This window comes from Enterobacter sp. Sphag1F, from assembly GCF_014193275.1.
In the GTDB taxonomy this organism is placed as follows: Bacteria; Pseudomonadota; Gammaproteobacteria; order Enterobacterales; family Enterobacteriaceae; genus Pantoea; species Pantoea symbiotica.
On record NZ_JACHZD010000006.1, the window covers coordinates 1 to 115,343 of the forward strand.

Annotated in this window: 96 protein-coding genes and 1 pseudogene (1 of these 97 running past the window's edge); 52 read left to right on the forward strand and 45 right to left on the reverse strand. The window is 54.0% G+C overall.

Annotation, left to right across the window (positions count from 1 at the left end; all coding sequences use genetic code 11):
- From FHW71_RS18355 to ascB, 11 genes are all read left to right on the forward strand, one after another.
- Positions 1-4,602: Ig-like domain-containing protein (locus FHW71_RS18355; protein ID WP_286176342.1), on the forward strand; the 4,602-nt coding region annotated here is incomplete at its 5' end.
- 53 nt (positions 4,603-4,655) lie between these two features.
- Positions 4,656-5,540 carry an OmpA family protein gene (locus tag FHW71_RS18360; RefSeq protein ID WP_179452790.1) on the forward strand — a complete coding sequence of 295 codons (885 nt, stop codon included), beginning with the start codon at positions 4,656-4,658 and terminating at the stop codon, positions 5,538-5,540.
- 294 nt (positions 5,541-5,834) lie between these two features.
- On the forward strand, positions 5,835-6,944 hold the full coding sequence (locus FHW71_RS18365; RefSeq protein WP_179452789.1) for an Ig-like domain-containing protein: 1,110 nt from the start codon (positions 5,835-5,837) through the stop codon (positions 6,942-6,944).
- A 49-nt stretch (positions 6,945-6,993) separates the two neighbouring features.
- The gene (locus FHW71_RS18370; protein WP_179452788.1) at positions 6,994-7,524 is read left to right on the forward strand and encodes a hypothetical protein; all 531 of its coding nucleotides are present in this window, start codon (positions 6,994-6,996) and stop codon (positions 7,522-7,524) included.
- An 87-nt stretch (positions 7,525-7,611) separates the two neighbouring features.
- Complete coding sequence (locus FHW71_RS18375) at positions 7,612-8,412, forward strand: hypothetical protein (RefSeq protein ID WP_179452787.1); 801 nt, start codon at positions 7,612-7,614, stop codon at positions 8,410-8,412.
- 155 nt (positions 8,413-8,567) lie between these two features.
- Positions 8,568-10,943, forward strand: a complete 2,376-nt coding sequence (locus FHW71_RS18380) for a type I secretion system permease/ATPase (RefSeq protein ID WP_179452786.1) — start codon at positions 8,568-8,570, stop codon at positions 10,941-10,943.
- A complete protein-coding gene (locus FHW71_RS18385; protein WP_179452785.1) occupies positions 10,943-12,178 on the forward strand; it encodes an HlyD family type I secretion periplasmic adaptor subunit in 1,236 nt (411 codons plus the stop codon). The genes FHW71_RS18380 and FHW71_RS18385 overlap by 1 nt, the downstream gene beginning before the upstream one ends.
- 14 nt (positions 12,179-12,192) lie before the next feature.
- The gene (locus FHW71_RS18390) at positions 12,193-13,956 is read left to right on the forward strand and encodes a TolC family protein (RefSeq protein ID WP_179452784.1); all 1,764 of its coding nucleotides are present in this window, start codon (positions 12,193-12,195) and stop codon (positions 13,954-13,956) included.
- Between the two features lie 51 nt (positions 13,957-14,007).
- Entirely contained in the window at positions 14,008-14,700 is a 693-nt protein-coding gene (locus FHW71_RS18395; RefSeq protein WP_179452783.1) for a response regulator transcription factor, read from the forward strand.
- Between the two features lie 386 nt (positions 14,701-15,086).
- Entirely contained in the window at positions 15,087-16,955 is a 1,869-nt protein-coding gene (gene bglF, locus FHW71_RS18400; RefSeq protein WP_179452782.1) for a PTS beta-glucoside transporter subunit IIABC, read from the forward strand.
- Between the two features lie 15 nt (positions 16,956-16,970).
- Positions 16,971-18,365, forward strand: coding sequence for a 6-phospho-beta-glucosidase (gene ascB, locus FHW71_RS18405; RefSeq protein ID WP_179452781.1), 1,395 nt, complete (start codon positions 16,971-16,973; stop codon positions 18,363-18,365).
- Between the two features lie 82 nt (positions 18,366-18,447).
- On the opposite strand, the gene licT is transcribed toward ascB, so the two are convergent.
- Entirely contained in the window at positions 18,448-19,311 is an 864-nt protein-coding gene (licT, locus tag FHW71_RS18410) for a BglG family transcription antiterminator LicT (RefSeq protein ID WP_154183739.1), read from the reverse strand.
- A 303-nt stretch (positions 19,312-19,614) separates the two neighbouring features.
- Here licT and fliD point away from each other — a divergent pair, with 303 nt between their 5' ends.
- Complete coding sequence (gene fliD, locus FHW71_RS18415; protein ID WP_179452780.1) at positions 19,615-21,027, forward strand: flagellar filament capping protein FliD; 1,413 nt, start codon at positions 19,615-19,617, stop codon at positions 21,025-21,027.
- Between the two features lie 108 nt (positions 21,028-21,135).
- On the opposite strand, the gene yajD is transcribed toward fliD, so the two are convergent.
- A complete protein-coding gene (yajD, locus tag FHW71_RS18420) occupies positions 21,136-21,483 on the reverse strand; it encodes an HNH nuclease YajD (protein WP_008106321.1) in 348 nt (115 codons plus the stop codon).
- Positions 21,484-21,725: 242 nt separating this feature from the next.
- On the opposite strand from yajD, the gene FHW71_RS18425 reads away from it, so the two are divergent.
- A complete protein-coding gene (locus FHW71_RS18425; RefSeq protein ID WP_286176344.1) occupies positions 21,726-23,159 on the forward strand; it encodes a glucosyltransferase domain-containing protein in 1,434 nt (477 codons plus the stop codon).
- A 74-nt stretch (positions 23,160-23,233) separates the two neighbouring features.
- On the opposite strand, the gene FHW71_RS18430 is transcribed toward FHW71_RS18425, so the two are convergent.
- Positions 23,234-24,265, reverse strand: coding sequence for a methionine synthase (locus tag FHW71_RS18430; protein WP_008106326.1), 1,032 nt, complete (start codon positions 24,263-24,265; stop codon positions 23,234-23,236).
- Positions 24,266-24,294: 29 nt separating this feature from the next.
- Positions 24,295-25,278: a DUF1852 domain-containing protein gene (locus tag FHW71_RS18435; RefSeq protein WP_008106329.1), complete on the reverse strand. Its 984-nt coding sequence runs from the start codon at positions 25,276-25,278 to the stop codon at positions 24,295-24,297.
- 306 nt (positions 25,279-25,584) lie between these two features.
- Between FHW71_RS18435 and FHW71_RS18440 the strand changes: the two genes are divergently transcribed.
- Positions 25,585-26,124 (forward strand): DUF2058 domain-containing protein, encoded by a 540-nt coding sequence (locus tag FHW71_RS18440; RefSeq protein ID WP_154156752.1) that lies wholly within the window; start codon positions 25,585-25,587, stop codon positions 26,122-26,124.
- A 20-nt stretch (positions 26,125-26,144) separates the two neighbouring features.
- On the opposite strand, the gene FHW71_RS18445 is transcribed toward FHW71_RS18440, so the two are convergent.
- Complete coding sequence (locus FHW71_RS18445; RefSeq protein WP_179452779.1) at positions 26,145-26,828, reverse strand: RluA family pseudouridine synthase; 684 nt, start codon at positions 26,826-26,828, stop codon at positions 26,145-26,147.
- Positions 26,829-27,017: 189 nt separating this feature from the next.
- On the opposite strand from FHW71_RS18445, the gene FHW71_RS18450 reads away from it, so the two are divergent.
- Complete coding sequence (locus FHW71_RS18450; protein WP_179452778.1) at positions 27,018-27,500, forward strand: cold shock domain-containing protein; 483 nt, start codon at positions 27,018-27,020, stop codon at positions 27,498-27,500.
- 105 nt (positions 27,501-27,605) lie between these two features.
- On the opposite strand, the gene tssD is transcribed toward FHW71_RS18450, so the two are convergent.
- From tssD to proP, 8 genes are all read right to left on the reverse strand, one after another.
- Positions 27,606-28,091: a type VI secretion system tube protein TssD gene (tssD, locus tag FHW71_RS18455; RefSeq protein WP_179452777.1), complete on the reverse strand. Its 486-nt coding sequence runs from the start codon at positions 28,089-28,091 to the stop codon at positions 27,606-27,608.
- A gap of 16 nt (positions 28,092-28,107) precedes the next feature.
- Positions 28,108-28,434, reverse strand: coding sequence for a DUF1493 family protein (locus tag FHW71_RS18460; RefSeq protein WP_179452776.1), 327 nt, complete (start codon positions 28,432-28,434; stop codon positions 28,108-28,110).
- Positions 28,428-28,895, reverse strand: coding sequence for an STM2901 family protein (locus FHW71_RS18465; protein ID WP_179452775.1), 468 nt, complete (start codon positions 28,893-28,895; stop codon positions 28,428-28,430). Before FHW71_RS18465 ends, FHW71_RS18460 begins: the two co-directional genes overlap by 7 nt.
- Positions 28,896-29,075: 180 nt before the next feature.
- Entirely contained in the window at positions 29,076-30,719 is a 1,644-nt protein-coding gene (locus FHW71_RS18470; RefSeq protein WP_179452774.1) for a methyl-accepting chemotaxis protein, read from the reverse strand.
- A gap of 158 nt (positions 30,720-30,877) precedes the next feature.
- A complete protein-coding gene (gene glgX, locus FHW71_RS18475) occupies positions 30,878-32,950 on the reverse strand; it encodes a glycogen debranching protein GlgX (protein WP_179452773.1) in 2,073 nt (690 codons plus the stop codon).
- Positions 32,951-32,984: 34 nt separating this feature from the next.
- The gene (gene treY, locus FHW71_RS18480) at positions 32,985-35,471 is read right to left on the reverse strand and encodes a malto-oligosyltrehalose synthase (RefSeq protein ID WP_179452772.1); all 2,487 of its coding nucleotides are present in this window, start codon (positions 35,469-35,471) and stop codon (positions 32,985-32,987) included.
- On the reverse strand, positions 35,468-37,252 hold the full coding sequence (gene treZ / locus FHW71_RS18485) for a malto-oligosyltrehalose trehalohydrolase (RefSeq protein ID WP_179452771.1): 1,785 nt from the start codon (positions 37,250-37,252) through the stop codon (positions 35,468-35,470). Before treZ ends, treY begins: the two co-directional genes overlap by 4 nt.
- A 335-nt stretch (positions 37,253-37,587) precedes the next feature.
- On the reverse strand, positions 37,588-39,027 hold the full coding sequence (gene proP, locus FHW71_RS18490) for a glycine betaine/L-proline transporter ProP (protein ID WP_179452770.1): 1,440 nt from the start codon (positions 39,025-39,027) through the stop codon (positions 37,588-37,590).
- A gap of 308 nt (positions 39,028-39,335) precedes the next feature.
- Here proP and FHW71_RS18495 point away from each other — a divergent pair, with 308 nt between their 5' ends.
- From FHW71_RS18495 to FHW71_RS18505, 3 genes are all read left to right on the forward strand, one after another.
- The gene (locus FHW71_RS18495; protein WP_179452769.1) at positions 39,336-40,037 is read left to right on the forward strand and encodes a response regulator transcription factor; all 702 of its coding nucleotides are present in this window, start codon (positions 39,336-39,338) and stop codon (positions 40,035-40,037) included.
- On the forward strand, positions 40,034-41,302 hold the full coding sequence (locus tag FHW71_RS18500) for a HAMP domain-containing sensor histidine kinase (protein ID WP_179452768.1): 1,269 nt from the start codon (positions 40,034-40,036) through the stop codon (positions 41,300-41,302). The genes FHW71_RS18495 and FHW71_RS18500 overlap by 4 nt, the downstream gene beginning before the upstream one ends.
- 80 nt (positions 41,303-41,382) lie before the next feature.
- Positions 41,383-42,162, forward strand: a complete 780-nt coding sequence (locus FHW71_RS18505) for a MipA/OmpV family protein (protein ID WP_179452767.1) — start codon at positions 41,383-41,385, stop codon at positions 42,160-42,162.
- 1 nt (position 42,163) lies between these two features.
- Here the strand turns inward: FHW71_RS18505 and FHW71_RS18510 are convergent, their stop codons facing one another.
- On the reverse strand, positions 42,164-43,054 hold the full coding sequence (locus FHW71_RS18510; protein WP_179452766.1) for an oxidoreductase: 891 nt from the start codon (positions 43,052-43,054) through the stop codon (positions 42,164-42,166).
- A 60-nt stretch (positions 43,055-43,114) separates the two neighbouring features.
- On the reverse strand, positions 43,115-43,864 hold the full coding sequence (locus tag FHW71_RS18515; RefSeq protein ID WP_179452803.1) for a DeoR/GlpR family DNA-binding transcription regulator: 750 nt from the start codon (positions 43,862-43,864) through the stop codon (positions 43,115-43,117).
- Between the two features lie 129 nt (positions 43,865-43,993).
- Between FHW71_RS18515 and FHW71_RS18520 the strand changes: the two genes are divergently transcribed.
- Positions 43,994-44,353 (forward strand): NUDIX hydrolase, encoded by a 360-nt coding sequence (locus FHW71_RS18520; protein ID WP_179452765.1) that lies wholly within the window; start codon positions 43,994-43,996, stop codon positions 44,351-44,353.
- 83 nt (positions 44,354-44,436) lie between these two features.
- Here the strand turns inward: FHW71_RS18520 and FHW71_RS18525 are convergent, their stop codons facing one another.
- The gene (locus FHW71_RS18525; protein WP_008110186.1) at positions 44,437-45,183 is read right to left on the reverse strand and encodes an SDR family oxidoreductase; all 747 of its coding nucleotides are present in this window, start codon (positions 45,181-45,183) and stop codon (positions 44,437-44,439) included.
- A 147-nt stretch (positions 45,184-45,330) separates the two neighbouring features.
- On the opposite strand from FHW71_RS18525, the gene FHW71_RS18530 reads away from it, so the two are divergent.
- A complete protein-coding gene (locus tag FHW71_RS18530) occupies positions 45,331-46,242 on the forward strand; it encodes a LysR family transcriptional regulator (RefSeq protein WP_179452764.1) in 912 nt (303 codons plus the stop codon).
- A gap of 29 nt (positions 46,243-46,271) precedes the next feature.
- On the opposite strand, the gene FHW71_RS18535 is transcribed toward FHW71_RS18530, so the two are convergent.
- The 4 genes from FHW71_RS18535 to FHW71_RS18550 form a co-directional block, all read right to left on the reverse strand.
- Complete coding sequence (locus FHW71_RS18535; protein ID WP_061719609.1) at positions 46,272-47,168, reverse strand: SDR family oxidoreductase; 897 nt, start codon at positions 47,166-47,168, stop codon at positions 46,272-46,274.
- Positions 47,169-47,418: 250 nt separating this feature from the next.
- The gene (locus FHW71_RS18540) at positions 47,419-47,571 is read right to left on the reverse strand and encodes a KGG domain-containing protein (protein WP_008110189.1); all 153 of its coding nucleotides are present in this window, start codon (positions 47,569-47,571) and stop codon (positions 47,419-47,421) included.
- Positions 47,572-47,688: 117 nt separating this feature from the next.
- Entirely contained in the window at positions 47,689-48,849 is a 1,161-nt protein-coding gene (locus FHW71_RS18545) for an ABC transporter substrate-binding protein (RefSeq protein ID WP_286176345.1), read from the reverse strand.
- A complete protein-coding gene (locus FHW71_RS18550) occupies positions 48,839-50,968 on the reverse strand; it encodes a TonB-dependent siderophore receptor (protein ID WP_179452763.1) in 2,130 nt (709 codons plus the stop codon). Before FHW71_RS18550 ends, FHW71_RS18545 begins: the two co-directional genes overlap by 11 nt.
- A 197-nt stretch (positions 50,969-51,165) precedes the next feature.
- Between FHW71_RS18550 and FHW71_RS18555 the strand changes: the two genes are divergently transcribed.
- Positions 51,166-52,053, forward strand: coding sequence for a MurR/RpiR family transcriptional regulator (locus FHW71_RS18555; protein ID WP_179452762.1), 888 nt, complete (start codon positions 51,166-51,168; stop codon positions 52,051-52,053).
- Between the two features lie 2 nt (positions 52,054-52,055).
- Here the strand turns inward: FHW71_RS18555 and FHW71_RS18560 are convergent, their stop codons facing one another.
- Positions 52,056-52,973, reverse strand: a complete 918-nt coding sequence (locus tag FHW71_RS18560) for a DMT family transporter (RefSeq protein WP_179452761.1) — start codon at positions 52,971-52,973, stop codon at positions 52,056-52,058.
- A gap of 166 nt (positions 52,974-53,139) precedes the next feature.
- On the opposite strand from FHW71_RS18560, the gene FHW71_RS18565 reads away from it, so the two are divergent.
- The gene (locus FHW71_RS18565; RefSeq protein WP_179452760.1) at positions 53,140-54,054 is read left to right on the forward strand and encodes an alpha/beta hydrolase; all 915 of its coding nucleotides are present in this window, start codon (positions 53,140-53,142) and stop codon (positions 54,052-54,054) included.
- 145 nt (positions 54,055-54,199) lie between these two features.
- Here FHW71_RS18565 and FHW71_RS18570 read toward each other — a convergent pair whose 3' ends face one another.
- Positions 54,200-56,371: a TonB-dependent siderophore receptor gene (locus FHW71_RS18570; RefSeq protein WP_154156840.1), complete on the reverse strand. Its 2,172-nt coding sequence runs from the start codon at positions 56,369-56,371 to the stop codon at positions 54,200-54,202.
- Between the two features lie 533 nt (positions 56,372-56,904).
- Here FHW71_RS18570 and FHW71_RS18575 point away from each other — a divergent pair.
- The 4 genes from FHW71_RS18575 to FHW71_RS18590 all read left to right on the forward strand — a co-directional run bounded on the left by FHW71_RS18575 (position 56,905) and on the right by FHW71_RS18590 (position 61,888).
- Positions 56,905-57,801: an ABC transporter substrate-binding protein gene (locus FHW71_RS18575; protein ID WP_179452759.1), complete on the forward strand. Its 897-nt coding sequence runs from the start codon at positions 56,905-56,907 to the stop codon at positions 57,799-57,801.
- On the forward strand, positions 57,798-58,721 hold the full coding sequence (locus FHW71_RS18580) for an amino acid ABC transporter permease (RefSeq protein WP_008110207.1): 924 nt from the start codon (positions 57,798-57,800) through the stop codon (positions 58,719-58,721). Before FHW71_RS18575 ends, FHW71_RS18580 begins: the two co-directional genes overlap by 4 nt.
- Positions 58,714-59,475, forward strand: coding sequence for an amino acid ABC transporter ATP-binding protein (locus FHW71_RS18585; protein WP_061719602.1), 762 nt, complete (start codon positions 58,714-58,716; stop codon positions 59,473-59,475). The genes FHW71_RS18580 and FHW71_RS18585 overlap by 8 nt, the downstream gene beginning before the upstream one ends.
- Positions 59,476-59,599: 124 nt before the next feature.
- On the forward strand, positions 59,600-61,888 hold the full coding sequence (locus FHW71_RS18590; protein ID WP_179452758.1) for a molybdopterin-dependent oxidoreductase: 2,289 nt from the start codon (positions 59,600-59,602) through the stop codon (positions 61,886-61,888).
- An 80-nt stretch (positions 61,889-61,968) separates the two neighbouring features.
- Here FHW71_RS18590 and FHW71_RS18595 read toward each other — a convergent pair whose 3' ends face one another.
- The gene (locus FHW71_RS18595; RefSeq protein ID WP_179452757.1) at positions 61,969-65,679 is read right to left on the reverse strand and encodes an FAD-dependent oxidoreductase; all 3,711 of its coding nucleotides are present in this window, start codon (positions 65,677-65,679) and stop codon (positions 61,969-61,971) included.
- Positions 65,680-66,058: 379 nt separating this feature from the next.
- Here FHW71_RS18595 and FHW71_RS24075 point away from each other — a divergent pair, with 379 nt between their 5' ends.
- Both FHW71_RS24075 and FHW71_RS18600 read left to right on the forward strand, forming a co-directional pair.
- On the forward strand, positions 66,059-66,181 hold the full coding sequence (locus FHW71_RS24075; RefSeq protein ID WP_255421536.1) for a hypothetical protein: 123 nt from the start codon (positions 66,059-66,061) through the stop codon (positions 66,179-66,181).
- Between the two features lie 114 nt (positions 66,182-66,295).
- Positions 66,296-66,520 carry a hypothetical protein gene (locus FHW71_RS18600; protein WP_008103158.1) on the forward strand — a complete coding sequence of 75 codons (225 nt, stop codon included), beginning with the start codon at positions 66,296-66,298 and terminating at the stop codon, positions 66,518-66,520.
- Here FHW71_RS18600 and FHW71_RS18605 read toward each other — a convergent pair.
- The 3 genes from FHW71_RS18605 to FHW71_RS18615 are packed head-to-tail and all read right to left on the reverse strand — an operon-like array spanning position 66,517 to position 69,514.
- Entirely contained in the window at positions 66,517-67,830 is a 1,314-nt protein-coding gene (locus tag FHW71_RS18605) for an MmgE/PrpD family protein (RefSeq protein ID WP_179452756.1), read from the reverse strand. The two genes, FHW71_RS18600 and FHW71_RS18605, sit on opposite strands and share 4 nt — an antisense overlap.
- Positions 67,830-68,972, reverse strand: coding sequence for an amidohydrolase (locus tag FHW71_RS18610; RefSeq protein WP_179452755.1), 1,143 nt, complete (start codon positions 68,970-68,972; stop codon positions 67,830-67,832). Before FHW71_RS18610 ends, FHW71_RS18605 begins: the two co-directional genes overlap by 1 nt.
- Positions 68,969-69,514 (reverse strand): GNAT family N-acetyltransferase, encoded by a 546-nt coding sequence (locus FHW71_RS18615; protein WP_179452754.1) that lies wholly within the window; start codon positions 69,512-69,514, stop codon positions 68,969-68,971. Before FHW71_RS18615 ends, FHW71_RS18610 begins: the two co-directional genes overlap by 4 nt.
- Positions 69,515-69,801: 287 nt before the next feature.
- Here FHW71_RS18615 and FHW71_RS18620 point away from each other — a divergent pair, with 287 nt between their 5' ends.
- The 4 genes from FHW71_RS18620 to FHW71_RS18635 all read left to right on the forward strand — a co-directional run bounded on the left by FHW71_RS18620 (position 69,802) and on the right by FHW71_RS18635 (position 74,424).
- The gene (locus tag FHW71_RS18620) at positions 69,802-70,872 is read left to right on the forward strand and encodes an iron-containing alcohol dehydrogenase family protein (RefSeq protein ID WP_179452753.1); all 1,071 of its coding nucleotides are present in this window, start codon (positions 69,802-69,804) and stop codon (positions 70,870-70,872) included.
- A gap of 33 nt (positions 70,873-70,905) precedes the next feature.
- Positions 70,906-72,207, forward strand: coding sequence for an LLM class flavin-dependent oxidoreductase (locus tag FHW71_RS18625; RefSeq protein WP_179452752.1), 1,302 nt, complete (start codon positions 70,906-70,908; stop codon positions 72,205-72,207).
- 18 nt (positions 72,208-72,225) lie between these two features.
- Complete coding sequence (locus FHW71_RS18630) at positions 72,226-73,425, forward strand: aminotransferase class I/II-fold pyridoxal phosphate-dependent enzyme (protein WP_179452751.1); 1,200 nt, start codon at positions 72,226-72,228, stop codon at positions 73,423-73,425.
- Between the two features lie 138 nt (positions 73,426-73,563).
- Positions 73,564-74,424: a 5'-methylthioadenosine/S-adenosylhomocysteine nucleosidase gene (locus tag FHW71_RS18635; RefSeq protein WP_179452750.1), complete on the forward strand. Its 861-nt coding sequence runs from the start codon at positions 73,564-73,566 to the stop codon at positions 74,422-74,424.
- 64 nt (positions 74,425-74,488) lie between these two features.
- Here FHW71_RS18635 and FHW71_RS18640 read toward each other — a convergent pair whose 3' ends face one another.
- On the reverse strand, positions 74,489-74,890 hold the full coding sequence (locus tag FHW71_RS18640; RefSeq protein ID WP_008109487.1) for an H-NS family nucleoid-associated regulatory protein: 402 nt from the start codon (positions 74,888-74,890) through the stop codon (positions 74,489-74,491).
- 539 nt (positions 74,891-75,429) lie between these two features.
- On the opposite strand from FHW71_RS18640, the gene fhuE reads away from it, so the two are divergent.
- Positions 75,430-77,628, forward strand: a complete 2,199-nt coding sequence (gene fhuE, locus FHW71_RS18645) for a ferric-rhodotorulic acid/ferric-coprogen receptor FhuE (RefSeq protein ID WP_154194419.1) — start codon at positions 75,430-75,432, stop codon at positions 77,626-77,628.
- A 115-nt stretch (positions 77,629-77,743) separates the two neighbouring features.
- On the opposite strand, the gene FHW71_RS18650 is transcribed toward fhuE, so the two are convergent.
- From FHW71_RS18650 to FHW71_RS18675, 6 genes are all read right to left on the reverse strand, one after another.
- Positions 77,744-78,862 carry a M20 family metallopeptidase gene (locus tag FHW71_RS18650; RefSeq protein WP_179452749.1) on the reverse strand — a complete coding sequence of 373 codons (1,119 nt, stop codon included), beginning with the start codon at positions 78,860-78,862 and terminating at the stop codon, positions 77,744-77,746.
- Complete coding sequence (locus FHW71_RS18655; protein ID WP_179452748.1) at positions 78,862-79,617, reverse strand: glutamine amidotransferase; 756 nt, start codon at positions 79,615-79,617, stop codon at positions 78,862-78,864. Before FHW71_RS18655 ends, FHW71_RS18650 begins: the two co-directional genes overlap by 1 nt.
- 13 nt (positions 79,618-79,630) lie before the next feature.
- Entirely contained in the window at positions 79,631-80,710 is a 1,080-nt protein-coding gene (locus FHW71_RS18660; protein WP_179452747.1) for a phosphotriesterase-related protein, read from the reverse strand.
- A 3-nt stretch (positions 80,711-80,713) separates the two neighbouring features.
- A complete protein-coding gene (locus FHW71_RS18665; protein ID WP_179452746.1) occupies positions 80,714-81,715 on the reverse strand; it encodes an ABC transporter permease in 1,002 nt (333 codons plus the stop codon).
- 18 nt (positions 81,716-81,733) lie between these two features.
- Positions 81,734-82,480: an ATP-binding cassette domain-containing protein gene (locus tag FHW71_RS18670; RefSeq protein ID WP_179452801.1), complete on the reverse strand. Its 747-nt coding sequence runs from the start codon at positions 82,478-82,480 to the stop codon at positions 81,734-81,736.
- Positions 82,481-82,850: 370 nt separating this feature from the next.
- Positions 82,851-83,879 (reverse strand): LacI family DNA-binding transcriptional regulator, encoded by a 1,029-nt coding sequence (locus FHW71_RS18675; RefSeq protein ID WP_179452745.1) that lies wholly within the window; start codon positions 83,877-83,879, stop codon positions 82,851-82,853.
- A gap of 382 nt (positions 83,880-84,261) precedes the next feature.
- Between FHW71_RS18675 and FHW71_RS18680 the strand changes: the two genes are divergently transcribed.
- Entirely contained in the window at positions 84,262-85,212 is a 951-nt protein-coding gene (locus FHW71_RS18680) for a substrate-binding domain-containing protein (protein ID WP_179452744.1), read from the forward strand.
- A gap of 4 nt (positions 85,213-85,216) precedes the next feature.
- Here FHW71_RS18680 and FHW71_RS18685 read toward each other — a convergent pair whose 3' ends face one another.
- On the reverse strand, positions 85,217-86,086 hold the full coding sequence (locus tag FHW71_RS18685; protein ID WP_179452743.1) for a PfkB family carbohydrate kinase: 870 nt from the start codon (positions 86,084-86,086) through the stop codon (positions 85,217-85,219).
- A 28-nt stretch (positions 86,087-86,114) separates the two neighbouring features.
- Between FHW71_RS18685 and FHW71_RS18690 the strand changes: the two genes are divergently transcribed.
- Genes FHW71_RS18690 through FHW71_RS18720 form a run of 7 tightly spaced genes read left to right on the forward strand, consistent with a single transcriptional unit; the run spans position 86,115 to position 92,606 of the window.
- Positions 86,115-86,960 (forward strand): BtpA/SgcQ family protein, encoded by an 846-nt coding sequence (locus FHW71_RS18690; RefSeq protein WP_154194436.1) that lies wholly within the window; start codon positions 86,115-86,117, stop codon positions 86,958-86,960.
- Positions 86,960-87,619 carry a TenA family protein gene (locus FHW71_RS18695; protein WP_179452742.1) on the forward strand — a complete coding sequence of 220 codons (660 nt, stop codon included), beginning with the start codon at positions 86,960-86,962 and terminating at the stop codon, positions 87,617-87,619. Before FHW71_RS18690 ends, FHW71_RS18695 begins: the two co-directional genes overlap by 1 nt.
- Complete coding sequence (locus tag FHW71_RS18700) at positions 87,616-88,383, forward strand: ATP-binding cassette domain-containing protein (protein ID WP_101761367.1); 768 nt, start codon at positions 87,616-87,618, stop codon at positions 88,381-88,383. Before FHW71_RS18695 ends, FHW71_RS18700 begins: the two co-directional genes overlap by 4 nt.
- Positions 88,384-88,414: 31 nt before the next feature.
- On the forward strand, positions 88,415-89,386 hold the full coding sequence (locus FHW71_RS18705) for an autoinducer 2 ABC transporter substrate-binding protein (RefSeq protein WP_154156791.1): 972 nt from the start codon (positions 88,415-88,417) through the stop codon (positions 89,384-89,386).
- 11 nt (positions 89,387-89,397) lie between these two features.
- Positions 89,398-90,339, forward strand: a complete 942-nt coding sequence (locus FHW71_RS18710; protein ID WP_179452741.1) for an ABC transporter permease — start codon at positions 89,398-89,400, stop codon at positions 90,337-90,339.
- Entirely contained in the window at positions 90,336-91,280 is a 945-nt protein-coding gene (locus FHW71_RS18715; protein WP_179452740.1) for an ABC transporter permease, read from the forward strand. The genes FHW71_RS18710 and FHW71_RS18715 overlap by 4 nt, the downstream gene beginning before the upstream one ends.
- A 3-nt stretch (positions 91,281-91,283) precedes the next feature.
- The gene (locus FHW71_RS18720; RefSeq protein ID WP_154183492.1) at positions 91,284-92,606 is read left to right on the forward strand and encodes an ArgE/DapE family deacylase; all 1,323 of its coding nucleotides are present in this window, start codon (positions 91,284-91,286) and stop codon (positions 92,604-92,606) included.
- A 53-nt stretch (positions 92,607-92,659) separates the two neighbouring features.
- Here the strand turns inward: FHW71_RS18720 and FHW71_RS18725 are convergent, their stop codons facing one another.
- The gene (locus FHW71_RS18725) at positions 92,660-93,733 is read right to left on the reverse strand and encodes an LLM class flavin-dependent oxidoreductase (RefSeq protein ID WP_154183494.1); all 1,074 of its coding nucleotides are present in this window, start codon (positions 93,731-93,733) and stop codon (positions 92,660-92,662) included.
- Positions 93,730-94,878, reverse strand: coding sequence for an acyl-CoA dehydrogenase family protein (locus FHW71_RS18730; RefSeq protein WP_179452739.1), 1,149 nt, complete (start codon positions 94,876-94,878; stop codon positions 93,730-93,732). Before FHW71_RS18730 ends, FHW71_RS18725 begins: the two co-directional genes overlap by 4 nt.
- A gap of 200 nt (positions 94,879-95,078) precedes the next feature.
- On the opposite strand from FHW71_RS18730, the gene FHW71_RS18735 reads away from it, so the two are divergent.
- Complete coding sequence (locus FHW71_RS18735; protein ID WP_179452738.1) at positions 95,079-96,137, forward strand: ABC transporter substrate-binding protein; 1,059 nt, start codon at positions 95,079-95,081, stop codon at positions 96,135-96,137.
- A 113-nt stretch (positions 96,138-96,250) separates the two neighbouring features.
- Here the strand turns inward: FHW71_RS18735 and FHW71_RS18740 are convergent, their stop codons facing one another.
- From FHW71_RS18740 to FHW71_RS18750, 3 genes are read right to left on the reverse strand one after another with little or no spacing between them, the layout of a single operon-like run.
- Positions 96,251-97,300, reverse strand: a complete 1,050-nt coding sequence (locus tag FHW71_RS18740) for a pyridoxal-phosphate dependent enzyme (RefSeq protein ID WP_179452737.1) — start codon at positions 97,298-97,300, stop codon at positions 96,251-96,253.
- Between the two features lie 51 nt (positions 97,301-97,351).
- Entirely contained in the window at positions 97,352-98,359 is a 1,008-nt protein-coding gene (locus tag FHW71_RS18745) for an ABC transporter permease subunit (protein ID WP_179452736.1), read from the reverse strand.
- Between the two features lie 10 nt (positions 98,360-98,369).
- Complete coding sequence (locus FHW71_RS18750) at positions 98,370-99,443, reverse strand: ABC transporter substrate-binding protein (protein WP_179452735.1); 1,074 nt, start codon at positions 99,441-99,443, stop codon at positions 98,370-98,372.
- A 194-nt stretch (positions 99,444-99,637) separates the two neighbouring features.
- On the opposite strand from FHW71_RS18750, the gene FHW71_RS18755 reads away from it, so the two are divergent.
- Entirely contained in the window at positions 99,638-100,414 is a 777-nt protein-coding gene (locus FHW71_RS18755; RefSeq protein WP_179452734.1) for an ABC transporter ATP-binding protein, read from the forward strand.
- A 360-nt stretch (positions 100,415-100,774) separates the two neighbouring features.
- On the opposite strand, the gene FHW71_RS18760 is transcribed toward FHW71_RS18755, so the two are convergent.
- Both FHW71_RS18760 and eptA read right to left on the reverse strand, forming a co-directional pair.
- Positions 100,775-101,242 carry a winged helix-turn-helix domain-containing protein gene (locus tag FHW71_RS18760; RefSeq protein WP_179452733.1) on the reverse strand — a complete coding sequence of 156 codons (468 nt, stop codon included), beginning with the start codon at positions 101,240-101,242 and terminating at the stop codon, positions 100,775-100,777.
- Positions 101,242-102,882, reverse strand: coding sequence for a phosphoethanolamine transferase EptA (gene eptA, locus FHW71_RS18765; protein ID WP_179452732.1), 1,641 nt, complete (start codon positions 102,880-102,882; stop codon positions 101,242-101,244). The genes FHW71_RS18760 and eptA overlap by 1 nt, the downstream gene beginning before the upstream one ends.
- A 283-nt stretch (positions 102,883-103,165) precedes the next feature.
- Here eptA and FHW71_RS18770 point away from each other — a divergent pair, with 283 nt between their 5' ends.
- The 5 genes from FHW71_RS18770 to FHW71_RS18790 all read left to right on the forward strand — a co-directional run bounded on the left by FHW71_RS18770 (position 103,166) and on the right by FHW71_RS18790 (position 107,318).
- Positions 103,166-103,933: a hypothetical protein gene (locus FHW71_RS18770; protein WP_179452731.1), complete on the forward strand. Its 768-nt coding sequence runs from the start codon at positions 103,166-103,168 to the stop codon at positions 103,931-103,933.
- Positions 103,930-104,598, forward strand: a complete 669-nt coding sequence (locus FHW71_RS18775; protein ID WP_154183508.1) for a response regulator transcription factor — start codon at positions 103,930-103,932, stop codon at positions 104,596-104,598. The genes FHW71_RS18770 and FHW71_RS18775 overlap by 4 nt, the downstream gene beginning before the upstream one ends.
- Positions 104,574-105,929, forward strand: coding sequence for an ATP-binding protein (locus FHW71_RS18780; protein ID WP_179452730.1), 1,356 nt, complete (start codon positions 104,574-104,576; stop codon positions 105,927-105,929). The genes FHW71_RS18775 and FHW71_RS18780 overlap by 25 nt, the downstream gene beginning before the upstream one ends.
- Positions 105,930-105,998: 69 nt before the next feature.
- Positions 105,999-106,556: an undecaprenyl-diphosphatase gene (locus FHW71_RS18785; protein ID WP_286176351.1), complete on the forward strand. Its 558-nt coding sequence runs from the start codon at positions 105,999-106,001 to the stop codon at positions 106,554-106,556.
- A 9-nt stretch (positions 106,557-106,565) separates the two neighbouring features.
- Positions 106,566-107,318 carry a phosphatase PAP2 family protein gene (locus tag FHW71_RS18790; protein ID WP_179452728.1) on the forward strand — a complete coding sequence of 251 codons (753 nt, stop codon included), beginning with the start codon at positions 106,566-106,568 and terminating at the stop codon, positions 107,316-107,318.
- 399 nt (positions 107,319-107,717) lie between these two features.
- On the opposite strand, the gene FHW71_RS18795 is transcribed toward FHW71_RS18790, so the two are convergent.
- Together FHW71_RS18795 and FHW71_RS18800 are read right to left on the reverse strand one after the other, a co-directional pair.
- Positions 107,718-108,812 carry an ABC transporter substrate-binding protein gene (locus FHW71_RS18795; RefSeq protein ID WP_179452727.1) on the reverse strand — a complete coding sequence of 365 codons (1,095 nt, stop codon included), beginning with the start codon at positions 108,810-108,812 and terminating at the stop codon, positions 107,718-107,720.
- Positions 108,813-108,859: 47 nt separating this feature from the next.
- Entirely contained in the window at positions 108,860-110,983 is a 2,124-nt protein-coding gene (locus tag FHW71_RS18800) for a TonB-dependent siderophore receptor (protein WP_179452726.1), read from the reverse strand.
- 405 nt (positions 110,984-111,388) lie between these two features.
- Between FHW71_RS18800 and FHW71_RS18805 the strand changes: the two genes are divergently transcribed.
- From FHW71_RS18805 to FHW71_RS18820, 4 genes and pseudogenes are all read left to right on the forward strand, one after another.
- Positions 111,389-112,300: a MurR/RpiR family transcriptional regulator gene (locus FHW71_RS18805; RefSeq protein ID WP_179452725.1), complete on the forward strand. Its 912-nt coding sequence runs from the start codon at positions 111,389-111,391 to the stop codon at positions 112,298-112,300.
- Positions 112,301-112,314: 14 nt separating this feature from the next.
- Positions 112,315-112,983 (forward strand): iron ABC transporter ATP-binding protein FetA, encoded by a 669-nt coding sequence (fetA, locus tag FHW71_RS18810; RefSeq protein WP_179452724.1) that lies wholly within the window; start codon positions 112,315-112,317, stop codon positions 112,981-112,983.
- The gene (fetB, locus tag FHW71_RS18815; RefSeq protein ID WP_154156813.1) at positions 112,970-113,731 is read left to right on the forward strand and encodes an iron export ABC transporter permease subunit FetB; all 762 of its coding nucleotides are present in this window, start codon (positions 112,970-112,972) and stop codon (positions 113,729-113,731) included. The genes fetA and fetB overlap by 14 nt, the downstream gene beginning before the upstream one ends.
- A 22-nt stretch (positions 113,732-113,753) precedes the next feature.
- Positions 113,754-113,933: pseudogene (locus tag FHW71_RS18820) on the forward strand (NADH:flavin oxidoreductase/NADH oxidase); the annotation flags it as partial.
- A gap of 89 nt (positions 113,934-114,022) precedes the next feature.
- Here FHW71_RS18820 and FHW71_RS18825 read toward each other — a convergent pair.
- Together FHW71_RS18825 and FHW71_RS18830 are read right to left on the reverse strand one after the other, a co-directional pair.
- Positions 114,023-114,298 carry a hypothetical protein gene (locus FHW71_RS18825; protein WP_179452723.1) on the reverse strand — a complete coding sequence of 92 codons (276 nt, stop codon included), beginning with the start codon at positions 114,296-114,298 and terminating at the stop codon, positions 114,023-114,025.
- A 106-nt stretch (positions 114,299-114,404) separates the two neighbouring features.
- Positions 114,405-115,343: the 3' portion of an aldo/keto reductase gene (locus tag FHW71_RS18830; RefSeq protein WP_179452800.1), read on the reverse strand. Its footprint extends 45 nt past the window's final position; only the last 939 of its 984 coding nucleotides appear in the window; its start codon lies off the right edge, out of view; its stop codon occupies positions 114,405-114,407.

A 115,343-nucleotide genomic window follows, 5' to 3' on the forward strand; every position in this document is an offset into this window, starting at 1 on the left:
GGCGTGGAAATCGGCCGCACCGAGGCGGATGCCGCGGGCAACTGGGAGTTCACCCCGGTTCCGCCGCTGCTGAACGGCGACCATGAGATCAGCGCTAAGGCGCAGGACAAGGCCGGCAACATCAGTGATGAGTCCAACAGCATTGGCTTTGACCTGCTGACCGGTGGCGTGCCATCTGCACCAGCCATCGTCAATGTGATTGATGATGTGGGCGCGATTACCGGCAATATTCGTCCTGGAGGTGCTACTGACGATACGCAACCGACCATCGTTGGTACCGCGAAGCCGGGTCATATCGTCACCATCCTGATTGACGGACAGGCGCAGGGAACCGTAGTGGCTGACAGTAAAGGTCAGTGGTCATTTACACCGACTACTGCACTGCCAGAAGGTCCACATGCGATTGTGGCTGCAGCAACTGATCCTCAGGGCAACCCAATGCCATCCAGTGGTGAATACAACATCGTTGTAGACACGACTGCACCGGATGTGGGTAGCCAGAGCTTGATCGATAACGTCGGCGATAAGGTCGGTCCCATTGTCAGCGGTGATACTACCGATGACAGCACCCCGACTTATAGCGGTGTAGCTGAACCTGGCAGTACCGTCATCATTAAGGATGGCGATCGTGAAATTGGCCGTGTGCCAGCCAATAGCAAAGGTGAGTGGAGCTTTACGCCAGCTACACCGTTGCCGGATGGCCCGCACAGCCTGAGCCATCAGGTTCAGGATCCGGCGGGCAATCTGAGTGCTGCAAGCACGCCGATTGACTTCGTTGTTGATACTTCGGCGGTAGTGGTTTCCATTACTAATGTGTTTGACGATGCAGGCAGCGTCACCGGCACCTTGAACACCGGTAGCGTAACGGATGACACCACGCCGACCCTGAATGGTCGCGCGACGGCGAACGCGCTGGTTACCATCAAAAATGGTACTGAGGTGATTGGCTCGGTGTATGCGGATGCTCGCGGTAACTGGCAGTTCACGCCAACTGTTGAGCTGAAGGAAGGTGATTACAACTTTACTGCCTCGGCTGAAGCTAAAAATGGTTCGGTTGCGGTGAGCGATAAGTTTGAGCTGACCATCGATATCACGCCGCCAGACAACAACGGCATCGGCGATATCAAAGATAACGTGGGTGGCATTGTTAATCCGATTCAGGATGGTGGTTTAACCGACGACACCACGCCAGAACTGGGTGGTTCCGGTCAGGAGCCAGGCGATGTTGTCACGATTATCGATAACGGTAAGCCAATTGGTTCAACTGTAGTGGGTGACGACGGGAGCTGGAGCTATACGCCAGAAACGCCGCTGTCGGAAGGTAGCCACGATTTCACCATCATTGTGACCGATCCAGCAGGTAACGATTCGCAGGAATCTGATCCATGGACCGTGATCGTTGATACTAAACCGCCAGTTGCACCTTCGATTGATACCGTTTGGGATGATGTTGATCCGAAACAGGGTGATGTTGCTAGCAACGGCTATACCAATGACCAGCGTCCGGAACTGCGTGGTAGCGCGGCGGCTAATGCCATCGTGATTATTTATCAGAACGGTGTGGTGCAAGGCAGCGTAACGGCGGATGCCAGCGGTAAATGGAAGTGGACGCCATCAGTGGATCTGTCTGATGCAACCTTTAACTTTACTGCGAGCCAGGTCAGTGCGGCCGGTGTTGAAGGCGACAAGTCCGCTCAGTACACCGTTACGGTTGATACGTTAGTGCCGAGCGCGCCGTTGATTACCAGCGTAGTGGACAACGTGGCGGGTGGTGTTGTTGGGGCGATTGCCAATGGCGGTCTGACCAACGATAGCAAGCCGACACTGAGTGGTACGGCTGAGCCAAATGCGCTGGTTAAGATTCTTGACGGCAACACAGTTGTAGGCAGTGTGTATGCTACAGCGACCGGTGCATGGTCACTGGAATTGCCAACGGCATTGCCGGACGGTACACACACCTTAACGGTGACAGCAGAGGACCGTGCGGGTAACGTTTCGCCACAATCCAATAGCTGGGGCCTGGTTATTGACACCGTTGCACCTAACGCCCCGGTAATCACCAGCGTAGTGGACAACGTGCCGGGTGGTATTGTTGGCGCGATTGCCAATGGCGGTCTGACCAATGATAACAAACCTACGCTGAGTGGTACGGCTGAGCCCAATGCGCTGGTCAAGATTTTGGACGGAAACACGGTGGTGGGTAGCGTATATGCGACCGCAACCGGTGCATGGTCAATGGAATTGGTTACTGCTCTGCCAGAAGGGTCTCATACCTTAACGGTGACCGCTCAGGACAGCGCAGGTAACGTTTCGCCACAATCCGGTAGTTGGGTGGTGGTCGTTGATACTGTTGCGCCGACTGTGCCAGTGATTACTAGCGTGGCGGATAACGTGGCGGGCGGTATTGTTGGGAACATCGCGAATGGCGGTCTGACTAACGACAACCGTCCAACGGTTACCGGTACCGCTGAAGCTAATTCTCTGGTGTTCCTGCGCGACGGTACCAGCACGATCTACAGCTTCTACGCCAATGGCAGTGGAACCTGGTCGTTCGAATTGCCTGCTGGAGTGCCGGATGGCAACCACAGCTTCAGCGTGGTGGCACAGGACGGAGCGGGTAACACCTCGGGCGCATCCAATAGCTGGAGTGTGGTCGTTGATACGGTTGCACCAACTGTTCCGGTCATTACCAGCGTAGCGGATAACGTGGCGGGCGGTATTGTTGGGAACATCGCGAATGGCGGCCTGACCAACGACAACCGTCCAACGCTTACCGGTACAGCTGAAGCTAATTCACTGGTATTCCTGCGTGACGGTACCAGCACGATCTACAGCTTCTACGCCAGTGGCAGTGGAACCTGGTCGTTCGAATTGCCTGCTGGAGTGCCGGATGGCAACCACAGCTTCAGCGTGGTGGCACAGGACGGAGCGGGTAACACCTCGGGCGCATCCAATAGCTGGAGTGTGGTCGTTGATACGGTTGCACCAACTGTTCCGGTCATTACCAGCGTAGCGGATAACGTGGCGGGCGGTATTGTTGGGAACATCGCGAATGGCGGCCTGACCAACGACAACCGTCCAACGCTTACCGGTACCGCTGAAGCTAATTCACTGGTGTTCCTGCGTGACGGTACCAACACAATCTACAGCTTCTACGCCAGTGGCAGTGGAAACTGGACGTTCGAATTGCCTGCAGGAGTGCCGGATGGCAACCACAGCTTCAGCGTGGTGGCACAGGACGGAGCGGGTAACACCTCGGGCGCATCCAATAGCTGGAATGTGGTCGTTGATACCGTTGCGCCTGCTGGACCGCAGATCACCAATCTGGTTGACAATGTTACGGGTGGCATCGTCGGGGATATTGCGAACGGAGGTACTACCAACGACAACAAACCAACGTTAAGCGGTACGACTGAACCGAACGCACTGATCACTATCCGTGTTGATAACGTGGTGTGGGGAAGTGTGCGTGCTGATGGAAGTGGTAAATGGCAGCTGGAGCTTGAAAAAGAAATTCCAGATGGCAGCCATGAGATCAGGGCATTTGCTGAAGATGGCGCGGGTAATGTGTCAGCCCAGTCTAATCTGTGGACTGTGGTGGTTGATACCCAACCGTTCGCTGGTACTGGATATGAAGACTTTACGAATGATAATGGAGTGATCACGGGTTCTGGTGCCACCAAAACAATTGAGTTCAGTTCCGGCCTGGTCATGCAGGGCAAGATCCTGAATACCAATGTTCCAACACCAGGTGTTCCAGGCGCGGTATTGGATTCAATTGTCGGTGTGCATAATTTACAAAGGCTTATGCAGGTTGATTGTGCGGTTGCAGACATTGATATACCGGACTCGAAATATATTTCATTCTTGTATTCATATAACAATTATGCGGGTACTCCACAGAATTACTCGTTTAGTGTGTACGACACCAACGGCAATATTCTTGATACCAAGACCTTCGCAACTGGCGCTAACATGGGAACCTACAGCTACCAGGCTCCTGAAGGTGTCTTGATTGGAAAAGTCGAGATAGTCTCACCTTACACACTGTCTTATGTTGACAATATTGCATGGGGAGATGGTCCCGGAATCCGATCTATGGCGGATATCCAGAGTGATGATTCGCACAACATGATTGATGACGGTCATGTTGCTGCTATCACGTCTGCTGATGACAATCAGCATGATGGACATCAGACGGAAGCCACGGTTGAACAGCACGGCACCACACTGAAAATTGTGGCCGCTGAACCGGTTATCAACTTTGATAGCATCGTGCATGAGGATATGAACATTCAGACCGTGGATATGACGAACAGTCAGACCAACGTGCTGAATATCACCCTCGGTGATGTGCTGGCGCACGGTGAAGAAGGCGCGTTTACCGCCGACGACACCAAACAGCTGATGATCAAAGGCGACGAGGGTGATGTAGTGAACCTGTCCGACCTGCTGCCAGACGGCACTGACCCAGGCAACTGGGCCAAAGCGGAAGGCACCGTCACCGTCAGTGGCGTGCAGTACGAGGTTTATCAGCACACCGGTGCCGAGACTGAACTGCTGGTGCAACTGGGTGTACAGACTAACCTGAACAACCACTAATCATTTACACACAATCAAAACCGGAGGTCCGCAAGGACCTCCGTGGAGGAGTCATGAATAAAGTAAACACTTCGCTGATTGCGATGATGGTGGCAGGGAACCTGTTTTCCTTCTCAGCACAAGCAGCAGTTGAACCTAACGTCTACGGTACAGCTTACCAACCGGTGGCCAGCGTGGCACCTAGCCAGGCTCAGGTCATTTATTACCGCACTAACGCGGTAACTGGCCCAGATGCGGCGCACGTTTATGTGGATGGTGAATATCAGTCAGCGCTGCTGATGGGCATGTACACCACCTTCTGCGTACCGTCAGGCGAGCACTCGCTGGGCGCGTTCCTTAAGGATGCACCGTATTACAAAGGCAAAGAGGCGCAGCCCTATCGCGACAACTTTGTTGGCGGCAAAACCTACTACGTTATGGTCGACGGTAACAGTGCAGGGAAGCCGATTGTGGTGAGTGCGCAGCAAGCCAGCAACGATCTGAAAGGATTACGTGCCCAGGTGCACACGCTTAACCGTGCTTCTGCAGTTGAACAATGTCGCTACACCGCCAGTAAAACGATGGATTATGCACTGTCGAGTGATGTGCTGTTTAACTTCGGAAAATCAGGCCGTAATGACATTACCCAGCAGGGCCGTCAGGCAATTAACGAGCTGATCGGTAAAATCAACAAAGATGGTGTGCAGCTGAACCGCATTCAGGTTATTGGTCATACCGATCCGATTGGTAAACCTGCAACCAATATGCGCCTCGGCCAACAGCGCGCCAACACCGTGCGCACTCTGCTGGTTCAGGGCGGCTTGCCAGCACGCAACCTGAGTGCCAGCAGTGCTGGAAGTGAAGAACTGGTAGTAAATGACTGTTCAGGCACGCGTGCCGAACAGATCCAGTGTAATGCGCCTAACCGCCGTGTGGTGGTGCGCGTACAAACGCAGTAATTACGAAATGTTGCCGGTGAAACTCACCGTCTCTCCTGACACAGGCAATAAAACCTTTACACCGTTAACCCAATCGTAATAACTGCGGTTAAGTCAAAGGCCAGTGACGATGTCACTGGCCTTTTTTATGCTACTGGTGTGTTAAATCACGCTATCTCTCAACCAAGACCCAGCCTGTGGTCGCCTGTCAGATAATTCCTGTACAAATGCACTCCATTACTTACCTGAACCCCGGCCTGAGGCGGGAGGTGAGGCGATTGCGGTACTGCATCGCCGTGCATGAGGAATCAATTGATGGATGACATCAACCTGGCGATAGTCAGTGGAAAACGCATTATCCAGGCGGAAAATCTACCACGTAACCCAGAGAAAGCGGTGAACGTCAAAGCGGTTAAAGGAGCACGCTATGTTCTGGCCGAAGGCGATGATCTAACCGCACCCGACACAGTCAGCGTTAAGCGTGTCGGTAACGATCTGCATTTGATGCTGCAGGGGGAACATTCTGCACAGCCAAACCTGATCATCGAAGATTATTACCCGCAACAAGGCGAGATCGTGGGGCTGGGTGAAGACGGTCAATGGCATGCGTTTACCGCAGTCAGCGCTGACCGCGCACAAGATCCTCAGGCGTTACAGGATGGCGAGCAGTCAACTGCCGCGCTGGATAGCAGCGTATTACCCCCAATGGATAAACTTGAAGTCGATGGCAACGCACTGGCGTTTGGCATGATCGCACTGGCTGCCGCGGCGGCGGTTGCCGCTTTAGCCGTGCTGGTGCACAACAACCGCAACCACCACTCATCGCCGCCGCCGGACGAAAAGCCGGAAGAAGCCGCAGTAAATCCAGAAACACAGCCCGACGCTGCCAGCCTAAACCCGGAAGTGACATCGGAACAGGGCACTCATCCGCTGGAGAATCCCGTCGCAATTATCGACAAGCTTCAGGACGATTTCGGTGAGCAGCAGGGCGCTCTATCGCCCAACGACGTCACTGATGACACCACACCAACACTCAACGGCAGCGATCAGCAATCTGGCTCGGTCATTGAGATCCGTGACAACGGCACATTCCTGGGCACCGCTATCGCGGATAGCAAAGGTAACTGGTCTTTTACCCCCGCGTCTCCTTTGCCTGATGGCACTCACGAATTTGTGGTGATTGCTACCGATCCCGGAGGTTTGGTCTCTGCACCTTCTGACCCTGCGGTAATCGTGATTGCCGCGAATCCTACGCCGCTTGAAACACTAAGCCTTAGCGATCTGTTACCGCCGGACACCGATCTCAGCAGTTGGGCGCACATCTCTGCATATGACGATGCGGGCACCGAACACCACATCATGGCTCCGGCTGATGATGCCAGCCGTGTAGTTGATGAGTTGCTGAGCGGCCATCCCCTGAACTGATCCCCTTGATGCAATTTAACCAGCGGCGAAAGGTCGTCGCGGAGGCGTTATGAATAATTTCATCCAACACATCGTTATTCCAACAGTGATTTTTGGCGGGCTATTTTGCGCCCTGCACGCGAACGCAGCGCCGGATACGCGGGCCTTTGGCGAGCGCTGGCAAGCAAAGGCGGAAGTAGTGAATGACCAGGCCCAGGTTGTCTATTACCGCACCCAGCCATCAACCAGTCAGCAAGCCGCGTTGGTGACCGTTGATGGCAAGCTGCAAGCCGCCTTGCTGCCAGGGATGTATACCCGCATCTGCGTTCAACCGGGCAGCTATACGCTGGGCGGCTGGATGGACTCTCAGGGCGCGCAAGCGGCCACCCACCACCGTTTTCAAACCACGCTCAAGCCAGGCAAAACCTATTTTGTCCGCGTGAACACGCAGGGTGATGGCAAACCTCAGCCTGTGCGTCGCATTGAGGCGGAGCGCGAGCTGGCTGACCTACATCTGCAGGAGCATGTGTTATCGCGAGCCAGTGCAGTAACGGAGTGCCGTTACTTATCGCAGCCGTTGGCTGATTACAACATCCGCTAGTTAATTTCCCCCGCATGCCAGAGCACGCGGGACATTCTGAAGAGGTCAATTGTGTTGAATATGTCTTCGGTTAAATCGGTTGTGCTTATGGCTAGCCTGCTAACCACCGTATCAAGTTCGGCCACGCTACAAACACCCAACGCCTTTGGTGAAAAATACAAGCCGCTACCACCAGTAGTCAAAGAGCTGACGCAGGTGGTGTATTACCGCGCTAACAGCGGCGTTATGACAGCCGGCCCGGCGCATGTTTACGTTGACGGTCGCTATCACACCAGTTTGTTACCGGGCGGGTTTACTAGTTTTTGTCTGCGCGCAGGCCCGCATACGCTGGGTGCCTTCGTTAATGATGCGCAATATCGCGGCAAAACTGAGGGCTTATATCAAGCCGAACTGCACGGCGCACGCACCTACTTTTTGCGTGTCGATGAACAGCAGCAAATGACGGATGCCCCAAAAGCGGTTAATCGCCAGCAAGGTGAACAGGAAATCAAACCCAACCGCCGTCAGGTACATGCGCACTCACGTGCAACCACCCTCGTTCCCTGCGTTTTCGATCGTGCTGCGGCACAAAGTGAAAGTCAGTATCTGTTCAGTAGTCGTGAGCTGTTTAAACAGGATCTTGGCCGCACCTTGCTCACCGATGAAGGCCTCAATTCACTGAATGAAACCGTCGTCACACTGCGTCAGCAGCATCCCATTCTGCACAGCGTGGTCATTCGCCTTGTGACCCGTGATGAGTCACGAATTGTGCTGCGCGATAAAGCCAAAGCGTTGCGTAACGCGCTGACAATGGCAGCGGTACCGAATGAATTAATCGACATGCAGATTTCAGCTTGTTCCGAGAATTGTCCTAACACGGATCAGGATGTGCAGATTCTCGCGAAATAATAAAAAACGATATAAATCAGCTTCTTAAATGCGATTTTTCACCTTGGCATTCACGAAGCAAGACCCGGCTTGTATCGCCATTGAAGGCTAAAAGCGAGAATTTTCTTACTCCCCGCCCCTGCGGGCCTGAAATAACGAACAAAGAGATGCGGTTAATGAACGCAACAGAATCTGATAACCAACAGCACGAGCAAGAATTGCAGTCGCTGGCGCGTGTGCAGACGCGTATTGATGACACGCTGCTGCAAAGCGTGGACTGGCTCTGCCGCCATTACGGCCTTGGCCGCAGCTTTGACGCGTTGACGGCAGGCCTGCCAAAAGATGTTTTCCTCACGCCTTCTCAGGCACTGAGTTCGCTGGAGAGTGCCGGTATGACACCCGGCCTGGTTGAGCGCAGCCTGTGGGATGTCCCTCAGCAGGTCATGCCAGTCATTCTGGTACGCAAAGAGTCAGGTGGTTGCATCCTGCTTGATCGCGTACGCAAAAAGAATGCTGAAGACAAGATGACCTGGTTCTATCAAGTGGTCATGCCTGAAGTCGGCAGCAAGCCGGTTGAAATTGAACACGCCGAGATTGCCGAGTGGTACAGCGGTTTTGCCATTTTCTCAAAGCCTACCGCCAAAGTGGATCGCCGTGTTGAAGAGGGTTTACCGGAGAATCAGAAGCACTGGCTGTTCAGTACCCTGTGGCGCTATCGCCGTTACTACCGAAGCGCGGCAGTGGCATCCGTGCTGATTAACGTACTGGCGCTGGCGAGCATCTTCTTCACCATGAACGTCTACGATCGCGTCATTCCGAACCAGGCGTTTGTCACCCTGTGGTCGCTGGCGATTGGTGTAACGGTGGCGATGCTGTTTGAAGCGTTGACGCGCTTTATTCGTGCGCATCTGCTGGATACCGCAGGCAAAAAAGCCGACTTGATCGTCGGTAGCATCCTGTTCCGCCAGGCCATCGACGTCCGTATGGAGCACAAACCGGCTTCGTCAGGCACCTTTGCTAATCAGCTGCGTGAGTTTGAGTCTCTGCGTGATTTTGTCTCTTCAGCGACCTTAGCCGCGCTGGCTGACCTGCCGTTCGTGCTGTTATTCGTGGGCGTGATCTTTGCCATTAGCGGCCCACTCGGCTTCGTGCCACTGCTGATGTTGCCAGTGATCATCATCATCAGCGTCATTATTCAATGGCCGCTGGCGAAGATCATGAAAGAGAACCTGAAAGATGCCGCACTGAAGCAAGGCGTATTGATCGAATCCATTGAAGGGATGGAAACCTTGAAAGCCACTGGCGGCGGCGTCCATATGCAGCGTCGCTGGCAGAAGTTCAGTGCTTTACAGGCCAACAGTGGTTCGAAATCAAAGCGTTATTCAACCCTGGCAACCACATCGGTGACCTTCCTGCAGCAGTTCCAGACGGTGATGCTGATTTTGATCGGCGTTTATATGATTGATGCCGGCAACCTGACCATGGGTGGCTTGATCGGTACGGTGATGCTGGCAGGGCGTGCTACTGGCCCATTAGGTCAGGTCATCGGTTTAGCTACGCGTTATCAGTCATCAAAAGCGGCGCTGGGTTCGCTGAACAGGCTGATGGAGATGCCAACCGACCGTGATAGCGAGCAGGACTATATCGCTAATCCGGAACTGAAAGGCGATCTGAGCCTAAAAGGCGTGGGCTTCTCTTATCCGGCGCCGCCGATGCAGCCTAACCCGGAAATTCTCAAGAACATCAATATCGACATTAAAGCTGGTGAGCGTATCGCCATCCTGGGTTCGATTGGCAGCGGTAAATCAACGCTGCTGCGCTTGATGGCACGTCTTTATCAGCCAACCGGCGGCCAGCTGTTTACTGATGGCCTCGACGTTAACCAGATCGACCCCGCTGACTGGCGCCGTCATATCGGTTTTGTGAGCCAGGAATCGCGTCTGTTCTACGGCACACTGCGTGAAAACGTAATGCTCGGTATGCCCGATGCGGCACCGAATGAGTTTCTGCGTGTACTGCGCCTGACCGGTCTCGATCAGATTGCCGCACGCCATCCGCTGGGTATTAACCTGGCGGTAGGCGAGAACGGCGGCAGTTTGTCGGGTGGTCAGCGTCAGTTGGTGGCTCTGGCTCGTACGCTGCTCAGCCGCCCGGAAGTGCTGCTGCTGGATGAACCAACCAGCGCCATGGACAGCCAAACCGAACAGCAATTCCTGAAACATCTGCATGCCGCCACGCAAGGCCAGACGCTGGTGGTGGTCACTCACCGACCATCACTGCTGGCACTGGTGGACCGCATCATTGTGATTGATGCCGGAAAGGTCGCCATCGATGGGCCGAAAGACGTGGTGCTTGCCCGCCTGAGCGGACAACCCGTTCCGCCAGCCAATAGCGGCAAAGTGAGCGCGGCAGCACAACAACCGGCTGCCAATACTGTTCCGCAACCGGCTGCGAATCAGTCGGCGGCACCAGCTAACAAACCTGCATCCCCAATCGTTACGCGCAGTGTGCCAGCGAAGGGATTGGATAAAGATGTTGAGGTCTCTGCCTGATGTTCAGCTTATTCAAACGTAAACCCAAACTGTCGGCGGCAGACGCCGACTTCATGAATGACATTCAGTCTTCACTGCTTACCCAACGCACACCCGGTTCACGTCTGGTGCTATGGGTGGTGCTGGCGGTGCTGGTGGGTGGCATTACCTGGGCGCATTTTGCGCGCGTCGAAGAAATTACCAAAGGTGAAGCGAAGATCATCTCCAAGAGCCGTGAACAGATTATTCAGAGTCTGGAGGGCGGCATCCTGGCGGAAATGAATGTGCGTGAAGGTGAAGAGGTTGAACGCGGCCAGGTGCTGCTGAAGATCGACCCAACGCGAGCTCAAGCCAGCTACCGCGAAGCACTGAATAAAGTGGTGGGATTAAAGGCCACGATTGCGCGTCTGCGTGCTGAAGCATATGGCCAGCCATTGAGTTTCGATGATGAGCAGGTGCGCAAAGATCAAAGCGTTATCGATCAGGAAACCAAAGCCTATCAGGCGCGCAAACGTGCGCTTGATGACTCGGTTAACGCATTACAGCGCAGCTATGAACTGTCGATGCGTGAAATCCGCCTCGCAGAACCGCTGGCCGCGCGCGGCTTGCTCTCTGAAGTAGAACTGCTGCGTATGCGTCGCCAGGCCAATGAAATTCAGGCGCAGATTGTTGAACGTCGTAACCGCTATCAGGCCGATGCTAACTCCGAGTTGAACAAGCTTGAGCTCGAACTTTCGCAGACCAGTGAAAACCTGATTGGCCGCGCTGACGTAATGGAACGTACCACCATTACCGCACCGGTGAGAGGCACGGTGAAAAACATTCGCTTTAACACCATTGGCGGCGTCATTCAGCCTGGCGAACACATTCTGGAAATCGTTCCGCTAGAAGACCAACTGTTAGTGGAAGCGAAAATTCGTCCTTCAGATGTCGCGTTTCTTCATCCTGGCTTACCTGCAACGGTAAAGGTCACCGCATATGACTACGCGATCTATGGCGGGCTGAAAGGCCACGTGGAATTTATCAGTCCCGATACGTTGAAAGATGATGCCAAAGCGGCTGCGGGACGCCCGGATGACACCTATTACCGCGTCATGGTTCTGACGGAGACCAGCACCCTGAATGCCGGTGGAAAAGCATTGCCGATTATTCCTGGCATGGTGGCTTCCGTTGAAATTCGTACGGGCGAGAAAACTATCCTGGATTACCTGCTGAAGCCGGTGATGAAAGCACGTGAAGCTTTCCGCGAACGTTAATTGAGACCTGAGTGATGAAACAAATTAAATGTTCAAAGCGCTTGCTGTCGCTGCTAATAGGTTCGTTCCTCGCGCTGCAAAGCGGCGCCGCACAGACGGCAACGAGTGAAGAAGAAGAGCTACTGATGTTTGTTGAAGTGTCGAAACCGAAGCCAGCATTAAGAGCGGCTCAACCAGTAAAAACCATGTCGGCAGATGAGATGGCGAAAATGCTGGCAGCACGCACGCAATCAGCACCGGTTCAGCCTGCTGCTGTGCCATTAACTAACACCGCGCTTGCGCCTGTAGCGAAAGCGCCGGTGATTAATACACCTGCTGTGTCTAAAGCGCCGATTATTGTGACACAGGTGCCTGCAACACCACTGGCAACAGCAACAAACCGTACAGAAGCGGAGCGAAGCAGCCTGAGTAGCGCTGAACTGCCAATCTTCAAACCGGCAACGCCGGCATCGGTTGCCGCCACGCTAACGCAGCCAGATGAACCTGCTTTAACCCCTGAGCCGCGTCTTTCCGTAGCACGTGCACCGCAGACAGTAGCGCGCGTTAGCCCTGGTGAAATGGAACTGCGTAATATTTTCTACAGTGCGGTGATGAGCGCGCTACAGCGCAGTCCACAGGTTCGCAGTACGCAACTGCAAATCGATGCTGCGAAAGAAGACGTGAGCAACGCGAAAGGTCAACGCTGGCCACAGGTTGACGTAACGTCGAACTCACGTCGTTATGAGTTTGGTAAAGGTAACCGCAATGCCAATGACAGCAATATGCCGGCTCTGGGTGTTAACGTGGCGACGAATCTGATCGATTTCGGCCAGACCAGCAACACCATTAAAAGCAAGGAGTTCTCGGTTCAGGCCGCAGATTTCCAGAACACCGCGCAGATCGAAGATTTGGCATGGCAGGTGAGCAGCGGACTGGTGGAGTTGAGTAAACAGCGTTTGATCATCGAAATGAGTAAACAATACGTAGCACGTATGCAAGAGCTGGTCACCATGTTGACCGGCATTGTTGAAGCTGATCAGGGCCGCCGCAGCGAACTAACTCAGGCGAAAGGCCGCTTCTTGCAAGCGCAGTCAGCGCTGGATAATGCCGTTTCAAAAGCACGTGACACCGAGATTCAGTTGTATCGCTTGTTAGGTGAAACCCAGGTTCCGTTACCACCCGCGATGCAGTGGCAATTGCAGCCTTCACAACTCGATGCCTTATTGGCTTCAGTCGACAAGCATCCAACGCTGCTAAAAGCACAGGCGCAGTCACAGGCTGCCTTTGCTGAAGCCGACGCGCTGAAATCGTCGTCATTACCAAAAATCAATTGGGTAGTAAGTAAAGACACCGGCAAAGACTATTACGGTCGTGAGCAAGCCTGGCAAACCGGTATCAATGTCAGTTGGGGGCTTTTCCGTGGTGGTTCAGCTAACGCGGCAGAACAGGCTGCTGTACAGCGCGCCAGCGCAATGCGGGAAGAGTCAGAAAACCAGCGTGATGACCTGCAACAACGGGTGCGTGCCGCCGATCAGGACGCGCGGTCAATGCTGCAGCGCGCGGATCTCTACCGCAATCTAACGCGTGAATCGGACCGTATCCGCCTCGATTTCTTCGATCAGTGGTATCACCTTGGGAAACGTACGTTGCTGGATGTGTTAAGCGCCGAGTCGGATTACTACAACAACCGTGTTGGCGAGGTGACTAATCGCTTTGATGGTTATAGCGCGATTTTTCGTGGTTATGCCAGCGCCGGACAATTGATGAACTGGCTGAAGAAAACGCCGCAAAAACCCTAACAGAGGAACACATGCTGTCCACTCCGGACACCATGACGACATGAGGTCTCAATGAACCCTTTAACGTCCCAAATTCGTCTGGCTCTGCTTGACGATCATCCGATTATTTGTCGCTCATTTGATGTGTTGTGCGCTGACCAGGATGATTTAATCGTGGTCGGGAAATTTGGCCATAGCCGGGAATTATTAAGCTGGTTGCGCATTGCTGAATGTGATGTGCTGGTACTGGATTATATTCTGCAAGATGATGAGATGGATGGCTTATCACTGATTAAACATTTAATGGCGCACTATCCGCATTTAAAGATTTTACTTTCTACATCTGTAGATAGCCTCGCTGTCATTCGTACCGCTTATATGTTGGGTGTGAGAGGCTATATTGCTAAACGAGAAGAGTCTGCAACCTATTTATCAGCGATTCGCACCATTGCAAACGGACAGCGTTATATCCCGCCTCGTATTGCTGAAGAGTTGAGCCAGGTTCCCGTGCGTAAACTCGACAAGGATTTAATCAATGGATCGGAACGGCAATATAGTCAGCAACTCATTTCAACCAGATTATTAACCCCGCGCGAGGCTGAGGTGTTGAATTGCTATTTGGAGGGGATGGAAATAGTTGATATTGCTGTGAAGTTAAAGCGCAGTCGTAAAACTGTTAGCGGTCATAAGCAAACCGCCATGAGGAAATTAGGTATTAGTAGCGATTTGGAGCTATTTAAATACCGGAATGATCTATTTAAATAGTCTTTATGATATTACGTCCCGGGGCTTTTTTTACACATTGCGCGATAAGGCTGCATGAAAAGTGCGGCCATATTATTCACGGCTTTGTTGGTCAGTGAGAATGACGCTAATTGGTGACCAGCTTCACATTTCTCTACGTCGTTCGTTAAAACTGCTTGCCACTTTTTCCACGCTGTAAGCATGATAGCGCCCGTTAAGGATTGTTACTGTTCGGCAGGCAAAACCTGAGACGCGCCCTTTTTCAGTTGAAGAGGGCGCGTCTCAGGTTTTTTTTTGCACGAAAAACGCGCCAATCCTTTGTAGGGTCGCCATTTATGGTGACCGAAAGACGCTTAACTGGCGAGCATTAGGCCATGAGTTTAGGGCATTGTTCAGGAGAAAGAGTGATGCAATATCAGGAACTGGCGGATGACATCGTTAGCGGTGTTGGCGGCAAAGAGAACATTATCAGCGTGATGCACTGCGCAACGCGTTTGCGCTTCAAGCTGAAAAACAGTCAAAAAGCGCAGACCGCCGCGTTAAAGGACAATCCCGGCGTGATCATGGTGGTGGAGAGCGGCGGCCAGTATCAGGTGGTGATTGGCAATCAGGTGGCGGAAGTGTATCGCGAACTCACCGCGCGCCACGCGCTGGATAATCAGAGCGAGGCCGCAGATAACGCTGCACCGCAAGGCCTGTTTGCCCGCTTTATCGATCTGGTTTCCGGCATTTTCACCCCGTTTATCGGCGTGATGATCGCCACCGGCATCATCAAAGGGTTGCTGGCGTTGGCGTTGGTGCTCGGCGTGATGAGCGCTGACAGAGGCAGCTACAAAGTGCTGTTTGTTGCCAGCGACGGTTTGTTCTACTTCCTGCCGATTTTGCTCGGCTACAGCGCGGGTAAAAAATTCGGCGGCAATCCGTTTGTCAGCATGGCGATTGCCGCTGCGCTGGTGCATCCGATGATTCTCGAGGTGCTGCAACAGCAGCAGCAGGGCAATGCGCTGACCTTCATCGGCATCCCGCTCGAAGTGCTGAATTACAGCTCATCAGTGATCCCGATTATCTTCGCGGCCTGGGTTTCCAGTTTGATTGAGCGCTGGATACATCCACGTTCACCCAGCGCGGTGCGTAATTTCACTACGCCGTTGTGCTGCTTGTTGATCACTGTGCCGCTAACGTTCCTGGCGATTGGTCCGGCGGCAACCTGGCTAAGCCGCATGCTGGCCGAAGGCTATCTGTGGATTTACAGCCTGAGCCCAATGATTGCGGGTGCGGTGATGGGCGCGATTTGGCAAGTATGCGTGATTTTCGGTCTGCACTGGGGATTGGTGCCGATTATGCTGAACAACCTTGCCAACTTTGGTCATGACACGCTGCTGCCATTGCTGATGCCAGCGGTGTTGGGCCAGGCGGGCGCGACGCTGGGCATCTTCCTGCGAACCCGTGAAGCGAAACTCAAAGCGATGGCGGGATCGGCCTTCACCGCCAGCATCTTCGGCATCACCGAACCGGCGGTGTATGGCGTGACGCTGCCGCGTCGTCGTCCGTTTATCTTCGGCTGCATCGGTGGCGCCTTGGGCGCGGCGATCCTCGGCTTCTGGCACACCACCATTTACTCCTTTGGTTTCCCGAGCGTGTTCACCTTTATTCAGGTGGTGCCGAACAGCGGCATTGATGCCAGCGTGCTGGCGGCGTTTGCCGGTGCGGCGGTGGCGTTGCTGTTCGCTTGCGTGAGCACTTATCTGTTCGGTTTGACCGAGCCCGCAGCCGAAGTGGTCGCGCCGCCCGCGCCGGTTGCTCAGCCCACCAATCTGACGCGTCGCGAAAGTGTGGTCAGCCCGATGGCGGGCGATGTCATTCCGCTGGAGCAGGTTAAAGACGAAACCTTTGCCAGCGGTTTACTCGGCAAAGGCGCGGCGATTATCCCGCAGAGTGGCCGCGTGGTTTCGCCGATCGATGGCGTGGTGTCGTCGATGTTCCGTACCGGCCATGCGATTGGCCTGACATCGGCGCAGGGCGCGGAAGTGCTGATCCACGTCGGCCTCGATACCGTGAAGCTCGATGGACAATATTTTTCTCCTAAAGTCGCCAACGATCAGCCGGTCAAAGTGGGCGATCTGCTGCTGGAGTTCGATCTCGATGCGATTAAAGCCGCAGGATTTGACCTCACCACGCCGGTGCTGGTGAGTAATAGCGATGATTTTGTGGATGTGTTAACCCTGAGCCGCACGGCCGTGAGCGAAGGCGCTCCGTTGTTGGCCGTGCTGAAATAATTGAGGAGCAAGCAGATGACTAAACGTTTCCCGGATGGATTTTTATGGGGCGGCGCCGTGGCCGCCAACCAGGTTGAAGGCGCGTATCAGGAAGGTGGCAAAGGTTTATCAACGTCCGACCTGCAACCCAAAGGCATTTTCGGTGCGCGCGTGGAGCGCAGCGGTGACGATTTTGGCATCAAAGATACTGCCATCGATTTCTATAATCGCTTCCCGGAAGACATTAAACTGTTCGCCGAAATGGGCTTTACCGTGCTGCGTACCTCAATTGCCTGGACGCGCATCTTCCCGCAGGGCGATGAAGCGGAACCTAACGAAGCAGGCCTGGCCTATTACGATCGCCTGTTCGATGAGATGGCTAAATACAACATCACGCCGCTGGTGACGCTGTCGCATTATGAAATGCCGTATGGCTTGATCAAAAAGTACGGCGGCTGGGGCAATCGCATCACCATTGATTGCTTTGAACGCTATGCGCGCGCGGTGTTTACCCGCTTCCAGCACAAAGTGAAGTTATGGCTGACCTTTAACGAGATCAACATGTCGCTGCACGCGCCGTTCACCGGCGTAGGGTTGGCAGAAGAAAGCGATCAGCAGGCGATCTATCAGGCGATTCATCACCAGCTGGTGGCGAGCGGACGCGCGGTGAAAGCCTGCCATGAGATCGTTAAGGATGGCAAAATCGGTAACATGCTGCTGGGCGCGCTGCTCTATCCGCTGAGCTGTCGCCCGGCAGACGTGCTGGAAACCTTGCAGCAGAACCGCGAATGGCTGTTCTTTGGCGATGTACAGGTGCGCGGCGCGTATCCGGCCTATATGAAACGCTTCTTTGCCGATCGCGGCATCAGCATTGCCATGACCGATGAAGATAAGCGCGACCTGCAAAACACCGTCGATTACATCTCCTTCAGCTACTACATGACCGGCTGCGTCACTACCAATGAAGAGGAGAACCAGAAAGCGCGCGGTAACATTCTGTCGATGGTGCCGAACCCGCACTTGCCGAGCTCCGATTGGGGTTGGCAGATCGATCCTGAAGGGCTGCGCATTCTGCTTAACATCCTGTATGACCGCTATCAGAAGCCGCTGTTTATCGTGGAAAACGGGCTTGGCGCTAAAGATGTGGTGGAAGCGGACGGGCAAATTAACGACGATTACCGTATTCAATATCTCAACGATCATCTGGTGCAGGTGCGTGAAGCGATTGAAGATGGCGTGGAGGTGATGGGTTATACCTGCTGGGGACCAATCGATCTGGTCAGCGCCTCAAAAGCCGAGTTCTCCAAACGTTACGGCTTTATCTACGTGGATCGCGATGATGAAGGCAACGGCACACTGGCGCGTTCACGCAAGAAGAGCTTTTTCTGGTATCAGGACGTGATTCGCAGTCATGGCGAAGCATTGAAGTAAGGTCGTTGGCGGTCGCCATTAATGGCGACCCTACAAAGGATTGACGCGTTTTTTGTAGGGTGCACATTGATGCGCACCTGGTTTACGCTTCGTCCGCATCATCCTGCAGCGCCAGCGTCTCTTTGCGTACCCGCTCAATATGAATGGTGAGGAACATGCGTTCCTCGCTGGAGAGTTCATACAGATATTTCTGCTGAATATGCTGGTCGATCTTCACCGCACATTGATAGGCGAGCGGATATTTGTCACGCACCACATCATGCAGAGATTCATCCTCGCTCCACACGCCGCGTTTGCCCAACATACGTTGTGCAAAGAACTTCAGATGGTTGACGAAGCGGTTGTAACTCAAGCTCTCGGTGCGGTAATCCAGCTGCAGGCGATATTTCACGATATGCAGGATCTCCTGCATAAATTGCGTGATGTGTGAAACATCAGCGAAATCGCTGCCGAGCTGCGCATTCACCAGATGCAGCGCGATAAATCCGGCCTCATCTTCGGGTAATTCCACGCCTAATCGCTTGTTAATCAAGGCCAGCGCTTCGATACCGAGTGAAAACTCTTTCGGATAGAGCGTTTTGATCTCCCACTTCAACACGTTGCGAATCGGGATACCTTGCTGGTGGCGCTCAATCGCAAAATGGCAGTGATCGCACAGCGCGATTGAGAGACTTTCATGCAGCGGCTGACCCAGCTGCTGACGCGCATTGGCAATGATCAGTTCGCTGGTGGTGATCACCTCAAGCGGGATATCCGACAACAGCTCGCTGAGCCGGCCCGTCAACGTATCACTTTGCAGCGCAAACACTTTCTCGATCTGCTGCGCATCCAGTTCGTCACCAACGCGCTTCTGAAACGCTAAACCGCGTCCCATCACAACCTGTTCTTTGCCGTTGTCGCCCAGCACTACCGCGACATTGTTGTTGAGGATTTTCGCGATTTTCATTTTTAGCTGCCCTGAAAATAAAAAACCTGACCCACCGGGAGGACGGCGTGTCAGGTTTTGCCTGCGCTGAACGCAGTAACAATCTCGCAAGATCATAATCGGCTGAGCTTTCCCGACAAGCACAGCGACAGTTAAATGTGAAATGCATCATATTTCCAGCGCGATTAGTTACAGGCGATTGGGAACTGAAGATGCGGCCTTTTATGTATGTAAGGATAGCGTAAGGAAATGATCAGATTTTTATAAAGTTTGCGTTAAGGCTGCCGATAGTACCGTAACGTTAAATTAACAGGAGTTGCGTTCATGACTGGGATTTCAACATTAGGCGTCGGTTCAGGACTGGGTTTAAGCACCATCCTCGACAAACTGACTGCGGCAGAGAAGCAATCACTGGCACCGATTTCCAAACAACAATCGGCGGCGACCGCCAAGTTGTCTGCCTATGGCACGCTCAAAACCGCGATTCAGACTTTCCAGACGGCAAACAACAAATTAAACGATGCCGCCCTGTATACCTCGACGACCACTGCATCCAGCTCAACAGCGTTTAGCGCCGATTCCAACGGCAATGCGTTGGCGGGCAAATACACCATCAGCGTGCAGAAACTGGCGCAATCGCAAACGCTAACCAGCGACAGTAAAACCGATATTAAAGCGGCGATTGGCAGCGATGCAGCGTCCAGAACCCTGAAATTTGTCACTGCAGAAGGTAAAGAGAAGAGCATTACGCTGACCAAAGATCAGACCTCGCTTTCTGCCATTCGTGACACCATCAACAAGTCCGACGTTGGTGTTACCGCCAGCCTGATTAAGGTTTCGGCCACTGAATACCGTTTGTCACTGACTTCATCTGCATCCGGCACCGGCAATGCGGTGAAATCGCTGAGCGTGACCGGCGATGATACCTTGCACGACTTTATCGGCTTTGATGCGACAAATGCTGGCAGCAGCGGCATGACGCAAAGCGTCGAAGCGCAGAATGCCAAGCTGACCGTGAATAATGTGGCGATTGAGAGCAGCAGCAACGTGATCACCGACGCGGTGGAAGGCATCACGCTGAAGCTTAACGATGAAACCAGCGGCAACCAAACGCTGACGGTGAGCAGCGATACCAACAAGGCGAAAACCGCTATTACCGATTGGGTGAATGCCTATAACTCGCTGCAGGATACGATGGCGAGTTTGACCAAATATACGGCGGTGGATGCGGGTAAAGATCCGGATGGCAAAAATGGTGCGCTGCTTGGCGATGGCACATTGCGTAACATTCAGGTGCAGATGAAAAGCATTCTGGCCAACACTTCCGGTTCCAGCGTCTATAAAACGTTATCGCAGGCGGGTATTACAACCGACCCAACCGACGGTAAACTGAAGCTTGATGCGACCAAACTGACCAGCAGTTTGCAGGTTAAACCGGAAGCCATTCGCGACATGTTTGTTGGCGATGGCAAGAAAACCGGCGTTTCGACCGTACTGAACACCACCTTCAATGCGTTCCTTAGTAGCAAAGGTGTGCTGCAGGGCGCGACGGATACCATCAGTAAAAAACTGAATACGCTGACCGATCAGTACAATACCGCCAGCAAACGTATCGATGACACTATCGCGCGTTATAAAAAGCAGTTCACCAATCTGGATAAGATGGTTAGCGTGCTGAATAACACCAGCAACTACCTCACCGAGCAGTTCAGTAATAGCACTAAGACTAATAAGTAAGCGTAAATCGGTCGCCATAAATGGCGACCCTACGGTAATTTGGCGGGTACGCGGAACGGGCCTTCGTAGGGTCGCCATTCAAGGCGACCTCTGTCTCAAACAATAACCTTACTTCTTCTTATTCAACATGGCCTTCAAATCGGCAAACGGGTTATAGGTGGCTTCACCGACATCTTTTTGTGCATCTTCCCCAGCCACAACCGTTGTACCGTACTGATCCGCTTCGGTGTATTTCGAGTGCTCGTGGTCGTGACAATATAGGCACAACAACTCCCAGTTACTGCCATCTTCCGGATTATTGGTGTGATCGTGATCGATGTGATGAACGGTTAATTCGCGCAGGTTTGAATAGACAAATTCGCGCGAGCAGCGGCCGCATACCCACGGATAGATTTTTAATGCTTTTTCACGATAGCCGCTTTCCAGCCGCGTGTAGTTTTTAGGGATTAGAGCCATGCCAATGTTGCCTGTTAGAAGGAGATAAAGTGACATGTTATCCGCACAGCCCAAACCTGCCAATGATGTTTATCATCCCTGAGCATCCCTTCTAAAAAAACCGCCTACACTAGGTTGTATCTACGCGGAAATAAATTCCGCCCGTCCCAGATCGATGGAAATTCGCTAATAAAATGATGCCCGTAAATGATCCTCCGTCGGTAAGTCGGATACAGCGTATCGCTTTGACCATGATGATGGGAATGCTGGCAACGCTACCTGTGTGGACCAACAAAATTTATTATCGGGATGACCTTTACCGGATACTGGATGGGGATCGGTCGACATGGCTGAGCAACGGAAGACCGGGCACCTGGTTATTAGAGGCTTTGGTCTCTTTTGGTAATACGGTCAGTGATGTTTCTCCGCTTAATTTACTGCTTGGATTACTGTTGCTGAGTGTTGCAGCTGTTTTCTTCACTGAAAAAATTAAAATTCCCCTGATTGGCTACTGGTCATTTGTGCCGCCGCTTTTTGTGGTGCTTAATCCCTTTCTGGCGCAGGGAATGCTGTATACCTTTGACAGCCTAACCATTCTTTTGTCATTCGCGGGCGCCATGCTGGCAAGCATGGTGAACCGATCAAAGCCGTTTCAGGGGATCATTTACACGACGCTAATATTACTGCTGATTCAAACGTTCTATCAGCCAGGACTTAATGTCTATATTGCTTGCGTAGCGTTACTGGCTATTGCACGGTTGAATAATGAACATTTCACATGGACGTGGCTATTCGGGAAAATAGTGGCGCTGGGCATTGCCATCCTGGCCTATAAACTGGCGATGAATTATCTGCTGCCGGTAAAGATTGACTGGTACAGCATGAAACACAGCAAGCTGTTACTGCCCAATTCAGATTCTTTGCTGGTCATCATTGAAACGATTAAAACGTTTAGTCGTCTTTTTCTCAGCGCCTATCCGCGCGGCCTGATGATATTTTTATTGTTGCCTTTGCTGATGCTTTTTTCAGGCCTTATTTTGATGGCACGCAACTTAAAACAGCAGCGGAAATTGACGGTAAGCGCGGCCATATTGATGTTGAGTGCAGGATTAATCGCAATTATGGCGATTCCTGGTCTTTCTTTGGCATTAGCTACCCCGTTATTTGCGCCACGCATGTTGGGCGCCTGCAGCATTACCTTCCTGTTCTGTTTCTACGTATCCGTGCACGCTTTACCTGCAATAAGAAATTGGCTGGCGGGATTCAGTGTCGTTTTGCTTTTTTATCATCTGGTGGTGATGTTAATCAGTTTCAATACGGTGGTGAATGATCAACGTTACCAAATGGAGGTGATGAATCAGATTAAAATCACTTTATCCGCTCCGGATGCACAATCGATTGATTCCCTCGCCTTTGTTGGGCAATTAAATGATGCTCCGGAAGTACAAACCAATATTCGTAACTTCCCCATCATCGATCATATACGAATGAAAATGCTGGGTGAGTCTGAACCGTGGATTTGGCTGGCTTTGATTAAAAACGCTGGCTTGAGGTTGAAAGCGGTGAAAGCAACCGAAGAGATGAGAGTCATTAAACCGCGTGAATATCTTTCGCAGGGAGCGGATTTTGACGCCTTTCAGGATGGTCAAACTATGGTGATTGATTTCAGAAAGTCGGGTGGGCAGGTTAACAAATAATGATTCAGCTGCTCGGTCCGGGAATGATTGTCATATCCCGGACCGAGTTTTGTATATGGTGCTATTTGGCCGCGTTATTTATTCAGCAGCTCTTTACGCACAATCTCCGCACCGGCGCTTAATGCATCCAGCTTGCCTCTTGCCACGCCGCGCGGCAAAGGAATCATGCCGCAGTTGGTGCAAGGATAGAGTTTGTCGGCGTCGACAAACTGCAGCGCTTTGCGCAGCGTCGCGGCAACTTCTTCAGGCGTTTCAATGGTATTGCTTGCCACGTCAATGGCACCAACCATCACTTTTTTGCCGCGAATCAGTTCCATCAATTCCATCGGCACATGTGAGTTTTGACACTCCAGTGAGATGATATCGATATTCGACTTTTGCAGTTTAGGGAAGATCTCTTCATATTGACGCCACTCGGTGCCCAGCGTCTTTTTCCAGTCGGTATTCGCTTTGATGCCATAACCGTAGCAAATATGCACAGCGGTCTCGCATTTCAACCCTTCAATGGCTCGTTCTAAGGTCGCGATACCCCAATCATTCACTTCGTCGAAGAAGACATTAAATGCCGGCTCATCAAACTGAATAATATCGACACCTACCGCTTCTAACTCTTTGGCTTCTTCATTGAGAATTTTAGCGAATTCCCATGCCAGTTTTTCACGGCTTTTATAGTGGTTGTCATAAAGCGTGTCGATCATGGTCATTGGACCCGGCAGCGCCCATTTAATTGGACGGTCAGTCTGCTGGCGCAAAAACTTAGCATCTTCAACGAACACCGACTTTTGACGGCTTACCGGACCAACAACGGTTGGAACACTGGCATCATAACGATCGCGGATTTTAACGATCTCGCGCTTCTCAAAATCCACGCCGTTGAGATGTTCAATAAAGGTGGTAACAAAGTGCTGACGCGTTTGTTCGCCATCACTGACGATATCAATACCTGCCTGCTGTTGATCTTCCAGGCACAAACGCAGCGCATCTTGTTTACCGTCGGTTAATTCCTGATCTTGCAATTTCCACGGCGACCACAATGTTTCGGGCTGAGCCAGCCACGATGGTTTTGGCAAACTACCAGCAGTGGAAGTCGGTAATAATTTTTTCATAGCAGGTGACCTTATATTTTTATGGGTGATCAAAGAACGGGAGTAGCAAACCATTGCTCAAGAATAGTTTGGTAAGGCTTAATAAAGCGCTCTTCCGTGAACTTCCCTTGTTCAACTGCCAAATGGCTACGTTCTTCTCGATCATAAACAATTCGCGTTAAAGAATAATCCTGATGATTTAAGCTTGGCTGATACTGATTACCGGCGGCCGAGTTAGCATTGTAAATCTCAGGACGGTAAATCTTTTGGAACGTCTCCATGGTGCTGATGGTACCGATCAGCTCAAGATTGGTGTAATCACTGAGTAAATCGCCATGGAAATAGAAAGCCAAAGGCGCAGCACTGTTTGCCGGCATGAAATAACGCGCCCGCAGGCCCATTTTTCCGAAATATTCATCAGTCAGTGAGAGCTCATCCTGCTGATATTCGATGCCCAGTACCGGATGTACATTACCGGTACGATAATAGGTGTTTTTACTTGATACGCTCAGGCAGATAACCGGTGCTTTATTGAAGTTAGCTTTGTATGCGTCTGAGTTAACGAAGTTTTTGAAGATATTGCCATGCAGGTCGCCAAAGTTATCTGGCGTACGGAATTCAGTGTGACTCTTATTATGCTCTGACAATACAACGCTGAAATCATAATCACGCACGTAAGAAGAGAAGTTATTGCCTACAATCCCTTCGATGCGCTCATTGGTTTTTTTATCAACGATATTGGTTTTCAATATTTCAATGACTGGGAAAGTATTGCCATTGCCTTCAGCACCGAGATTCAGTTCAGCGGTAATAATCTCCAGCTCAACCGCATAACGATCGCTTTTCGGGTTGTCCCAATGCGCCAGAGAATTGAAGCGGTTATCAATCATCACCAACGCGTTGCGCAGATTTTCCTGACGCTTCTCACCGCGGGCCAGATTCGCAAAGTTGGTGGTGATGCGTGTATTGCCAGAAGGATTGTAATTTTCGTCGAAACGAAGGCTCTTAACCGTAAAAGTAAAGGCGTTATTCATTTTAGTCTGCTGTCCTGGTTATAAATATAAGGCCTTGCTGTGGCTGGATTTTTAGGCTTTCCCCATGTTCTTAGCGGGTACTCTCAATCAGCAGGCTTCATATTATTTTAAGTTATTAACGATGGTACTTTTATGCCTGAGTCACTGGTTGAAAAAAAGTGATTTAATTTCATCGAACATGAAGGAATTTCATGATGAGAGTGATGATGAAGATCGTGCGTTCAGCGGTTAGCCCGTGCGGTCTGGCACAGACTTCATCATTGCAGGTATACTCTTTCCAAATTTTTTAACCGGTCAGACACGAAAATGGCAAAACTCACCTTACAAGAGCAAATGCTGAAAGCAGGCTTAGTCAGCAGCAAAAAAATGGACAAGGTCCAGAGAACCGCTAAAAAATCACGCGTTCAGGCTCGTGAAGCCAGAGAAGCAGTGGAAGAAAATAAAAAAGCGCAGCTTGAGCGTGATAAGCAGTTGAGCGAACAGCAAAAACAGGCGACTTTAGCCAAAGAGTATAAAGCGCAGGTTAAGCAGCTAATCGAAATGAACAAAATCGATATTTCGAAAGGCAATATTGGTTTTAATTTCACCGACAATAATCTGATCAAAAAAATCGACGTGGATAAGCTGACTCAGACACAGCTGATTAATGGCCGCCTTGCCATCGCGCGACTGAGCGTTGATAGCAATGGTGAGAGTCAATACGCGATCATTCCCGCCAGCGTTGCGGATAAAATTGCACAGCGAGATGCGAGCAGTATCGTATTGAACAGCGCATTGAGTCAGGAAGAACAGGATGAAGACGATCCGTACGCTGATTTCAAAGTGCCAGATGATTTGATGTGGTAATCAAAACGCCGCTTGCGCTGTCAGAATGGGCAGGCATTGCGGATGTTTACCGACTCACCGCTTACCGGATGAATAAAATTCAACTCACTGGCGTGTAACATCAATCGCGGCGTTTGTTCGCTTCCCGGCAGCAAGCGCCCGCCATACAGATCGCAACCCAAAATCGGATGGCCCAACTGCTGGCAGTGAATGCGCAGTTGATGGGTGCGTCCCGTTTCTGGCGTGAGTTCGACCCGCGTTAATGGCAGCATCCCTTCATGCGTGCGCTCAATGACACGATAAGGTGAGCGAGCAGGTTTGCCACTGACTGCGCAAATCGTCATTAGCGGAAACAGCGCCGGATCTTTAGCAATTGGCGCATCGATCACACCTTCATCATCAGCCAGATGCCCACACAACAGCGCGCGATAAATCTTGGTCACGCTGCGCTGGCTGAACTGCTGGCACAATGCGGCATTAATCGCCTTGTTGCGGGCAATCACCATTAATCCCGATGTCCCAAAATCCAGCCGATGCACCAGCGTGCAACCGGGGAACAGCTTTACTAACCGATGATGCACTGAATCGAGATTGAGCGGATTTTTTCCCGACAGGCTGAGCAAGCCAGCAGGTTTATTGATCAGCAGCAGATGATCATCCTGATAAAGAATCTCAATCTCGTCATTGCAAGGCGGGGCAATAAAGTGATCGATAATGGTAGACATCTGAGCGCCCGGCTGAGGAAGGGAGGCGGATAATAGCGAATTTTCAACTGGCTGGCGAATCTGGTGGATAAGCACTCGCATAGCCAAAAATTATCGTCCAGACTTACAGCAAAGACGTGGTCTGCGCAGGCAATGTGCTTTACACTGCGGGCTGAAAAAACTGAGTAGATAACGATTAGGTAGGCGGCAATGGCGATGAACGGAACGATCACAACCTGGTTTCAGGATAAAGGTTTTGGATTTATCAAAGATGAAAATGGCGATAACCGCTATTTCCATGTGATTAAGGTCGCTAACCCTGAGCTGATCAAGAAAGATGCGGCGGTGACATTCGAGCCGACAACCAATAACAAGGGTTTGTCAGCCTATGCGGTGAAAGTCGCACCCGAAAGCAAATATATCTATATTGCCGGTGAGCGCCTAAAGCTTACGTCGATCAAGTCTTACGTGGTTTACAGCGAAGAAGTGCCGGTTGAGACGCGTATCGATAAAGAGAATACCGTGCTGTCAGTTGGCATTTTGATGAATAGCATCAAGCCGAAAACAGATGTTAAGCCGGATGAAGTCCGCTCACTTAAAAAACTGGCGATTACCACTTTTCAGGGAACAACCTTAATTTTCACGGCAGATGAAATCGATATTGATGCCACTGTGAAAATGCTGAAGGTCTGAGAATATTCGGATTGATTCTGTGCCGAAATCCCGTGTTATGCATAAGCAGGATTCCGGCATCGAATAAGCTGCGATAAATCTCTTTCAATAATTCTACTTCTGGCTTTAGGCCGTTGGCCTCTCATTCCATGCATCGGTGTACTGAATGTTGCCATCAACATATTTCCACGTGATCTTTGCATAACGAAGCGCAACGCTTTCCATATGTCCGGTTCCAGGACAATTACGCGTATCATGCATGATCGGCGATATGGATATGACCTTTACATCTTCCATTAATATATTGAAGTACTCTTCTTCCTGGCCGGCGTCACTGATGCGATACCACTTAAATTCTGCAGCTTTCATCGTCTGGCCTGTAGCAACAGCTTTATAGAGATAAGGGGATGCGGAATCAATTTCTTTTTCGAATTGGAACGGAGCATGTTGCCTGGTACCAGTCAGCTTACCAGTATTGCTATCTGTCGGAATGCTGAGATTATGGTGAATACCTCTAAGCTCAATACTGCCTTCACGGTTCATTACATCAGAACCACCACGGATTACAGCACCGCCATCATCTTTAATCCACATATGAACTGGAATTGCCATATTAATTCTCCTTGTATTAATTGTATAACCAACGACCTGCTTTAGCGGATTCTATTAACATTCCTATCGAAAAATCGGGAACCAGCACTGGATTAATCTTTTTAAAAGGATTCCAGGAAAATGGAATTTCTGGATAGTAGACTTTGATATCGAAGCCAGCTGGATCAACATTAAATTTTTTAAAATACTCTCTCATTAACTCCTCAGCCTCATATTCATCAATGCTAAGATCGGTATCGAGATCAGTATTTTGTGTAAGAATTACTTTCTTGATGTTAAAAAAATAGGTTCCAGCATACGGCTGAATGAAGTCATATATTTGCTGATCTAAATTGCTCACCATATTTTATCTGCTTCTGAGGCAATTAAGTTGTAGTCCCTGACCGTAAAATAAACTATTTGTGATACATCGGCAGCAAGTATTATGACTCCGAGTAAGGGAACGGTTCTCCCAACAAAAGTGCCAATGTTTCGGACATAAACTTTTCTTGCAGTCCATGGCGTATAACCACCTAACCATGTTGGGAGCTCAAGTCCAAAAGGGAATTTAGCCTTCTTGAATACGGCTCGTGAAGCTTTTGATGCATAGGAAGTACCTTTCGTTGTATTGCCACCAATTTTCCCTCTCGTTGATAGGTTGTTTCTACCGGAAACGATAGCCGCCACAGCTGTGAAATCGGCAACGCCCAATCCATATTGCTCGACGACCTTTTCACAAAAAATCATAAAAAGTAGTTCACTGGAGGTTAAGTTTGACCGCCCAGCGTAGAAGTACGTCCCATTAAGCTGCTCAACCGTATCCATATTCATCCTCCCTGAATGACAGACAGCCAGATTACAGTGGGATGAACGCTAATTTTTGTTCAAAAGAGAGGAGTGGAACGACTAATAGCGGGTGAAATATTGCAGAGTTTTGCCAGGCAAATGCAGTTAGGTCGCCATGAATGGCGACCCTACGTAGCTTAGCTAGATTTTGGTAACACCTTAAAAGCTCTGCCAATCCGCGTCATTCACCATCGCAACGCGCGAGGGCTTAACGTATGAAGCCTTATGCACCACAGCCTGGGTCTGATAAACCTCGCCTGCACCCGCAACATGGAATTTCCCCACCAGCTGATTCAGATTCCCGGCCTGCTCCTGCAGCGACTGCGAAGCGGCAGAAGCTTCTTCCACCAGCGCGGCGTTCTGCTGCGTGACATCGTCCATCTGATTCACCGCTTGCTGCACCTGCACAATGCCCTGGCTCTGTTCAACGGCAGCGGCGGCAATCTCTTCCACCAGTTGGCTCACCTGATGAATGGCATCATTCATTACGCTCATATTGCGGCCGACGTCGCTGGCCTGCGCGGCACCGGCTTCGGTCAAACGATGGGACTCTTCAATCAGCGTCTTGATTTCACGCGCGGCGGTGGTGGAACGCTGCGATAAGTTACGCACTTCACCGGCGACCACAGCAAATCCTTTGCCATGCTCACCGGCACGCGCGGCTTCAACAGCGGCGTTGAGCGCCAAAATATTGGTCTGGAAAGCAATGCCTTCAATGATCGAGACAATTTCGGTCACTTTGCGCGAGCTACCACGAATGTTATCCATGGTTGAAAGCATGGTGGTCAGTGATGTGCTGCTCTTCTCCGACAATCCGCTGGCGTTGGCGGCAAGCTGACTCGCCTGGCGGGTGTTATCGGCAGTCTGACGTACCGTTTCACTCAGTTCGGTCATGCTGGCGGCGGTTTGTTCCAATGATGCCGCCTGCTGTTCTGTACGTGATGAAAGATCTTCATTGCCAGCGGTGATCTGCACCGATGCGCTACTAACCGATTGTGATGCCTGACGCACGGAAGACAGCGCGCCTGACACGCGCTCCATAAGGATGTTAAACGAGTGCGCCATGTTGCCCACTTCATCACGACGACTTTCATCCGCCTTCAGCGTCAAATCGAGGTTCTCGCTGGCCGCCATCATCACCTTGCCTGCCGCAGACAAACTGCGACGAATGCGCAGTACGGTGAACAGCGACAGCACACCAAAAATCAGCACGGTAGCAATAACGCCAGCAATGGTGGTCCACAGCACGGAATGGAAGGTGCTGCGGTTAGTGGCGCGCAGTTCATCTCCAATAGTGATATTTAGCTGCAGCTGTTTTTGATAATCACTAATCAGCTGACGGATCGCGGCACCGATGCCAGTTTGCCCGTCAATCAGCGCCAGACTGATATCATTTTGATGGCCACGCGAAGCGGCTAAGAAAGACGGCAGCGCGGCGATGACATGCTCAATATTGGCGTAAGCGACTTCCGTTAAGCGCTTATCTTCATCATTGGAGATATCGTTAGCCATGTAGTAATCGGTTTGTGATTTCAAATCCGCCAGCTGTTTTTGGATCTCATTCTCAATCGCCGGCATTTTACTGTCGTCGGTCTGGCTTTTGTGTTTGTACAGCGTTAGGGCCAGCTGGTTACTGCCATCAATGAGTTTGCCCAGATCTTTAATCGAGGGAATCGCATTGGCCTGCACGTATTCAAAACGATCCTGAAAACCTGAAAGCAGAGAAATGGCGAGTACAGCTTGTAGGATTATGGCAGCAAACAGTATAGAAAATGTGGCAAACAGACGTTGGGAGATGTTCATTTTATTATCCTTAATCTAAAAAGCCTCCCGGGCGGAGCAGCACAGGAAGGAAGGCAAGTTAATAACCATCGGCAGATTAAGGAATTTAGTTAATTTATTTTATCAGGTGCGCATTGATGCGCACCTGATAACCAGGGTCGCCATGAATGGCGACCGTATTACGGTCTGCGGAACAGCGCCAGACTGCGGCCTTCCAGCTCGAAATCCTTCTCTTTAGTAATCACCAATCCCTTCTCAACGCCTTCTGAAGTCGAAAGCTCCAGCGCCCAGCCGCCTTCACCAAACTGCGGAATACGGAACGGCACGTTGCCTTCGTACGGATTAAACAGCATCAACACGTCATGCCAGATACCTTCTTCCGTCTCTAAATCCGGCCGACCGAGATAAACCCCAAGCGTGGTGCCATCATCCCATTGGTCGGCCTGCTGGAAGCCACCACCGGCGTTAAACCATTTGATTTCCATCCCATCGCGCCAGCTTTCACGCCGCAGCAGCGGCTGTTTAGCTCTTAACGCCAGAATATGTCGAGTAAAGTCGCGCAGCGCATCAGCGGAAGGCGGCAGGTTTTCCCAATGCAGCCACGAAATTTCGCTGTCCTGACAGTAGCCGTTGTTATTGCCGAGCTGGCTACGACCAAACTCATCGCCCGCCAACAGCATCGGCGTGCCGTGCGAGAACAGCAGCGTGGCGAGGAAGTTGCGTTTCTGCCGCTCGCGCACCGCGTTAATGCCTTCATCGTCCGTTGGGCCTTCCGCGCCGTAGTTGTACGAACGGTTCTCGTTATGGCCGTCGTTATTGTCTTCACCGTTGGCTTCATTGTGTTTCTCGTTGTACGACACCAAATCGTTCAACGTGAAGCCATCATGCGCGGTAAGGAAGTTGATGCTGGCCCACGGACGGCGACCGCGCTGATCGTAGAGATCGCCGGAACCGAGCAGGCGCGCGGCGAAATCATTCGTGACCATGTCACCTTTCCAGTACTCACGCACCGTATCGCGATACTTATCGTTCCACTCCGCCCAGCCTGGCGGGAAGCCGCCAACCTGATAGCCGCCCGGCCCGATATCCCACGGTTCACCAATCAGCTTCAGTTTAGACAGCACCGGATCCTGCATGATGGCGTCAAAGAAGCCGCCGCGCTGGTCAAAGCCTTCTGGCTCACGTCCTAGCACGGTGCCGAGATCAAAGCGGAAGCCATCAACGTGCATCGATTCGGCCCAATAACGCAGCGAATCCAGAATCATCTGCAGCACGCGCGGATGCGAGGTATTCACGGTGTTGCCGGTGCCGGTATCGTTGATGTAATAGCGATGCTGATCCGGCAGCGTGCGGTAATAGGAGTAGTTATCGATGCCTTTAAACGACAAGGTTGGACCGAGTTCATTGCCTTCGGCGGTGTGGTTATAGACCACATCAAGAATCACTTCGATACCGGCATCGTGGAAGGCGCGCACCATGTCGCGGAAGCCCTGAATGCCGCGCGGACCAAAGTAACGCGTGGCCGGGGCGAAGAACGCCAGCGTGTTGTAGCCCCAGAAGTTTTTCAGACCGCGATCCAGCAGATGCTGATCGTCCGGGAAACCGTGCACTGGCAGCAGTTCCACGGTAGTCACGCCCAGACTTTTGATGTAATCGATCGAAGCCTGATTGCTTAAACCGTCGTAAGTGCCGCGCATCTCTTCGGGCACCGCCGGATTAAGCTGGCTGAAGCCTTTCACATGCGCTTCATAAATCACCGTTTTTGACCACGGAATATTCGGGCGATTGGCATCCTGCCAGTCAAATTCGTTGGGATCGATGACCACGCATTTGGGCGTAAACGGCGCGCTGTCGCGGGTATCGAAACTCAAATCCTTCTCGTCATCGTGCAGGTCATACGCGAAGTGCGACTCATCCCATTGCAGTTCGCCCGCCAGTTCGCGCGCGTAAGGGTCAAGCAAAAGTTTGTTGGGGTTAAAGCGATGGCCATTTTCCGGCTCATAAGGGCCGTGCACGCGATAACCATAGAGCGCGCCGGGCTGCAAGCCGGTAATATAGCCGTGCCACACTTCATGGGTATATTCCGGCAAATCGAAGCGGGCGATTTCATTTTCGCCACTCTCATCGTACAAACACAGCTCTACGCGCTCAGCGCAGGCCGAAAACAGTGCAAAGTTCACGCCCTGGCCATCAAAGTTAGCGCCAAGCACTTGTCCCGAACCTGCTGTAATTTTTAGAGGCTTACTTGTCATCCATTATTCTCCACACAGATTGATCGGGTATGTATCAGCTGCTCAGCAGCACTAACGGCGCACTTGAGGCCGCCTCATCCAGCGCGATGTAATCGCCAATCGCCACGCTTGCGCCTGTCCATAAGTTGCGATAATGGCGATGGGCGAGTGATTCGGTCAGTTCTACTTCGGTTTGCGTCCATTGTGCGTTGTCGAAACTCAGGCGCGGCAAGATCACCAGCAGGGCGTGATCGCTGTCCTGACGCGCAAAGGCGATGACTTTTTCCTGATGTTCACCGTTAACCTGCAGCGGCTGATAATCACCCACGCGGAATAGCTGCGGATAATCGCGGTGCAGATGCAGAAGGCGGGCAATCACCTGTTGTTTCAGCTTGCCGCTCAGCCAGTTTTGCGCGTCGTTGAAATCGGGAGATTCAGACTCTTCAAGCTGCTGTTCCAGCAGATCAAAGTCAGGCGTGCGGCGGTTGTCGGGATCGACCAGGCTGAAATCCAGCGCTTCGCTGCCCTGATAGATATCCGGCACGCCCGGCGCGGTGAGTTTGATCACCGTTTGCGTCAGGCTGTTGATCAGTCCAGCCTGGATAAACGGCTGCAACGCGTGGCTGAAGTCGCTGAGGAACAGCTGATTGGCCGGAGAAAGCAGATGACGCGCATAATCCAGCACCGCGTTTTCGTAGGCTTCGTTGCTCTCTGCCCAGTCGGTGCGCAGCTTGGCTTCGCGTAACGCTTTCTCGACAAAAGGAATAAAGCGCTCTTCGAGTTGGCTGGCATCCTGCGGCTGCAAGGTGGTCGGCCATACGCCGGCTAACGCCTGATACAGCATCCATTCCACCGCCGGTTCCGGTGCGGCGCCATCTTCCAGCTCAACCACCTGCGCCTGATTAATCTGCCGCCAGCGCGTGACGTGTTCCGCCCACAGCGCTGGCGCTTCGCTCAGCGTGTACAGCCGCGCACGCGCATCTTCGCCACGCTTGGTGTCGTGGGTTGAAGTGGAAGAGATGCCATCGGGTTGTTGTTGCAGCCGCGTTTGCATCTCGCTGTGGAAATGCGCCAGCGAGAAAGCATGTGGTAGCGGCTCTGCGCCGACTTCATTGATGGCTAACGCGACGTGATTGCGGAAGAACAGCGTGTCTTCCACTGACTTCGCCATTAGCGGTCCGGTCAGCTGCTGGAAGCGCACGCGGAATTCATGCGCATCTTTTTCACTCTCTTCGGAAACCGCGCCCAGCAGCATCGCCTGCAGCAAACTAAGCGCCGTTGGCGACGCGCTGTTTTTTACGATTTCCAGCACCTGTTGCAGCAGCTCTTCACCTTCGAGCGGCATGCCATCCTGCTGGCCGTAAGTGCGATACACCGGGAAGGCAATAAGGATTTCCCGCAGCGCGACGTGCAGCTCCGCTTCACCGAGGTTGCGATGTTCAGAAGTGGCAATCTGTGTCGCCAGCTTGAGTAAACGCGCAAACTCACCGGCGAAATTGCGATCGACCATCAATTCGCGCGCCACGCGCAGTCCGCCTTCAACGTCGTTTCGTTGTCCGGTGATAGCTTCATACGCCAGATGCAGCGTATCGATCTGCGAATCATCGACCAGCGCGTGCGACAGCGCGGCAATAAATTCGTAGCCGGTGGTGCCGGAAATCGGCCAGTCGTCAGGGATCTGTTCCCCTTCGGCGAGGATTTTTTCCACCGTGATATAGCAATCCGGGCCGGTGGCCTGGCGCAGCTGGCGCAAATAACCTTGCGGATCGGCAAGGCCATCAACGTGATCGACGCGTAATCCGTTGACCGCGCCCGAGCGCACCAGCTCAAGAATCAGCTGGTGGGAATCGGCAAACACCGCTTCATCTTCAACGCGCACGCCGACTAAACCGGTGATCTCAAAGAAACGGCGATAAGAGAGCTCGCTGCGTGCATCGCGCCAGCTGATCAAGCGCCAGGGCTGCTGCTCATGCAGTTCGGCAATCGCTCTGGCATCGGTGATCGCCAGCACCTCGTCGGCGCGATCCTGCCAGCTGGCGGGCGTCAGCGGGTAAAAGCTGTCGTAATAGGCCAGCGCCGGATGGCCGGTTTCCGGATGCGCTTTAATGCTCAGCTCACCGTTTTCCAGCACGTTCTCGAAGCTGTCGCCGAGAAACGGCAGCGTCAGGCGGCGCGTCCAATCGATGTCAAAGTGATTGGCATAGCGGCTGCTCTCGCCATACTCAATCACATCGCGCCACCAGGCATTCTCCAGCGAAGCCGCCATATGATTTGGCACGATGTCGAGAATCAAGCCGATCTCGGCGTCCTGCAACGCTTCAACCAGCCGATTGAAGCCGTCGCGGCCGCCAATTGCCGGTTCGATCTCATTGGCATCGGTCACATCGTAACCATGAGTGGATTCGGCGGTGGCGCTGAAAATCGGCGACGCGTAAAGATGGCTGATGCCAAGGCGTTGCAGATAAGGCACCAGCGCTGCGGCGCGATCAAAGGTCATGCCGTTGCGAAACTGAATGCGGTACGTCGCGGTTGGAATGCTCATTTTGTTGCTCCCTGATCCAAACGCACCACAATGGTGTGTTGGGGTAATGCTTCAGTTTCTTGCGGCCAGGCGAAAACCGTGCGGCCTGGCATGGTGGGTAAAGGTTGCGTCTGCTTGCCAATATTCAGCGCCAGCGACAGCACGCCCTGCGGGAAACGCCAACTGACGGCAACAAAGCCTTCCGCAGTGGCGAGCACCTTGCCGCTGTTGCCACCCGCATCCGCCGGCAACGGCACGATGTGTTGCTGACGCAGCGCCAGCAGCTCGCGCGTTAACGCCAGCCAGCTCTGGCCCGCAGGCGTTTGCAGCTTATTCCAGTCAAGTTTCGAACGGATGAAGGTCTGCTCAGCATTGGGATCCGGTACCTCTTCGTCATGCCCGGCGTGACCGGTAAACTCTCTGGCGCGACCTTCACGCACCGCTTTGGCCAAATCACCGTGGAAATCGGTGAAGAACAGGAAGGGATTGGTTTCGCCATACTCTTCGCCCATAAACAGCAGCGGAATGTGCGGCGACAGCAGCAGCATTGCCAGCAGCACTTTGGTGCGATCGCTGCCCGCCAGGTTGATCAAGCGATCGCCCTGCGCGCGGTTACCGACCTGATCGTGGTTCTGGATGAAATCGACGAACGCCACCGGCGGCTGGCTGGCGCTCGGCACGCCGCGCCGTTGCCCACTCTGTGGCGATAGCTCGCCCTGATAAGCAAAGCCTTCGGTCAGCACGCGCGCCACGAGTTTCTCCGGCACCTCAGCGAAATCTTCGTAATAGGCGTGGGTTTCACCGGTGGCGAATACGTGCACCGCATTGTGGAAATCATCGTTCCACTCGCCGGTAAACAGCGGCGCGTTGCCCTGTTTGTCGCGCGGATGCAGGAAGATGACGTTGCGGCAATCTTCGGTGGTGAGATGAACAGGGCGCTCGGGAATCGCCTGACGGATGCGTTCGGCAATCTCAATCAAGGCATGCTTGCTCGAGCTGTCTTCGATCTGGTCAATGGCATCAAAGCGCAGCCCATCCAGATTAAACTCCTGCAGCCAATAGAGTGGCGCTTCGACGATGTAGCGCCGCACCGCATCGACATCATAAGCAATGCCCGCGCCCCACGGCGTCATGCGTTCCTGATGGAAAAATTCCGGTGCCAGCAGCGGCAGATAATTGCCTTCCGGGCCAAAGTGGTTGAGCACGATATCCAGCACCACCGACAAGCCGTGCGCGTGCGCGGCATCAATAAAGGCTTTGAAGTCATTCGGCGATCCGTAAGCCGCATGCGGAGCGTAGAGCAACACGCCGTCGTAGCCCCAACCACGATTGCCGCCAAACTGTGAAACCGGCAGCACTTCCAGCTGCGTGATGCCTAATTCAGCCAGCCACGGCAGCCTGGCTATCGCCGCCTGGAAAGTGCCTTCTGGTGTAAAGGTGCCGATGTGCAGCTCATACACCACCGTTTCGCGCCACGGGCGACCTTGCCACTCGGTATGTTGCCAGCGATAGCTTTGTGGATCGATAACCAGCGAAGGGCCGTTAACATCTGCCTTTTGCGCACGGGCGGCGGGATCGGGCACCACCGTGCCATCGTCCAGCACAAAGTTATACTCTGCGCCAGGCGCCACGCCGCTGACTTGCAGCTCAAACCAACCGTCGCCTGCGTCGAGCATGGCTGCGTCGTTATCGGCAAGTCTTAAGGTGATGTGCTGTTGCCCAGGTGCCCAAACACGAAAACGGACGCTGTCATCAGCAAGAATTTCAGCGCCCCAGGATTTTTCAAATGATCTGAATTCCATTCAATTGCCTCGTTTAGCCCACGCAGGGGCAATGGACGACATCAAGCGATTCGCTACTGGCTGAAAACGATATAAAAATGGGGACTAACGTTGGGTCGGACTACAGATCATAGTCGATATTTTGGCCTTTTCTGGCGCGAGATGGTGGATTTCAGGTGGGTTTCGGAAATTATCGAATAAGCGGGGGATTTTTACGCTTCGGTTAGATGAGGTCGCCATTCATGGCGACCCTACAAACTGCGCCGGAATCTCGCACGGTCGCCATAAATGGCGACCCTACAAAATCACCCGTAGGGTCGCCATTCATGGCGACCTCTGTGGATGCGGCCTGCGATCTACGCCGGTTTATGTTTCACCTTGCGTTTACGCAGCTTATCGATCAAACGATGCGCTTCTGCTTCCGTCGCCACCGCAGGCGATGAACCTTTCAGCGGCTTACGTGCCGTTTCACTCAAGGTTAATACCGTCAGCAAACCAATAATCCCGGCACCGATCATGTAATACGCCGGCATCAGATTATTGTGCGTGGTATCCACCAGCCATGCGGTGATCAGCGGCGTGGTGCCACCAAACAGCGAAACCGATAAGTTAAAGCCAATCGCCAGCGCGCTGTAACGAATATCGGTGACAAACAGCGCCGGTAACGTTGCCGGCATGGTGCCGCTGAAGCAGGTATGTAACAGGCCCAGAATCGCCAATCCGGCAAATACCAGCAGCATGTTGCCAGAACCAATCAGCATGTAGCTCGGGATCGCCAGCACAATCAAACCCAACGCACCTAAACCAATCACCGGGCGGCGGCCAATGCGGTCGGTTAAATGTCCCCACATTAACGTCAGCGGCATCATGATGAACATAATCACCATCACCAACATCAGGCCGGATAATTCACTCATTCCCAGGACGCCGGTTAAATAGCTCGGCATATAGGCGGTCAGCATATAGTTGGAGACGTTGAACAGCAGCACCAGACCAATGCATTTCAGCAGCGGTTTACGCTGATCGCGCAGCATCTGCCACACGCTCAGGCGCGGTTTGTTGTGCTCCATCTCTTCGCGTTTATCCATGTGATCTTTAAACGCAGGCGTCTCTTCCAGTTTTAAGCGGATGTAGAGGCCGAACAGACCCAACGGCGCAGCGAGGAAGAACGGCACACGCCAGCCCCAATCCATCATGGTTTGATGCGGTAAGAAGGCGATCATCGCGGTAACCAGGCTTGCCCCCAGCAGATAGCCGCCCAGCGTACCGAACTCAAGGAAACTGCCCATAAAACCGCGACGCTTATCGGTGGAATATTCCGCGATAAAAGTAGCGGCACCGCCATATTCACCGCCCGTAGAGAAGCCCTGCAGTAAGCGTGCGAGCAGTAGCAGAATTGGCGCAGCGATACCGATGCTGGCGTAGCTTGGGATTAGACCGATACAGAAGGTACCGATCGACATCATGATCATGGTTAACGCCAACACTTTCTGACGACCAATGCGATCGCCGAGCGGGCCAAATACCATGCCGCCAATTGGACGCACTAAAAATGCGGCAGCGAAGGTACCGAACGAAGCGATCAACTGCGCGGCAGCGCTGGCATCGGCAAAGAACACCTGACCAATGATCACGGCGAGATAGCTGTAAACGCCGAAATCAAACCACTCCATCGCGTTGCCCAATGCGGCGGCACTGACCGCGCGTTTGAGTAATTTGTTGTCGATGACGGTGATGTCATCAACGGTTAAGCCACTGGATGTAGCTGAATTATTTGTATCCGTTCCTGTGCTCATATATTCCCCAGGTTAGAAAATGGCGCGATCTCATAGCTTTCGCAGCCGTAATTTCTTCAATGGAAAAGAAAGCTATAAGAGGCAGAAGAAGCGCAAACCCTAGTAAAGATTTCTATATCCCGCAAGTTGGCGGGATAAAACGCTGGCAGATGCGGCGGCCGCGAGCGGTCGAAATAAATTAAAGTCGATCATGCGGGATTTTGTAGGGTGCGCATTCATGCGCACCTGGCCGAAGAAGAAGCGAAACTAATTGCCTCCACACGATGTCTTTAACTCATCTGCGTAACCCTTCTGCCTGGAAAAATTAAATGACCTCCGTTCTGTTAATTGAGGACGATCACCGGCTGGCCCAGATGATCGTGCCTTACCTCACGCAGTACGAATTTAAGGTGGTGCACAGCGCCAGCGCGCAGGATGCGCAGTTCAAAATGAAACAGCGCGAATTTGATGTGGTACTGCTGGATTTGATGCTGGGCGATGCCGATGGTTTAGCGCTGTGCCGCGAGATTCGCAGCCAGTGTCACCATGAACCGGCGATCATTATGGTGACAGGGCGCGGCGATCCCGCTGACCGCATTATCGGGCTGGAGGTGGGGGCGGATGATTATCTGCCGAAGCCGTTTGAGCCACGCGAACTGCTGGCACGGATGCGTGCGGTGCTGCGCCGCATCAGGCCAGGCAGCCGGGCACACAGCGACCAGATCATTCGTTCCGGCCCGCTGGAGATCGATACCGCCGCGCGCACCGTATTGCTGAATCAGCAAGCCTGTTCACTCACTTCGTTACAGTTCGATCTGCTGGTCTCGCTGGCGCGCCAGGCCGGACGCGTACTGAATCGCGAACAAATCTGGCAGTCGGTGCGCGGTGAAACCTACGACAGCTTTGATCGGGCGATTGATGTGCATATTGGCCGCATCCGCCAGCTTATCGAAGACGATCCGCGTGCGCCGAAACGCATCATCACCGTGCGTGGCGTTGGTTATGTGTTCTCGGCGTTGCCCAGTGCATGAAGCGTCTCGCCGATTTTCCGCTGCATCTGCAAATCTTCTTCGCCTTCAGCTGCGCACTGTTTATGGTGGTGAGCTGCACCATCGCACTCTGGTTGTGGAACAAAGATGACAATCCGAATCTGCAGGCTTTTGCCACCTTTTCTGAGCTGGTGGAGCAGAACCTGCCGCCTGCCGATGCGCCGCGCGCTGTGCAAATGGCGGCGATGGATCGCTGGATGCAACGCGCCCACACGCGTTTTGCCCTGTTTACCGCCAATGGCGAACGACTGAGTCGCCCGCTCGATCCGCCGCTGGCATTCCCGCCGCGTGACGCCTTTGGGCAGATCGAGGATGACTGGTACGGCATGCGCTTCGTCTGGCCGCTTAAGGACAAACGCGTGCTGGTCACGCAGTTCAGGAGCGATCAGCAGAAACGTCCGTGGCTGTTTATTCTGCTGATGCTGGGATTGGCGGGCAGCGTGGCGCTGATCTCCTTCCCGGTAATACGCCGTTTAACCGCGCGGCTGGAGTCGCTGCAGCAGAGCGTGGAATCGCTGGGTCGCGGCAATCTCAGCGCGCGCGTTACGGTGGCCGGACGCGATGAAGTGGCACAACTCGCCACCAGCTTTAACCGCTCCGCCACGCAGATCGAGCAGTTGGTGCAGTCGCAAAAAACCATGCTGGCGAATGCTTCGCACGAATTACGTTCACCGCTGATGCGCATTCAGATGGCGGCGGCACTACTGGCACCCGACGATTCGCCAACGCGCCGCGAGTTGCAACGCAGCGTCGGCGAATTGGACGCGCTGGTGGAAGAGATTCTGACACTGAGTCGCCTGGAAATGGCGAGCAGCGCTATCAGCGGCGATTTCCAGCCCGCTGATATCACGGCGATCGCAGCGGAAGAGTGCGCCGCCGTGCAAATTGAGTTGCAGGCCGAACATGTGGTGGCGCAGGTCGATGCGCGGCTGATTCGCCGCTTGCTGCGCAATCTGATTGAGAACGCGCTGCGCTACGCCGGGTCGGAAATTTGCGTCGCGCTCCGGCACGCGGCGGATCGGCACTTTACGCTCGAGGTGCAGGATCGCGGTCCCGGCATTCCGCATGAAGAACTGGAGCGTATTTTCCAACCGTTTTACCGCCTCACTCATCGCGGCAACGGCACAGGTTTGGGCCTGGCGCTGGTGCGGTCGATTAGCGAATATCACGGCGGCAGCATCAGCGTGAGTAATCGTGCTGGCGGCGGAGCCTGTTTCTGCGTGCGTTTACCGCTGGCTGTTACATAACTTTACCGGAGGTAAAAACCGGCGTTACACAAGGCTGCTGCAATGGGCTCATTACTCTGTGCTCATAAAGGAAGATGTCGATGCGTTCCACCTTGGCTCAACCTCTCGCGCTGTTTTGCCTGCTGTCGGCGGCGACTTTTACGGTTCTTGCCGATTCCTCTCAGAATGAATTTTCAGGTTTTATTGGCGGCGGCGTCGGGGTGAAACCGAAATACTCCGGCGCGAAAGAGAATAAAACCGACTTCGTGCCGGCGATCAAACTCAATTATGGCCCGCTGTTTGTCGGCGGCGTGGACGATCTGATCGCTCTCGGCTGGAACGTCGCCAAAACCGATCGCTGGACTTTTGCACTGGGCGTTGGCACTAACATTTCACCGCGCCAGGAATCTGATGATCCGCATTTAAAAGGATTGGGCGATATTGATGTCACACCACGCGCCTTCACCTCAGCGATTTACGAGAACGATTATTTTAAAGGCGGCGTGATTTTGACGCAGGATGTGGGCGGCAATCAGCAGGGCTTTAAACTCGCCTCCTATGCGCATCTGCAATGGCGTCCAACGCAAAGCCTGCGGCTGTTCACCGGGCCGAATCTCAGTTGGGCCGACAGTGATTACATGCAAACGCAATATGGCGTCACGGCAGCGCAGTCGGCACGCAGCGGTTTGGCGCGCTACGATGCCGGAGCTGGTATAGAAAAAGTGGGTTGGGAAGCGGGATTGGAGTATGCGCTGACGCCAGCGTGGCTGATTGGCGCGCGGGTAAACGTGCAGCATCTGGAGAACCACGCCGCCGACAGCCCAATCACCGAGGAAAAAGGGCAGGTGAGCGGCGCGTTGTATGCGGCGTGGCGCTTTTAATTCAGCCCGGACCTTCGCTACCGGCCGCCAGCAGCGGCACAATCACATCGCTGATGGGCGTAGGAATGCCGCGCTCCCGACCATAACGTTGCACCACGCCGTTGCGGATATCCCACTCCAGCGGACGATCGGCCTGGCGATCGGCAAGGATCGAGGTGCCTAAATCGCTCGGCGCGCGATGGAAGCGTTCCACAATCTCTTGCGGCACCTCATCTTTTAACGCGGCACCTTCGGCGCGTGCCACTGTCAGGCACTCCTGTAAATAGGCCAGCGCCAGCGCGGTTATGTCTTCGCGCTGGAACATGCCCGCACGACGATTCGACAGCACCATCAAACCGGCAACTGCGTTTTGCAGCAGCTTGCGCCAGGCGATGGTGAGGAAATCGGCAGAGAGATCGACTGCGCAGCGCGTATCTTTTAAAGCCGCAACCACACGTTCAGCCTGTGGGGTTTCTGGCAGCGTTAGGCGCGGCTTTTCACGCAGCCACACGGAAGCATCCGGCTCGCGCTGGGCCGGGAACCACACCACCGACGGCAGCACGGTCGCGCCATTGACGTAAGGCGCGAGTTGGCTTTTCTGCTCAACGCCATTCTGCAGCGCGCACACCACGGTTTTTTCATTACACAGCACCGCCAGCCACGGCGCGGTGTCCTCAACCTGAGTAGTTTTTACCGCCACAAACACCAGATCGAACGGCTGCGCGATCTCGGCGGGATTGGTGAGCACCGGGCCTGGAACAATAATGTTGCCGCTGTCGTGACGAAGCTCGAGCTGCGGATGCGCGGTACGCCCGCAAATCGTTGGCGTGCGTCCAACTTCATGTAGCGCCGCCGCGATGGTGGTGCCAATCGCGCCCGGTCCAATAAGGGCGATGGTGGGATTCTCAGACATCTTATTAAGCTCCTGATTATCAAGTGGCAGATCGTATCTTCAGCAGCGAAGAATAGCCGGTTACAGCACGGTTATGTGCTTTTTCCTTAGCAGTTGGCACATTTCGTCATCGGGCTGAGTATCAACGATCAACGTACTCGCCAGAGACAGCTCGCCGATGGCAAACGCCGAGGCGGAATTCAGCTTTTCATTCGATACCATCACCACCGTTTCCGCCGCGCGTGCGGACAGCGCGCGTTTCACACTGGCTTCTTCGTAATTGCCGGTGGTTAATCCTGCGGTTTTGTGTACGCCGGTCACGCCCATGAAGAACAGGTCGGCATTAATCCGCGCAATCGCTTCCAGCACCGCCGCACCTACCGCAACCACCGAATGGCGATACAGCAAGCCGCCAATCATGATCACGTCAACCTGCGGATGATCCACCAGCGCCACGGCGATGCTTGGGCTGTGCGTTACCACGGTAAAGGCCAGATCCGGCGGCAGCAATTTCACTATCTCGGCGGTGGTGGTGCCGCCATCGATAATCACCACTTGTCCAGGCTGAATAAGCTGTACCGCTTTCTGCGCGATAAGGCGCTTGGAGCTGATCTGCACGCTTTTGCGTGTTTCAAACGGTGCGATAGCCGCAGAAACCGGCAGCGCACCGCCGTGTACCCGCTGCAGTAATCCTTCGGCGGCTAGCTCGCGCAGATCGCGGCGAATCGAGTCTTCCGACACCGCGAAACGCTGGCTTAGCTCGCTCGACATCACCTGTTTTTCCTCGGACAGAATGGCGAGGATTTGCTGTTTACGTTGGCTGGAGAGCATCAATTTCTCATTCATGTTTTTGCTTGTATGTGCACGATTATGCATGTTAGCGTAGATTTTGTCATCAAAAGTCGGGCAAAACGTGCAAAAAAACGCTAGCCCTAAACATCAAACCTCTGGAGAAGCCCAATGTTAATTCTTATAGCAGGACCGGTACGCAGCGGCACCAACGGCAATGAAGTGTTAATTCATGAAAATATTAAGAAATTAGACCAGATTGCCTTGCAGGTCTACCAGCGAGGACATACGCCGGTGATTGGTGAATGGTTGGCGTTGCCGCTGGCAAGCGCGGCCGGTTCGCAGAAGATTGGCGATGAAATCAGTGAATCTTTTCTCTATCCGGTAGCGCATCGCTTGATTCACTGTTGCGATGCCATCCTGCGCATTCCGGGCGCTTCTCAAGGTGCGGATAACGATGTGCGGATTGGCAAGGAGCGGGGGATCGCTATCTTTACCCAGTTGGATGAGATTCCGGTGGTTGAGGCGTAGAAAAGGCGTGGTCGCCATAAATGGCGACCCTACAAAACCTGCAAATATTCGTAGGGTCGCCATTTATTGCGACCTGGTACGCGTTACACCTGCGCCATACCGCCATCAACAAACAGTTCGGCGGCGTTGATAAAGCTGGACGCATCGGATGCTAAAAACGCCACTACTTTACCAATCTCGCCGGGTTCGCCGAGGCGACCTAACGGCACCTGAGCCGCGAGTGCATCAAACAATCCTTGCTGCTGATCTTCAGGCACCAAACCACCTAAACCTGGCGTGCGCACCGGGCCGGGACTGACCACGTTGACGCGAATACCACGATCTTTCACATCCAGCGCCCATGAGCGGGCAAAGTTGCGCACTGCGGCTTTACTGGCGCTATATACGCTAAATCCGGCGGTGCCCTGAACCGATGTGGTTGAAGAAGTAAGGATTACCGAGGCGTTGTCGCTCAGCAGCGGCAGCGCTTTCTGCACGGTGAACAGCACGCCGCGCACGTTGGTACCAAAGATGCGATCGAAATGCTCTTCGGTGATGGCGCCGAGCGGCAGCATGTCGCCGCCACCGGCGTTGGCGAACAGGATATCGAGGCGGCCTGCTTGTTTCGCGATTTCTGCATAGACGTTGTCGAGGTCGCTCAGCACCGAAGCGTCGGCGCGAATACCGCTGGCGCTAGAACCGATGCTGGCAACTGCCGCATCAAGTTCCGCCTGACGACGACCGGTGATAAACACGCGTGCGCCTTGTGCTGCCAATTCCTGCGCGGATGCCAGACCAATGCCGGTTGTGCCGCCGGTTACCAATGCGATTTTACCGTTGAGTGCGTTCATGTTTGCTTCTCCAATGTGTGATGAGGTTTTGATGACTGCGATGCAGTGCATGAGAAGCAATCTAACGTCACGGCGTTTACTGATAAATGGTGTAAAATCGAAATGACTATTCCTGCGTGTGGATAATTGAATGCAGCGGAAAACAGCATGGATCAGTTAATGGCGATCAAGGCATTTGCGCGCGTAGTCGAAGCGGGCAACTTTACGCGTGCGGCGGATTCACTCGACATGCCCAATGCCACGCTGAGCAAACTGGTGCAGGAACTGGAAGCGCATCTCGGCATTCGCTTGCTACAGCGCACCACGCGGCGCGTCACGGTGACGCCGGAAGGGCATGATTACTACGAAAGAGCGCTGCGCATTGTGCGTGATTTGGAAGATATCGATCACTCGTTCAACGCTGAAAGCGCTAAACCCGGCGGTTATCTGCGCATTGATATTGGCGGATCAACCGCGCGCGATGTGTTGATACCCGCGCTGCCCGATTTCATCGCTCGTTATCCGAACATCCGTATCGATCTTGGCGTTGCGGATCGCGCGGTGGATTTGATCAGCGGTAACGTTGATTGCGTGATTCGCGGCGGTCCGCTTAGCGATTCGTCGCTGGTGGCGCGGCATTTGGGGGATGCGGAGATGATCACCTGCGCCGCGCCGGGCTATCTGAAAACCTACGGCGTGCCAGCTTATCCGCAGGAGCTGAAAAATGGCCATCGCATGGTGAGCTATTTGTCGCCGCAGAGCGGTAGGGCGTTTCCGTTTCGTTTTACACAGGGTGCAGAGCAGTTAGAGATTAAGAGCGAGCATCGGATTGGCGTCAATGAAAGTAACGCGCATCTGGCGGCGGCGGTTGCGGGATTAGGGATCATTCAGACCTTTCGCTACGCAGCGGCGGCAGATTTACAGGCGGGAAAATTGGTCGAGATTCTCGCGGCGTGGCGTCCGGCGAATTATCCGTTTCATGTGGTGTATCCGCAGAATCGCCATCTGACGCAGCGGTTGCGAGTGTTTATTGAATGGCTGAGGGAAGTGTTTCCAGAGCGATTGAACGGGACAATGTAGGGTCGCCATTCATGGCGACCGAATCATGATTAAAGCGTGCCGGTGCCGCCGTCGGAGCACCAAACCTGGCCGGAGGTAAAGCTGTTTTTCACATCCGCAAATGTGACGTAGAGCGGGGCTATTTCAGCCGGTTGTCCCGGACGGCCCAGCGGTGCGGATGCACCAAACTTCTCCACTTTCTCTTGCGGCTGTCCGCCACTTACCTGCAGCGCGGTCCAGTATGGGCCAGGCGCGACGGCATTGACGCGAATCTGCTCTTTACCCAGCTGTTTTGCCAGCGCTTTAGTGAAGGCGACAATTGAGGCTTTGGTCTGCGCATAATCCAACAAGATCGCACTAGGATCATAAGCCTGCACTGAAGAGGTATTGATGATGGAGGAGCCCGCTGGCAGATATTTCAGCGCCGCTTTGGTAATCCAGAACATCGCATAGACGTTGGTTTTGAAGGTGGCGTCAAAGTCTTCAGTGGAAAGCGTGCGGATCGATTCGTTGAACTGCTGACGTCCGGCGTTATTCACCAGAATATCCAATCCGCCCAACTGTTCAGCGGCTTGATCGACCAGCTTCTGGCAGAACGCTTCGGAACGAATGTCACCCGGGATCGCCACCGCTTTGCGGCCTTCGGCTTCAATCAGTTTCACCACTTCTGCCGCATCAGCTTCTTCTTCCGGCAGGAAATTAATAGCCACATCGGCACCTTCGCGGGCATAGGCGATAGCCACGGCGCGACCAATACCTGAATCGCCGCCGGTGATAAGCGCTTTACGGCCGGTCAATCTGCCGGTACCACGATAGCTGGTTTCACCATGATCGGGACGGGGATCCATTTTGCTCGCCAAACCTGGCATCGGTTGCGTCTGCTTTTTAAAGGGCGGAACCGGATACGCTTCAGTAATTAAGGTTTTATTGGTGGCTTGCGTTGTCATATATATCTCCTTGTCGCATGAGGTGAATAAATTAAGCCTGGCATAAATGTGATATTTGTCACGTTAGAAAGTGAACAATAAGATTTATTAAGACGAAACGGCAGGTTGAGGGGGTTAAAAATGGAAGGCAGTTACGTAAGGTTATTAACGGTATTTATTTCAGATGGATAAAACTGAATGGGATAATTCTGAGGGCGTCCGTGCCCTGGCGGGATTCCAAGGTGCTGTGTGCTATTTACAGCGTTGATGACTACTTCTTACCGCCTTTCTTGCCTGCTTCTGACGCTTTAGCGGGATCGTCTTTGAAACTACCGCCGCTTTTTTCTCCGCCTTTTTTACCGGCATCTGACGCTTTCTTTTTATCGTCAGCGAAATTACCGGAACCGCCTCTATGCTCAGCCATAAAACATCCTCTCGTGAGTTGTTGTTGCATGGCGGAAATAACAGATTCAACGCCATGCCCGTGCTGCAAATTTAAGATTAGCGAGCTTCAGATTAATCACAAGCGGAGCGGAAGTGATTATTTATCGCGCGCTGGCGGTATGTTGATAAAATAAGTGCCGCTGTAGGGAATCGGTAAGAAATCATGGAAAATCTGCTGCAATGTCTTTTCAGGATCTATGTCGGCAAACAGCTGTGGATAGAGTGTCTTAGCCATAAATTCCGTCGCCGCGATGTGCCACGGGCTGAGGTAAAAGTTCATCCAGATCACCGCCGAGTGACCATTTTTCAATGCAGATAATTCACGTAAACCCTTTTGCTGCGCCGTCAGCTGTTTAAAACTGCTGAGCACGGTTTCTGGCGCCACTTCTGGCCCTAATTTCAGCAAGCCCTGCGAGGCGTTATCGCCAAAGCCAGTGGCGAAGTAGTACTGCGGCTGCGCGGCAATTACGCTCTCTTCACTCAAGCGACCAAACACGCCGTGCTGCGTTTTATTGGCGATATTGTCGCCGCCCGCTGCATTAAGTAATTCGCCGAGGCTGCCGTTGATCGCCGTCACGCAGCACTCGTTACGGCGTCCAAGGTGCAATTGCAGCAGCACCGAAGGCTTTGCGCCCTGATACGTGGCTAAGCGTTCACGAATCACCTGCATATGCTGATCGTAAAATTGATTAAACGCCTGCGCGCGGGCTTGCTGATTCAGCACTTCACCAAAAATTTCCACGCTGCGGCGGGTGTTTTTCAGCAGATGCACACGCAAATCGATCTTCACCACCGGGATATGTGCCGCCTTCAGCATGGTGACTAAGCGCAGGTCGGCATCATCGTAGCGCGCCAGGCTCGGCAAAATCACCACGTCCGGTTTCAGCGCCAGAATCTGCTCGGGATTAATGGCGTTCGGCCCGCCGGAACCGAGCGACGGGATTTTCAGCATCTGGGGAAACTGGCGCGCAAAACTGTTCCAGGTTTGGCTGTCGTACTTCTTCAGATCCTGCGGCCACGCCACAATATGCTGAAAAGGATCGCCCGGCTCGAGCAACGCCAGCGTATACAGCATGCGGCTTTCGCCCAACAAGATACGCTGCGGACGATCGGGGATCTCAACGCGATTGCCGTCAATATCAGTGATGGTTTTCGCCCACGCCGCGCTACTTATTAGCAGCAGGAAACCGGCCAAAATCGTGGCAAGCAGGGAAGGCGCACGTCGTGCGCCGGTGGTAAATATCGAATCAGAATTCAACGCTGGCCTCGAGCATCATGTTGCGGGTTTCTCCTTCACGCACGCGCAGATTGCCGCCGCTGGAGGTGTAATAGTGCTTATTAAACAGGTTGTTCAGATTGAGTTTCAACTGGGTTTTCTCGCCAAATAACTGATTGTTCCAGGCGATAAAGCTGTCCGCCACCACATAATCGGGCATGTTAAAACTGTTTTCCGGATCGCCAGCACGCGTTCCTACATAGCGCGCGCCGCCGCCCACGCGGAAATTGCCCGGAACGCCGGAGATCGCCAGATTATGGCTCAGATAGAGCGCGCCAGAGTGGCGGGGCGCGTTTTGCAAACGGTTACCGTTGTTAGCAGCGTTAACGCCATCATCAACAATCTCAGCTTTGTCATAGCTGTAGTTGGCGCTGAGATCCCAGCCCGGCAGCACTTCGCCATTTAACTCAAATTCCGCGCCGCTGGATCGGGCTTTATTGATGGCGCGCGTGGTGCCGTTAATGCTCAGCGACATATCGCGCTCGTCAATGCGATACAGCGCCACGCTGGCAAACAGCTTCGGTGAAATCTGCCATTTGCTGCCCACTTCCCATGTGGTGCCCTGTTCCGGTTTTCCGACGTTGCCGTCATCATCAACATCGGTCGATGGCGTAAACGATTTACTGACGCTGGTGTAGAGCGAAACGTCCGGCGTCACTTTGTAGATCAAACCGGCCTGCGGCAGGAATTTGTTGCCTTCGCTGTCCAGCGTTTGCACTACCGGATCGAAGCCTTTCGAAGCGCGTTGTTCGTAATGTTGATAGCGCCCGCCGAGTACCGCGATCCAGTTATCCGTCAAACTGATGCTGTCTTTGGCATAGATTGAACGGCTGTGCGTGCGGTTGAGGTTATTAGCGTTGGCTGTGTTTTCGGTGCTGCTGTTGGTGATCGGCGACAGAATATCGTACTGCGGATTGTTGAAGTTAAAACCGGTGTTGGCTTTGCCCTGATACTGATGCGCGCGATAGGTTTGGATCATCTCGTAATCGGTACCCAATACCAGATCGTGCGTCATGCCCAACACTTGTTGTGAGCCAATCAAGTCCCAGGAAACGTATTTGGTTTTGTGGTTGAAGCCGCGATTGGCATCGGCGCGACGCGTCACCACGCCGCTGGTGGGATTGACTGCGGTAACGCGCACTTCATTGTTATCGTATTGGCGCTGGTTCCAGCCGAGCGTTACGCGCGTGCTCCAGTCATCATTAAACTGCCAGTCATAATGGGCGTTGAGGGTTTTGTTGTGGCCCCACGCATGGTTGGCTTTGTCATCCAGGCGATCTTTGTAGCCAATATCAATCGGTTTGCCGTTGATAAATGCGGTGCCGCGATCGTAAGGAATGTCGTACTGATAATCAGAATAGCTAATCAGGAAGCTGGCTTGCTCACCAAACCACTGCAGGGAGGGCGCGATTAGCGTGTGTTTTTCACTGCCAAAATTGCGCCAGTAATCCTGATTCTGTTTTTCCGCGATCAGGCGGAAGGCGAAGCCGTTGCCGAGCGGTCCGGTGACATCCACGGTGCCCGCGCCGCCGCCTTCACTTGAGGTTCGGCCGCTGACTTTGGTGTGCCATTCATACTGCGGCTTCTTGCTTATCACATTGATTACGCCACCCGGATTCTGGATGCCATAGAGCAAAGATGCCGAGCCTTTCAGCACTTCAACGCGCTCGGTGGTGGCATCAAAGTTCAAACCCTGGCTGCTGCGCACGCCATCGCGATAGATCGAACCATCCGAATTGCTGCCAAAACCGCGACGTACAAAGCCATCTTCGGTGCCGCCCAGCGTGTTGCCTTCCGTTACGCCGCTGACAAAGCGCATCGCATCGGTAAGACTCGACGCCTGAAAGTCTTCAAGTTGCTGCTGCGTCACCACGCTGACTGACTGCGCTTGGTTAATACGCGGCGTAGACGTTTTACTGCCAACCGAACTATTGGTGACGTTGTCACCTTGTGCGTTATCTTCCTGCGCTGAAACGGTGAGCGTGTGGCTATCATCAGCGGCAAAACTGCTGGCGGAACTCCAGAGGCTAACGCCGTAAATCGCAGCAAGGATGGCTGGATGGCGTTGAGATTTAAAAGTGAAGGACTTGTTGTTATTCATTCATCATTAACCTGGTGCAATGCAATTGAGAATCATTCAACCATGATGTAATGTAGTAGTAAATGGAAATAATCTCGAAGCTGTTACACTATTATTAATATAAATTCATTTACTTACATATTTTATGCTTGGTAGTAATTACGTAATTCACTACAAACCTTCAGTAATAATCTCACTCTTTAGAGAGCAACCAGCAGATGAGTCGTAATAGCATTAAAAGTCGTGTGGATGTTTTGGGTGAACGCTATCGATCGCGCGGCCCGACATTATCATCCAGCCTGCAAGCGGTGGCCCGCTACATCCATGACCATCGCGAAGTGGTTTTGGATGCCACGGCGATGGAAATTGCCGACGCCACCAACACTTCGGATGCCACCGTAGTTCGCGCGGTGCAGGCATTAGGTTTTGCCGGTTTGCGCGATTTGAAAACCACGCTGACCGCCTGGTTTGGCCCGGCGATGAACTCCGAAGAGAAGATGAGCGCCACCGTTAGCGAACTGTCGTGCGATATCAATTCAGGCATCGATTTTGTGCTGAGCGGCCATAAACGCGCCTGTGATGCGCTATCCGAACCGCACAATCGGGAAGCGGTCGCCAAAGCGGTGACACACTTGATTGACGCACGTCAGGTGGCGCTGTTTGGCATCAATGCTTCAGGGATTTTGGCTGATTACAGCGCGCGTTTGTTTACGCGTATTGGGATTCCGGCGGTGACGCTCAATCGCTCCGGCATTGCGCTGGCGGAACAGTTGATTGGGCTGCAGCGTGGCGATGTGCTGATTATGATGGCGCAGAAGTCGGCGCACCGTGAAGGCATCACCGCACTGAAAGAGGCGAAACGTCTTGGCATGCCGGTGATTTTGCTGACTAATGCGCTGGATTCTGCTTTCGCTAAACAGGCGGATGTGATTATCAACGTGCCGCGCGGCGGCGAGAATGGTCGTATGCCGCTGCACGGAACGGTGCTGGTGTGTCTGGAGATGCTGATTTTGTCGGTGGCTTCCGCGACCTCATCGCGTACGGTGAAAACCATGAAGCGCATTCAGGACCTCAATCGATCGCTGAAGCCATCCGGCAAAAAGTAACGCTATTTGCTGGCGCTGCTGTTTATAGCAGCGCGTCTGCCGAAGCCATTGCTGGTTACCAGCCATACCGCGCAGACAATCAGCAGCGAACCGCCGATAAAGCCCTGATTGATCTCTTCGCCCAGCACTAACCAGCCCCATAAAATCCCAAACGGCGGGATCATAAAGGTCACGGTCAGCGTACGCAGCGGACCAATATCGGCGAGCAGGCGGAAGTAGATGATGTAAGCCAGCGCAGTGCAGATAAACCCGATCGCCAGAATGCTGGCCCAGACTTCTGGAATTTGCCAACTCGCCGCTGGCGTTTGCGGCGCGCTAAAGGCAAAGATAGGCAGCAGAAATACCGACGCGCCGAGTTGGCTACCAAAGGCGACTTTGGTGGCATCGAGACCGCCGCGTGCACCGATCCAGCGCTTGGTCAGGAAACCGGCAAAACCATAACAGGCGGTGGCGATCAAACAGGCTAAAATCCCGCCAATTAAGGTGCTGCTAAGATGCGCTTCACCGGTTGTACTGATGACAATAATGCCGCCAAATCCGGCGATCATGCCGAGAACTTTATTAATCGTCAGCTTTTCGTCGAAGAATGCCGCGCCAATAATCACGCCCATCAACGGCGTAGTGGCGTTGAGAATCGCTGAATAACCCGCCGGCAAAACGCGCGCCGCGAGGCAGTACATCAGGAATGGAATCGCCGAGTTGATCACGCCCAGCAACATCGCCCAGCCCAATTTACCGTCGAAGCGGCGCGGAATGCGCATCACCGCCATGATAATCAGTAAACCCAACATGCCGCAGAATACGCGTAAAAATGCGGTATTCACCGCGCCCAGCGCCGGTACCGCAATGCGCATAAACAGAAAACTGGCACCCCAAATCGCCGCTAAAAACAGCAGCCGCAACAAATCCGATGTTCGCATAGGTTTCACAATTGTTAAGAAAGAGTCGCGCACAGAATAGCAAACAACCCGCTGCGCGGGGCCGCTATTAATGGCGACCTGTCGCTTTGCAGAAAATTTTTCTTATGTTGTGATCATCATGTAGTATTTAGGAATTGATCATTTCCTAAATATGCGGAGAGCGAAAATGTCAGCATCTGTTATCAAGCACGCACCGGGCTGGACGCAGCCATTCAACGAGTTAGACGGATTTTCCCATCATTACGCCACCGTTGACGGCGTGCGTTTGCATTACGTCAGCGGCGGCAACGCAAACGGGGAAACATTACTTTTACTGGCGGGATTTCCGCAAAGCTGGTTTGCCTGGCGGCAGGTGATGGCGCTGCTGAGCGATCGCTATTTCATTATCGCGCCAGATTTACCCGGCCAGGGCGATTCAGACAAACCGCTTAGCGGTTACGACACCACATCGCTGGCGCAGAAAGTGCAGGGCTTGATGCAGCAATTAGGCCACGCTAACTATTATCTCGCCGCGCATGATGTCGGCGCGTGGGTTGCCTGGCCGTATGCCACGCTGTTTAGCCATCGGGTGAAAAAGCTGGCGCTGCTCGATGCCGGTATTCCCGGCGTGACGTTGCCAGAATCGCTGCCCGCCACGCCGGATAAAGCGTGGAAAACCTGGCACTTCGCGTTTCATCTATTACCTGATTTGCCAGAGGCATTGATAGAAGGGCGCGAAGCGATCTATCTCGAATGGTTTCTGAAACGCAAAGCGGCCAGCCCGATGGTGTTCGGCGATGAAGATATGGCGGAATATACCCGTTTATTACAGCAGAAGGGCGCAATACGCGCCGGAATGGCCACTTATCGTGAAGTGACGGTTTCGGCGGCCCAAAACCGTACGTTGCTTCGTGAACGCGGCAAATTAGCCTTGCCGTTACTGGCGATCAGCGCCGATCAGGGTTCGATTCCGGATATGGCGTTGCCATTACGTGAATTCGCGGCGGATGTGACAGGAATTAAAATAGCGCACTGCGGTCACTTCATCCCGGATGAGCAACCGCAGGCGCTGGCAGATGCGCTGCGTGAGTTTTTTAATTAAACGTAGGGTCGCCATTTATGGCGTAATGCCGCTCAGTTAAGCATTAGTTTGCATATTTATGCAGCTGCGCATGAATGCGCACCCTACGAAAAACGCGCCAGTCCTTTGTAGGGTCGCCATTTATGGTGACCAAAACCCAGCTCAATCAAAACGACATCGTCACGCCAGCGTAATACGCGCGGCCTGGTTCGTTATAGGTCGATGCACCCGAATTCTCGCGGTAGATGCGTTTATCAAACAGGTTGTTGATACCGGCATTGGCGCGCAGGTTTTTAGTGATGTCGTAATTGACGTTCAAACCAAATACCGAATACGGACTGATTTCCTGCGTTGTCATGTTCGAGGTATCGATATTGGTCTCTGCATTCTGACGCGGTTTCTGGCGGCCATACTGCGTCCAGTTGATGTTGGCGCTGAGATCCTGCGTCGCCTGCCACTCCAGCTGCGAGTTGATGGTAAATTCCGGAATCACTGACAGCGGATTGCCGGTTTCCTTACTCTCGGAGCGGAACATGTAGGTAGCGTTGGAGCGCCATTCCAGCGTATCGGCAATTAAAGGAATGGTCAGATTACCTTCCAGTCCTTCCACAATCGCTTTGCCGCCGTTTTCCCAACGCAGCACGTTATAAACCGGGCGGGTGCTGGAATAAACCGGCTCGGTGCCCGACACAATTTTGTTCTTGTAGTCATTACGGAACCAGGTGATGCCCGCGACATAGCCTTCGTTGCTGAACTCCAGACCAATCTCTTTGTTGACGCTGGTTTCGGCATCGAGATCGTCGTTACCCAGCAGATAACATTGGCTGAGGCCAATCGGGCAGCCGTTGCCACGCGTGGAGAGCAGATAACCCGGCGTTGACTGATAGAGGTTAGGTGCTTTAAACACCCGTGCAATACCGGCTTTCAAAGTGAAGTAGTCGCCTAATCCTTGTGAAACGTTCAGGCTTGGACTCCAGTTCGCGCCAAACTGATCGTGATAATCAAAGCGCAGGCCTGGAATCACTTCGGTGGTGTCGGTGGCAGCAATGTTGTCTTCGAAGAACAGAGAACTGATGGTGGCGCTGTTTTTGCTGCTGCGCTGCGACGGATCGCCAGAGCTGCCTGGCAGATTGACGCCGCTCGCGTTGGACGCCAGCATTGATGCCGGATCGTTCAGCTCGTCGCGGTTCCACTCCGCACCCAGCGTCACGGTTTGATCAACTAGTAGCTGCAGCGGGAAGTTGATCTCTCCGCCCGCGCGATAGCTTTCCAAACGGCTGGTGGCATACGTATCGCTGTTGATCATCCCTTCGGTACGACCAGCAGTGCCTTCCTGCAGGCGCGTATTATTGGTTTTCTCGTAGTTAAAGTTGAGCTTCGAGGTTCCCCAATCCCAGATACCGTTGTGCGCGATGCCGTAGCTCTGACGATACATGCGGTTGGTTTCATCGCCGTACAGCGATTCTACTAAACCGTCGGTGCTGGCGTTGCTGTTACTGTTTTGCGTATCACCGGCGTAAATGTTGCCCTGACGGCTGTAACCGTAGGAGAAATCGACAATTTGTAGCGGCGTGATTTTCCACGACAGCACGGTATTGATGTCTTTATTGCGCACGCCTTCACGGCCCGCTGCGTATGAACCGTTTTCGGCGGTGTTGATATCGAACGCATCGGCATCGGTGCGGTTGATGTTGCCGTACAGACGCATGGTCAAGGCATCACCGGCCAGCGGGCCGCTGAGATTGAAGTTAGCGCGTCGCGTATCGCCTTCTTTGTCGTTTTCCGGCTGGCTGGTGTAGAGCGACAGCGAGCCGTGCCAGTCGTTGGTCGGACGCTTGGTGATGATGTTCACCACGCCGCCCGCCGCGCCAGAACCGTAACGTGCGGCGGCCGGACCACGAATCACTTCAATGCGCTCCACCATTTCCGCTGGCACCCAGTTGGTATCGCCGCGTGAATCACGCTCGCCGCGCCAGCTGTAACGCACTGAGTTACGCGAAGAAACCGGCACGCCATCGATCATTATCAAGGTGTTTTCCGGGCCCATGCCACGGATATCAATTTGACGGTTATTGCCGCGGCTGCCGCTGGCGCCGTTACCGGTGAGATTCACGCCGGGCATTTTGCGGATGATGTCGGAGAGATCGTTAACAGGGGGATTTTTCTTGATGTCTTCAGCCGTAATGGTGGACACGCCCGGTTGCTGTTTGAGCTCCTGCTCGGCGGTGACGATCATTGATTCATCGTCAGCCAGCTTTTCTGTGGTTTCAGCTGCAAAGGCAGGCGACGTTAGCATTCCCGCTAAAAAAAGCGCAATCGGACGCTTTTTGCCACGCATAGTTACATTCACTTAAGTTTTCTCCCTGTTACGTTAACAATTGTAAGTAAATGCGCATGATAATGATAATGGTTCTCATTGTCCATTCAGCGAGACGGCAACAAGCCTGACAATACAAACCTTTACAAAGGATTTTCCATTGCGGGTATGAGTTGTGGGGGAAGGGAACTCCTCAGGTGCTTAGATGAATCCGTTATGAGTAAGAAGAAATGTATCAATGAATATTGGATAAGCAGGCTATTGATTCACTAGCAAATTCTGAATTCTGCTAATACTTCCATGCCAAATCTGGTGCGGAAATCCCGCCTCGCAACCGTGCTTGCGGCTATTGCCATATTTCGGCAATAGATATGTTTTTTTCGCATTTGTGATCGCCGTATATCTTCAAACACAATGTCTCCGGGACGTAATGAGGATGACAATTCCTTCCACCGCACGCCGTTCGCGCGAGGTGAGTCAGGAGAAAAAACCATCGCTACCTCAACGCCTTTTCCCTGTGGGGAAACTTTTTATAAATCAGGAGAAAGGTTCCAGTGAAATTCGCCAAAGGCATGACTATTCTTGCGCTCGCGCTGAGTGCACACACCGCGTTCGCCGCCGATGAATCCGTCCCAACTGACAGCTCAATCCACGTGCAGGCCGATCCCGCGCTGAAAAGTTTGCTGCCGGCGGATGTGGTGAAACGTGGCTACATTATTGCCGGAACCAACCCCAACACGCCGCCAACCACCTTCTATAAAGAAGACAACAAAACGTTGGCCGGTCGTGAAATCGATATCATGAATGCCGTGGGCGAGCGTCTGGGAATTCAGGTTCAGTGGCGCGACACCGGCGGTTTCGACAACATCATTCCCGGCCTGAAAACCGGTCGTTACGATGTTGCGCTTTCTAACATCAACGCCACGCCAGCGCGTGCCAAAATCATCGACTTCGTCGGTTACTACGATGCCAGCCGCCTCGGCATTATCTCGCGTAAAGATGCCAACATCGCACCATTCAAAGAACTGGCCGACGTATGCGGTAAAGAAGTCGGTGCCGGTTCTGGTACCACGCAAGTTACGCGCCTTGAAGACGCCAGCAAAGCCTGTGAAGCGGCGGGTAAAAAACCAATCAAAGTCTCCGTCTTCCCGGATCGTCCAGCTGGCGTGCAGGCGGTGGTGAGCGGTCGCGTGCCAATGTTCCTCGGCCCGTATGAAGGTTTGCTGTGGCAGGTGAAAGTGATCAAACCGCTGACCATGAGCGGCGAAATCACCGTACACGATGCGCCAGTCTCCGTTGCGTTCCCGAAAGATTCTGCGCTGGAGCCCGCCGTACAGGCCGCGCTGAACTCGCTGATCAAAGATGGCAGCTACAACAAGATCCTCGACAACTGGGGCATCGGCTTTGGCGCTGTTAAAGAAGCCAAACGCAACCAGGAAATCTTTCAATGAGTGATTTTCACGACCACACCGGCGATTTGAAAATCGTCGGCAAACGTTACTACGGACGCTGGCTGAGTGCGCTGGTGGTGCTGTTGTGCGTGGTGGCGATGGCGAACTCGATGATTAACAATCCACGCTTCGAATGGAGCGTGATTGCGGAGAACTTTACCGGCGAATCGATTCTGCAAGGCGTATTAATGACGCTGCAGCTCACCGCGATCTCTGTGGTGCTGGGTTTTGCTTTTGGTACGGTGCTGGCGCTGATGCGCCTCTCCTCCAATCCAGTGCTGGTGGGCGTGAGCTGGTTTTATACCTGGTTCTTCCGTGGTGTGCCGATGCTAGTGCAACTGTTCCTGTGGTACAACATCGCGGCGCTTTATCCCACTATCGCCTTGTCGATTCCTGGCCTCGGCGAACTCTGGAGCACGCAATCTAACGCGTTAGTCAGCCCATTCAGTGCGGCGGTGATCGCGCTGGTGATGCATCAATCCGCTTATGCCGCTGAAATTGTGCGTGCCGGTATCCAGAGCGTCGGCAACGGCCAACTGGAAGCCGCGCGTGCGCTTGGCTATCGTCCTTCACAGATTTTCCGTCACACCGTGCTGCCGCAGGCGATGCGCGCCATCATGCCGCCAGCGGGTAACGAAATCATTGGTCAGCTGAAAACCACGGCGGTGGTGTCCGTGATCTCGCTGCAGGACGTGCTGTTCTCGGCGCAGATTATTTACCAGCGCACCTATGAAGTGATTCCGCTGCTGCTGGTGGCAACCTTGTGGTATCTGCTGATGACCTCGGTGTTGTCAGTCGGTCAGTTCTATGTGGAACGCTATTTTGGTCGTGGCGTCACGCGCCGGGAAAAACGCAGTTTGCTGAAATCGCTGCCAGGTTTCTCAGCGGCGAAAGCAGAAAGGAGCGTCAGCAATGGGTGAAGCGATCGCATTACGTAAAGTCACCAAGCGCTTCTCTGGCGTCACCATTCTGGATGAAGTGAATCTGGATATTCCGGCCGGTTCAGTCACGGTGATCCTTGGGCCGTCAGGTTCCGGGAAATCCACGCTGCTGCGCTGCATCAACCATCTGGAAAAACTGGATGGCGGCACCATTCGCATCGGCGGCGAGATCATCGGCTATAAGCAGAAAGGCCAGGCGCTGCACGAATTAAGCAGCGGTGAAGTTGCGCGTCAGCGTGCCGAAATCGGTATGGTGTTCCAGCAGTTCAACCTGTTCCCGCACCGCACCGTGTTGCAAAACATTGTGGATGCGCCGATGCGCGTGAAGAAGCAGAGCCGTCAGCAAGCGACCAGCAAAGCGCTTTCGCTGCTGAAGCAGGTGGGTTTGTCAGGCCGCGAAGAAGAGTGGCCGCAGAATCTCTCTGGCGGACAGCAGCAGCGCGTGGCAATTGCCCGTGCGCTGGCGATGGATCCCGGCGTGATGCTGTTTGATGAACCGACTTCGGCGCTCGATCCTGAACTGGTTGGTGAAGTGCTGCAGGTGATTAAACAGCTGGCGCACTCCGGCATCACCATGGTGGTGGTAACGCACGAGATTGGTTTTGCGCGCGAGGTAGCCGACAACATTGTGTTTATGGAAAGCGGCAAAATCGTGGCGGCGGGGCCAACCCAGCAAGTGCTCGACGACCCGGAAAACGGGCGCGTAAGAAACTTTATTGCAACGGTGCTTTAGGCACCGTTTTTCTTTTTTAACACCCGGAAGATGTAGTGCTTCAGCAATGCGCGCAGGTCTGTTGTAGGGTCGCCATTGATGGCGACCTGGATGCGTTGAGCTGACAAGCATGAAGGAAAAAACAATGACGCAAAAACCGGTAATGCACAGCGCCCATTGGGGCGCTTTTCATGCCCAGCAACAGGGCGAACAGCTCACCATCGAACCGTTCAGGGGCGATCCCGATCCCAGCCCGCTGCTGCAAAATTTCCGCACTGCGTTAAACCATCCGGCGCGCGTTTCCCGCCCGATGGTGCGTCGTGGCTGGCTGGAGAACGGGCCGGGCCCGGACGATCGTCGTGGCAACGATGAGTACGTCGCGGTGAGCTGGGACGACGCTTACGCGCTGGTGACGCGCGAACTGCAACGCGTCGGCGACACTTATGGCCCGGAAGGCATCTTCGGCGGCTCTTACGGATGGTCAAGCGCCGGCCGCTTCCACCACGCGCAAAGTCAGGTGCATCGCTTCCTCAACACCACGCTCGGCGGCTATGTGCGTTCGGTCAACAGCTACAGCTCCGGCTCAGCATCGGTATTGCTGCCGCACATCGTCGGCGATATGACTGAAATTGCGCGCCGCGGCGTCAGTTGGGAAGAGATCGCCCAGCACAGCGAAATCGTGTTGGCTTTTGGCGGTTTAGCATTGAAAAACTCGCAGGTCGCCAGCGGCGGCTTGAGCGAACACACCGAACGCGGCTTTATGCAGCAGGCGGCGCAGCGCGGCACGCGCTTTATCTCGGTCAGCCCGCTGAAAAGCGATCTGCCGGAAGAAGCGCAGGGCGAATGGCTGGCACTGCGACCAGGCACCGATGCGGCCTTTATTCTCGGCGTGTTATCGGTGTTGATCGCCGAACAGCTGACCGATGAGGCTTTCCTCGCGCGTTACACCGTGGGCTGGCCAGAAATGGCGGCCTACATTCGTGGCGAAGAAGACGGCACGCCGCGCGATGCGGCGTGGGCAGCAGAAATTTGCGGCGTCAGCGCGGATTTCATCAGTGATTTCGCCCGTCAGCTGCACGGCAAACGCGTGCTGGTGACGGTGGCGCATGCCTTGCAGCGCGCCGAAAACGGCGAACAGCCGGTGTGGCTGGGATTGGTGCTGGCGGCCGCGCTCGGTCAGCCGGGTTTGCCGGGCGGCGGCTACACCTATGCGCTTGGCGCGTTGGGTCATTACGGCAAGCATCACAATCTGGAGAGTTTCCCGGCGCTGCCGCAGGGCAAGAACGGCATCGATCGCCTGATTCCGGTAGCGCGTATCGCCGATATGCTGCTCAATCCCGGCAAGCAATTTGACTACAATGGCCGCCGCTTAACCTATCCACACATCCGTCTGGCGTATTGGGCGGGCGGCAATCCGTTCCACCACCATCAGGATCTCGCGCGCCTGCGTCAGGCTTTCTGCCAGCTGGATACGCTGATCGTGCATGAAATCGCCTGGACCGCCAGCGCACGCCATGCCGATATTGTCTTGCCCGCCACCATGACGCTGGAGCGTGAAGATATTGGCGGTGCGCCTACCGATCGCCACTTGTTTGCCATGCAGCCGGTGGCGCAACCGTTCGGCGAAGCCAAAGATGATTACGCGATTTTCACCGAGTTGGCGCGCCGTTTAGGCCGGGAAGAAGCCTTCACCGAAGGACGCGATACGCGCGGCTGGTTGCAGCATCATTACACTCAGCTGCAACTGAAGCTGGCGGCGCATCAGGTGGAGATCCCCGACTTCGATAAGTTCTGGCAACAAGGCGTGCTGGAGTTACCGCAGCTGAAAGATGGCGGCCGCATGATCAACGCGTTTCGTGCCGATCCAGAAGCGTCGCCGTTGCCGACGCCGAGCGGGAAAATCGAAATTTTCTCCGCCACCATTGCCAGCTTTAATTATGAAAACTGTCCGGGTCATCCGGTATGGCGCGAGCCACAGCAGCAACCGAATGCCGATCATCCGTTTTGGCTGATTGCCAATCAGCCAGCGACGCGCTTGCACAGCCAGCTCGACTTCGGTGATTACAGCCTGAGCGGCAAACGTGATGGCCGCGAAGTGTGCAGTTTACATCCGGCTGATGCGGCGGCGTCGGGTATTAGCGATGGCGATATTATCGAGCTCTACAATGCGCGCGGCCACGTACTTGCCAGTGCGCGATTGACCGAAACCATCATGCGCGGCGTAGTCCAGTTGCCGACCGGTGCCTGGTACGATCCGGTCGATCCTACCGCGCTGCGTCCGCTGTGCCGTCACGGTAACCCCAACGTGTTGACACTGGATATCGGCACCTCGTCATTGGCACAAGGCTGCAGCGGGCAAATCACTGTGGTGCAGGTGCGTAAATATCGCGGCGAAGTGACGCCGGTACAGGCGTTTAATCCGCCAGGTTCATAATAATTTTCGGCGGGGAAATGTGAAAAGGTCGCCATGAATGGCGACCCTACGGTTTTAAGCAGAATTTTGCGCACCGTTAATTACGCCGTGGTTTTCCGGTTTTGCGTCAAATCTTTCACCGTTTCCGCCGCACGTTTTCCGGCGAGAAACGCGTGGTCCGAATTGTAATATTCCCACTCGCTGTAGCGTCCGGAAAGATGGATGCCTTGCGTCGCCAGCCAGCTGCGAATCAGCGTGACGTTGGCGGTGCGTTGATGGTCGTACACCACATAGGCGTACGGCATATCCACTTCACTGGCGGTCACGATTTCATCATCGGCATTGATGATGCCGACCCGAATACAATCCGCGATGCAGCGTTCAATCAAGGCGTCACCTTCGCAAGGCAGCGGCTGATCGTCGCGATAGGTCATTTCGCAGGTCAGGCCGAAACCGCCTGCGGGACTACAATGCGGGCTGGCGTTGCCTTGCAAAAAGATGCGATGGAACAGCGTGTTGCCAGGGTAATAAATCCAGTGCTTATCGCTAATATTTGCACGGCCAATGCCCAGATTGACGCAGCGCACCGAGATATGGCGTAGCTGCTGTGCCGCTTTTTGCACCGCCTCCGGGGCAAAGTTGCCCATCAATCGCACTAGATCAGGCAGCGGCAAGGTACTGATCATCTGGTCATAATGGAACTGTCGACCATCACGCAACAGCACGCGTCGTTGCAGCGGCTGAATCTCGCTAACGTCCGCTTCCATCTCCAGCGTGCAATTCAGATGGGGCAGAAATCCTTCCATTAGCGCCTGAAAACCGCCGCGCAGCGGATAGCCAAAGCGTGCGTTGGGACCGACCGGTTTATCCAGCGGCGCCAGTGCGCCGGAGATGATCTGCTCCAAATCCGGCAGTGGCACGCGTCCACCGAGCCATGAAGTTTCCATATTCACCAGCGGGGTTTTCCACAATTTCTGGTTATATGGCAGGGCGAAATGCCGGGCGATGCCTTTGCCCCAGGTACGGAAAATAAAGCTCTCAAAATCTTCGCTCTCCGGCTGACAGGCATGGCTTTCCCCATCCGGGATAGCGCCATCAGCGCAGCAGTCGCGACGCGCTTCGGTGGCGACTGCCTGCAAAGCGGGAGGCGACGCATAGCGCGCTTCAATCGCACCCAACACGCATTCGCCAATCACCTCGGCGGGCAAACCGTGCAGCGCCGACTGGAACGGATAACGGGTGTAAACATCATGGCTGTAAACCCAGGCTTCGCGCGTTTGCCAGTGCTGATTGTCGCCCAGCAGGATGTCGTACAGGCGCAATACGTAAGGATCGTTGGAAAACATGATGTGGCCAGCGTGATCGAAGGTGAAACCCTGATCCTCGACCGAACGGCACCAGCCGCCCACGCTGGCATTTTTCTCCAGCACCACCGCGCCCGCGCCGTAGTGATAACCGGCACTCAATCCGGTTGGCCCGGCACCGAGAATCAAGCACTCAACGGTATTATGCGCCTGCGCGGATGGACGGGAGGCGGTCACGTCAGGATGGGAAATCGGGCGTTTCGTCAGTGCAACGATATGCGCCTGCATCTCCTCGACGGTACGATCCCATGAGGTTTCCGCTACTCGTGCTGCCATGTTTTTCGCCAGCTGATAGCGGCTTTCCAGCGGCATGTTGAGCGCGGCTTCGCAGGCCTGAATAAAGCTCTGATGTGAATCGGCTATGCTCACCACCTCAGCGTAATGGCGCGCCACATCGGCAATCGCGGTGCTCACGATCGGCAACTGCGCCGCCATGTACTCCAGCACTTTGGTCGGGCTGATAAAACGCGTCGATTGATTGAGCGCGAACGGCATCAGGCACAGATCCCAGCCGGCGAGAAAGTGCGGCAAGGCGGCATACGGTTGCTGACCGAACCAATGCAGATTGCTGCGCTGCGGCAGGCTGGCGGCATCAATTTTCACCACCGGACCAACCATCACAATCTGCCAGTCGGGATGCGCATCTGCCAGCGCGGCAATCAGCGTCAAATCGAGGCGTTCATCAATCACGCCGTAATAGCCGAGGCGCGGCTTTGGAAGGTTTTCCTGCAGCGGATGGCTATTAGTGCGGTCCAGCGCCTGTTCAAAATGTCCCGCATCTACGCTGCTTGGGCAGCAGTAAACATTCGCATGGCGATGTTGCTTCGCTTCATAAAGACTGGTGCCGCCGGTGAACACCAAATCGGCGCGGCTCAACAGCGCCGATTCACGCTGCTGCAGCTGACGCGGTGCCTGGTTGAAAGCGGAAAGCTCATCCATGCAGTCATAAATAATGGCACTCGGGGTAAAGCAAGCCAGCAGCGGCAGCGCCATCGGGGTGTAAAACCACACTAGCGGCGTTTCATCGTCATCCAGCAGTTCGGCCAGTAGCGGTTGCAGCACAGCGATTTGGCTGTCATGGAAACCTGGCGCGGCCACATCGGTATGCGGCTCGATCACCGTCACATTGGGTGCTGGCTGATAGTGACGTAACGCGGCTTCACCGCGCTGATAAATCGGCTCTTCGATAAACACAATGCGGTGGAACTGGGCGAGGCGCGACAACAGATGCTGTGGACGTTGAAAGACAAATCCCCAACGTAAATGACTGAATACCACTAATACGGATTGTTTCATGACGCTTTCCTTTGGCCTGCTGTTTGGGATGATAAGTCTCTGAAAACGGGCTAATACTCGTTGTGATTGCTGTAATGACGTGGCATAAACCGGGTTCAGCAGACGCTTTTTGTGAGGATCGACATCCCACAATCCGCTGCGTGGCCAGTCTTCGAGATCTTCCCAAAGCGGGCGATCGATAATGGGGTAGAGGCAGATGCCGCGAATATCACAGCCGTTGAGCTGGGCTTGCGCGACATCGGCGGTCACTTGTGCAAGCCAGGCGGCGCGTCCGCTGCCGACGTGGCTGGTTTCCGCCAGCAAAATGGGCCGCTGATAACGCTCGGTTAACTGCGCCAGCAGCGGATGCAGCGGCACGCGGCGCGCATCGCCCAGATGCCACTCCAGCCGACAGCCGGATCCGGTGAGCCACTGATTGCCGTGGTAATAATTGGCGCCAACCACATCGAGATAGTGCGGCTTGCCGCCGAGTTCCGGTTCACGCAAACCGGCAATCATGTCCCACGCCTGATATTGCGAAGCGTTGATATCGCGGGTGCGCTGTCGACACGCATCGCTGTCTTCATCCGGCACCACATGAATAATCGGGTCGCAGTGCAGGAAACGCGCCCGAGGATCGGCGCTGCGAATGGCAGCGCAACCCGCCAGCGTGGCGCGAATTAATTGACGCTTAATCTCATCGGGATCGCTGTGTGCATTATTGCCAAACAACCCGACAGAAATTCCCCATGCCATAAACGAGATTTCATTCATCGGCGAATAAATCGGTGCCTCTTCATAATATTCAGCGAGAAATAGCGCCATGCGCTGACAAAAAACGGCGAAGCGCGGCACAAATTCGCTGGAAAATAAGGTTAAGTCGTCCGGCCAGCCGTAATGGCAAAAGGTCCAGTTAATTTGCATGCCAAATGAGCGCGCTGAATTCATGCGTTTTTTTAAACTTTCGAGCGTGGCTTGCGGTTCCATTTCCGCCAGTCGCCAGCCAATACTTTCGCGGGCGGAGGTAATGCCAAACTGCTGCAGCGCGGCGTAATCGTTATGGTATTGCGTTAAATGGTCGGTCTGCGCATTCATTGAAAGCCGTTCGCCGAAGGGATTGATATGATCCGCTCCCTCATAACCGGCTTGCCAAAAGCTGGAAAATGGCGGCATGGTGTTCCCCCGGAATAAAATTCAGGAAAGTGAAATAAATAAAAGAAGTTAACTGCTTTGTTTATGGGGCGCGCATGAATGCGCGCCTTACGGAAATAGCACGAATCTCGTAGGGTCGCCATTAATGGCGACCGAGGAAAGTAGCTATTGAATCTAATTAAAATTATAACCACGCTTTAGCTTAACGCAAATCACTGAGATGAAAAGAATATAAGCCAAGCGTTGATTTTCCTTATATAAGTGAAGCGGCATGAGAGGTTGAATAATTAATTACTTCACTATTTCTTACGCTTAACTCACATAATGAAAAGAAGGGCGATTATTAATTTATTTCGTCACTACACTTTAATTAACCCACTTCGGGTTTACGGAGGTACCTATGTCAGAACGTCCAGATGATGATGTAATTCCACTGCCAGGTGATGATGAAACATTACCCGACGAAGATGATGATTTACCCCGCGATACTGAATTCCCTGAAGATCAGCAACCTAAAATCTGAAAATGGGTCGAGCCGCCGCTGGCGGCTCACTATTTAGAGTGCACTCTGCTGTAATTCCCCCATAATACCTCTCCAGGATTCATTTATTTTTTTAACACTTAAGGGAGAGATACGATGGTCAACGACTATTTCACACAGCCAGCGATTGGCGTAACGGTTGAGCAACATAAGCGCACCGTTGCGGTTGCGGCGGCATTAGCGGTGGCAAAAGAGTCAGTTAGCGCCTCAACCTCTGCCAGCGGATCAAAGGCATCGTGGGATTTGCAGGCGGTTGCCAATGAGATCGCAAATCTGGCCGATGCCATTCAGGATGCGCTGGAGCCGGTCGAAACGCTCTAACCCAGCAACTGAGTTAATTGCGCCAGATGCGCGCTGTTAGCCAGCTCGCTGCTGTTCAGCAGTTGTTGCTGGCGTTGCGGGGATTCCTGCTGCAGTGCAGCACGCAGCTTACCTGCCACATCCACCGCATCGGCCAGCGATTGCTGACGTGTGCGGTGATGCTGCAACTGCGAGCCATCGCGTAGCGTAATCGTCACCAGATGAAAACGCAGCGCCGGGTTAATCGCATCCGGTGGCGCATTTTCATCTGGCATACGAAGTACTTTGGCCGCCAGCGGCATCACTTCCTGATTCAAGTCGCCTTCGGCAAAATCCTGCAAGCGCAAATCGCCATAAATCAGCATCGCGGCGATGACGTATTCCAGACTGAAACGCGCTTCAATGCCGTTGGTTGGTTCGCGCACCGATGCCGCAATATCGCCGCCCGGCGGAAACGCCACGCTAATCTCGCTAATGCTTTCCAGCAAACTTTCCCGTGATTTACCGCTCGCCAGCCATTCATTGCGCAAGATGCGCGTGGCTTCGGCGGCGCTGTGCGTACCGGCGCAGGTGGGGAAGGGTTTGAACTCCAGTCCAGGCGTAACGATACGCCACGGCTGCGCCCAGTTCTCAATCAGCTTTTCCGGCTGCGTCTGGCCGTTGCTGGTGGCGGAGATGAATGCCTCAATTACGCCATCCTGCTTGCCATCAAAACCCGCCAGCGTCAGTTGTGCGGCGGTCACCGCGCGTTCAGCTGCAAACCCGGCGTGCAGCGGCTTCACCGCCGAACCAAACTGTGCGCGTAAACCGCTGGCCTGCGTGGTGGCGATGCCGAGCAGCGTTGCCGTGGCAGAGACATCTAAAGCCAGCAACCGCGCCAGCGCGGCGGCGGCGGCAACCGTGCCGAGCGTCGCGGTATTGTGATTACCTAAGGCGTAATGCTGCTGGCTGACGGCGAGACCTAAACGTCCGGCGACTTCGACGCCAATCGCGTAGGCATCAAGAAAATGATCCAGCTCAGAAGGCTGCACCTGCTGCCAGGCAAACAGCGCGGGCAGAATCACCACGCTGGGATGCCCGCGAAAATCCGCATGAAAATCATCGTAATCCAGCGCGTGGCTGGCATAACCGAGCAGCAGCGCGTGAGATCGCGCACTGCCGTCACCATATACGCTGCGCAGCGCCGGTAAACCGCTATCCGGCACCTGGCCTTGCAATACCGGCCAGCTTACGGCGAGGAAATCACGCACGCCTTGGCGCGCCGCAGCACGTGCAACGTCATCAGGTTGGCTGTGAACAATGCGCTCAGCCAGCGCGGCAGTCAGGTTCATCAGCTCACGCTCTTCAGAGCCGCGACTGCCAGATTGGCGAGATAGCGCGACGTCGGCAGTAGCACATCATCATTAATGCGGAACGCCGGATGGTGCAGCGCATAAGGCTCGCCGGTGCCAATCATCATAAACGCGCCTGGCAGCTGTTGCTGATAGAACGCGAAGTCTTCGCCGATCGGGCTGGCTTCCACCACGCGCGCCTCAAAGCCGCTGGCGCTGGCCTGCTGCAAGGCAAAATCGGCCCAGTGCGCGTCATTCACCACCGAAGGCGGGCCTGCATGCCAGTTGAACTTCACCTCGGCGGCAAAGGCAGCGCCGATACCTTGCACGATCTCACGGAAGCGCTGCTCCAGACGTTCACGCGTTTCCTGCGAGAAGGAGCGCACCGTGCCTTCCAGCCAGGCGCTATCAGGAATCACGTTCCAGGTGCTGCCGCTGTGAATCTGGGTGATCGAGACCACCGCATTATCACCGGATGGCGCATTGCGGCTAATCAGCGTTTGCGCCGCCGAGACAATTTGCGCGGCAATCACGATCGGATCGTTGCCCTGATGCGGTTTGGCGGCGTGGCTACCAATGCCGGTGATGCTGATGTCAAAGCGATCAACCGCTGCGGTTAACGGACCGGCTTTGCTGCCAATCACGCCTGGCGGCAGCGACGGATCGTTGTGGATGCCGAAAATAGCCACCGCGTCATCCAGCGCACCGGTAGCGATCACATCGGGCGCGCCCTGGCCGGTCTCTTCCGCAGCCTGGAACAGAATGCGCACGCGACCTGGCAGCGTATCTTCTTGCTGTTTAAGCAAAATCGCTGCACCCAGCGCCGCCGAACTGTGGAAGTCGTGGCCGCAGGCGTGCATCACGCCGGGACGTTCAGAACGGAAGCTCACATCTGACTGCTCTTCAATCGGCAATGCATCGATATCAGAACGTAGCACCATCAGCGGCCCGTTTTCACGGCCTATTTCAGCGACTAAACCGGTTTTGAGCGGCAGATCCAGCACGCGAATCTGGTGTTGCTCTAATTGCTGACGAATACGTGCGGTGGTTTCAAACTCTTGATTGGAGAGCTCGGGAAAACGGTGCAGTTCGTGGCGGAAAGCGATCAGCTCTTCGCCTAAGGTGTCGAGTGATTGGCTCATGCTGTTACTCCTTGTTGCGCCGCCTGGCGTGTTAACCACGCATCGTGGGCGGCTTCATCCAGTACTTTCTTCATATATTGCGTGATGTGGCCTTTGCCGAGATCGGTGGTGTGCATCAGCTGGAAACCGCGTTTTTTGTACATCTCGATCAGCCATGGATGGCTGGTGGCGGTGCCGAGCGACACCGCAGGCGCGCGTAATTGGCCTAGCAGAATCTCCTGCTCGAGGCGATCCTGCACCTGACGGCCATATTGCTTGCCGGGATAATCGGGATGCGCGCCAAACCAGCCGATGTGCGGCAGGCCAAACGGGCCGGGCAGCGGTCCCCACGGATAACGTACGGTAACGGATGAGACCATCACCTCATCGGCATACAGGGCATAAACACCGTGGTTTTGCAGATGACGCAACGTTTTGGCAAGGTCGGCGGTAGCAGCATCAAACTTGATGCCGAGCGCCAGCGTAGGCGCATACGCGGCATGCATCAGCGCCTGATAGGTTTCCACCTCGTCTTCTCTGACCTGACGAAATTCAAGTGACATAGACATCCCCGGAAAAATATGCGTTTTTGTAGGGTCGCCATTTATGGTGACCTTACAGGCGTCCATATAAAAGAGAGCAGATTACCAGCAAAGCCATTCCCCGCTATATGTGAAAAATAACTAAGCTAATGCGAATTTGTGAAAATGAAATCGCCGCTTTTGCATTGCTTAAATCGTTATTTACCGTAGTATGCAGAAAATACATAGCGCTATAACTATTCTGTATTAACCCTCTGAATTATCTTAATTTAATCCGTTATAGCCTTATTCTTAATCAGGGTGACGCCGTGTTAGCGATCAAATCTCCGCGTGCATATGCACATGAATCCGGTTTGCGTGCGCGCGCCGGTGAATTTATCAAACCTTACGCTTCCCATATTCGCATCTTTACTTCTCCTCGCGCCTGGCAGGCGGTAAATCCGGAATTAACTCAGAGCCTTGAAGCCAATGCTATTCGCTGGGAAATAGAGTATCTGACCGGTGAATGCACCGATGCCGCGATTGAAACCCTGAAGAAAAATGTCGAACAGCAGGGCGCTGAACTGCTGTTTGCGGTCGGCGGCGGACGCGTGCTGGATGCGGCGAAAGCGGTTGGCAGCCAACTGCCCGACCTCAAAGTAATCAACTTCGCCACGGTTGCGGCGACCTGCGCGGCCTGGTCGCCGGTGGCGATTGTTTACAATGAGCAGGGCGGCCATGTGCGCAGCCAGCCGCTGGGTAAAATGCCGGATTTGGTGCTGGTGGATAGCGAGATTATCGCGCGCAGCGATGTGCGCTATCTGAAGGCCGGCATCGTTGATGCGCTGGCAAAATATTACGAGTTCTACCCTTACCAGCGTAACAATCCCAACGATCTGGCGCTGGATCTCAAAGTAATGACCGCCAAACGCGCATTGGATCTCTATCGCGATCTGGGTGCAGCGGCGGTTGCCGCTAACGAACAGCAGATTGTCACGCCGGAACTGGTGAAAATCATCGATGCCAATATCGTGTTGGCCGGATTAGCCAACAGCGTGCGCGATGTGCTGCCCACGCCGGGTTTTGCCCACGCCATCCACAATCGTCTGACGCATCAGCCGGAGCTGCATAAATGGCTGCACGGCGAAAAAGTAGGTTACAGCCTGCTGGTGCAATCGCTGATTGAGCATAACGGCGTGCCGGATGCCGATCTGCTGGCGCTGCTGCGTGAGTACGACATGCCGCTGACCTTGGCGCCGTTAACTGGCGACCGCGCGGCGACGATCCGCACCATCGCAGAACAAATCAAATTCCCGGCGGCTAGCGCCGAACGTCTGGCATTCCGCATCTCTGCTGATGCGCTGGAACAGGCGCTGCTGGCGACCGAGAACACGTTTTAAATCGCACCACTTTTTATTGACCAGGACAAAATAATGGCTAACTCACAACAACAACGCCGCATCCGTTTAGGCCTTTTCGTGCAGCCGGTAGGACAACATGTCAGCGGCTGGCGACTGACGGAAAAGCTCGGCGATCCGACCGATATTGACTGGCTGATCACCATCGCCAAAAAAGCCGAAGCCGGTAAATTCGATCTGTTCTTCGTTGGCGATGCGCTGGCCACCAGCATGTATCGCCTGCCATCGACCATGGCGCGCCTTGAGCCGCTGACCATGCTGTCGGCGCTGGCGGTCAACACCAAACGCATCGGTCTGGCGGCCACCGCGTCCACCACCTTCAGCGACCCGTTCACCATGGCACGCAGCTTCTCTTCGCTGGACCATATCAGCCGTGGTCGTGCCGCGTGGAACGTGGTGACCTCGTTCTCCGCCGATGTGGCACGCAACTTTAGCCGCAACGACATGCCGAACCACGCCGAGCGTTATGCGCGTGCGCGTGAATTCCTCGAAGTAGCGGAAAAACTGTGGGCCGGCTGGGAAGAGGGCGCGGTGCAGCCGAATAAAGAGACCGGCGCGTACTTTGTTGATGACAAAATCCAGCCGATTAACCACCAGGGCGAGCACTTCCAGGTGCAAGGTCCACTGAACATCACCCGCTCACCGCAAGGTCGTCCGGTGATCATCGAAGCCGGTTCGTCCGCCGATGGCCAGAAACTGGCGGCGGAAACCGCAGAAGTGATCTTCACCGCTGCGGCCAGCCTCGAAGAAGCGCAAACCTTCTACCGTTCGCAGAAAGATCAGGTGATTGCCGCCGGTCGTAATCCGGATCACGTGGTGATTATGCCGGGCGTGATGCCAATTGTTGGCCGCACACGTGAAGAAGCCAAAGCGCTGTGGAAAGAGCTCAACACGCTGGTGGATATCGAAAACGGTCTGCGTCAGCTGTCGCTGCGTTTCAGCATGGATCTCAGCCAGTTCCCGCTGGATGGTCCGGTGCCAGAAGTGCCGCTGGGCGAAGGTAACCAGAGCCGCGTCAAACTGATGACCGACATGGCGAAGCGCGAAAATCTGACGCTGCGCGAGCTGGCGGCAGTGGCGGCCGGTTCACGCGGACATCGCGTTATTGTCGGTACCGCTGAAGATATCGCCGATGATTTCGAGCTGTGGCTGAACGAGGGCGGCGCGGATGGCTTCAACATCATGCCAGCGATTATGTCCGAGCAGCTGGATCTGTTTGTTGAACTGGTGATCCCGGAACTGCGCCGTCGCGGCCTGTTCCGTGATGATTACGAGTTCAGCACGCTGCGTGAAAACCTCGGCTTGCCGGTGGCGTAAACAATTCAGGAGCTCAACATGGTCACCTTATCCAAGCGTGTGCAGTCCGTGTCGCTCTCTGCCAATGCTGCGGCACGTCAATTGACGCGCCAGCTAAAAGAGCAGGGCGTCGATATTCTCGATCTCACCACCGGTGAGCCAGATTTTGATACGCCACAGCACATTCGTCAGGCGGCGGTGGCGGCGATGGAAGCCGGTGAAACGCGTTACACGCCAACCAACGGCACCACGCCGCTGCGCAAAGCGGTGGTAGCCAAGCTGAAGAATGAAAACCAACTCGATTATGAGCTGGGGCAAATCTGCATCGCTAACGGCGCCAAGCAGATTATCTTCAACGCCTTTGCTGCCACGCTGAATGAGGGCGATGAGGTGATTGTGCCGGTGCCGTACTGGCCGACCTTCCCGGATAGCGTACGTTTCAACGGCGGCGAAGCGGTGCTGCTTGAGTGTCCGCTTGAGCAGGAATACAAGTTGCAGCCGCAGCAGCTGGCGCAGGCAATCACCAGCAAAACCCGCTGGCTGGTGCTGAACAATCCCGGCAATCCTTCCGGCATGGTGTACAGCGCTGATGAGCTGACCGAGCTGGCGACGGTGCTACGCGATCATCCTGATGTGCTGATTATGTTGGATGAACTCTACGAACATATTCTGTTTGATGGCCGTGAACACGTCAGCCTGCTGCACGTCGCGCCGGATTTAGCCGAGCGCATTCTGCTGGTGGGCGGCGTGTCGAAAACCTACGCCATGACCGGCTGGCGCATTGGCTTTGGTGCCGGGCCAAAAGCCTTGATCGATGCGATGGTGGTGGTGCAGTCGCAAAACAGTTCCGGTGCCAGCGCGATAAGCCAGGCTGCGGCGGTGGCGGCGTATAACGGTGGACTCGACTTCCTGCCGCCGCAACGCACGGCTTATCAGGATCGCCGCGATGCGATTATGACGTTCTTAAAGCCGGTGCAGGAAATTGACGTGCTCAATCCAGATGGCGCATTCTTTATTTTCTGCCGCTGCGCCGGTTTATTGGGCAAAACGCGTCCCGATGGCCAGAAGATCGAAAGCGAGCAAGATGTGATGAATTATCTGCTGGAGAGCGGTGTATCGGGCGTGGCGGGCAGTGCGTACGGCTTATCGCCTTATTTCCGCTTATCAATTGCCACTGATATTGCAACGGTGCGTGAAGCGGGCCGCAGAATTGCGCAGGCCTGTGCGGCATTAAGCTAATTCCTGCTAGATTCGCCAGATAATTCTTAGGTTTTATCTGGCGTCTTATCGCAATAACTTCCAGAGTAAATTAACAACTTTCCAACACGCCCTTCATCCCGCATAATGAGTTTTTTCATTATTTCCGGTTATTATTTCATGTCTAAATTATCTTTGAATCTCAATACCGCTTTGATTAGCGGCCTGGCTATTTTCGCGCCGCTGCAAGTCATGGCAAATACAGAAACTTCTCAGGCACCGATCATTATTCAGGGCGCGATGCCGGTTGAAGCCGAGCATTTCGCCGCCAAACTGGAAAACGCTAAAGAGCGCCAGATTGGCGAATGGCGTTTCTGGCAGGGCACGGTTGACGGTTATCCGGTGATTGTTTCTGAAACGCTGAAAGGCATGTCAAATGTCGCGGCGGCAACCTCGATTGCAGCAGTGGAATTCAAACCGAAAGCCATCATTAATCAGGGCACTGCAGGCGGTCACGATCCGGCATTACATGTCTATGACATCGTCGTGGGCAAATATTCGGTCAACCTCGGCGCGTTTAAAACGCCACATAAGCTGCAAGGTACGGGCAGTAATTCCGTTGAGTGGAAACCGATGGATTTGATGGCCTCAAAAGGCAGCGCGGGTGAAGATAAAAATGCCCACAGCATTCGTCAGTTTGCCGCCGATGCGCAGCTGATGAAAGCGGCCGAGCAGGCGATGCCGGCTTATACCAAAGGCAAAGTGGTTGAAGGCGTGATTGGATCGGCTGATGTGTGGAACAGCGAATTGGACCGTATTCGCTTCTTCCATGAGAACTTCAACACCTCCGTTGAGGAGATGGAAACCGCGTCGGCTGCGCAGATCTCATCGCTGTTTAATATCCCGTTTATCGGTATTCGTGTGTTATCTAACAACATCACCAATGACGGTAAGTATGATGCGCAAACCGGTATCGCTTGCCAGGATTATGTCTACGACGTTTTAAAAGCGTATATCAAACAGATTAACGCTCAGAAGTAATAAGTAGAAAACGCAGCACTTGTGCTGCGTTTTTTTGTTCACACTTGGTAATGCATGCTGCCGATTAAATCAGGAAATCATCCATTGAACCGCCAGCTTCCAGTGCGGCTTTAATCGGTGAAGGCGTGCGGCCCTGGCCGGTCCACAATTTCTCGTTACCCTGTTCGTCGATGAACTTATACTTGGCAGGACGCGGGGCGCGTTTCGACTTAGGTTTATTTTCCTGAGTATTTAATTGCGCCAGGTCACTAATATCAATGCCGTCTTTCAACAACATCTCTTTATACAGCGCCAGTTTTTCTTCTTTTTCGCGCTGGGCTGCAGTTTCTGCTTCCGCTTCTTCACGGCGTTCTGCGACTACCACGGCGAATTTTTCCAGCATCTCTTCTAATGCTGCGACCTCAATATTACGTGCTTCGGCACGCAGCGTGCGAAGATTGTTCAATGCGTTAAGTGCATCGCTCATGAATAAATCCTTATTACTTATTTGACTGGTGTAAAGGGGAGCATTCTACGAGATTTTTTGCCAAATTAAAATAATCTGTCGTAGACAGAATTGTCCGGAAAATATTCGGATGATCAGATATTTCTTTATATTGGCTGAGGTTTATCCAATCCTTTTGGCTTATTCACGTAATATTTTTGAGTAATGGGAATAATAGTTGCTGCATTATTCAGCGTTTTAATGCGTTGTATGTGAAGGTCGCCATGAATGGCGACCCTACAAATCGTATGTGTGCTGGAATCTGTTCAATTTCACATATTTGACGAAAATCCTTGCATGAACCTTCCTGAAAATAACGCTTATCAACTATTACTCGTTGAAGAATAAGGCGTTTCACCAAGTGTAAAAGTGTCAGTAAACCGGTAACAATTTCTTGCATTGTAAACCTTAATGCGTATATTTCTCATTTGCTTTCTTAACGGCTTCCTTACTGTCGTTCCTCTTTCAGACGTCAGCAGCGGTGCCCCAAAAAAATAACGAAAAGTTGATTGAGGAATTGTATGTCTTTCGAAGATTTGCGCGTCAGGAAACCCGGCAATGCGCCTCAGCGCGCGTTGCGTCTCTCTTTACTGGCTATGATGGTTGCGTCGGGTATCGCGCAGGCAGCAGAGACCACCAACACCGAACAGACGCTGAACGTTGATGCCAGCGCTAATGCCGATCAGCAACAGCAGGCGGCACAGGATTACAGCGTACCGGTGACGCGTGCCGGGACCAAAATGGCGCTCACCGCGCGCGATATTCCGCAATCGGTTTCGATCGTCAGCAAACAGCGTATGGAAGACCAGCAGCTGCAATCGCTGAACGATGTGCTGGCAAACACCACCGGCATTCACGGCGTCTCGGGCGATATGGATCGTACCAACTACTATTCGCGCGGTTTCCTGATCGACAACTATATGACCGATGGCATCCCCACCGCCTTCGCCTCACGCTGGAACCTTGGCGATGCGCAGAGCGATATGGCGCTGTATGAGCGCGTTGAAGTGGTGCGCGGTGCTACCGGCTTGCTGACTGGCCCAGGCAACCCATCTGCTTCGATCAACATGGTGCGTAAACACGCTGATAGCAAAGAGTTCACCGGCAGCGTTTCAGCCAGCTATGGCAGCTGGAACAAACAGCGTTATGTTGCCGATCTCTCTGCGCCGCTGTCCGCCGAAGGTAACGTGCGTGGTCGCCTGGTGGCGGGTTATGAAGATAGAAACAGCTTCATCGAACGCTACGGCGCAGATAAAAAATTCGTCTATGGCGTGGTTGATGCCGACCTGACTGACTCCACCAAATTATCCGTTGGCTATGAGTTCTCGCAGGTGAATACCGATTCAACCATGTGGGGCGGTTCGCCGCGCTGGTATACCGACGGTTCACAAGTCAAGCTTCGTCGTGGTTACAACACCGCGCCAGATTGGGCTTACAACAACAAAGAAAACAAAAAAGTCTTTGTTAACCTGCAGCAGAACTTTGATAACGGCTGGAACGTCACGCTTAACGGCACGCACAATGAAATGTTCCTCGACAGTAAGCAGCTGTATATCGATGGCTATATCAATAAAGACACCGGCATTGCGGTCAATCAGTATCCGGCGTTTTATAACTATGACGCGGTTGGCGGCACAGGCTACAACACCGGCAAGCGTAAAGTGGATGCGGTGGATGCCTTCGCCAGCGGTCCTTACGAGATGTTTGGCCGTCAGCATGAGCTGATGTTCGGCGTGAATTACAGCCGTCAGGATAATAAATATTATAGCGCCTGGACCAACATCTCCCCGGCACAGCTGGGCAACTTCTATGATTACAACGGTAATTTCCCGGAATCCGACTGGAACCCACGTGAACCGGCTTCGGATACGCAACTGGTGCGTCAGAAATCTGCCTATCTGGCAACGCGCATCTCGCTGGCCGATCCACTGCATGTGATTCTGGGCGCGCGCTACACCAACTGGAATCGTCAGACGCTGACCGAAGAGATGGAGAAGAACAACATCACGCCTTACGGTGGTGTGATTTGGGACTTCTATGACAACTGGTCAGCCTATGCCAGTTACACATCGGTATTCCAGCCACAGGATTATCAGGATGCGTCTGGAGCCTTCCTGGCGCCGGTGATTGGCAAGAACTATGAAGCGGGTGTGAAATCAGATTGGTTTAATAGCCGCCTGACCACGTCTATTTCTGTGTTCCGCACCGAACTGGATAACGTCGGCGAAGCGACCGGTGAGACGATCAATAATATTACCGTCTACGAAGGTAAAAATGGCGTTGTCAGCCGTGGCGTAGAGTTCGAAGTGAATGGTGCGCTGACCGATAACTGGCAGATGACCTTTGGTGGCACCAGCTACGTAGCAGAAGATCGCGAAGGTGAGAATTACAATTCTCAGCTGCCGCGCACCTCGTTCAACTTGTTTACCAGCTATCGTTTGCCAATGCTGGATGAGCTGACCCTTGGCGGTGGCGTAACCTGGCAGTCGAAGACTTACACCGATATTACCGGTCCGGAAGGCAATGGCACCTGGCGCGCACGTCAGGGCAGCTACTCGCTGGTTGATCTGTTCGCACGTTACGATGTCACTAAAAATGTCTCGCTGCAGGCCAACATCAACAACCTGTTCGACAAAGAGTATGACTCCAACGTCGGTAGCGGCGGCATCGTTTACGGCGAGCCACGTAACTTCTCAGTCTCGGCGACTTATCGTTTCTGATGAAAATGCTGGGTGCGCGTAATGCGCATCCAGCATTTTCAGCGGTCGCCATGAATGGCGACCCTACACGCGATTGTCGAGATTTTCGTAGGGTCGCCATTTATGGCGACCTTTGCTAAACCTTCATCCACTCCGCAATAATCTGCCCATACAACTGCTCGGCTTCACCCAGCTTACTCACCAGACAATACTCATCGGTTTGATGTGCCATCGTCGGTTCGCCCGGACCTAAAATAATGCACGGCGGATGGCCCAGCGCCGGCAGCAGCAACGAGGCATCGGTAAAGTACGGCACCACGCGCGCCTCTAATGGCTGCTCAAAAAACGCCTGACAATGATGATAAACCGACTGAATCCACCGATTCTCTTCGGAACTCAATACCGCAGGCAGATCAACCAAGGTAGTAACGTGCACCTCTTCGCCCAGCAATTCGCCTAACTGCTGGCGAATGGTGGCGTGTTGCAGGTTTGGCGCGCTGCGGATATCGACATCAAATGCCGTGCGATCCGGTACCGAATTAATATTCAGGCCACCCTGAATTCGCCCAACGTTCAGCGTCGGTTGCTTCATTAAAGGATGCGGCGCGCCGGGCGAGAAGTGGCGGATTTTGCCTAACGCGTCGGCGGCAAGATAAATGGCGTTAATGCCCAGCTCTGGCATCGCGCCGTGCGCGGTTTTCCCGCGCGTCTCGCAGCGCAGCCACAGAGCGCCTTTGTGACCAATCACCGGATAATTTGCTGTTGGTTCGCCAACGATCAGCGCCCCAATTTCCGGTAACCTGCCGGCTGCAATCAGCGCCTGCGCGCCATCGCAGCCGGTCTCTTCACCGCCGGTAATCAACATCACCACGCCGCGCCCGGCGAGAATCGCCTGCTGTTGCTCGATGCAGGCGAGGGCAAAAGCGGCTATGGCCGCTTTCATGTCACTCGAACCGCGCCCATAAAGCCGATCATCTGCCACTTCTGAACCAAAAGGATCGTGCTGCCACGGCTGGTTACCAAGCGGCACGGTATCGAGATGGCCGGTAAACGCCAGCGGTTTACCCGGCGCGCTGCCGCGCATTTGCGCCACCAGATTGCTGCGACCTTCGCCAAACGAAGAGAGCTGCACCTCAAAACCCTGCTCGCTGAGCCATGCGGCAAAAAACGCCATACAGGCGGCTTCGTTGCCCGGCGGATTAATGGTGTCGAAGCCGAGCAACCGCTGCGCGAGGGCCAGTGACGCGGGCTGCATCAGGCGCGCTCCGTCAGCCAGTCGAAGCAGTTAATCCACAACTGGCGATAGCCGGACCATTGGGTAAACTCTTCCGGCAGCCAGTGCGCCGACATATCGCTGGTCCACACCAGCGAACGGCCTTGCTGATATTCCCGTACCGCTAATAAAGGATGCGATGTCCCGGCGACGGTCGCCAGCAGCGTACCTTCGGGCTGCATCTCCACTTCGTTGTAACCGAGCATCCACGGCCATTCGCCGGAGATGTTTTCGAACAGCGCGTGCGATTGTGTCTTTTCTAGCGTGGAACCTTCCGGCGTTTCAATGCGGTCATCCCAGGCGAGGCAGCGCACCGGCAACACTTTTTCCACCAGCGTATTACGGAAGCGCGCGCCGCCATTGATGCCCTGAAAACTGAAGTAACCGCCAATCATCATCAGGCTGCCGCCTGCGGCAACGTAATCGTGGATTAATGCCAGTCGATTAGCAGTGCGACGGCTTTTCAGCCAGGTATCGGGATGCAGCAGCAGCGTATTGGCACCGATATCCGACAGGATAATCACATCCCATTTTTGCAGCCCTTCCAGCGTCAGTGGGAAATCCGTGGCGGCAGCATGCGCAGGCATGTGGGTAATGGCGTACTCGCTATCTTTCAGCGCCGCGATAAAATCGCTGGCACCGCTGTGCCAGGTGGCGGTCGAGAACTGGTCAAAGCCTTTAATGTGGTTCGAGGTGCTGGTCCAGGATTCGCCCACCAGCAAGACTTGTTTCTGCATGATATTTTCCCTTTTACCCGCCAAATACGCGCTGCGGGTTAGCAATCATTAAGGTTTCGAGTTGTTCGCCGCTGACGCCGTGACGTTTCAGGCGCGGGACAAAATGTTTGAGTATGTAGCCATAACCGTGGCCGCCAAAGCGCGTCAGCATGGTTTTCAGGAACACATCCTGCGACAACAAAATTTGCTGGATGTAGCCGTCATCAATCAGTTCGCAGATGGCGCGGGCGTTCTCTTCATCGGAAGGCGATTGCGCGGATTCATCGGCGTAGTAATAGCTCATGCCGATCATGTCGTATTCCAGGAACACGCCGCGATCGGCCAGTTCGCGCTGATAGCTTTTATCGGCGAAGCTGGGATTCATATGGCACAGCACGGTGTGACGCAAATCGGCGCCTTCCTGTTGCAGAATATCCAGCACTTTGTGGCCTAAACGTTCCCAACCCGGCAGATGCACCTGAATCGGCACGCCGGTCGCCGCACTGGCGCGCCCGGCGGCGCGCAGCGACTTCTCTTCATCGGCGGTAAAGCGGCTGGAGATACCGATCTCGCCGATCAATCCGGCAATCACCTCGGGTTTCTCCGCTGCGCCGCCAAGGTCAAAAATCAGCTTCTCGCTGAGTTGCTCAACGCTAATGCTCTTCACCCATTCCGGGTGCGACGGCTCCAGATATAAACCAGTGCCCATCACGATGTTAAGTCCTGTTAAGCGTGCAATACGTTGCAGCCCTCTGGGATCGCGGCCAATGCCGATATTAGTGGGATCGACGATGGTTTCGCCGCCCAGCGCGCGGTACTTCATCAACTCGTCGATCGCCATGTCGACATCAAACAGCTGGCAGTTATCGCGGCTCATCAACGGATTCATGTTGAGTTCGCCGAGGTTCTCCATTTTGACCGGCATCTCAGCGATATGACGATCGCTGCAACAGCAGGGCGGCACCCATTTGCCGGAAGCATCCAGCAGAATGTGTTCGTGCATCAAGGTGACGCCCATCTCGGCCAGCGGCAGCGGCCCCAACACCGTCATCACATGTCCACTGCTCACACCGAGCGGTAACGGATCCGCGTGGCGAAAAATTGATCCTTTCATCAGCTATCCTTTTGCCGGTGCACGGGTGGGATTGAGAATGCGGGTGTTGAGCCAGATGGCGAGCAGAATGATGGTGCCGGTAGCAATTTGCGTATAGAACGGCGAGATGTGCGACAGGATCAGCCCGTTCTGGATAATCGCAATCGACAGCGCGCCCAGCAGCGTGCCGATAATGGTGCCGAAGCCACCAAATAAGCTGGTGCTGCCGAGCACCACGGCGGCGATCACCTGCAACTCAAAGCCTTCGCCCTGATTGGATGAGCCGCTGCCGAGACGCGCGGTGATGATCATCCCAGCCAGCGCCGCCGCCATGCCGCTGATAATGTAGACTTTCATGGTGACCGCTTTGGTATTGATGCCGCTGCGGCGCGCGCCTTCGGCATTCGAACCAATCGCCGTCACGTAGCGACCAAAGCGCATGTGGTTAAGCACAATATGCCCGGCAAACAGCACCACAATGCCAATCAGCGCTGGCATCGGGATGCCCAGTACCCACGCGCGGCCCATAAAGGTAAACAAGCTGTCGGCCGGAATCGGAATCGAGTAACCCTGAGTAACCAGCAGCGCAATCCCGCGTACTACGGCTAACGTAGCTAAGGTGACGATAAACGCCGGAATCCCCTCAAAGGCGATAAAGAAGCCATTGATGGCGCCGACCAATCCGCCCAGCAGCAGCCCGCCAATTAACACCACCGGCCACGGCAATCCCCAGTTATTCAGCGCGATAGCCGAAAGCGCGCCCACCAGCGCCAGCGTCGAACCCACCGACAAATCAATGCCGCCGGTGGTGATCACCAGCGTCATCGCGGTGGCAACGATCAGCAGCGGGGCGCTTTGGCGAATGATGTTCAGCCAGTTGGTGCTGGAGAGAAAGTTGCTGGTGATCAGCGAAAACACCACGCAGCAAAAGATGAAAAACAGCGCAATGCTCACCACGCCCGAATGGTTGTGCAGCAGGCGACGCGGTAGCGAATGCTGGATCATGCGCGAACTGCTTAAATTCATGATGCTCATCCCGTTACCTCAGTGTGCAGCCGCTGAGTGAGCGGTAAATTTCTCACCCACGATCAAATTAACGATATCGCCTAGGCTGGTATCCGCCACGCTCCGATCCGCCACGTTGGTGCCTTCGTACATCACCATGATGCGGTCGCATACCAGGAACAGATCCTGCAGGCGATGGGTGATGAGGATGACGCTGACACCGCGCGCTGAGACACGGCGGATCAGCTCCAGCACCGCTTCCACTTCCGCCACCGCTAATGCGGCGGTCGGTTCATCCATGATCAGCACTTTGGGTTCGAATGCGGCGGCACGCGCAATGGCGATCGCCTGACGTTGTCCGCCCGACAAATTGCGTACCAGCAAACGCGTGTCCGGAATCGAAATGCCCAAACCCTTCAGCATCTCACGCGCTTCGGCGTGCATTTTCGCCTGATCGAGAAAGGGAATGCCGAGCACGCTTTTCATTGGCTCGCGTCCCATAAACAGGTTTCCGGCGACGTCCACCGTGTCGCACAGCGACAGATCCTGGTAGACCATTTCGATATGGCAGCGGCGCGAATCGGCTGGATTGGTGAAGTGTTGCTGTTCACCGTCAATGCGAATGCTGCCGCTGGTGGGCACCACCGCGCCAGAAAGCACTTTGGTCAGCGTCGATTTACCCGCGCCGTTGTCGCCGACTAAGCCCAGCACTTCGCCTGGCGCCAGTTGCAGATTGACGCCGCGCAAGGATCGTATCGAACCGTAAGTTTTGGTGATGTTAATCATCTCTACCCGCGCTGGGGTAGCGTGTGGCTGCTGCATCTGAACACTCCCAATCGGTTGCCGGGAACTTTGCCTGTTAACGCGAAAATGGCTTAACTGACACGATTTACAGTCTAGTAAACCGGTTTACCTGTCAGTTAAATCACTGGCCGCACTTCCAGAGCAATGGGGTACAACGATATTTGTTTGCCGCTGAGAACGTTGCAGCTTCTGTGCCAGGTTAGAATTTAGTCAGTTTAGTCTGCATTAAACGCAAGAAGATTCAGCAGGTTAAAATTTTATTGTTGAGTAAACCGGTTTACTTCGAAGTACTGAACATCGCTTCATTGATCAACTTTTGCGCCAAATCTGTGCAATTTTGCGCCATCGTGGATCAGGGCAGGCGGATTTGGATCGAATCGCGTCCCACCCATTCAACGGGTAAGCGTGTTTCCAGCGGGATATTCACGTCGTAATTCAGCAGGCGCAGCATAATGTCCACGGCGGTATAACCCAGTTCCCGCGCGGGTTGGCGAATGGTGGAGATACGCGGCTGCGTCAGGTCGGTGTAGTTGGCATCATCAAAGCCGACCAGCGAAAGCGCTTCCGGTGCCTGTAAGCCACTGGCGCGCAAACCGTCCAGCAATCCCAGCACCAGATAATCGCTGGCCGCAAACACCGCAGAAGGGCGAGGCGACTGACTGAATAGCCGCTGCAAAGCCTTTTGGCCAAACTCACGTTCGTAGTTGCCGTACATCACCCATTCGGCAGGAACCGACAAACCGGCCTGCTTCATGGCGGTGCAGAAGCCGAGATAACGTTCGCGCACGCTCATCAACTGTTCCGGGCCACCAATAAAGGCGATATGACGATGTCCAGCGGCGATCAGCTGTTCGGTGGCGATGCGTCCGCCCTGTACGTTATCGGCAAACACTTTAGGCACGCTGCTGCCGGGAATATCCTCATCCAGCAACACGATATGCTGATGGCGCTGAATCTCTTTACGCAACACGCCGTTATCCGGTCGGTTGGTGGTGAACAGCAGGCCATCAACCTGACGCGTATCCAGCCAGCGAATGAACTGCGCTTCTTTGTCGGGATTATTGCGGGTGATGCACAACACCAAACTGTAACCGCGCGCTGAGGCCGCTTCTTCTGCGGCATCGGCCAGTTCGGCAAAGAAGGAGTTGGTGATATCGGGCAGCACCAAACCCAGGGTTTCACTGCCGCCTTTGCTCAGACGTCGCGCCAGGCTGTTGCCGCGATAATCGAGTTGGCGAATCGCCGCTTCGATGCGGTCAATCGTCTCCTGCGGCAAAACGATGCTGTGATTCATATAGCGAGAGACCGTGGCTTTGGAAAGCCCGGCTAGTTGTGCCACGTCGGATAACAACACGCGTTTTGAATTCATGTTCCTCGCCATCTGGATCATCTTGTGGTTGCTGCAAGGTAGCCGTAAGGTCGCCATTAATGGCGACCCTACAAAACCGCGTTTTACATTCGTAGGGTCGCCATTTATGGTGACCTGCTCCTTCACAAGACTTAATCATTGCACATCGTCAACCAAATAAACACTTGACAAAAAAAGTTACTCAGCGAATTGTATGCACAGTTTACCGCATTACCGGGAATTTATTCCCAAACCGACTTAAGTTATTTCACCAGGTATTCCTAGCGGATGGGTTACCGAAACAAACTTAAGCAGGTCGCTTTAATCTCACCATCGATATTTGCCCGCCAAAAATAATCTCAGTGTCTTAACGCTGGGAAACGCTGATTATTATTTATTCCCGACGAGGAACACCATGATGTTATCTTTCACCGGAAAACTGCGTTCATTGGTTTTGGCTTCCACCTTAATTTCTGCGGGTTCATTTTTCTCCCTGGCGCAGGCCGCGCCGACTTATGCATTGGTGCAAATTAATCAGCAGGCGCTGTTTTTTAATCTGATGAACCAGGGCGCACAAGAAGCCGCAAAAGCCAGCGGTAAAGATCTGGTTATCTTTAACGCGACCGATAATCCGGTGGCGCAGAACGATGCGATTGAAAACTATATTCAGCAAGGTGTGAAAGGTATTTTGGTTGATGCGATAGACGTCAACGGCATTATGCCCGCCATTAAAGAAGCCGCCGCCGCTAAAATTCCTGTCATTGCCATTGATGCGGTATTACCGGCCGGTCCACAAGCGGCACAGGTTGGCGTAGATAATCTCGAAGGCGGCAGAATCCTCGGTAAATATTTCGTCGATTACGTGGCGAAAGAGATGGGCGGAAAAGCGCGTCTCGGCATTGTTGGCGCGTTGAACTCGGCAATTCAGAACCAGCGCCAGAAAGGCTTCGAGGAGACGATTAAAAGCAACAGCAAAATCACCGTCGCCGATGTGGTGGATGGCCAGAATATTCAGGACAACGCCATGACGGCTGCGGAAAACCTGATTACTGGTAACCCTGATTTAACCGCGATTTACGCCACCGGAGAACCGGCATTGCTGGGTGCGATTGCGGCAGTTGAAAACCAGGGCCGCCAGAAAGATATCAAAGTATTTGGCTGGGATCTGACGGCCAAAGCCATTAGCGGTATTGATGGCGGCTACGTCACCGCCGTGTTGCAGCAGGATCCGAAAAAGATGGGTGAAGAGGCGCTGAAAGCCCTCAACGCGCTCTCTGAAGGCAAAACGGTGAGCAAAACCATTCTGGTGCCGGCCACCGTGGTAACCAAAGCGAACGTTGATACCTACCGTCCGCTGTTTAAGTAAGAAATCACTCGCTGCGCGTGGCCAGCAGCGCAGCGAGTTCCTGCTGGTTGGGAAAAGCGTTAACGGTGCCGGTACGACTCACGGTAATAGCGGCAGCCTGGCTGGCATGCTGCAGGGAAAGCGCATCGGGCTCCACGCCGCGCAGGAGCGAGGAGGCGAGCAGCACGGCGAGGAAGGTATCTCCCGCGCCGGTGCTGTCCAGCGCGTTGACCGGTGATGCCGGACAGAAGTGGCGCTCGGTTTCCGTGATCAGCCATGCACCTTGCGCGCCTTGGGTGATCACTAAGCTGCTGACGCCAGCCGGTTGCAGCAGCTCAGCTTCCAGCTGGTTAACCACCGCGATATCCACCAGCGGCCAAAGTTGGGCGAAGTCAGGATTGACCGGCGAGGGATTAAATACCGTTTTCATGCCGTTGGCTTTTGCCCACATAAAAAGAAGACGGGTTTTCTCAACCGAGAAGTTGCCCTGTTGCAGCAATATATCGCCTTTCTTTGCATCGGCGAAATAAGGCAACATCTGTTCGACGGTTAATGCATCTGCCGCTGCGGTAGTGGTAATAATGGCATTGTCGCCATCGCTGCTGTTGAGAATAATTGAGGAGTCGCTGTGTGGTGAATAATATTCAGTGGGATATAGTTTAACCGGCTCATGCGCTATTTTTTCACGCAGCCATTGCCCGTTACTGTCGTGACCGATTGCGGCAATTAATTTTGTCTCGAGACCACAACGTGCAATAACAATCGCCTGATTAGCGCCTTTGCCGCCTATATCCTGCGAGGTTTTTACGCCGTGAATCGACGCGCCTTTTTGCGGCAAGTCGCCAATCGACCAGGTTTCATCAACAACAATATTCCCTGCAACATAAATTTGCATAATGGTTCTCGTTAATAAGGTGGAGAAGATGGTTTCTATATCAGCAGGAAAAACCAGCGCAATACAAGATATTTTTTCCAGAAAGAAAGCTGTGATTGGTGTGGTGCATTGCGATGCTTTTCCGGGTGCGCCTAAATATCGAGGTAAACCGCTTTCGGCAATTATTGATCGTGCGCTACGCGATGCCGATAATTATATTTCCGGTGGCGTGCACGGTTTGATTATTGAAAACCACGGTGATATTCCTTTTGCCAAACCGGACGATATTGGACCGGAAACCGCTGCCTTTATGGCGGTGATCACCGAAAAGATTCGCGAGCGTTTTGGCGTGCCGTTAGGCATTAACGTATTGGCGAACGCCGCCATTCCGGCCTTTGCTACCGCCTTAGCCGGTGGCGCGGATTTTGTGCGTGTTAATCAGTGGGCCAACGCCTATATCGCCAACGAAGGCTTTATTGAAGGCGCGGCGGCGAAAGCGTTGCGCTATCGCAGCCAGCTGCGCGCCGAACATATCCGCGTGTTTGCCGACAGCCACGTCAAACACGGTAGCCACGCGATTGTTGCCGACCGTTCGATCCAGGAGCTGACGCGCGACGTCGATTTCTTTGAAGCCGATGCGGTGATCGCCACCGGACAACGCACCGGCGACAGCGCCACGCTGGATGAGATCGACGAAATCCGCGCCGCCACCGAGCTGCCGCTGCTGGTCGGTTCCGGCGTCACGCCCGCCAACGTTTGCCAGATTCTGGGTCGCACCCAAGGTGTGATCGTCGCCAGCACCCTGAAAGTCGACGGCGTTTGGTGGAACGAGGTTGAGCTGGAACGCGTGAAGCACTTTATGTCCGTAGCGCAAGCGGCGCTGGAGGACGCGTAATGAACAGTTTCACTGACCAGCTTTTGCAGCAGCACGACAAACTGTGGCAGGCGATGCAGCAGCATCCGTTTGTGCTGGATATCGAGCGTAATCAGCTGCCAGATGCGGTATTCAATCGCTATCTGGTATTCGAAGGCAACTTCGTCGCCACCGCCATCAATATCTTCGCGCTGGCGGTGAGCAAAGCGCCGGATATCCGTCAGCAGCGCTGGTTAATCGGTGTGTTGAATGCGCTGGTGGACACGCAAATCGCCTGGTTTGAGGAGGTGCTGGCGCGCCGCAACATCAACCCAATGGATTATCCCGACGATCTGCCCGGCGTCACCGCGTTCCGCGATGGCATGTTTACCGTGGCAAAGCAGGGCAGTTTTGCCGAAATCCTCACGCTGATGTTTGGTGCCGAGTGGATGTATTACCACTGGTGCGCGCGCGTCAGTGCCCAGCCGCTGCTGGATGACGACATTCGTCATTGGGTCGATATGCATGCCGAACAGGAGTTTTACCAGCAGGCGCTGTGGCTGAAAACCGAGCTGGATCGCACTGCGCTGGCGTTGGCGGAAGAGGAAAAGCAGCGCTTGTCCGATCTCTACGCGCAGGTGCTGCAGTGGGAAATCGATTTCCACAGCGCCGCCTATCTCAGCGGCGGGGAGGCGAGATGAGCAGCTGTTTTATTGAAGCGCGCAACATCTGCAAACGCTTTGGCGCCTTAACCGCCCTTAATCAGGTCAATCTCAGCATCCATCGCGGTGAAGTGCTGGCGCTGCTGGGCGACAACGGCGCAGGGAAATCGACCTTCACCAAAGTGCTGTCGGGCGCCTACAGCGCCAGCGATGGCGAACTGTGGATCGATGGCAAAGCAGTAAAATTCACCTCGCCGCGCCAGGCATCCGAACACGGCATCGCCACCATTTATCAGGAGCTGGCGCTGGCGGAGAACCTCAGCATCGCGGAAAACGTATTTCTAGGCCGTGAACTCAAGCGGCGCGTGCTGGGCATTCCTTTTCTGCGCCGCAGGGAAATGCGCGAGCAGGTCGATCAGCTATTAAAGGATCTTGATGCGCACATCTCCGATGCCGAAGCCTCGGTTGGCAGCCTTTCCGGCGGACAGCGCCAGGCAGTGGCGATCTGTCGCGCGCTCAACCTCAACGCGCAGCTGGTGATCATGGATGAACCGACCGCCGCGCTGGCGGTAGCCGAAACGCAGAAGGTTTTGCAGTTGACGCGAAAACTCGCCGCACGCGGCTGCGCGGTGGTGCTGATCAGCCACAACATCAGCGATGTGTTCGCGGTTGCCGATCGCATGGTGGTGTTTCGCCGTGGGCGAAAAATTGCCGAGCGCCGTCACGCCGAAACCTCGCCCGATGAAATCGTTTCATTAATTACCGGCGCGCATCCCGATGCGCGCGCCTTTGAGAACCAGTAATTGTTATGCCATTAACCCAGGGGAAATAAAGATGCGTCGAATCACCACTGCAGTCTGTTCTCTCTCATTACTGTTTTCAGGTTTTGCCCTCGCCGCCGAGAAAGTGGCCTTTGTGCCGCAGATTATCGGCATTCCCTACTTTCAGGCGATGGAAGCGGGCGGTAAACGCGCGGCCAGCGATCTGGGCGTTGAGTTCGTGTATAGCGGTCCGGTGGATACCAATCCGATGGATCAATTGCAGATCGTGCAGAACCTGATTGCGCAGAAGGTGAATGCGATTGGCATCAGCGTGCTCGATGCGTCAAGCATCGCGCCAGTGCTGGCGCAGGCGAAAGCCAACAATGTGCATCTGTTTACCAGCGACAGCGACGCGCCTGACAGCGGACGTCCGGTTTACGTGGCGCAGGCCACCGATCAGGGTTTAGGTGACACCATCATTGATGAGATGGTCAAGCGTGTCGGCGATCACGGAAAAATCGGCATCGTCTCCGGCGAAGCCACCGCCTCCAACCTCAACAGCTGGATTGGCTATATGCAACAGCGCGTGAAGAGCAAATATCCCCATATCACTTTGCTGAAACCGCAATACGCTGGCGGCTCCGCCAGCCGCGCGGCGCAGATCGCCACCGATTTGATGTCGGCCAATCCGGATATCAAAGGCCTGATCGCCATGGCCTCCACCACTTGCCCTGGCGTGGCGCAGGCGATTGAGACCGCAGGTAAAAATGGCAAGGTGATCGGCAGTGGTTTCTGTAGCCCGAACACCGCGCGCGCCTATCTGAAAAGCGGGGCCTTTGGTTACACCGTGTTATGGGATCCGGAGAAGCTCGGCTATCTCACCGTCTGGGCGGGCAAACAGCTGATTGATGGCAAAGCTTTCAGCGCCGAAAACCGCGTGCCGGGCTTCGCCGAACCGGTGAAGTTTGACAGCAAAACCGGCGTGCTGCTGCTCGGTTCGCCAGCGGTGTTCACCAAAGAGAATGTCGATCAGTTCAAATTCTAACGGGGCTTCGCATGCACATGACTTCACGGGAGATCGCCTTGCTGGCGATTGCCCTGTTAGCCAGCGCCGGTTTTTCCTGGTTTTCACCCTGGTTCGCCACTGTCGATAACCTGCTCACCATTCTGCGCAACAGCAGTGAACTGCTGCTGATTGCGCTGGGCATGACGCTGGTGATCGCTATGGGCGGCGTTGATGTTTCGGTTGGCGTGGTGATGGGCGTTGCCGCATGGGGCGTCGGCCAGCTGTTGCTGCTGCAATCGCCGTGGCTGGCGGCAATCGGCGGTCCGCTGCTCGGCTTGCTACTCGGTTTAATCACCGCGCTGGTGGTGGTGATGGGCCGCATCCCGGCGATTGTTGGCACGCTTGGTCTGTTCGGCGTGTGGCGCACCGGATTGTTTGCGCTGCTCGGCGGACAGTGGTTATCGGGATTGCCCGGTAGCTTAACCAGCGGCCTGATGCATCCGCTGCTGGGATTACCGGTGATGGCGTGGATCATCGTGCTGGTGTGGGCTGGCGTCTGGCTGGTGTTACGTCACACGCCTTACGGTTTGTGGCTGCTGGCGGCGGGCAACTCGGAGGAGAAAGCGCGACTGGCGGGCATTCCGGTCACGCAGGTGCGCATCGCGACCTTTATGATCAGCGGCCTGCTGTGCGGCATCGCTGCGACCTGCTACATCGCCACCTATCGCAACGTCGAAATGACGGTCGGCGGCAGTCTGGCGCTGGAAGCCATCGCTGCGGTGGTGTTGGGCGGCACGCGCATTACCGGCGGGTCCTGCAGTTTGTTGGGCACGTTGCTTGGCGTGCTGCTGCTACGCATTCTGCAAAACGGCTTGCTGCTGGTGGGCATTCCGTCGCTGTGGCAAACCGTGGTCACCGGCGCGGTGCTGTTGATCGTGCTGAGCAGTGAAGCGGCAAGCGGGCGCGTTTTTGCCTTCAGGAGGATCGCATGACGTTGTGGCGCAAATCTCCCGATCTGACGCTGCTCAGCGCGCTGTGGCTGCTGCTGGCTATCGGCATTGTGCTGGTGCTGCCGCAGATGCTGGCTGCCTGGTCAATCACCTCGATTCTGCAGTTCGCAACCTTGCTGTCGCTGGTGGCGCTCGGCCAATCGTTGGTGGTGATGAGCGGTGGTGGCGGCATCGATCTCTCGGTGGGCGGCAACGTGTCGCTCTCGGCGGTGATTGGCATGCTGGTACTCAATCAGGGCATCAATCCGCTGTGGCTGCCGCTGATTTGCCTGATCACCGGCACGCTGGCGGGCGCGATTAACGGCTGGCTGATCGCGCGGCTGCGTCTCTGGCCGCTGATCGTTACGCTTGGCAGCTTCTACTTGTTTTCCGGACTCGCGCTGGCGCTAACCGGTGGAGCCGCCGTCGCAGGCGTGCCTGCGGAACTGACGCAATGGGGACGCGGCGCGCAGTTCTTTATTCCTTTACCTTTTCTCACCTGCGTGATCCCGGCTTTCCTGATCGCCTGGCTGATTCTCAGCAAAAGCGCGTGGGGCAAATGGATTTACGCCTGTGGCTTCAACGAACACGCCACGCGGCTGGTTGGCATTCCGGTCGATCGCCTGCGCTTTCTCGCTTACTGCCTGAGCGGCTTGCTGGCGGGCTGTGCGGGATTTGTTTCGCTGAGCTGGCTGGGCAGCGCACGACCAGAAATCGGCGTCAATCTGGAGCTCGAATCTCTCACTGCGGCTCTACTCGGCGGCGTGGCGATCTTTGGCGGGCGCGGCAGCGTGATCGGCGTCTTAGCCGCCGCGTTGATGCTGGTCACCATCAAAACCTGCATGTTGCAGCTGGGACTAAATAGCGTCTGGCAACTCGGCGTGGTGGGCATTCTGTTGATTATCGTATTGATGGCACAACGACTTTTTATCTATCGGAGATAACAAATGAATCTGACTGAACAAATCAGCGCGCACGTTGAGGCGAGCGCCGAACGCATCGCTAACACGCTGTGCGATCTGCTGGCGTTTCCCTCCATCGTCAAAGTTGATCCGCGTGAAGCCGGGCCGGGCGAGCGCGATTGCCAGCTCTATCTGCAACAGCGTTTGGCATCGCTGGGTATGGAAACCGATCTCTGGGACCCGGATGGCCCGGCGCTCTACGCCAAATATCAGGGCCGACCAGGCGCCAATAAAGGCCGCACTTTTGAAGGTCGCCCCAATCTCGGCGGGACCTTAACCGGCGCGGGCGGCGGCAAATCGCTGATGCTCACCGGCCATATCGACGTCGTGCCGCCGGGCCCACCGGAACATTGGCTCACCGATCCTTTCGTGCCGGAGATCAAAAACGCGGCGGTGTACGGTCGCGGCGCAGTAGATATGAAAGGCGGCGTGGCCTGCATGTTGATGGCGGTGGAGTTATTACAGGATCTCGATATTCGTCTGGCGGGTGACGTGGTGTTTACCACCGTGGTGGATGAAGAGATTGGCGGCATGGGATCGCTGGCGATGGTCGATCGCGGATTCAGAGCCGATGCCGGCATCATGACGGAACCGACCGCTAATCGCATCTCGCCCATCTGCCACGGCATCTTGTGGGGTCGCATTATTCTCGACGGCATCGGCGGCCACGCGGAGCTGACGCCTAACAGTTGGGACAGCAGCGGTCCGGTGGATGCGGTGACGCTCTGTCGCCAGATGCTCGACGGCCTTGATGTACTGAATCGCCGCTGGCAGACGCAGCCGAGCAAAAATCATCCGCTAATGGAATTACCTAACCAGATTATCGTTACGCAGTTAAAGGTCGGTGAACATCCGGCCTCGATTGCAGGCCGCGCCGAAATCGTGATTGATGTGCAGTATCTGCCAGCCGAGAAGGATGAAATGGGGTTGGGCGGACACGTCAAAAAAGAGATTGAGGCGCATGTTGCCAAAGTCTGCGCGCTCGATCCTTACCTGGCGCAACATCCGGCCAAAGTTGAATGGATTCTGGATGCCGATTGCGCCGAAATTGCGGCGGAGCACCCATTTGTCACCACCTTCCAGCAGGGCGTAACCGATGCGGCACTCAATCCGCAGCTGGCCGGATTTGGTGCGCATAGCGACATTGGCTTGCCGAGCACGCTGGGGCAGACGCCAACGGTGAACTTTGGTCCCGGCGATCCAGCGATGTCGCATCAACCCAACGAGCATGTCCCGATCGCCGATCTGGTGGCCTGCACCAAAGCCATCGCATTGACGTTAGTGCGCTGGTGCGGCGTCGCATCGTAGGGGCGCCATTTATGGTGACCAGGTGCGCAAAAATGCGCACCCTACGAAACATCTCACGCTGCGGCCGCTAACGCCTTCACCCGCTCACGGATGCGCGGCAACAAATGTTGTCCGTAATCGGTGGCATCGCGCAGCTGATCAAATCCACGGAACAGGAACGTGGTGATGCCGAGCTTGTAATACTCCAGCGCGGCATCGGCCACGGTATCCGCTGAACCCACCAGCGCGGTGGAATTGCCCGCCGCGCCCGACAGCGCCGCGATCTCCGTCCACAGGCAGCTATCGTAAACTTTGCGCGCGGTGGCGAGCTGATAGAGCCGCTGCGATCCGGTATTGCTATCAGGCTGAATCGCTTTGCCACCAATGTTGGCCTGGGCATCCCGCAGCAGACGATTGGCGCGCGCCCAGGCTTGTTCATCGCTATCGCCGAGAATCGGGCGCAGCGATAGGCTGAAACGAATATGTTTATCGCGGCCATATTTCTTCGCTGCCGCACGCACTTGCTCAATTCTCGCTTTCACCTGCTCCAGCGGTTCGCCCCACATCATATAAACGTCGGCGTGACGCGCGGCGATATTGATGGCGGCTTCTGAAGCGCCGGAGAAATAAACCGGCACGCGCGGCTGCTGCCAGGGTTTAACCTCGGTGAGATTATCTTCCACCTGGTAAAATTTGCCGTCATAGCGGAACGGCGTACGCGATTCCCACGTCAGTTTCATGATGTCCAGATACTCGCCGGTGCGCGCATAACGCTCATCTTTGCTAAGGAAATCGCCGTCGCGCTGCAGATCGCCGCTGTCGCCGCCAGTAATCACATTGATGGCCGCGCGTCCCCGGCTGAGCTGATCGAGCGTGGCAAACTGGCGGGCGGCAAAGGTCGGTGCCTGAAAGCCGGGTCGATGCGCCACCAGCAAGCCCAATTTTTCTGTAAAAGCCGCAACATAACTGGCGATGATCATCGAATCCGGCGCACGGGTATTCACCGCCAGCAGCACCTTGTCAAAACCGGCGTACTCCTGCGCGTGGGAAAAGGCTTTGATAAACGGCACATCGACAGTCGGCCCGTGCGCCGCCAGCGATTCGCTGCTCTCCTGCGCGCCAACCAGACCAATAAATTCCAGCGTCATGATGTACTCCTCTCAGCAGAAAGGGCGGATTTGCCCACGGAAGTGAAAATGGCGTCGTCCTGCGGCGTATGAATGCGGCCGCACAGCACGTTACGCAGGTGACGTTGTAACGGATGGTGGCGCGTCAGTGCGTGATTGCCGATGCTCTCTACCATCAGCTGCACGCTGCGAATGGCGTTTTCGGTCACCACCTGTTTGATTTGTGCGGCATGTCCGCCGGCAACGTGGCCGTGAGCAGCGCTGCTCAGCAGGATTTGACTGGTAAACAGCAGCGTATCGATGCGGCCAACCAGCTCCTGAAAGCGCGGCAATGATGCCAGCGGGGCGCCAAGATTGGCCGGTACGCGCTGCTGCAAAAAGCCGATAAACCAGTCGCGCGCGCTATGCGCAATGGCGTCATACAGCGAACCGAGCAGCACCGCCATCCACACTGATTCCTCTTCGTTGAGGCCGGGTCGCGGCGTGCTCCACGGCGCAACGTTTACCGCGTGATCGAGCGGGATCAGCACATCGTCCAGCACTACGCGATGGCTACAGGTGCCGCGCATGCCGAGATGATCCCACTCATCAATGATGTGGATGCCGGGCGTGTTGGCCGGTACCAGATAGCCGCCGACCAGTGGATCGACATCGTCGCTGCTGGCCCAGACCAAAAACCAGCTCAGCCCATGGCTGCCGGTGGAGTAAATCTTCTCGCCGCTGATGCGCCAGCCTTCAGCGGTGCGGCGTGCGCGGGTGGCGGGCAATCCGCCGCGCGCTGGCGTGCCTAATTCCGGTTCGACGCGCAGCGCGTTAATAAGCGCACCATCGCGAATCACGCTCTCCGCTACCTTGCGGCGCACCGCGTCTGGCCAGTTTGAGGTGTCGTCGAGGCGACGCGTGTTGAGATATTGCATGATGAGGATCAGCGCGGCAGAAGGTTCGCCACGCGCCACGGCCTGAATAATCGCCTGGCTTGCCAGCAGATCGCCGCCGCTGCCGCCCGACGCCGTCGGCAATACGAAGTGCAGCAAGCCATGCTGCTGCAACACGCTAAAAGCCGTTTTGGGAAATTCGCCGCTGCGATCGACCTCTTCAGCGTCTTTTTCCAAGGCCTGAATAATCACCGGCAATATTTCAGCCAGAAAGGGCGGGTTATTAGCCATGCGTTCTTAATCCCCTTATTAAATCAGGCTTAATTGTTTCCTGTTCTGTCACCGCTGTAAAAGCAATAAACCGGCTATATACATGCGGAATCGGCATAATTCTGCCGCCGGTTGAAGTGTTAATTTGCAATGGCTGTTTCTGCGCAAGCCATTAATTAGGATCAACACCTTCACCTGCATTTATTTTTGGGAGTCATTTAATGCCAAATAATTATTTAGTTTCCCGTCGGCATTTTCTGGGATATTCAGCCGCCGCGGCGATGGCGGCAACGTTACCGGGCCGCGTGTTTGCCGATGATCATATGGCGGGCATGCAGATGCCTGGCGATTTACTGCAAGAGGGCCCCGGAAAATGGGCGCTGGCGAAGCCGACGCATGTGCGTCTGGCGGTGAATCTCAACGCCATTTGCCTTGCGCCGGTGGTGGTGGCCGATCAGCATAACTTCTTTAAAGCGCACAACCTGGAAGTGGAGTTTGTTAACTTCGGCAATTCAACCGAATTGCTGCTGGAATCCATCGCCACTGGCAAAGCCGAAGCCGCCATCGGCATGGCGCTACGCTGGTTGAAAGCGCTGGAACAAGGCTTTGATGTGAAACTTACTGCGGGCACGCACGGCGGCTGTATGCGCCTGCTGGCGCGCGATGGCGGGCCAACCACGCTGGAACAATTGAAAGGCAAAACCATTGGCGTTACTGACATGGCGGGCGCGGATAAAAACTTCTTCTCGCTGATGCTGAAAAAGCACGGCGTCGATCCCAATACCGATGTCGACTGGCGCGTGTTCCCGCAGGATTTGCTGCCGATGGTGCTGGAGAAGGGCGAGATTCAGGCCGCCAGCGGTTCCGATCCGGTGATGTGGCGCTTAACCCAGAAGCCGGGCTACCGCGAGATTGGCACCAACTTAATGGACGAGTACGCCAAACTGAGTTGCTGTGTGGTGGGCACGCGCGGCAGCTTGATTCGCGAGCAGCCGGAAGTGGCGGCGGCGATCACCCACGCGATTTTGCAGGCACATGCCTATGCGGCCAAACACCCGGAAGCGATTGGCAGCGAGTTTAACGGCCAGGCGCTCAACACCACGCCGCAGGAGATCGCCCGCGTGTTGAAAACCCATACGCACGGACACTATTCGGTGGGGAACGCATTTGTGAATGAGATCGACGTGTACGCGCGCGATTTAAAGGCGATCAACGTGTTACGACCGGAAACCGATCCGCTGTTGTTTGCTAAAGGGATTACCAGCAACGTGTTGGTTTAGTGGGAAAAGCCAGGTCGCCATGAATGGCGACCCTACAGCTGTTTGGCAAGGTTTTTCGTAGGGTGCGCATTCATGCGCACCTTCATACAGAGGCAATGTATTGCGTATTATTTTCAGGCGATTTTCCTCGAGGTTTGCACGGCGCTCGCCAGCTTCAGCGATTCCGCTGGCACCTGATGCGCGAACAGTTGGGTGGTCAAATAGCTGCTGCCGCCATCGGCCAGCAACACCACAATACGCTTGCCGCGATTCTCTGGTCGCGCCGCGACCTGTTGTGCCGCCCACAACACCGCGCCGGACGAATCGCCCACCAGCACGCCTTCGCTCAGCGCCAGCTGGCGTGCCGCCGTGTACGCCTGCCAGGTTTCCACCGCAATCACCTCATCATAAACGCGGTGATCGAGATTGGCAGGAATGCGCTCCGGCGTCTGGTTGCTGAACGCATGTACGCCGGTGATCTCCAGCGGATCAGGGCGCAGTTCGCTCGGTTGTGAACCCACGCCCGGCTCGACGGCGATCACCTGCAAACCTGGATGCTGCTGTTTGAGATAGCGTCCGGTGCCGGAGAGAGTGCCGCCGGTACCGACGGCGGCGATAAAAATGTCCAGCTCGCCGCCGCTGTCGCGCCAGATCTCTGGCCCGGTAGTGCGCTCATGCACCGCCGGATTGGCCGGATTATCCAGCTGCAGCAGAAAATGCACTTCCGGTTCCGCCGCAGTAACCTGCTCGGCCAGCCATTTAGTGGCTGCAACAAAATCGCCGTTGCTGGCGTCGTAGAACTCTTTAAATCCTTCAATGGTGCTGAACGGCACCACTTCAGCGCCGTATGCCTGAATAATCTGGCTGCGTTCAATACTGACGAAATCATTGATGTAGACGCGAAATTTGTAGCCTTTGGCCGCCGCTATTGCCGCTAAACCAATGCCGGTGTTGCCGCTGGTGGTTTCAACCAATGTATCGCCGGGCTGGATAATGCCGTTGCGTTCGGCGGCTTCAATCATGCTGAGAGCGATGCGATCTTTGACGCTGTGATTGGGGTTAAACAGTTCGAGTTTGGCGACCAAATCCGCCTGAATCTCCTGCTGCTGCGCATAGCGTGACAGGCGCAGCAGCGGCGTATTGCCAATCAGTTCGGTGATAGAAGCAGAAATTTTTGCAGCCATAATCGACCTCATGTGTGGGGGCGGTCGCCATGAGTGGCGACCCAACGATAATTACCATTTCACCGCGCTGCGCTGCCATGACAGCAGGCGATCGCGTACCAGGAACAGCAGGGAGATCAGCGAAGAGAACAGCAGCGCCATCACAATCAGCGCGGCATACATATTGGCGTAAGCCGCCCAGCCTTGCGCCCACTGCAAATACCAGCCGAGTCCGGACTTCACGCCCATCATCTCTGCCGCCACCAGCACCGAGAACGACGCGCCCAGGCCCATAAACAGGCCGACAAACAGGTGCGGCAGTGCAGCAGGCACCGCTACGCGCAACACGAGGAACAGCGAATTGGCACCGAGCGTGCGCGCCACATCGTAATAACGCGTATCAACGCTGGAAACGCCCGACCAGGTCAGCACCGTCACCGGGAACCAGGTCGCCAGCGCGATCAGGAATACCGCTGCCGAGAAGCTCGACGGAAAGAAGTAGAGCGACAGCGGCAACAGCGCAGTCGAAGGTACCGGGCCGAGGAAACGCAGAATCGGATGCACCCAGTAACCCAAGCCGCGCGACCAGCCAATCGCCACGCCGGTAATAAAGCCGACCACGCTGCCGAAGATAAAGCCGAAAGCCAGCAGACGCAGCGAATTGAGCACGCTATCCAGCAAACGCGGCCAGTCGGTGGCGTAGGCTTCCACCAGCGCACGCGGCGGGGCGAAGAATGGCGCAGGCAGCAGCGCCAGTTTTCCGGTGACGGTTTCCCACAGGCCAATCAGCAGCGCCAGCACAATTAGCCACGGACCGCTGCGCTTAAGCGGCGCGAGTAGCGTTAATCGCGGGAACAGGCCTGAGGCAATCGCTAACCCGGTGAGAATGAGCGCGATGGCGGCGAACAACTCATGCGTTTCATTTACAAAGCGCGGGGCGGCAAAACCCTGCGGCTTATCCGGTACCGCCACCATCAGCGCTACCAGCGCCCACCACATCAGGAGCGCACCCCAAACCGCCGGTTGGATACGGCGCGGCACGTCACGGTTGCGGGCAATCGTCAGGGTTTCACTGGCCATTCTCGTCTCCTTAGCTGGACATGTTGCTCATGTGCGCCATGTTGCTGGCGTGCTGATGGGCAGATTCTGCCGGCAGCAGCTCCGGCACATAGTGCTCGGCAAAGCGTTGCGCATCGGTATCCGGGCGGATCACGTTGATTTTCTTCAGCTCATCGATATACACCGCCACCTCTTTGCGCAGCTGCACGCCGGTGGAGTGATGGCTGTGGGTGTGCTCTTTCAGCATCGCGGCAATGTCCTCCACCGCAACGGAACCCGGCACAAAGGGCTGGAAGATTTTCGCCGTCTCTTCAGGATGTTCTGCGGTCCACTGCTGCGCATCGACAATCGCCTGGGTGATGGCGCGCGCGGTGACGGGATCGTCACGCACCAGCGAGCCGCGCAGGCCCAGCACGCAGCAGGTGAGGCTGGCGTATTCGCCTTTCAGGTTGTTATCCACTTCCACCAGATCGTGCTGCTTCTTCAGCAGCCAGCCCTGCGGATCGTCGGTGGCCAGCGCCTGCACTTCACCTTTGCGCAGCGCTTCGCCAAACAGGTCGGGCGGATATTGCAGCCAGTTGACCTGCTTATCAGGATCGATGCCCTGTTTCGCCAGCTGAATGGCGAAGAAGTTGCGAATCGGGCTGGCCTGATCGCTCACCGCCACCGATTTACCCACTAAATCTTTCACATCGCGGATGCCGCTGTTCTGCGGGGCGAGTAAACGCATGCAACCGCCGTGCGTGCCGACGGTGAGATCAACATCAAAACCCTGTTCCAGCGGCTTCAGCCAGCGCAGCGCCATGCCGATACCGCCATCGGCCTGACCGGTGGCAATCGCCTGTAACAGTGCATCGGTTGGCCCGCTAAAGTTCACGGGCTCAACATTCAATCCGTACTTTTTAAAGAAACCTTGCTTCAGCGCCACCGAAATCGGTGACTGACATACTGCGGTTTGTCCCCAGGCCAGCTTGATGGTTTTGAGGGATTTATCGTCGGCAAACACCTTGCTGCTCAGCAACGGATTCACCGCCACGCCGGCACTAAAGAGACCCAGCCCACGTAATAACGCGCGGCGGCTCAGAGAGAATTGTTGAAATGCCATCCTGTCTTCCTTGTAGATAAAGTTCTCAGGCACTATGGCAAAGGCAATAAGCGCGACCAAATAACAATCCCGCATGACATCATGCAGTTTTTCATTATGAATATTTGCGGATAGGTTTGCCGGAATGACTATTTCGAAGTGGGAAAGTCGCGGCTTATGCTTTATTTCTTAGCATATCAAGCAGGAGCGAAAATATGGCATCAACCTCGGCGGGCGTTAATATTGCGATTGAGAAGGTTAATCATCACTTCACCTTAGAAGGCGAAGATTTACCGGTGCTGGAGAATATTAATTTGCAGGTGAAGGCGGGTGAATTTGTCGCGCTGCTGGGGCCATCCGGCTGTGGAAAATCGACGCTGCTGCGCCTGCTGGCCGGGCTCGAACCGCCCGCCAGCGGGTTACTGGCGGAAGAGGGCAAAGCGATTACTGCGCCCGATCCGTCGCGCGTGGTGGTGTTTCAGGATCCCACGCTCTATCCCTGGCGCACTGTCTATGACAACGTCGGCCTCGGTTTGCAGATTCGCGGAGAGAGTCGCCCGCAGCGCGAGCAGCGGATTAACGCGATGCTGGATCGCGTCGGCCTCAGGCAGTTCGCCCGCGCCTGGCCGCATCAGCTCTCCGGCGGTATGGCGCAGCGTGCGGCGTTGGCCCGCGCGTTGGTTAACGTGCCGCGTTTATTGATTCTGGATGAACCGCTCGGCAAGCTCGATTCATTGACGCGTTTGCGTATGCAGCAGGAGATTGTCGATCTGTGGCGGGAGCAGCAGTTCACCACGCTGATGGTGACGCACGATGTAGAAGAAGCGCTGGTGATGGCGAATCGCGTGGTGGTGTTCAGCCCAAGACCAGCAAAAGTGGTGGATGTGATCGAGGTTAATCTGCCGTGGCCGCGCCGCCGTGACGACCCGCAGCTGGTGGCGTTGCGCAGCCGGATACTGGATTTGTTGGGCGCGGACCGCGTGGCAGCGTGATGCGGTCACCTGCTTAAGGCGTATCAGAATCTTTAAGGGTTGTTTCTAGAAAATGCGTGGTGTGATGCATCCATTCGCGCATCTCGAAGAGATCTAACATCAAGCTGAAAGAGATAAAGGTTACGCAGATAATCAATAAGATGGCGATGTAGTAAGGGAATGAAGACATCTATTCCTCCCTGGAATACGATCTGGATGAAATGTCAGTATTACTTAAGTTTTTCTAATTAACAAACCTTAAGAGTTATACCGCTCAGTTCAGCATTGATTTGCGTATGTATGCAGGTGCGCATGAATGCGCACCCTACGAAAAACGCTCCAATCCCTTGTAGGGTCGCCATTTATGGCGACCGCACGGTTTTACTTTCCCTGCACAATGAACCGATAACCTACGCCACGCAGCGTTTTAATATACGCCTTGCCTATTTTCTCGCGCAGATTATGAATATGTACCTCTAACGTATTGGTGGCCGGTTCTGTTGCCCATTGATAAATATCTTTTAGCAAGGTGTCACGCTGAACCGCTTCGCCTTTCGCCAGCATCAAACGCGATAAAATAACGAATTCTTTCGGCGTTAACTCCAGCGGTTTACCGGCGCGCCAGACCATTTTTCTGGAGAGTTGCAGGGTAAATTCACCGACTTCCACGCAGTCTGTTTCAATTTTCTGTTGCGCGTTAAATAGCGCGTGAACCCGCGCAAGCATCTCCTCTAATGAACCGGCTTCGAGATGCTGGACGGTGGAATCACCGTCACAGCCATTGCGTTGCAGCACGACTTGCAGCTCTTGCATCAGCCGCTCATCGGCTGCAACGATCATCCATTTCATCAATGTGCGGCCCGGCAGGCGCTGAGAATATCGTCCGCAGGTTGATATTCAGGGGTCTGAATACCCGTTAAACCGAGCATGGTGGAGAACAGATTGTCCTGCGAATAACCCTGATGCGCCGCTTGTTTATCTAGACAGCTTTTACTCACGCCATAGCGCTGTTGATAATCCGGTGATAACCAAATCAGCATTGGCACATGTTTCTGCACATCCGGCGCAATCGCATACGGCATACCGTGCAGATAAGCACCATTTTCCCCTAACGACTCACCGTGATCCGATAAATAAACCAGGCTGGTGGTGTATTCATCCTGATGCGCTTTCAGCACATTAATCGCTTTGTCCACAATGTAATCGATATACAGAATGGTGTTGTCGTAAGTATTAACCAGCTGTTCTTGCGAACAATCCTGAATTTGGCTGGTATCGCATGTTGGAGTGAATTTTTTAAACTGCGCAGGATAACGGTTGTAATAGGTTGGGCCGTGGCTACCAATGGTGTGCAACACGATAACACCATTGCCTTTCAGGTTTTTAATGTAGTCCTCAATACCGTGGAATAATACGTCGTCATAACACTCTCCGTCATGGCACATATTTGGCAGATTCAGACTGCTCATATCCTGATGCGGGACGCGATCGCAGGCACCTTTACAGCCGCCATCATTGTCATTCCATAAAACCTGCACACCGGCACGCTGGATAATATCGAGCATCCCTTCCTGATGGCTGGCAAGCTGATCGTCATAATGCGCACGCGGCATATTCGAGAACATACAAGGCAATGAGACCGCCGTGGCTGTGCCGCAAGACTGTGTATTCGGGAAATAGGTGACATCATCTTTCGCCAGCAATGGCGTATTTTCGCGTCGATAACCATTCAACTGGAAATTCACCGCACGCGTGGTTTCACCCACCACCAAAATGGTCAGGTTACGCTTTGGACCCGCCAACATCTCCGGCTTCTGTTTGGCATCTAAACCAATTTGCACCAGCGGCAAATTGGCGGTGCGGCTGTGGTTATACCAGGAAAGCGTTGCCACAATCGAATTGGAAGGGCTGAGTGATTTAATCAGCTCTTTTTGATTACGGAACAGCGAGGCGTAATCTTTATAGAAAAACGTCGCGACTAAGGCGATGCAGATTACTGACGCGACAATTGACGCCGCGCATTTGGCGATGCTTTTCCAGATAGGTTTGCTGTTTTTAACGCGAATCCAGAAAACTAACAGGGCAGCCAGCAGCCCGCTACAACCCAGCGTAATAATCAACTTGGGTGATAATAGAGCAAAGGATTCAGACGGCGTGGTATCGATAATGTTCACGATCATCGAGCGATCAATAACAATACCAAAGGTCCAGATAAAATATTGCGCAGCGGCGGAAGCTAAAATGAAGAGCGCAAGAATAACGCGGTCAAGCCACAAAAAGGAGGCCAATGTGGCAATAATATTGATTACGCTAAATGCCACTAACGGCATTGAAGCGAATACCAAAATGGTGCGCACGCTATCGAGCGGCATGGCAGCAAGCACTTGTCGATAAAACGCTATGTTCAAAAAGACCGCGATATAAATAGAAACAAGCGAAATAAAAGAGAGCCGACTCAACGTCGGTCTTTTGCGCAGCGAAAACGTCATTGTTCAATCCATGTGTGTGAAGATGGCGAAAGCTTAAGAAACTAAGGTTAAGTGAACCTTAAGCATTATCACAAATCCGTCATAAACCAATAAAATAATGATTTTTAGGGTTATTTTACACTCAGTTTTTGCATGGTAACGCAGCGCTGACAGCGTCTATCGGCGTGAAGCTTAAAATCAGATTAAAAATCAGGCGGCAGAAAATTAATTCTTTGCGCATTTTAAGGGAGTTTTAAGTTTACCTCGGCATTGTGTGGTTAACACGCTGACGGGGAATGTCCACATGACCGATAATTTGACCGACCTGAAAACCAAAGTGCCGCAGGCGACGTTGCTGTTCTGGGCGTTAAAAATGATGTCTACCACAGTAGGTGAAACCGGTGCTGACTGGATCAATTTTGGTCTCGGTTTTGGCCTGGTACATACCTCAATCATTGCCGCCGGATTGTTTGTCGTCGCGCTTATTTTTCAACTTAAATCGCCGCGTTATATTCCCTGGCTTTACTGGCTCACTGTCTTATTAGTCAGCATTACCGGTACCTTAATCACCGATTATTTAACCGACCAAATGCAAGTGCCGCTACTTTATTCCGTGGCGATGTTTGGCTCCGCGCTGTTAATGGTGTTGATGTTCTGGCATCGCTCGGAAGGCACGCTGGAGTTCGCTGCGATTAATACCACCAGCCGTGAACTCTATTACTGGCTCGCCATCATGATCACCTTTGCCTTTGGTACGGCGTTGGGCGATGCCCTGGCAGAGCGACTTGGCCTCGGTTATCTCTCCACCACCATGCTGTTCGCCGTACTGATCGCCATCTCCGGCTTCCTGTGGCGTATCCGGGCAATCAGCGCCGTGGCCTGTTTCTGGTGCGTGTATGTGCTGACCAGGCCACTTGGCGCCGCGCTGGCCGATCTCTTCTCACAACCGATTAAGCAGGGCGGTCTCGGCTATGGCACCACGCCGGTGAACCTCATCTTCCTGATTGCGATGGTGGCATTAATTGTGGTTTCGGGTGTGTTTTCACGCTCCTCACCTCAGGATCAACCATGAGGGTGCTGCTGGTTGAAGATGACCAGATGATCGGTTGCGCCGTGCAAGCCGCGCTCAAGGATGCTTCTTACGCCGCCGATTGGGTGCGTGATGGCGAACAAGCATTACTTAGCCTGAGAACCCATGACTACGATCTGGTGCTGCTTGACCTCGGATTACCGGCAAAAAATGGCTTTGAGGTGCTCGATGAAGTGCGGCGTTCGGGCAATCAGGTGCCGCTGGTGGTAGTGACGGCGCGGGATGCGCTGGAAGATCGCCTGCACGGCCTTGATGCCGGAGCCGATGATTATCTGCTGAAGCCCTTTGAGATGAGCGAACTGCTGGCGCGCGCCAGAGCGGTGATGCGCCGTAAAGCAGGGCATGCAACATCGCTGTTGAGCAATGGCGAGCTGATGCTCAATCCTGCCACGCGCGAGGTGCAGCATCGCGATCGTGAGGAAAAATTCACCCTTTCCAGCCGCGAGTATGCGTTGTTGCAGGCTTTGCTGATGCAGCCGGGGCAGATTTTCTCGCGCAGCGAGTTGGAGGAGAAAATCTACGGCTGGGGCGAGGAGATTGAGAGCAACGCGGTGGAGTATTTCATCCATGCGCTACGGAAAAAACTGGGCAGCGACGCCATCAAAAACATTCGGGGCGTGGGATGGAAAGTCTCAAAAAAAGACTAAGCGACTCCGCGCAATTCCGGCTGTCATTTGTTCTGTGTATGGCGGTGGTCGGCATTGCGTTGCTGTGTGGCGTTCTCGGTTTTCTCTCGGCATGGGATGAAGCGCACGAACTGCAGGATTCATCGCTGCAGCAGATTGCCAGCCTGGCAAAAGATGATCTGCTCGCGCCGCGCAACAGCAATTTCGTTAGTCCGCCGCTACAGGATGAAGAGGCATCACGCATTATCGTGCACTTCATCTTTCCCGTGGCACAAGGGATGGAACCGGTATCGCAAGATGCTTTTTCCTCGCTTGCCTCGCTGCCGGCCGGGTTTTACACCACGCGCATCAACCGGCACGTCTATCGCGTGCTAATTGAGGAGTTGCATGATGGCCTGCGTGTGGCCGTCGCGCAGCGGGCTTCGGTGCGACAGAGCGTGGCGCTGTCATCCGCGCTACGCACGCTGGTGCCGTTCTGCATTCTGTTTCCAGTTTTGCTCTATCTGGTGGCCGATCTGGTGAGAAAGATTTTTCGCCCGATACGCAAGCTGGCGGATGCCGTCGATGCGCAACGCGATGGCCTGAGCATGGCGTTAAGCAGTGAATTTATACCGCGTGAGATCACGCCGTTTATCACTGCCATCAATCAGTTATTACAACGATCGGCGGAATCGGTGGAGCGGCAGCGGCGATTTGTGGCGGATGCGGCACATGAACTGCGTTCGCCGCTGACCGCCTTGATGTTGCAGGCCGAAAGGCTGGATGCCAGCGATCTTTCTACCGAGAGCCGCGCCCGGTTAATGCAATTACGCGCTGGGATGAAACGCACCAGCACGCTGGTTGAACAGTTGCTGAGCCTGAGCCGGGCGCAAAGCGGAGAAGTGGGCAACCTGCCGCCGGTTGAATCCATCGCGGTGTTTACGGTGGTTAAGCAGGTGGTTTCCGATTTGCTGCCGCTGGCGGAGCAGAAATCCATCGATATTGGCGTGGTGGGGAATAGCGAGGCGACAATTATTGCCCGGCCATCGGAACTCTACACGTTATTACGCAATATTGTGCATAACGCCATCCAATATACGCCGTTAGCAGGAAAGGTGGATATTACGATTAATCACAGCGCAGCTTGTCTGTTTATCGATATTGAAGACAGCGGTCCGGGCATTGCTGTTGATAAAAGAGAACGGGTATTTGACGCATTTTATCGCATTGAAGGAAGCGATATTTCTGGCTCTGGTTTGGGATTGTCTATTGTCAGCGCCATTGTGACGCGCATGAAAGGGCAAGTGAAGCTCACTGCAGCAACGTCCTCAGCGACGGGGCTGAAGGTGAGCATTGCTTTACCACTTACTTAATTTTCACAAGGAATAAATATGATTCTCACTTCAGAGACAGCAGAGAATATTAATGACTCGCTCTTTCTTATGATTAACGCACCGGCTCATGCCTCGAGCTTATTACTAACATTAGGGAATATCTGCGCCTCCTGGTTGATTTTTATTTTCCCGCTGAGCTTGCTGGTCTATTGGTTTAGCTTTAAGCCGGAAAATCAACGCGTGGCAATGCAGGCGCTTACCGCTGGCATCGTGGCATTGTGCGTAAATATAGTTATCGGTTATTTCTTCCCGCATCCACGGCCGTTTATGGTGCCGATTGGTCACACTTTCCTTAGTCATGGTGCTGATGCCTCTTTCCCGAGCGATCATATGACGCTGGCCTGCGCCATTACCTTCAGTTTGCTGTTCAGCAGGAAAATACAGGCTGGCTTGAGCCTGTTGCTGCTGAGTCTGTTTATCGCCTGGGGACGTATTTATATGGGCGTGCATTTCCCGGCCGATATGCTGGGTTCATTCACGGTGGCGTTATTGTGTTGCTGGAGCGTGAAAAAAGCAGAAAACCATTTAGACCCGCTATTTTCTCACCTTTATCGACTGAATAATTTCCTCTTCGGTCATCTGCGGATTAACCGGGAAAAAAGTTGAGTCGCTATCATGGTGATTGAAACCAGGCGAATTATTCGCAATCCCTATCTCTTATTAATTGTCTGTTGTGCGGTGCTGCTTGGTATTCCGCTCAGTGCATGGGTGCTGCACTGGAATTGGAATGCCAGCCAGCAGTCAGCGGGGCTTTTTGGCTTTTATCTACTGACGCAAACTGTTTCACGACCCTATGGCATGATTACCGCCGCTTTGTTGGTGGGCGCGCTGATCTATGCATTGCGTATTCGCAAAGCCGAATGGTTTAAATATGCTGTGGTGTTATTACTGCCGATTATTTTGGGTCAGTTAGCCGTGAATATGATTAAGAGAACTACGCCTGAACCACGGCCTTATATAGTGTGGTTGAGCCAAACAGACAGCGAGATAGACCGTCATTTTTATCAGGTGGATAGTGCAGAGCGGCAGGCAATGTTGAGTAAGCGGTTAGAGAGCATCAGCGTTATCCCGCAGTGGCAGAAGCAGCATTGGCTAAATCAAACCGATTCAGCCTTTCCGTCGGGGCATACGGTGTTTGCTGCCACCTGGGCGCTGATGGCGGTGAGTTTACTGCTCGCGCGCGGGAAAAGGCTGTTGGCCACGATCATCATGCTGTGGGCGATGGGCGTGATCATCAGCCGTCTTTTATTGGGCATGCATTGGCCCGGCGATCTCTTTACCTCAATCATGATTGCGTTTTATTTGAGTCTTCCTGCGGTTTATTTTCTGTGTCGTGAGGGAAGCAGAAGAAAAGCGCCATCTCTTTAAACGTTACTCAAAGCGATAATTTCATTTGCGCCAGTTTATCGAAGCCCACCGAACAGAAAGGAAAGGGGAGGATGACAAATTTGTCATGTAACTCATGCAGGCAAAAAAAAACGCCACAGCGTGGCGTTTTTAGGCAGAGAACCAAAGGGTGAGAAAACTCACCACGGCGAAGGCGCTAACCGCAACCGCCGCATATTCACTGAATGGTCGGGACATCATCAATCTCATCGAAATTTCCTCTTAAGGTGAGGCTATTTTCATTAATGAAGATTAAGTGAACCTTAGGTTGATGAGTGAGGTGGCGGAAATTTGTAGCCATTGTGTTGATGGCGGCCAGGTGCGCATAAATGCGCACCCTACGAAACCTGTAGGGTCGCCATTCATGGCGACCGTTTTAACTTATTGATTATGCGTCCAATAAGTTCCCGTTTCAGGCAGTGGTAGAAACTGTTGGTTCATCTCCTTTAGCGTCTCTTCCGGCGAGAGATCTTGAAAAAGCGTGGGATGAAATGTTTTGGCGAAAAATTCCGCCACCAGCAAGTGCCACGGACTCATGTAAAAGTTCTGCCAAAATGCATAGGCGCGCTGCTGTTGCACCGCCGATAACACCGAAACGGTCGCATCGCTGGAAAGGGCATGCAGGAAGCTTGCACGGGCGGCAGCGGCATTCACTTGCGGTCCGAGCTGCAAAAAGCCGGGTTCGCTGGGTGCTGCTGAACCGGTGGCGATATAGATAGCCGGATTGGCCGCGATAACCGCTTCTGGATTGAGCTGCCCAAACACTGCCGGGAAGCGTCCGGCCGCGATATTGTCGCCACCGGCAAACGCGATCAAATCAGCCAGGTTGCCATGCGCCACGGTAGTACAACATTCAGCCTTTTTACCGAGGTGTAACTGCAACATCACTCTGGGACGCTCGCCCTGATAGCTCGCCAGACGTTCACGAATGCGCTGCATATGCTGCTGGTAAAACGCAATAAAGCGTTCGCTTTTCGCCTCATCGTTTAATGCTGCACCCAGCGTGCGCAGGCTGCTCACTGTGTTTTTCAGCGGATCAACGCGAAAATCGAGAAACAGCACCGGAATGCTTGCCGCCGCCAACTGCTGCATAAAGGCTGAGTTATTCGGCGGCGTGCGCGCATACACCGGCAAAATCACCAGATCCGGTTGCAGGGCGATGATTTTTTCCACGTTCAGTTGGGTAAAGTTGGAGTTACCGATTTGCGTGATATTGGCGATCTGCGGAAAGGCTTTAACGTAGCGATCCCAGGTTTGCTTATCAAGATTGTGCAGATCAGCAGGCCAGCCCACCACGCGTTTAGCGGGATTTCCCTCTTCTACCAGCGCCAGCGTATAGATCATCCGGCTTTCACCAATCACCAGACGCTGTGGATTATCCGGCACCTCAACCTGGCGGCCTAAACTGTCGGTGAGCAATTTGCCCTGAGCGAGCCAAGGCAGAAACAGCAGTAAAGCCAGCAATATTCGTCTCATTATTCTGCTCTCTGATGGCTCCGCCCACGACGGCGGAGCGAATCATGTTAGAAATCGACTGACGCCTGCAGATACATCACGCGCGGCTCACCTTCAATGACGCGCAGATTACCGGCGCTGGATTCGTAATATTCACGGTTAAGCAGATTCTTCACGTTCAGCTTCAACTGCGTATGTTTACCGATCAGCTGACTATCCCAGGCGATAAAGGCATCCGCCACGGTATAAGCCGGCATCACAAAGCTGTTTTCCGGATCGCCTGCCCGCGTACCGACATAACGTCCGCCGCCGCCGAGGCGCAATTCACCCGGCAACCATGAGAAGCGCAGCGTGTGGCTCAGATACAAACTGCCCATGTTGGTTGGGGCATTCACAAGGCGGTTGCCGACGTTGTCTGGGTTCACGTTGTCCGCCACGATTTCGGTTTTGTCGTAGCTGTAGTTGGCGATCAGATTCCAGTCCGGCGTAATTTCACCGTTGATCTCCAGTTCAGCGCCGGTTGAGCGCGCTTTCGGGATATTACGCGTCACGCCGTTGATGAAAATCGACATATCGGTCTCATCAATGCGATACAGCGCCAGGGTTGCGGCCAGATTCGGCGCCACTTGCCACTTTGATCCCACTTCCCAGGTGCTGCCTTTTTCGGTTGATGCCACATCGCCGTTATCATCGGTTTGCGTCGAAGGCGTAAACGATTTGCTGTAGCTGCCATACAGCGACACGTCCGGTAAAACCTTATACACCACGCCAACTTGCGGCATGAAGGCGTTACCGCGATCGTTGAGCGTTGTCTCTGGATTTATAAAGCCATTACTGGAAGTTTGCGTATAGCGTTGGAATCTGCCTCCCAAAACGGCAATCCATTTGTCGGTGAGATGGATGCTGTCTTTAGCAAACAGCGAACGGCTATACAGATTAGTGCGCAGGTTGCTGATGCTGTCGTTGTAGGTGCTGTCGCTGAGAATCGGTTCCTCACCGTAAACCGGATCGTACATATTGAAGCTGCGTGAAACGCTGCCGCGATAGGATCGCGCTTTGTAGGTTTCATTCTGCTCATAATCGACGCCCAGCAGCAGGTCATGTTGCATACCCGCAAGGGTTGGCGACCCACTAATGTCCCAGGATACGTATTCGGTTTGATGGTTGAAACCACGGTTGGCATCGGCACGACGCGAGACAATGCCGGTGCTGGTGTTAATAGCGGTGGCTCGCACTTCGTTGCTGTCATAACGGCGCTGCATCCAGCCGTAATTGAGGTGTGTTTCCCAAACGTCATCGAGGTTATAGCCGTAGCTCACGTTGAGGCGTTTGTTTTTGCCCCATGCATGGTTGGCGTAGTCGTCCAGACGGCGGTTATAGGGAATATCAACCGGTTTGCCGCCAATAAATGCCGTGCCACGGTCGTAAGGCACATCATATTTATACTCGACGTAACTGACGTTGAAGTTGGCACGATCGCCGTACCAGCTTAGCGAAGGGGCCAGCAGCGTGTGTTCATTGACACCAAAATTGCGCCAGTAATCCTCGCGCTGTCGCTCAGTCACCATGCGGAAGGCGAAACCGTTGCCAAGTGGCCCGGTGACATCGACCATGCCGGTGCCGCCGCCGAAGCTGCTGGATTCACCGCTGATATGCGTATTCCATTGGTACTGCGGCTTTTTACTCACCAGATTGATGATGCCGCCGGGATTGAGAATGCCGTACAACAGTGATGAAGATCCTTTCAGCACTTCGACATGATCGATGCTGGAGTCCATGGTCAATCCCTGATTGCTGCGCACGCCATCAATGAAAATTGAACCATCGGTGTTGGAGCCGAATCCGCGTTTAACGAAGCCATCTTCGGTGCCGCCTAGCGTGTTGCCCTGCGTCACGCCGCTGACAAACTTCACCGCATCATTGAGGCTGGTGACCTGATAATCCTTCATTACCTGCGGTGTCACCACGCTGATGGATTGTGGTGTTTCACTGCGCGGCGTCGCGGTGCGTAACGTGGCTGCCGCGTCATCCTGGTTATAACTGCTGGTGGAAGAGGGCTGATCGGCCGTGACGGTTAAAGTTTGATCGGCTGCAGCGGCAGAAGCGCTATACAGCAAGGTCGAAGCCAGTAAAACCTGAGAGCCAGAGAGCGTATATTTTACCGCTGGTGAAAAACAACAAAGACACTTCATTAGTTTAAATCCGCATCAAAATAGGAATATTAAGAAGCGCAGATAGTAATGAGATTGATTTTCATTTACAACAAAATTGTGGCGCTAATTTAGCAGGTTATGGTTTTTTTAAATAATTAATGGGTTTGCATCAGATGTTGGAAGATTTATAATCTGCAATATGAAAATATAATGTAGCTATAAAATTCTTTGTTATTCATGTCATTATTGTTATTTTGTAGTAGTCGATGTAGTTTTATTGTCATTATTTTATTTTCACTACATTATTGTCTTGTCGGCAAAGGATATGGTTTCCTGACTTGGTTTTTAAATCTGTTCAATTATTTTAACTATTTAAGGTTTTCTTAATCCTCGCGCCAATAATAGGGTTTTTACGGCGCATTAATTTACAGGTGTTTATCTGCCGTGACCGATTCCACGCCAAAAACCAGTAAACGACCTTACGATCTCTACGGTGAACGTTTCCATGCCTGCAAGCATCAACTCACTCCACGTCTGTTAAAGGTTGCGCACTATATTCATCAGCATCGCAGTGCGGTGCTGGACAAAACCGCACTCGGCATTGCGATCGATACGCAAACCTCTGATGCCACAGTGATTCGCGCGATTCAGGCGCTGGGCTTCTCCGGGTATCGCGATCTCAAAATTGTCATTAGCGAATACCTTGGCGTCACACGGCGTTCCCCTGCGCGTGTAGCCTCAACGGTAAATGAACTGGCGCAGGACGCCAAAGGCAGCATCGATTTTGTGCTGGATAGTTATCGCATCAGCTGTGAAATGCTGGCGGCACCCGGCAATCGTCAGGCGATTCAACAGGCAATTGATCTGCTGCAACAGGCTGAACGTGTGGCGATTTTCGGCATTGGCGCATCAGCGATTCTGGCGGATTACACCGCGCGGCTGTTCAAACGCAATGGCACCTCGGCGTATGTGCTGAACCACACTGGCATTGCGCTGAGCGAACAGATTGCCGAAATGCGCCACGCGGATGTGCTGATCATGCTGGCGCAGAGCAGCGCGCACCCGGAAGGCATGGTTACGCTGGCGGAAGCACAGCGGCTGGGCATCAAGATTGTCCTGCTGACGGCGGCCACCGATTCGATTTTTGCCCAGCATGCCGATGTGATGATTGAAATTCCCCGTAGCCGTTCCGCCGACAAAATGCCGGTGCATGCTACGCCGATGATCTGCCTGGAGATCTTAGTGTTAGGATTGGCCGCTGCCGCACCGGTCGCCACCATGAACAGCATGAGCAAGCTGTATGAAATCAGTAACGCTTTGACGCGCCCCGGCGCGCGCAAATCCCGAACGCCCTAATTTTGGAAGCAAATATGATCACCGATTTTCCCTTGCTGGATGTGCAAGGCGTAACCTTTTCCCTGCAGGGGCGCACGCTGCTGGCGCCCGTTTCGCTGCAACTCAACGCGGGAGAAAGGCTGTTGCTGACCGGTCCTTCGGGCAGCGGTAAAAGCACCTTGCTGAAGATTCTCGCCTCGCTTCTTGAACCGAGCGGCGGGAAGATCCTGTTTAAGAACCAGAATATTGCCAGCTTGAAAACCGAACATTATCGGCAACAGGTTTCCTATTGTTTCCAGACACCGCAACTGTTCGGCGACACGGTGTACGACAACCTGGCGCTGCCGTGGCACATCCGCCAGCAGAAACCGCCGCGCGACAAGCTGGTCGCGTCACTTGCCGATGTGCATTTGGCTGCTGACATGCTCGATAAAAAAATCGAGCAGCTGTCGGGCGGCGAGAAGCAGCGCGTAGGCTTGCTGCGCAACCTGCAATTTCTGCCGCAGGTGCTGCTGCTGGATGAAGTCACCAGCGCATTAGATGAAGAGAATAAAGTGATCATCAACGCATTGATTGATTCGCTGGTGCGCGAGAAGCATATCGCCGTGATCGGCATCAGCCACGATGGGCAAGAGATTCGCGAGGCAAAACAGGTGCTGAAACTTGAGGCACCAGAGCAGGGAGCGATCGATGAGCCAGCATAACATTACCGACAGCTCGCTCTTACTCTCGCTGCTGCTGGTGGTGATTGCGCTGCTGATCAGCCAGAAAGAGAAGCTCGGCATGAGCAAAGACATCATCTGGAGCGTGTGCCGCGCCATTATCCAACTGGTGATCGTTGGCTATGTGCTCAAGTCGATCTTTGACCTGAATAATGACTGGCTTACCGTGCTGATGGTGCTGTTTATCTGCGTCAATGCGGCGCTCAACGCGCGCAAGCGCAGCCTCAACATCAGCAACGGTTTCGTTATCTCGTTTGTGGCGATTACCACCGGCACCACGCTGACTTTGACCATCCTGCTGCTTAGCGGTGCCATCGAATTTATCCCGATGCAGGTGATTCCAATCTCCGGGATGATCGCAGGCAACGCAATGGTGGCGGTGGGCCTCTGTTTCAGCAATCTCAACCAACGCTTTAGCGATAACCGGCAAAAAATTCAGGAGATGCTGAGCCTGGGCGCACCGGTAAAAATGGCGTCGGCGCGCTTTATTCGCGACAGCATCCGCGCGGCGATGATTCCCACCGTTGATGGCGCCAAAACCGTGGGATTGGTGAGCTTGCCGGGCATGATGTCAGGGCTGATTTTTGCCGGTATCGATCCGGTAAAGGCGATTAAGTACCAGATTATGGTGACTTTTATGCTGATTGGCACGGCAAGTTTATCCACTATTATCGCCGCCTATTTAGCCTATCGTCGTCTATATACCGCGCGGGCGCAGCTGAAGTTCTGATCTGAAATTTTACAGCGCAGCGATTGCCAATCAAACCATCGAAAAAGGCCAGCTTGATTTGGTGATGGTGGGGCGCGCGCACCTGAAAAACCCGAACTGGGCATATCAGGCCGCGCTGGCACTGGATAAGAGAGAACCTTCCTGGGTGCTGCCCGCGCCTTACGCGCACTGGCTGGAGCGCTATCGGGTGAGTGAGGGCTAAAACCCCATGTAACCAGGTGCGCATGAATGCGTACCCTACAAAATCCTCGTAGGGTCGCCATTCATGGCGACCGATCCTCAGGACTTAGCTTACTTGTACGTAACCTCAATGATTTTAACGTGGTTAACCGATTTAACGCTCACGGTTCCCAGTTGATACGGCAGCGTTTGTTGTGACTGATTGAGCGCAATCGTACGCACTTTATCAACACCTTGGCGAGTGCAGGTCACTGAAGTCCCTTGCTGTTGAGTGGTCGTAGTACAGGCCGGTTCAACAATCGCACCACTGAAGTAAATCGTGCCACTCTCCGCCATCGCTGGTTGCAGCAGCATCAGGCCTGCCAATAAAACCAAGACTTTACACATAGGCTATCCTCCAGAACGTCTAAAAGGATTTTCGTCCTCTTATGTTTAAACTTTAGAGGATAAGAAGCGACTTAGGAAAAGTCTTGGGTATTAGGCGCTGGAGTGCTTATGACGGCGGCTGAACGATCTGCATTTGTTGATTGTTCATCCGCCCACCGTGGACTTTCAAGGCAGACAGCGCCGTATTCATTTCGCTTAATTCTGCTGGCGTAAATTGGATACTCACCGCGCTCAGATTTTCATGGAGATGATTGATGTTTCTGGTACCAGGAATCGGCACAATCCAGGGTTTCTGCGCCAGCAACCATGCAAGGGCAATCTGCGAAGACGTGGCATTTTTTTCCGCAGCGATTTTTCTTAGCAGATGCAAAAACGGCTGATTGGCTGCCAGATTTTCAGGTGAGAAGCGATCAAAGCCAGCCCGCAGATCTTTGCTCGCATCAAAATGGGATTGCGCGTTCAGTGTTCCGGTTAAATACCCCATTCCAACCGGTCCCCAGGGAACAAATCCAATACCCAATGCTTCACAGGTCTGCAGAACGCCATTGTGTTCCGTATCGCGGTTCATTACCGAATACTCTGTCTGGACGGCCGTTACGGCCTGAACAGCATGGGCGCGGCGAATGGTTTCAGGGCTGGCTTCGGAAAGACCAAAATGCAGGATTTTTCCTTCGCTAATCAGATCTTTGATGGTGCCGGCGACGTCTTCTATCGGCACATTCGGATCAACCCGATGCTGATAATAGAGATCAATTCGATCGGTTTTCAGTCGGCGAAGCGATTCCTCAACAACCTGACGAATATGCTGAGGCTGGCTGTTTAGTCCACCGTTTTTGATATCAAAACCAAATTTACTGGCAATGATGACCTGATCACGAATTGGCGCTAATGCTTCTCCAACTAACTCTTCATTGGTATAGGGACCATACACTTCCGCCGTATCGAAGAACGTAACGCCCTTATCATGAGCTTCCCGCAGCGTGCGGATACCCTGATGACGGTCGGCCGCCGGACCGTAATTGGCACTGATGCTCATGCAGCCTGC

What these genes read in the sequence shown, in the direction of transcription:
- proP (WP_179452770.1), bottom strand. Translation starts at nt 39,027, where the DNA reads ATGAGCACAGGAACGGATACAAATAATTCAGCTACATCCAGTGGCTTA.
- FHW71_RS18750 (WP_179452735.1), bottom strand. Translation starts at nt 99,443, where the DNA reads ATGGCATTTCAACAATTCTCTCTGAGCCGCCGCGCGTTATTACGTGGG.
- FHW71_RS18530 (WP_179452764.1), top strand. Translation starts at nt 45,331, where the DNA reads ATGGATCAGTTAATGGCGATCAAGGCATTTGCGCGCGTAGTCGAAGCG.
- FHW71_RS18365 (WP_179452789.1), top strand. Translation starts at nt 5,835, where the DNA reads ATGGATGACATCAACCTGGCGATAGTCAGTGGAAAACGCATTATCCAG.
- FHW71_RS24075 (WP_255421536.1), top strand. Translation starts at nt 66,059, where the DNA reads ATGTCAGAACGTCCAGATGATGATGTAATTCCACTGCCAGGTGATGAT.
- FHW71_RS18440 (WP_154156752.1), top strand. Translation starts at nt 25,585, where the DNA reads ATGGCAAAACTCACCTTACAAGAGCAAATGCTGAAAGCAGGCTTAGTC.
- FHW71_RS18360 (WP_179452790.1), top strand. Translation starts at nt 4,656, where the DNA reads ATGAATAAAGTAAACACTTCGCTGATTGCGATGATGGTGGCAGGGAAC.
- FHW71_RS18675 (WP_179452745.1), bottom strand. Translation starts at nt 83,879, where the DNA reads ATGGCGAGGAACATGAATTCAAAACGCGTGTTGTTATCCGACGTGGCA.
- FHW71_RS18375 (WP_179452787.1), top strand. Translation starts at nt 7,612, where the DNA reads ATGGCTAGCCTGCTAACCACCGTATCAAGTTCGGCCACGCTACAAACA.
- FHW71_RS18550 (WP_179452763.1), bottom strand. Translation starts at nt 50,968, where the DNA reads ATGAATAACAACAAGTCCTTCACTTTTAAATCTCAACGCCATCCAGCC.
- FHW71_RS18710 (WP_179452741.1), top strand. Translation starts at nt 89,398, where the DNA reads ATGCACATGACTTCACGGGAGATCGCCTTGCTGGCGATTGCCCTGTTA.
- FHW71_RS18585 (WP_061719602.1), top strand. Translation starts at nt 58,714, where the DNA reads ATGGGTGAAGCGATCGCATTACGTAAAGTCACCAAGCGCTTCTCTGGC.
- FHW71_RS18500 (WP_179452768.1), top strand. Translation starts at nt 40,034, where the DNA reads ATGAAGCGTCTCGCCGATTTTCCGCTGCATCTGCAAATCTTCTTCGCC.
- FHW71_RS18510 (WP_179452766.1), bottom strand. Translation starts at nt 43,054, where the DNA reads ATGTCTGAGAATCCCACCATCGCCCTTATTGGACCGGGCGCGATTGGC.
- FHW71_RS18685 (WP_179452743.1), bottom strand. Translation starts at nt 86,086, where the DNA reads ATGCAAATTTATGTTGCAGGGAATATTGTTGTTGATGAAACCTGGTCG.
- FHW71_RS18655 (WP_179452748.1), bottom strand. Translation starts at nt 79,617, where the DNA reads ATGCAGAAACAAGTCTTGCTGGTGGGCGAATCCTGGACCAGCACCTCG.
- FHW71_RS18605 (WP_179452756.1), bottom strand. Translation starts at nt 67,830, where the DNA reads ATGAACCTGACTGCCGCGCTGGCTGAGCGCATTGTTCACAGCCAACCT.
- FHW71_RS18520 (WP_179452765.1), top strand. Translation starts at nt 43,994, where the DNA reads ATGTTAATTCTTATAGCAGGACCGGTACGCAGCGGCACCAACGGCAAT.
- FHW71_RS18525 (WP_008110186.1), bottom strand. Translation starts at nt 45,183, where the DNA reads ATGAACGCACTCAACGGTAAAATCGCATTGGTAACCGGCGGCACAACC.
- bglF (WP_179452782.1), top strand. Translation starts at nt 15,087, where the DNA reads ATGCAATATCAGGAACTGGCGGATGACATCGTTAGCGGTGTTGGCGGC.
- FHW71_RS18460 (WP_179452776.1), bottom strand. Translation starts at nt 28,434, where the DNA reads ATGGTGAGCAATTTAGATCAGCAAATATATGACTTCATTCAGCCGTAT.
- ascB (WP_179452781.1), top strand. Translation starts at nt 16,971, where the DNA reads ATGACTAAACGTTTCCCGGATGGATTTTTATGGGGCGGCGCCGTGGCC.
- FHW71_RS18390 (WP_179452784.1), top strand. Translation starts at nt 12,193, where the DNA reads ATGAAACAAATTAAATGTTCAAAGCGCTTGCTGTCGCTGCTAATAGGT.
- FHW71_RS18700 (WP_101761367.1), top strand. Translation starts at nt 87,616, where the DNA reads ATGAGCAGCTGTTTTATTGAAGCGCGCAACATCTGCAAACGCTTTGGC.
- FHW71_RS18385 (WP_179452785.1), top strand. Translation starts at nt 10,943, where the DNA reads ATGTTCAGCTTATTCAAACGTAAACCCAAACTGTCGGCGGCAGACGCC.
- FHW71_RS18590 (WP_179452758.1), top strand. Translation starts at nt 59,600, where the DNA reads ATGACGCAAAAACCGGTAATGCACAGCGCCCATTGGGGCGCTTTTCAT.
- fetA (WP_179452724.1), top strand. Translation starts at nt 112,315, where the DNA reads ATGATCACCGATTTTCCCTTGCTGGATGTGCAAGGCGTAACCTTTTCC.
- FHW71_RS18535 (WP_061719609.1), bottom strand. Translation starts at nt 47,168, where the DNA reads ATGACAACGCAAGCCACCAATAAAACCTTAATTACTGAAGCGTATCCG.
- FHW71_RS18515 (WP_179452803.1), bottom strand. Translation starts at nt 43,864, where the DNA reads ATGCTCTCCAGCCAACGTAAACAGCAAATCCTCGCCATTCTGTCCGAG.
- FHW71_RS18755 (WP_179452734.1), top strand. Translation starts at nt 99,638, where the DNA reads ATGGCATCAACCTCGGCGGGCGTTAATATTGCGATTGAGAAGGTTAAT.
- FHW71_RS18695 (WP_179452742.1), top strand. Translation starts at nt 86,960, where the DNA reads ATGAACAGTTTCACTGACCAGCTTTTGCAGCAGCACGACAAACTGTGG.
- FHW71_RS18680 (WP_179452744.1), top strand. Translation starts at nt 84,262, where the DNA reads ATGATGTTATCTTTCACCGGAAAACTGCGTTCATTGGTTTTGGCTTCC.
- FHW71_RS18555 (WP_179452762.1), top strand. Translation starts at nt 51,166, where the DNA reads ATGAGTCGTAATAGCATTAAAAGTCGTGTGGATGTTTTGGGTGAACGC.
- FHW71_RS18600 (WP_008103158.1), top strand. Translation starts at nt 66,296, where the DNA reads ATGGTCAACGACTATTTCACACAGCCAGCGATTGGCGTAACGGTTGAG.
- FHW71_RS18640 (WP_008109487.1), bottom strand. Translation starts at nt 74,890, where the DNA reads ATGAGCGATGCACTTAACGCATTGAACAATCTTCGCACGCTGCGTGCC.
- FHW71_RS18425 (WP_286176344.1), top strand. Translation starts at nt 21,726, where the DNA reads ATGCTGGCAACGCTACCTGTGTGGACCAACAAAATTTATTATCGGGAT.
- FHW71_RS18785 (WP_286176351.1), top strand. Translation starts at nt 105,999, where the DNA reads ATGATTAACGCACCGGCTCATGCCTCGAGCTTATTACTAACATTAGGG.
- FHW71_RS18780 (WP_179452730.1), top strand. Translation starts at nt 104,574, where the DNA reads ATGGAAAGTCTCAAAAAAAGACTAAGCGACTCCGCGCAATTCCGGCTG.
- fetB (WP_154156813.1), top strand. Translation starts at nt 112,970, where the DNA reads ATGAGCCAGCATAACATTACCGACAGCTCGCTCTTACTCTCGCTGCTG.
- FHW71_RS18565 (WP_179452760.1), top strand. Translation starts at nt 53,140, where the DNA reads ATGTCAGCATCTGTTATCAAGCACGCACCGGGCTGGACGCAGCCATTC.
- FHW71_RS18795 (WP_179452727.1), bottom strand. Translation starts at nt 108,812, where the DNA reads ATGAGACGAATATTGCTGGCTTTACTGCTGTTTCTGCCTTGGCTCGCT.
- FHW71_RS18570 (WP_154156840.1), bottom strand. Translation starts at nt 56,371, where the DNA reads ATGCGTGGCAAAAAGCGTCCGATTGCGCTTTTTTTAGCGGGAATGCTA.
- FHW71_RS18465 (WP_179452775.1), bottom strand. Translation starts at nt 28,895, where the DNA reads ATGGATACGGTTGAGCAGCTTAATGGGACGTACTTCTACGCTGGGCGG.
- FHW71_RS18720 (WP_154183492.1), top strand. Translation starts at nt 91,284, where the DNA reads ATGAATCTGACTGAACAAATCAGCGCGCACGTTGAGGCGAGCGCCGAA.
- FHW71_RS18745 (WP_179452736.1), bottom strand. Translation starts at nt 98,359, where the DNA reads ATGGCCAGTGAAACCCTGACGATTGCCCGCAACCGTGACGTGCCGCGC.
- FHW71_RS18690 (WP_154194436.1), top strand. Translation starts at nt 86,115, where the DNA reads ATGGTTTCTATATCAGCAGGAAAAACCAGCGCAATACAAGATATTTTT.
- FHW71_RS18610 (WP_179452755.1), bottom strand. Translation starts at nt 68,972, where the DNA reads ATGAGCCAATCACTCGACACCTTAGGCGAAGAGCTGATCGCTTTCCGC.
- FHW71_RS18370 (WP_179452788.1), top strand. Translation starts at nt 6,994, where the DNA reads ATGAATAATTTCATCCAACACATCGTTATTCCAACAGTGATTTTTGGC.
- FHW71_RS18495 (WP_179452769.1), top strand. Translation starts at nt 39,336, where the DNA reads ATGACCTCCGTTCTGTTAATTGAGGACGATCACCGGCTGGCCCAGATG.
- FHW71_RS18560 (WP_179452761.1), bottom strand. Translation starts at nt 52,973, where the DNA reads ATGCGAACATCGGATTTGTTGCGGCTGCTGTTTTTAGCGGCGATTTGG.
- FHW71_RS18770 (WP_179452731.1), top strand. Translation starts at nt 103,166, where the DNA reads ATGACCGATAATTTGACCGACCTGAAAACCAAAGTGCCGCAGGCGACG.
- FHW71_RS18790 (WP_179452728.1), top strand. Translation starts at nt 106,566, where the DNA reads ATGGTGATTGAAACCAGGCGAATTATTCGCAATCCCTATCTCTTATTA.
- FHW71_RS18705 (WP_154156791.1), top strand. Translation starts at nt 88,415, where the DNA reads ATGCGTCGAATCACCACTGCAGTCTGTTCTCTCTCATTACTGTTTTCA.
- FHW71_RS18800 (WP_179452726.1), bottom strand. Translation starts at nt 110,983, where the DNA reads ATGAAGTGTCTTTGTTGTTTTTCACCAGCGGTAAAATATACGCTCTCT.
- FHW71_RS18450 (WP_179452778.1), top strand. Translation starts at nt 27,018, where the DNA reads ATGGCGATGAACGGAACGATCACAACCTGGTTTCAGGATAAAGGTTTT.
- FHW71_RS18735 (WP_179452738.1), top strand. Translation starts at nt 95,079, where the DNA reads ATGCCAAATAATTATTTAGTTTCCCGTCGGCATTTTCTGGGATATTCA.
- treY (WP_179452772.1), bottom strand. Translation starts at nt 35,471, where the DNA reads ATGAGCATTCCAACCGCGACGTACCGCATTCAGTTTCGCAACGGCATG.
- FHW71_RS18505 (WP_179452767.1), top strand. Translation starts at nt 41,383, where the DNA reads ATGCGTTCCACCTTGGCTCAACCTCTCGCGCTGTTTTGCCTGCTGTCG.
- fliD (WP_179452780.1), top strand. Translation starts at nt 19,615, where the DNA reads ATGACTGGGATTTCAACATTAGGCGTCGGTTCAGGACTGGGTTTAAGC.
- yajD (WP_008106321.1), bottom strand. Translation starts at nt 21,483, where the DNA reads ATGGCTCTAATCCCTAAAAACTACACGCGGCTGGAAAGCGGCTATCGT.
- FHW71_RS18660 (WP_179452747.1), bottom strand. Translation starts at nt 80,710, where the DNA reads ATGAAAGGATCAATTTTTCGCCACGCGGATCCGTTACCGCTCGGTGTG.
- FHW71_RS18650 (WP_179452749.1), bottom strand. Translation starts at nt 78,862, where the DNA reads ATGCAGCCCGCGTCACTGGCCCTCGCGCAGCGGTTGCTCGGCTTCGAC.
- FHW71_RS18430 (WP_008106326.1), bottom strand. Translation starts at nt 24,265, where the DNA reads ATGAAAAAATTATTACCGACTTCCACTGCTGGTAGTTTGCCAAAACCA.
- FHW71_RS18760 (WP_179452733.1), bottom strand. Translation starts at nt 101,242, where the DNA reads ATGAAATGGATGATCGTTGCAGCCGATGAGCGGCTGATGCAAGAGCTG.
- glgX (WP_179452773.1), bottom strand. Translation starts at nt 32,950, where the DNA reads ATGACAAGTAAGCCTCTAAAAATTACAGCAGGTTCGGGACAAGTGCTT.
- FHW71_RS18635 (WP_179452750.1), top strand. Translation starts at nt 73,564, where the DNA reads ATGTCTAAATTATCTTTGAATCTCAATACCGCTTTGATTAGCGGCCTG.
- FHW71_RS18595 (WP_179452757.1), bottom strand. Translation starts at nt 65,679, where the DNA reads ATGCCGCCATTTTCCAGCTTTTGGCAAGCCGGTTATGAGGGAGCGGAT.
- FHW71_RS18470 (WP_179452774.1), bottom strand. Translation starts at nt 30,719, where the DNA reads ATGAACATCTCCCAACGTCTGTTTGCCACATTTTCTATACTGTTTGCT.
- FHW71_RS18615 (WP_179452754.1), bottom strand. Translation starts at nt 69,514, where the DNA reads ATGTCACTTGAATTTCGTCAGGTCAGAGAAGACGAGGTGGAAACCTAT.
- treZ (WP_179452771.1), bottom strand. Translation starts at nt 37,252, where the DNA reads ATGGAATTCAGATCATTTGAAAAATCCTGGGGCGCTGAAATTCTTGCT.
- FHW71_RS18730 (WP_179452739.1), bottom strand. Translation starts at nt 94,878, where the DNA reads ATGGCTAATAACCCGCCCTTTCTGGCTGAAATATTGCCGGTGATTATT.
- FHW71_RS18740 (WP_179452737.1), bottom strand. Translation starts at nt 97,300, where the DNA reads ATGGCTGCAAAAATTTCTGCTTCTATCACCGAACTGATTGGCAATACG.
- FHW71_RS18725 (WP_154183494.1), bottom strand. Translation starts at nt 93,733, where the DNA reads ATGACGCTGGAATTTATTGGTCTGGTTGGCGCGCAGGAGAGCAGCGAA.
- tssD (WP_179452777.1), bottom strand. Translation starts at nt 28,091, where the DNA reads ATGGCAATTCCAGTTCATATGTGGATTAAAGATGATGGCGGTGCTGTA.
- FHW71_RS18625 (WP_179452752.1), top strand. Translation starts at nt 70,906, where the DNA reads ATGGCTAACTCACAACAACAACGCCGCATCCGTTTAGGCCTTTTCGTG.
- licT (WP_154183739.1), bottom strand. Translation starts at nt 19,311, where the DNA reads ATGAAAATCGCGAAAATCCTCAACAACAATGTCGCGGTAGTGCTGGGC.
- FHW71_RS18825 (WP_179452723.1), bottom strand. Translation starts at nt 114,298, where the DNA reads ATGTGTAAAGTCTTGGTTTTATTGGCAGGCCTGATGCTGCTGCAACCA.
- FHW71_RS18540 (WP_008110189.1), bottom strand. Translation starts at nt 47,571, where the DNA reads ATGGCTGAGCATAGAGGCGGTTCCGGTAATTTCGCTGACGATAAAAAG.
- FHW71_RS18380 (WP_179452786.1), top strand. Translation starts at nt 8,568, where the DNA reads ATGAACGCAACAGAATCTGATAACCAACAGCACGAGCAAGAATTGCAG.
- FHW71_RS18715 (WP_179452740.1), top strand. Translation starts at nt 90,336, where the DNA reads ATGACGTTGTGGCGCAAATCTCCCGATCTGACGCTGCTCAGCGCGCTG.
- FHW71_RS18395 (WP_179452783.1), top strand. Translation starts at nt 14,008, where the DNA reads ATGAACCCTTTAACGTCCCAAATTCGTCTGGCTCTGCTTGACGATCAT.
- eptA (WP_179452732.1), bottom strand. Translation starts at nt 102,882, where the DNA reads ATGACGTTTTCGCTGCGCAAAAGACCGACGTTGAGTCGGCTCTCTTTT.
- FHW71_RS18670 (WP_179452801.1), bottom strand. Translation starts at nt 82,480, where the DNA reads ATGATTAACATCACCAAAACTTACGGTTCGATACGATCCTTGCGCGGC.
- FHW71_RS18435 (WP_008106329.1), bottom strand. Translation starts at nt 25,278, where the DNA reads ATGAATAACGCCTTTACTTTTACGGTTAAGAGCCTTCGTTTCGACGAA.
- FHW71_RS18665 (WP_179452746.1), bottom strand. Translation starts at nt 81,715, where the DNA reads ATGAATTTAAGCAGTTCGCGCATGATCCAGCATTCGCTACCGCGTCGC.
- FHW71_RS18445 (WP_179452779.1), bottom strand. Translation starts at nt 26,828, where the DNA reads ATGTCTACCATTATCGATCACTTTATTGCCCCGCCTTGCAATGACGAG.
- FHW71_RS18775 (WP_154183508.1), top strand. Translation starts at nt 103,930, where the DNA reads ATGAGGGTGCTGCTGGTTGAAGATGACCAGATGATCGGTTGCGCCGTG.
- FHW71_RS18630 (WP_179452751.1), top strand. Translation starts at nt 72,226, where the DNA reads ATGGTCACCTTATCCAAGCGTGTGCAGTCCGTGTCGCTCTCTGCCAAT.
- FHW71_RS18580 (WP_008110207.1), top strand. Translation starts at nt 57,798, where the DNA reads ATGAGTGATTTTCACGACCACACCGGCGATTTGAAAATCGTCGGCAAA.
- fhuE (WP_154194419.1), top strand. Translation starts at nt 75,430, where the DNA reads ATGTCTTTCGAAGATTTGCGCGTCAGGAAACCCGGCAATGCGCCTCAG.